The sequence below is a fragment of the Bacillus sp. NPDC094106 genome (genome assembly GCF_044764345.1).
Classification (GTDB): Bacteria; Bacillota; Bacilli; order Bacillales; family Bacillaceae_G; genus Bacillus_A.
Window position 1 is genome coordinate 54030 of record NZ_JBIWHY010000013.1, and the last position, 107893, is coordinate 161922.

102 protein-coding genes and 6 pseudogenes are annotated in these 107893 nt (G+C 35.8%); 81 read left to right on the plus strand and 27 right to left on the minus strand.

Annotated features, from left to right (window positions below):
• Window positions 1-183 precede the first annotated feature (183 nt).
• From ACIQ7L_RS18780 to ACIQ7L_RS18790, 3 genes are read left to right on the plus strand one after another with little or no spacing between them, the layout of a single operon-like run.
• The gene (locus ACIQ7L_RS18780) at window positions 184-495 is read left to right on the plus strand and encodes a PadR family transcriptional regulator (RefSeq protein WP_335358575.1); all 312 of its coding nucleotides are present in this window, start codon (window positions 184-186) and stop codon (window positions 493-495) included.
• Window positions 496-499: 4 nt separating this feature from the next.
• On the plus strand, window positions 500-1042 hold the full coding sequence (locus tag ACIQ7L_RS18785) for a DUF1700 domain-containing protein (protein WP_400570967.1): 543 nt from the start codon (window positions 500-502) through the stop codon (window positions 1040-1042).
• Between the two features lie 5 nt (window positions 1043-1047).
• Window positions 1048-1848 carry a DUF4097 family beta strand repeat-containing protein gene (locus ACIQ7L_RS18790; RefSeq protein ID WP_400570968.1) on the plus strand — a complete coding sequence of 267 codons (801 nt, stop codon included), beginning with the start codon at window positions 1048-1050 and terminating at the stop codon, window positions 1846-1848.
• 28 nt (window positions 1849-1876) lie between these two features.
• Here ACIQ7L_RS18790 and lexA read toward each other — a convergent pair whose 3' ends face one another.
• The gene (gene lexA, locus ACIQ7L_RS18795; RefSeq protein ID WP_400570969.1) at window positions 1877-2497 is read right to left on the minus strand and encodes a transcriptional repressor LexA; all 621 of its coding nucleotides are present in this window, start codon (window positions 2495-2497) and stop codon (window positions 1877-1879) included.
• 142 nt (window positions 2498-2639) lie between these two features.
• Here lexA and ACIQ7L_RS18800 point away from each other — a divergent pair, with 142 nt between their 5' ends.
• The gene (locus ACIQ7L_RS18800; protein ID WP_097897678.1) at window positions 2640-3296 is read left to right on the plus strand and encodes a YneB family resolvase-like protein; all 657 of its coding nucleotides are present in this window, start codon (window positions 2640-2642) and stop codon (window positions 3294-3296) included.
• Between the two features lie 45 nt (window positions 3297-3341).
• Window positions 3342-3581 (plus strand): DUF896 domain-containing protein, encoded by a 240-nt coding sequence (locus tag ACIQ7L_RS18805; RefSeq protein WP_097897677.1) that lies wholly within the window; start codon window positions 3342-3344, stop codon window positions 3579-3581.
• A 45-nt stretch (window positions 3582-3626) separates the two neighbouring features.
• On the opposite strand, the gene ACIQ7L_RS18810 is transcribed toward ACIQ7L_RS18805, so the two are convergent.
• Window positions 3627-5219 (minus strand): bifunctional metallophosphatase/5'-nucleotidase, encoded by a 1593-nt coding sequence (locus ACIQ7L_RS18810; protein ID WP_400570970.1) that lies wholly within the window; start codon window positions 5217-5219, stop codon window positions 3627-3629.
• A 175-nt stretch (window positions 5220-5394) separates the two neighbouring features.
• On the opposite strand from ACIQ7L_RS18810, the gene ACIQ7L_RS18815 reads away from it, so the two are divergent.
• The 15 genes and pseudogenes from ACIQ7L_RS18815 (at window position 5395) to ACIQ7L_RS18885 (ending at window position 20207) form a co-directional block, all read left to right on the plus strand.
• Complete coding sequence (locus ACIQ7L_RS18815) at window positions 5395-6333, plus strand: phosphate/phosphite/phosphonate ABC transporter substrate-binding protein (RefSeq protein ID WP_400570971.1); 939 nt, start codon at window positions 5395-5397, stop codon at window positions 6331-6333.
• Window positions 6334-6450: 117 nt separating this feature from the next.
• A complete protein-coding gene (gene phnC / locus ACIQ7L_RS18820; protein WP_097897674.1) occupies window positions 6451-7224 on the plus strand; it encodes a phosphonate ABC transporter ATP-binding protein in 774 nt (257 codons plus the stop codon).
• Complete coding sequence (gene phnE / locus ACIQ7L_RS18825; RefSeq protein ID WP_400570972.1) at window positions 7221-8015, plus strand: phosphonate ABC transporter, permease protein PhnE; 795 nt, start codon at window positions 7221-7223, stop codon at window positions 8013-8015. The genes phnC and phnE (ACIQ7L_RS18825) overlap by 4 nt, the downstream gene beginning before the upstream one ends.
• Window positions 8015-8818, plus strand: a complete 804-nt coding sequence (phnE, locus tag ACIQ7L_RS18830; protein WP_097897672.1) for a phosphonate ABC transporter, permease protein PhnE — start codon at window positions 8015-8017, stop codon at window positions 8816-8818. Before phnE (ACIQ7L_RS18825) ends, phnE (ACIQ7L_RS18830) begins: the two co-directional genes overlap by 1 nt.
• 269 nt (window positions 8819-9087) lie before the next feature.
• On the plus strand, window positions 9088-11088 hold the full coding sequence (gene tkt / locus ACIQ7L_RS18835) for a transketolase (RefSeq protein WP_400570973.1): 2001 nt from the start codon (window positions 9088-9090) through the stop codon (window positions 11086-11088).
• Between the two features lie 157 nt (window positions 11089-11245).
• On the plus strand, window positions 11246-11686 hold the full coding sequence (gene sirA, locus ACIQ7L_RS18840) for a sporulation inhibitor of replication protein SirA (protein ID WP_400570974.1): 441 nt from the start codon (window positions 11246-11248) through the stop codon (window positions 11684-11686).
• Between the two features lie 77 nt (window positions 11687-11763).
• The gene (locus ACIQ7L_RS18845; protein WP_335358584.1) at window positions 11764-11985 is read left to right on the plus strand and encodes a YneF family protein; all 222 of its coding nucleotides are present in this window, start codon (window positions 11764-11766) and stop codon (window positions 11983-11985) included.
• 122 nt (window positions 11986-12107) lie between these two features.
• Window positions 12108-13859, plus strand: coding sequence for an ABC transporter transmembrane domain-containing protein (locus ACIQ7L_RS18850; RefSeq protein WP_400570975.1), 1752 nt, complete (start codon window positions 12108-12110; stop codon window positions 13857-13859).
• Window positions 13859-15622: an ABC transporter ATP-binding protein gene (locus tag ACIQ7L_RS18855; RefSeq protein WP_400570976.1), complete on the plus strand. Its 1764-nt coding sequence runs from the start codon at window positions 13859-13861 to the stop codon at window positions 15620-15622. The genes ACIQ7L_RS18850 and ACIQ7L_RS18855 overlap by 1 nt, the downstream gene beginning before the upstream one ends.
• Window positions 15623-16001: 379 nt before the next feature.
• Window positions 16002-17045: an NERD domain-containing protein gene (locus ACIQ7L_RS18860; protein WP_400570977.1), complete on the plus strand. Its 1044-nt coding sequence runs from the start codon at window positions 16002-16004 to the stop codon at window positions 17043-17045.
• A 35-nt stretch (window positions 17046-17080) separates the two neighbouring features.
• Window positions 17081-17656, plus strand: coding sequence for a hypothetical protein (locus ACIQ7L_RS18865; protein WP_400570978.1), 576 nt, complete (start codon window positions 17081-17083; stop codon window positions 17654-17656).
• A 214-nt stretch (window positions 17657-17870) separates the two neighbouring features.
• The gene (locus ACIQ7L_RS18870) at window positions 17871-18074 is read left to right on the plus strand and encodes a hypothetical protein (RefSeq protein WP_400570979.1); all 204 of its coding nucleotides are present in this window, start codon (window positions 17871-17873) and stop codon (window positions 18072-18074) included.
• Window positions 18053-18304, plus strand: a pseudogene (locus tag ACIQ7L_RS18875) (S-layer homology domain-containing protein); the annotation flags it as partial. The gene ACIQ7L_RS18870 and the pseudogene ACIQ7L_RS18875, both read left to right, overlap by 22 nt.
• 528 nt (window positions 18305-18832) lie before the next feature.
• On the plus strand, window positions 18833-19588 hold the full coding sequence (locus tag ACIQ7L_RS18880) for a sulfite exporter TauE/SafE family protein (RefSeq protein ID WP_400570980.1): 756 nt from the start codon (window positions 18833-18835) through the stop codon (window positions 19586-19588).
• A gap of 29 nt (window positions 19589-19617) precedes the next feature.
• Window positions 19618-20207, plus strand: a pseudogene (locus ACIQ7L_RS18885) (DUF2238 domain-containing protein).
• 308 nt (window positions 20208-20515) lie between these two features.
• On the opposite strand, the gene ACIQ7L_RS18890 reads toward ACIQ7L_RS18885, so the two are convergent.
• Complete coding sequence (locus ACIQ7L_RS18890; protein ID WP_097897661.1) at window positions 20516-20716, minus strand: DUF3903 domain-containing protein; 201 nt, start codon at window positions 20714-20716, stop codon at window positions 20516-20518.
• Between the two features lie 142 nt (window positions 20717-20858).
• Between ACIQ7L_RS18890 and ACIQ7L_RS18895 the strand changes: the two are divergent.
• A pseudogene (locus ACIQ7L_RS18895) lies at window positions 20859-21268 on the plus strand (NUDIX hydrolase).
• Window positions 21269-21297: 29 nt separating this feature from the next.
• Here the strand turns inward: ACIQ7L_RS18895 and ACIQ7L_RS18900 are convergent.
• Both ACIQ7L_RS18900 and ACIQ7L_RS18905 read right to left on the minus strand, forming a co-directional pair.
• Window positions 21298-21975: an LrgB family protein gene (locus ACIQ7L_RS18900; RefSeq protein WP_400570981.1), complete on the minus strand. Its 678-nt coding sequence runs from the start codon at window positions 21973-21975 to the stop codon at window positions 21298-21300.
• Window positions 21972-22337, minus strand: a complete 366-nt coding sequence (locus ACIQ7L_RS18905) for a CidA/LrgA family holin-like protein (protein WP_400570982.1) — start codon at window positions 22335-22337, stop codon at window positions 21972-21974. Before ACIQ7L_RS18905 ends, ACIQ7L_RS18900 begins: the two co-directional genes overlap by 4 nt.
• A 147-nt stretch (window positions 22338-22484) precedes the next feature.
• Between ACIQ7L_RS18905 and alsR the strand changes: the two genes are divergently transcribed.
• The 5 genes from alsR to ACIQ7L_RS18930 all read left to right on the plus strand — a co-directional run bounded on the left by alsR (window position 22485) and on the right by ACIQ7L_RS18930 (window position 26716).
• The gene (gene alsR, locus ACIQ7L_RS18910; protein ID WP_400570984.1) at window positions 22485-23384 is read left to right on the plus strand and encodes an acetoin biosynthesis transcriptional regulator AlsR; all 900 of its coding nucleotides are present in this window, start codon (window positions 22485-22487) and stop codon (window positions 23382-23384) included.
• A 452-nt stretch (window positions 23385-23836) separates the two neighbouring features.
• Window positions 23837-24412: an FtsX-like permease family protein gene (locus ACIQ7L_RS18915; RefSeq protein WP_400570985.1), complete on the plus strand. Its 576-nt coding sequence runs from the start codon at window positions 23837-23839 to the stop codon at window positions 24410-24412.
• A gap of 666 nt (window positions 24413-25078) precedes the next feature.
• The gene (locus ACIQ7L_RS18920) at window positions 25079-25222 is read left to right on the plus strand and encodes a hypothetical protein (RefSeq protein WP_003201958.1); all 144 of its coding nucleotides are present in this window, start codon (window positions 25079-25081) and stop codon (window positions 25220-25222) included.
• 65 nt (window positions 25223-25287) lie between these two features.
• Window positions 25288-26046: a MerR family transcriptional regulator gene (locus ACIQ7L_RS18925; RefSeq protein ID WP_400570986.1), complete on the plus strand. Its 759-nt coding sequence runs from the start codon at window positions 25288-25290 to the stop codon at window positions 26044-26046.
• 13 nt (window positions 26047-26059) lie between these two features.
• On the plus strand, window positions 26060-26716 hold the full coding sequence (locus ACIQ7L_RS18930; protein WP_400570987.1) for a GAP family protein: 657 nt from the start codon (window positions 26060-26062) through the stop codon (window positions 26714-26716).
• Window positions 26717-27049: 333 nt separating this feature from the next.
• Here the strand turns inward: ACIQ7L_RS18930 and ACIQ7L_RS18935 are convergent, their stop codons facing one another.
• Entirely contained in the window at window positions 27050-27958 is a 909-nt protein-coding gene (locus ACIQ7L_RS18935) for an EamA family transporter (protein WP_400570988.1), read from the minus strand.
• Between the two features lie 547 nt (window positions 27959-28505).
• Here ACIQ7L_RS18935 and ACIQ7L_RS18940 point away from each other — a divergent pair.
• Together ACIQ7L_RS18940 and ACIQ7L_RS18945 are read left to right on the plus strand one after the other, a co-directional pair.
• Window positions 28506-29213, plus strand: a complete 708-nt coding sequence (locus ACIQ7L_RS18940; protein WP_400570989.1) for a cytochrome c biogenesis CcdA family protein — start codon at window positions 28506-28508, stop codon at window positions 29211-29213.
• Window positions 29214-29304: 91 nt separating this feature from the next.
• Complete coding sequence (locus ACIQ7L_RS18945; RefSeq protein WP_400570990.1) at window positions 29305-29811, plus strand: CcdC family protein; 507 nt, start codon at window positions 29305-29307, stop codon at window positions 29809-29811.
• Between the two features lie 25 nt (window positions 29812-29836).
• Here ACIQ7L_RS18945 and ACIQ7L_RS18950 read toward each other — a convergent pair whose 3' ends face one another.
• On the minus strand, window positions 29837-30268 hold the full coding sequence (locus ACIQ7L_RS18950) for a DUF2621 domain-containing protein (RefSeq protein ID WP_400570991.1): 432 nt from the start codon (window positions 30266-30268) through the stop codon (window positions 29837-29839).
• Window positions 30269-30371: 103 nt separating this feature from the next.
• A complete protein-coding gene (locus ACIQ7L_RS18955) occupies window positions 30372-30668 on the minus strand; it encodes a hypothetical protein (protein WP_400570992.1) in 297 nt (98 codons plus the stop codon).
• A gap of 267 nt (window positions 30669-30935) precedes the next feature.
• Here ACIQ7L_RS18955 and ACIQ7L_RS18960 point away from each other — a divergent pair.
• From ACIQ7L_RS18960 to ACIQ7L_RS18970, 3 genes and pseudogenes are all read left to right on the plus strand, one after another.
• Window positions 30936-31010 (plus strand): annotated as a pseudogene (locus ACIQ7L_RS18960) (DJ-1/PfpI family protein); the annotation flags it as partial.
• A gap of 207 nt (window positions 31011-31217) precedes the next feature.
• On the plus strand, window positions 31218-32327 hold the full coding sequence (locus ACIQ7L_RS18965) for a response regulator aspartate phosphatase (protein WP_400570993.1): 1110 nt from the start codon (window positions 31218-31220) through the stop codon (window positions 32325-32327).
• Entirely contained in the window at window positions 32324-32467 is a 144-nt protein-coding gene (locus ACIQ7L_RS18970; protein WP_400570994.1) for a hypothetical protein, read from the plus strand. The genes ACIQ7L_RS18965 and ACIQ7L_RS18970 overlap by 4 nt, the downstream gene beginning before the upstream one ends.
• Window positions 32468-32896: 429 nt before the next feature.
• Here the strand turns inward: ACIQ7L_RS18970 and ACIQ7L_RS18975 are convergent, their stop codons facing one another.
• Complete coding sequence (locus ACIQ7L_RS18975; protein ID WP_400570996.1) at window positions 32897-33853, minus strand: class I SAM-dependent methyltransferase; 957 nt, start codon at window positions 33851-33853, stop codon at window positions 32897-32899.
• Window positions 33854-34051: 198 nt separating this feature from the next.
• On the opposite strand from ACIQ7L_RS18975, the gene hutP reads away from it, so the two are divergent.
• The 5 genes from hutP (at window position 34052) to hutG (ending at window position 40011) form a co-directional block, all read left to right on the plus strand.
• The gene (hutP, locus tag ACIQ7L_RS18980; protein ID WP_335359031.1) at window positions 34052-34492 is read left to right on the plus strand and encodes a histidine utilization transcription antiterminator HutP; all 441 of its coding nucleotides are present in this window, start codon (window positions 34052-34054) and stop codon (window positions 34490-34492) included.
• Window positions 34493-34593: 101 nt separating this feature from the next.
• Complete coding sequence (gene hutH / locus ACIQ7L_RS18985; protein WP_400570997.1) at window positions 34594-36111, plus strand: histidine ammonia-lyase; 1518 nt, start codon at window positions 34594-34596, stop codon at window positions 36109-36111.
• A 22-nt stretch (window positions 36112-36133) separates the two neighbouring features.
• On the plus strand, window positions 36134-37792 hold the full coding sequence (gene hutU / locus ACIQ7L_RS18990) for a urocanate hydratase (protein ID WP_400570999.1): 1659 nt from the start codon (window positions 36134-36136) through the stop codon (window positions 37790-37792).
• A gap of 12 nt (window positions 37793-37804) precedes the next feature.
• Window positions 37805-39076, plus strand: a complete 1272-nt coding sequence (gene hutI, locus ACIQ7L_RS18995; protein WP_400571001.1) for an imidazolonepropionase — start codon at window positions 37805-37807, stop codon at window positions 39074-39076.
• Window positions 39055-40011 carry a formimidoylglutamase gene (hutG, locus tag ACIQ7L_RS19000; protein WP_400571002.1) on the plus strand — a complete coding sequence of 319 codons (957 nt, stop codon included), beginning with the start codon at window positions 39055-39057 and terminating at the stop codon, window positions 40009-40011. Before hutI ends, hutG begins: the two co-directional genes overlap by 22 nt.
• A 219-nt stretch (window positions 40012-40230) precedes the next feature.
• Here hutG and ACIQ7L_RS19005 read toward each other — a convergent pair whose 3' ends face one another.
• On the minus strand, window positions 40231-41766 hold the full coding sequence (locus tag ACIQ7L_RS19005; protein ID WP_400571004.1) for a BA3702 family sensor histidine kinase: 1536 nt from the start codon (window positions 41764-41766) through the stop codon (window positions 40231-40233).
• 278 nt (window positions 41767-42044) lie between these two features.
• On the opposite strand from ACIQ7L_RS19005, the gene ACIQ7L_RS19010 reads away from it, so the two are divergent.
• Complete coding sequence (locus ACIQ7L_RS19010; RefSeq protein WP_400571005.1) at window positions 42045-42413, plus strand: VOC family protein; 369 nt, start codon at window positions 42045-42047, stop codon at window positions 42411-42413.
• A gap of 27 nt (window positions 42414-42440) precedes the next feature.
• Here ACIQ7L_RS19010 and ACIQ7L_RS19015 read toward each other — a convergent pair whose 3' ends face one another.
• Complete coding sequence (locus ACIQ7L_RS19015; protein ID WP_400571006.1) at window positions 42441-43250, minus strand: YitT family protein; 810 nt, start codon at window positions 43248-43250, stop codon at window positions 42441-42443.
• Between the two features lie 148 nt (window positions 43251-43398).
• On the opposite strand from ACIQ7L_RS19015, the gene ACIQ7L_RS19020 reads away from it, so the two are divergent.
• From ACIQ7L_RS19020 to ACIQ7L_RS19030, 3 genes are read left to right on the plus strand one after another with little or no spacing between them, the layout of a single operon-like run.
• The gene (locus ACIQ7L_RS19020) at window positions 43399-44202 is read left to right on the plus strand and encodes a protein phosphatase 2C domain-containing protein (protein WP_400571007.1); all 804 of its coding nucleotides are present in this window, start codon (window positions 43399-43401) and stop codon (window positions 44200-44202) included.
• Window positions 44203-44216: 14 nt separating this feature from the next.
• Entirely contained in the window at window positions 44217-44675 is a 459-nt protein-coding gene (locus tag ACIQ7L_RS19025) for a peptidoglycan recognition protein family protein (protein WP_400571008.1), read from the plus strand.
• A gap of 15 nt (window positions 44676-44690) precedes the next feature.
• Complete coding sequence (locus tag ACIQ7L_RS19030) at window positions 44691-44939, plus strand: DUF2164 domain-containing protein (RefSeq protein WP_400571009.1); 249 nt, start codon at window positions 44691-44693, stop codon at window positions 44937-44939.
• A 23-nt stretch (window positions 44940-44962) separates the two neighbouring features.
• Here ACIQ7L_RS19030 and ACIQ7L_RS19035 read toward each other — a convergent pair whose 3' ends face one another.
• Window positions 44963-45166 (minus strand): CsbD family protein, encoded by a 204-nt coding sequence (locus ACIQ7L_RS19035; RefSeq protein WP_400571010.1) that lies wholly within the window; start codon window positions 45164-45166, stop codon window positions 44963-44965.
• 260 nt (window positions 45167-45426) lie between these two features.
• Here ACIQ7L_RS19035 and ACIQ7L_RS19040 point away from each other — a divergent pair, with 260 nt between their 5' ends.
• The 5 genes from ACIQ7L_RS19040 to ACIQ7L_RS19060 all read left to right on the plus strand — a co-directional run bounded on the left by ACIQ7L_RS19040 (window position 45427) and on the right by ACIQ7L_RS19060 (window position 51594).
• On the plus strand, window positions 45427-45630 hold the full coding sequence (locus tag ACIQ7L_RS19040; RefSeq protein ID WP_097897639.1) for a hypothetical protein: 204 nt from the start codon (window positions 45427-45429) through the stop codon (window positions 45628-45630).
• 734 nt (window positions 45631-46364) lie between these two features.
• Window positions 46365-47978, plus strand: a complete 1614-nt coding sequence (locus ACIQ7L_RS19045) for a long-chain fatty acid--CoA ligase (protein ID WP_400571011.1) — start codon at window positions 46365-46367, stop codon at window positions 47976-47978.
• A gap of 429 nt (window positions 47979-48407) precedes the next feature.
• Window positions 48408-48983, plus strand: a complete 576-nt coding sequence (locus tag ACIQ7L_RS19050) for a biotin transporter BioY (protein WP_400571012.1) — start codon at window positions 48408-48410, stop codon at window positions 48981-48983.
• Between the two features lie 60 nt (window positions 48984-49043).
• Window positions 49044-50507 (plus strand): acyl-CoA synthetase, encoded by a 1464-nt coding sequence (locus ACIQ7L_RS19055; protein ID WP_400571013.1) that lies wholly within the window; start codon window positions 49044-49046, stop codon window positions 50505-50507.
• Window positions 50500-51594, plus strand: a complete 1095-nt coding sequence (locus tag ACIQ7L_RS19060) for an acetyl-CoA C-acyltransferase (RefSeq protein WP_400571014.1) — start codon at window positions 50500-50502, stop codon at window positions 51592-51594. Before ACIQ7L_RS19055 ends, ACIQ7L_RS19060 begins: the two co-directional genes overlap by 8 nt.
• 159 nt (window positions 51595-51753) lie before the next feature.
• Here ACIQ7L_RS19060 and ACIQ7L_RS19065 read toward each other — a convergent pair whose 3' ends face one another.
• On the minus strand, window positions 51754-52956 hold the full coding sequence (locus ACIQ7L_RS19065) for an alanyl-tRNA editing protein (protein WP_400571015.1): 1203 nt from the start codon (window positions 52954-52956) through the stop codon (window positions 51754-51756).
• Between the two features lie 136 nt (window positions 52957-53092).
• On the opposite strand from ACIQ7L_RS19065, the gene ACIQ7L_RS19070 reads away from it, so the two are divergent.
• Entirely contained in the window at window positions 53093-53485 is a 393-nt protein-coding gene (locus ACIQ7L_RS19070; protein WP_400571016.1) for a hypothetical protein, read from the plus strand.
• Window positions 53469-53717 (plus strand): annotated as a pseudogene (locus ACIQ7L_RS19075) (MFS transporter); the annotation flags it as partial. The gene ACIQ7L_RS19070 and the pseudogene ACIQ7L_RS19075, both read left to right, overlap by 17 nt.
• Before the next feature lie 239 nt (window positions 53718-53956).
• On the opposite strand, the gene ACIQ7L_RS19080 reads toward ACIQ7L_RS19075, so the two are convergent.
• The gene (locus ACIQ7L_RS19080) at window positions 53957-54337 is read right to left on the minus strand and encodes an Hsp20 family protein (RefSeq protein ID WP_141523347.1); all 381 of its coding nucleotides are present in this window, start codon (window positions 54335-54337) and stop codon (window positions 53957-53959) included.
• Between the two features lie 298 nt (window positions 54338-54635).
• Window positions 54636-54779 (minus strand): small acid-soluble spore protein P, encoded by a 144-nt coding sequence (locus tag ACIQ7L_RS19085; RefSeq protein ID WP_000414451.1) that lies wholly within the window; start codon window positions 54777-54779, stop codon window positions 54636-54638.
• Between the two features lie 120 nt (window positions 54780-54899).
• Here ACIQ7L_RS19085 and ACIQ7L_RS19090 point away from each other — a divergent pair, with 120 nt between their 5' ends.
• Both ACIQ7L_RS19090 and pdaB read left to right on the plus strand, forming a co-directional pair.
• Entirely contained in the window at window positions 54900-55163 is a 264-nt protein-coding gene (locus ACIQ7L_RS19090) for a hypothetical protein (RefSeq protein ID WP_400571017.1), read from the plus strand.
• A gap of 44 nt (window positions 55164-55207) precedes the next feature.
• Window positions 55208-55933 (plus strand): polysaccharide deacetylase family sporulation protein PdaB, encoded by a 726-nt coding sequence (pdaB, locus tag ACIQ7L_RS19095; protein ID WP_483861810.1) that lies wholly within the window; start codon window positions 55208-55210, stop codon window positions 55931-55933.
• 38 nt (window positions 55934-55971) lie between these two features.
• On the opposite strand, the gene sspO is transcribed toward pdaB, so the two are convergent.
• Window positions 55972-56121 carry a small acid-soluble spore protein O gene (gene sspO / locus ACIQ7L_RS19100; protein WP_006095643.1) on the minus strand — a complete coding sequence of 50 codons (150 nt, stop codon included), beginning with the start codon at window positions 56119-56121 and terminating at the stop codon, window positions 55972-55974.
• A 295-nt stretch (window positions 56122-56416) separates the two neighbouring features.
• Between sspO and acnA the strand changes: the two genes are divergently transcribed.
• On the plus strand, window positions 56417-59140 hold the full coding sequence (acnA, locus tag ACIQ7L_RS19105; protein ID WP_400571018.1) for an aconitate hydratase AcnA: 2724 nt from the start codon (window positions 56417-56419) through the stop codon (window positions 59138-59140).
• 95 nt (window positions 59141-59235) lie between these two features.
• On the opposite strand, the gene ACIQ7L_RS19110 is transcribed toward acnA, so the two are convergent.
• From ACIQ7L_RS19110 to ACIQ7L_RS19125, 4 genes are read right to left on the minus strand one after another with little or no spacing between them, the layout of a single operon-like run.
• Window positions 59236-59562, minus strand: coding sequence for a YmzC family protein (locus tag ACIQ7L_RS19110; protein WP_400571019.1), 327 nt, complete (start codon window positions 59560-59562; stop codon window positions 59236-59238).
• Between the two features lie 23 nt (window positions 59563-59585).
• Window positions 59586-59798 carry a hypothetical protein gene (locus ACIQ7L_RS19115; RefSeq protein ID WP_400571020.1) on the minus strand — a complete coding sequence of 71 codons (213 nt, stop codon included), beginning with the start codon at window positions 59796-59798 and terminating at the stop codon, window positions 59586-59588.
• A gap of 56 nt (window positions 59799-59854) precedes the next feature.
• Window positions 59855-60124, minus strand: a complete 270-nt coding sequence (locus ACIQ7L_RS19120) for a hypothetical protein (protein ID WP_400571021.1) — start codon at window positions 60122-60124, stop codon at window positions 59855-59857.
• A gap of 10 nt (window positions 60125-60134) precedes the next feature.
• On the minus strand, window positions 60135-60725 hold the full coding sequence (locus ACIQ7L_RS19125) for a DUF4306 domain-containing protein (protein ID WP_400571022.1): 591 nt from the start codon (window positions 60723-60725) through the stop codon (window positions 60135-60137).
• 198 nt (window positions 60726-60923) lie between these two features.
• On the opposite strand from ACIQ7L_RS19125, the gene ACIQ7L_RS19130 reads away from it, so the two are divergent.
• The 5 genes from ACIQ7L_RS19130 (at window position 60924) to tlp (ending at window position 63376) form a co-directional block, all read left to right on the plus strand.
• Window positions 60924-61499: a redoxin domain-containing protein gene (locus ACIQ7L_RS19130; RefSeq protein ID WP_400571023.1), complete on the plus strand. Its 576-nt coding sequence runs from the start codon at window positions 60924-60926 to the stop codon at window positions 61497-61499.
• Between the two features lie 118 nt (window positions 61500-61617).
• Entirely contained in the window at window positions 61618-62565 is a 948-nt protein-coding gene (locus ACIQ7L_RS19135; protein WP_400571024.1) for a 3'-5' exonuclease, read from the plus strand.
• Window positions 62566-62722: 157 nt separating this feature from the next.
• Window positions 62723-62866: an FbpB family small basic protein gene (locus tag ACIQ7L_RS19140; RefSeq protein WP_097894566.1), complete on the plus strand. Its 144-nt coding sequence runs from the start codon at window positions 62723-62725 to the stop codon at window positions 62864-62866.
• 43 nt (window positions 62867-62909) lie between these two features.
• On the plus strand, window positions 62910-63044 hold the full coding sequence (sspN, locus tag ACIQ7L_RS19145; RefSeq protein WP_400571025.1) for an acid-soluble spore protein SspN: 135 nt from the start codon (window positions 62910-62912) through the stop codon (window positions 63042-63044).
• 107 nt (window positions 63045-63151) lie between these two features.
• Entirely contained in the window at window positions 63152-63376 is a 225-nt protein-coding gene (tlp, locus tag ACIQ7L_RS19150) for a small acid-soluble spore protein Tlp (protein WP_097894540.1), read from the plus strand.
• 15 nt (window positions 63377-63391) lie between these two features.
• Here tlp and ACIQ7L_RS19155 read toward each other — a convergent pair whose 3' ends face one another.
• Window positions 63392-64684 (minus strand): glycoside hydrolase family 18 protein, encoded by a 1293-nt coding sequence (locus ACIQ7L_RS19155; RefSeq protein WP_400571026.1) that lies wholly within the window; start codon window positions 64682-64684, stop codon window positions 63392-63394.
• Window positions 64685-64793: 109 nt separating this feature from the next.
• On the opposite strand from ACIQ7L_RS19155, the gene ACIQ7L_RS19160 reads away from it, so the two are divergent.
• Window positions 64794-65213 (plus strand): acyl-CoA thioesterase, encoded by a 420-nt coding sequence (locus tag ACIQ7L_RS19160; RefSeq protein WP_097894542.1) that lies wholly within the window; start codon window positions 64794-64796, stop codon window positions 65211-65213.
• Between the two features lie 26 nt (window positions 65214-65239).
• On the opposite strand, the gene ACIQ7L_RS19165 is transcribed toward ACIQ7L_RS19160, so the two are convergent.
• Together ACIQ7L_RS19165 and plsY are read right to left on the minus strand one after the other, a co-directional pair.
• Window positions 65240-65530, minus strand: coding sequence for a HesB/YadR/YfhF family protein (locus ACIQ7L_RS19165; RefSeq protein WP_097894543.1), 291 nt, complete (start codon window positions 65528-65530; stop codon window positions 65240-65242).
• A gap of 108 nt (window positions 65531-65638) precedes the next feature.
• Window positions 65639-66235, minus strand: coding sequence for a glycerol-3-phosphate 1-O-acyltransferase PlsY (plsY, locus tag ACIQ7L_RS19170; protein ID WP_097894544.1), 597 nt, complete (start codon window positions 66233-66235; stop codon window positions 65639-65641).
• 223 nt (window positions 66236-66458) lie between these two features.
• On the opposite strand from plsY, the gene ACIQ7L_RS19175 reads away from it, so the two are divergent.
• From ACIQ7L_RS19175 to ACIQ7L_RS19210, 8 genes are all read left to right on the plus strand, one after another.
• Window positions 66459-68315 carry an anaerobic ribonucleoside triphosphate reductase gene (locus tag ACIQ7L_RS19175; RefSeq protein ID WP_400571027.1) on the plus strand — a complete coding sequence of 619 codons (1857 nt, stop codon included), beginning with the start codon at window positions 66459-66461 and terminating at the stop codon, window positions 68313-68315.
• Window positions 68312-68764 carry an anaerobic ribonucleoside-triphosphate reductase activating protein gene (gene nrdG / locus ACIQ7L_RS19180; protein WP_400571028.1) on the plus strand — a complete coding sequence of 151 codons (453 nt, stop codon included), beginning with the start codon at window positions 68312-68314 and terminating at the stop codon, window positions 68762-68764. Before ACIQ7L_RS19175 ends, nrdG begins: the two co-directional genes overlap by 4 nt.
• An 18-nt stretch (window positions 68765-68782) precedes the next feature.
• A complete protein-coding gene (locus ACIQ7L_RS19185; RefSeq protein ID WP_400571029.1) occupies window positions 68783-69460 on the plus strand; it encodes a response regulator transcription factor in 678 nt (225 codons plus the stop codon).
• 357 nt (window positions 69461-69817) lie between these two features.
• Window positions 69818-71044 (plus strand): S1C family serine protease, encoded by a 1227-nt coding sequence (locus ACIQ7L_RS19190; protein ID WP_400571030.1) that lies wholly within the window; start codon window positions 69818-69820, stop codon window positions 71042-71044.
• A 72-nt stretch (window positions 71045-71116) separates the two neighbouring features.
• Entirely contained in the window at window positions 71117-71530 is a 414-nt protein-coding gene (locus tag ACIQ7L_RS19195; protein ID WP_400571031.1) for a CoA-binding protein, read from the plus strand.
• 377 nt (window positions 71531-71907) lie between these two features.
• Window positions 71908-73872: a DNA topoisomerase IV subunit B gene (gene parE / locus ACIQ7L_RS19200; protein WP_400571032.1), complete on the plus strand. Its 1965-nt coding sequence runs from the start codon at window positions 71908-71910 to the stop codon at window positions 73870-73872.
• Between the two features lies 1 nt (window position 73873).
• The gene (gene parC, locus ACIQ7L_RS19205) at window positions 73874-76297 is read left to right on the plus strand and encodes a DNA topoisomerase IV subunit A (protein WP_400571033.1); all 2424 of its coding nucleotides are present in this window, start codon (window positions 73874-73876) and stop codon (window positions 76295-76297) included.
• A 187-nt stretch (window positions 76298-76484) separates the two neighbouring features.
• Window positions 76485-77513, plus strand: a complete 1029-nt coding sequence (locus tag ACIQ7L_RS19210) for an oxidoreductase (protein ID WP_400571034.1) — start codon at window positions 76485-76487, stop codon at window positions 77511-77513.
• A gap of 192 nt (window positions 77514-77705) precedes the next feature.
• On the opposite strand, the gene ACIQ7L_RS19215 is transcribed toward ACIQ7L_RS19210, so the two are convergent.
• Window positions 77706-78350: a TetR/AcrR family transcriptional regulator gene (locus ACIQ7L_RS19215; protein ID WP_400571035.1), complete on the minus strand. Its 645-nt coding sequence runs from the start codon at window positions 78348-78350 to the stop codon at window positions 77706-77708.
• Window positions 78351-78487: 137 nt separating this feature from the next.
• On the opposite strand from ACIQ7L_RS19215, the gene ACIQ7L_RS19220 reads away from it, so the two are divergent.
• The 7 genes from ACIQ7L_RS19220 (at window position 78488) to ACIQ7L_RS19250 (ending at window position 89356) form a co-directional block, all read left to right on the plus strand.
• On the plus strand, window positions 78488-79381 hold the full coding sequence (locus ACIQ7L_RS19220) for an ABC transporter ATP-binding protein (protein WP_400571036.1): 894 nt from the start codon (window positions 78488-78490) through the stop codon (window positions 79379-79381).
• Entirely contained in the window at window positions 79374-80180 is an 807-nt protein-coding gene (locus ACIQ7L_RS19225; RefSeq protein WP_097894555.1) for an ABC transporter permease subunit, read from the plus strand. Before ACIQ7L_RS19220 ends, ACIQ7L_RS19225 begins: the two co-directional genes overlap by 8 nt.
• A 354-nt stretch (window positions 80181-80534) precedes the next feature.
• Window positions 80535-81797 carry a dicarboxylate/amino acid:cation symporter gene (locus ACIQ7L_RS19230; protein ID WP_400571037.1) on the plus strand — a complete coding sequence of 421 codons (1263 nt, stop codon included), beginning with the start codon at window positions 80535-80537 and terminating at the stop codon, window positions 81795-81797.
• 353 nt (window positions 81798-82150) lie between these two features.
• Entirely contained in the window at window positions 82151-83857 is a 1707-nt protein-coding gene (locus ACIQ7L_RS19235) for a peptide ABC transporter substrate-binding protein (protein ID WP_400571038.1), read from the plus strand.
• 354 nt (window positions 83858-84211) lie between these two features.
• Window positions 84212-85915: a peptide ABC transporter substrate-binding protein gene (locus ACIQ7L_RS19240; RefSeq protein ID WP_400571039.1), complete on the plus strand. Its 1704-nt coding sequence runs from the start codon at window positions 84212-84214 to the stop codon at window positions 85913-85915.
• 761 nt (window positions 85916-86676) lie between these two features.
• Window positions 86677-88371 (plus strand): peptide ABC transporter substrate-binding protein, encoded by a 1695-nt coding sequence (locus ACIQ7L_RS19245; RefSeq protein ID WP_400571040.1) that lies wholly within the window; start codon window positions 86677-86679, stop codon window positions 88369-88371.
• Window positions 88372-88636: 265 nt separating this feature from the next.
• Window positions 88637-89356, plus strand: a complete 720-nt coding sequence (locus tag ACIQ7L_RS19250) for a class I SAM-dependent methyltransferase (RefSeq protein ID WP_400571041.1) — start codon at window positions 88637-88639, stop codon at window positions 89354-89356.
• Between the two features lie 89 nt (window positions 89357-89445).
• Here ACIQ7L_RS19250 and ACIQ7L_RS19255 read toward each other — a convergent pair whose 3' ends face one another.
• Complete coding sequence (locus ACIQ7L_RS19255; RefSeq protein WP_400571042.1) at window positions 89446-89778, minus strand: hypothetical protein; 333 nt, start codon at window positions 89776-89778, stop codon at window positions 89446-89448.
• A gap of 137 nt (window positions 89779-89915) precedes the next feature.
• Here ACIQ7L_RS19255 and ACIQ7L_RS19260 point away from each other — a divergent pair, with 137 nt between their 5' ends.
• The 3 genes from ACIQ7L_RS19260 (at window position 89916) to ACIQ7L_RS19270 (ending at window position 94066) form a co-directional block, all read left to right on the plus strand.
• On the plus strand, window positions 89916-90251 hold the full coding sequence (locus tag ACIQ7L_RS19260; protein ID WP_335361131.1) for a hypothetical protein: 336 nt from the start codon (window positions 89916-89918) through the stop codon (window positions 90249-90251).
• Between the two features lie 321 nt (window positions 90252-90572).
• Window positions 90573-92291: an alpha-keto acid decarboxylase family protein gene (locus ACIQ7L_RS19265; protein ID WP_400571043.1), complete on the plus strand. Its 1719-nt coding sequence runs from the start codon at window positions 90573-90575 to the stop codon at window positions 92289-92291.
• Between the two features lie 344 nt (window positions 92292-92635).
• On the plus strand, window positions 92636-94066 hold the full coding sequence (locus tag ACIQ7L_RS19270; protein WP_400571044.1) for a PQQ-dependent sugar dehydrogenase: 1431 nt from the start codon (window positions 92636-92638) through the stop codon (window positions 94064-94066).
• Between the two features lie 4 nt (window positions 94067-94070).
• Here the strand turns inward: ACIQ7L_RS19270 and ACIQ7L_RS19275 are convergent.
• A pseudogene (locus tag ACIQ7L_RS19275) lies at window positions 94071-94214 on the minus strand (VOC family protein); the annotation flags it as partial.
• 275 nt (window positions 94215-94489) lie between these two features.
• On the opposite strand from ACIQ7L_RS19275, the gene ACIQ7L_RS19280 reads away from it, so the two are divergent.
• From ACIQ7L_RS19280 to ACIQ7L_RS19310, 7 genes are all read left to right on the plus strand, one after another.
• Window positions 94490-95062 carry a YybS family protein gene (locus ACIQ7L_RS19280; protein WP_400571058.1) on the plus strand — a complete coding sequence of 191 codons (573 nt, stop codon included), beginning with the start codon at window positions 94490-94492 and terminating at the stop codon, window positions 95060-95062.
• A gap of 549 nt (window positions 95063-95611) precedes the next feature.
• A complete protein-coding gene (locus ACIQ7L_RS19285) occupies window positions 95612-97711 on the plus strand; it encodes a vWA domain-containing protein (RefSeq protein ID WP_400571045.1) in 2100 nt (699 codons plus the stop codon).
• Between the two features lie 333 nt (window positions 97712-98044).
• Window positions 98045-101407 carry a tubulin-like doman-containing protein gene (locus tag ACIQ7L_RS19290; protein WP_400571046.1) on the plus strand — a complete coding sequence of 1121 codons (3363 nt, stop codon included), beginning with the start codon at window positions 98045-98047 and terminating at the stop codon, window positions 101405-101407.
• A gap of 58 nt (window positions 101408-101465) precedes the next feature.
• Window positions 101466-101600: a phosphonate ABC transporter permease gene (locus ACIQ7L_RS19295; RefSeq protein WP_400571047.1), complete on the plus strand. Its 135-nt coding sequence runs from the start codon at window positions 101466-101468 to the stop codon at window positions 101598-101600.
• Window positions 101601-102216: 616 nt separating this feature from the next.
• Entirely contained in the window at window positions 102217-103599 is a 1383-nt protein-coding gene (locus ACIQ7L_RS19300) for an amino acid permease (protein ID WP_400571048.1), read from the plus strand.
• Between the two features lie 483 nt (window positions 103600-104082).
• Window positions 104083-105573 (plus strand): FTR1 family iron permease, encoded by a 1491-nt coding sequence (locus ACIQ7L_RS19305; protein ID WP_400571049.1) that lies wholly within the window; start codon window positions 104083-104085, stop codon window positions 105571-105573.
• Window positions 105574-105587: 14 nt separating this feature from the next.
• Complete coding sequence (locus ACIQ7L_RS19310) at window positions 105588-106010, plus strand: hypothetical protein (RefSeq protein ID WP_400571050.1); 423 nt, start codon at window positions 105588-105590, stop codon at window positions 106008-106010.
• 179 nt (window positions 106011-106189) lie between these two features.
• Here ACIQ7L_RS19310 and ACIQ7L_RS19315 read toward each other — a convergent pair whose 3' ends face one another.
• Window positions 106190-107083, minus strand: coding sequence for a cation diffusion facilitator family transporter (locus tag ACIQ7L_RS19315; RefSeq protein WP_400571051.1), 894 nt, complete (start codon window positions 107081-107083; stop codon window positions 106190-106192).
• Window positions 107084-107893 lie beyond the last annotated feature (810 nt).

Below are 107893 nucleotides of genomic sequence, written 5' to 3' on the forward strand. Positions count from 1 at the left end.
TATATAGAAACTCATGTTTCAATGAGATGTGAGTTTTTAAATTAATATAGTGTAAGGAAAAGAGGGGAGTAAACATTTATTACATAGACAACAGTACCTTGCAATAAACAATAGTAAATGGTATATTATGGTTAAGGTAAGTACCTTATATTGAATAGTACTGACTGGGAAGGAGGATTGTCTTTGAACGTCCAGTTTAAAAAAGGTGTGCTAGAGCTTTGTGTACTGGCACTTGTGAAAAGAAAAGATTGCTACGGTTATGAACTCGTTCAGCAAATCTCTAATAAATTTTTAATATCGGAAGGCTCGGTGTACCCGCTATTACGTCGGTTAACAAAAGAGGGGTATTTTCAAACGTATTTAAAAGAATCAACGGAAGGGCCACCGCGTAAATATTATCAATTAACAAATCAAGGGGAAGCACAACTCCATTTACTTGTAACGGAGTGGCGCGATTTTGCTAAAGGGGTACAAGAAATTATTGAAGAGGTGTAATGGGATGAATAAAGAACAGTTTCTTCGCGAATTATCGGAACAGCTTAGAAAGCTCCCAGAAGAAGAAAGGCGAGATATTTTATATGACTATGAAGAGCATTTTCAGTTTGGATTCGAAGAGGGGAAGACAGAATCTGAAATTGTAAAAGGGCTCGGTTCGCCAAAAACAATTGCGAAAGAAATGCTAGCTTTATATCGTTTTGATGAGATGAAAAAGGATCCTTCTGCTTCCAATATAACAAGAGCTGTAATGGCAGCAATTGGTCTTAGTTTATTAAATTTTATTATTGTATTAGGTCCTTTAATCGCAATTGTAAGTTTTATATTTGCGCTTTGGGTTGGCGGAATTGCCAGTGTAATTTCACCATTCTTTGTAATTATTAAAATACTAATGGGCAATTTCTTATGGCTGGATGTATTTGTTGCTATTACGTTTGTTGGCGTGGGGTTATTGTTGTGCATAGGAGCTTACTACTGTACAAACTGGTTTAAAAATTTTTGTGTGCGCTATGTCAATTGGAATCTCAAAATGATTAAAGGGGAGTAGGGAAATTGAAAAAAATATTGTTAGGGGCTGTTGCGTGTATCATTATTGGGGTGATTGGTATATCGCAAACATATACAAAAACAGTAGCTGCAGTGGAAAAGGGAGACACGGAAAAGGTTATTAAAAATGAAGCAATTAAGAATGTAGAAATTGCTTTGGACGCTGGAGATGTTACGATTCAGAAAGGGAATGATTCCTCTTTTTATGTAAAACAGTCAGGTAATTTGGAAAACCAAAAAGTTACTATTGATGAAAAAGGCGATACATTAAAGGTGCAAGGAAAAGTGAAAAAAGGAATTTCATTTGATTTTTCATTTTTATCTTTTGGGTTTAAAACGCCTGAAATAACGGTTGTTATTCCAGAACGAGCATATCAAGAATTAAAGGTGAATTCATCTGCAGGGAAGATAGAAGTGAGTGATGTAAAAAGTGATTATGTAAACGTTTTGACACTTGGTGGGGACGTAGAATTAGAGAAAATAACGGCAAAAAAGGTCGAAGGGTCTTCTGAAGCTGGTGAAATAAAAGTAAAGCAAGTAAGCGGGAAAGTTGTAGCGAAAACAACAGGTGGAGATGTGGATGTTATTGATCATGACTCTAAATACGATGTGGAAGCAAGTTCAACTGCTGGAGATATTGATATTCGTTTACTCGAGAAGCCTCAAGATGCGACTGTCAGTGGAAAGACTTATGCAGGGGAAGTGAGAATTTTTAAGGAAGAAGATAGGGATGTAACGCTTGGAAATGGTAGTGTGAAAATTAATGGGAAAACGTCTGCTGGAGACGTTACAATTGAAGTGAATTAAAAAAATAGACCAGAGATGGTCTATTTTTTTAATGTAAATCACGATATACGCCAATTACTTTCCCGATAACCGATACTTGTTTTAAAATGATAGGTTCAAGGGAAGAGTTTTCCGGTTGTAAGCGAAAATGATCTTTTTCCTTATAAAAACGTTTTACTGTTGCTTCATTATCTTCTGTTAATGCAACCACAATCTCACCGTTGTATGCAGAATGCTGCTGGCGAACAACAACTAAATCTCCATCGAAGATACCTGCTTCAATCATACTATCTCCAGAAATTCGTAACATAAACACTTGGTCTGCTCCAGCAACGATACTTGCAGGGAGTGGGAAGTGTTCTTCTACACTTTCAACGGCTGTAATCGGTAAACCAGCTGTAACTTTTCCGACAATTGGTACTTGAACAACTGATTGTGTGTTTGTATCAATTCTTTCGTCTCCCAAAATTTCAATGGCTCTTGGTTTTGTTGGATCACGTCGAATATAACCTTTCTCTTCTAGACGTGATAAATGTCCGTGCACTGTAGAACTAGAAGCAAGGCCGACTGCTTGACCAATTTCACGTACGGAAGGTGGATAACCTTTTTCTTGTACTTTTAGTTTAATGAAGTCGAGAATGTCTTGCTGGCGCTTTGTTAACTTTTCCATGTTTTTTAACACCTCGTTTTCTTTTAATTTTCTTATTAATAAGTATAACACGCGAAAAAACATTCTACAAACATAAGTTCGAACAGAATCTGAATTTATGCTAAACTAATAGAAAAATCAAAATGAGGAAGAGGGTTTCAAAATGAATGCAATCATTTATGCTCGTGTAAGTACAACAAAAGAAGCGCAGGAAACATCGTTAGCACGTCAAAAAGATGAATTGTTGCATTTAGCTGATCGGTATCAAATGAATGTTATCAAGGTAATTGAGGAGCAGGCGAGCGGCTATACAATTGAGCGTGATGGTATATTAGAGGTACTAGATATCATTCGGGATGAACAGGTTGATGTACTACTTATTCAAGATGAAACACGTCTTGGTAGAGGGAATGCAAAGATTGCCTTAATGCACTGTTTACATAAAGAAGGAGTAAAAGTGTATACACATACGCATAATGGTGAATTACAGCTTTCAGATTCTGATTCAATGGTACTCAATATTATTGGCATAGTAGAAGAATATCAGAGAAAAATTCATAATTTAAAGATTAAACGTGGTATGCAAAGAGCGGTAGAAAAAGGATTTCGCCCAGAAAAAAATCTAAAAAATCGTCATTTAAGTACAGGGCGTGAGAAAAAAGAAGTACCAATTGAAGAGATTGTACGTTTGCGCCGAAATGAATTAACATTTGAAGAAATTGCTGCGACACTTCGTGGCTTTGGGCATGATGTATCAAAAGCTACGGTACACCGCAGATACGTGGAGTATACGAAGCAATTGCTTGATAAACAGGACTAACTATTGTATGATAATAATCAGTTTTAAGTAGAAAGGGGATTCGAGATGCTAAGTCACGAACTCATTGAACGTATTAACTTCTTAGCGAAAAAAGCAAAAGCTGAAGGTTTAACTGAAGAAGAACAACGTGAGCGCCAATCGCTCCGTGAACAATATTTAAAAGGATTTCGTCAAAATATGCTAAACGAATTAAAAGGAATTAAAGTCGTTAACGAAGAGGGGAAAGATATTACCCCGTCGAAATTAAAAGCACTAAAGAAGCAAGATAATGAAAAATTAAATTAAAAGATGGGCAGAGCCCATCTTTTTTGATTTTAATAGAAACATTAGTTATTTGATAACTTTCCAATTCTGGTTAGTTGTCGCTTCAATTGTTCCTCGTTCTAATATGTAATTCGCAATAAGTTCAGACATATCAATGGGTACATCTTTTACGATGGGCTTATTTTGATACATAAAATAATTTCCGCCCCCACTTGCACGATAATTATTCATGACTACATCATATTCTTGATCAAATTGAATAGGGGCCCCGTCGTATTGTAAGGAAACTACTCTTTCACCAACTGGTTGTGAAATGTTTAATATGTAGGAAATTCCTTCCCACATATCGTAATTATAATGCTGCGGTTTTGGTTCAATATAAGCCGGGTTTACAATAATTTCCCCATCTGTATGCAACATGAAATATTCAGCAGATAGCTCAAGAGCTTCTTTTATATCTTTCCCTGTAACACGTATGACCCTTAATGTATTTGGATAAATATAATTTGAAACAATATCTCTCATTGTAATATGTTTTGGAAAGCCAGAAGATTCATTATGAAACAGGCTTGTACAAGAAATGTTGACTCCAGCTACCTCCATTTGTACTTTATTTATAAATTCGATAAAGGGATGAGCTTGTAAACGTACTTGCATTGCATCATGAATTCGCATGTCACCAATGATGGTGCCGATTGGCTGATCGAGCCATTTTTGTGTCTGGTTTTCATAGCTAGATACAAGTTCAAGCACTTCTTCGTCTGCTTGAACACCTTGTGCAGATAACAGTTCTGAATGACATTTCTTGATTATCCACCGATTGTTATTTTGTTCTAACTCCACTTGAACTTTCCCTAATGAATGGCCATTACATCCAGTTTGTAAAACTGTTACACCGTTTACTTTTGTATTAGAAATATAGCGGTGTTGGTGTCCAGTTAATAATATATCGATTCCTTCTATTTCTTGGCACATTGCATATCCTTGATTTTCTCCTGTTAAAATTTCCGTTGGTTCTCCAGTTTGTAAATCACGTTCAAAACCACCATGATATGCTACGACCAATAAGTCTGGTTGCTCGTGTTTACGAATGTGAGAAACCCATTTTTTTGTTGTTTCTAGCGCATCTTCAAATAGTAAATCTTTAATATGATGCGGCAATTCCCAATTCGGAATGTAATGCGTTGTAACTCCCAAGATAGCGATTTTTATAGTAGGTTGTATATGTTTAATGATATATGGTTTCCCAAAGTAAGGTTTTTTTGTCTGCTTATTTAAAATATTTGCGGATAGATAGGGCATAGTTGAATCTGATACCGCTTTGTTTAATACATCCATTCCATAATTAAACTCGTGATTTCCAATAATGGCTGCATCATAACCGATGTGATTGGCGAGTAGAGTCATTGGATTGTTTTTATGTTGCTCATATGTAGCGTAGTGATAAGTGAATGGAGTTCCTTGAATGAAATCACCATTGTCGATTACAATTACATGTTCATATTGGGAACGCTCTTGTTTGATACGGGTTGCTATTTTTGCTAACCCTATTTCTGCTGTTTCGTTATTTCGATAGTGCAGTGGATAAACAGTACCGTGTACATCGCTTGTTAATAGAAGATTTATGTGTACAGTATCATGTTGGTTCAAAAGTATCATCCCCGTTCAAAATTATCTAATACTAATCATAGCAGATAATATTAGATGGTTATGTTTAGAATGTTTAGAATGTGTAAAAATTCTGTAAATAAACTCTCATATGGAAAAATCTATGTTATATTTCTACATGTTTACGGCTTGTCATTTTATAACTTAAAAAATTGGAGGCTTTGATATGTTCAAAAAGGTTTTCGCAATGGGAGCAACAGCTGTACTAACGGTCGGTTTATTGAGTGGTTGTGGAGCAAAAGAATCAAGTGCAAGTAAAGATGAAGATACGAAAAAAGGGTATGTGCCCAAAACATTAAATGTTCAGTTCGTTCCTTCACAAAATGCTGATACGTTAGAGGCAAAAGCAAAACCATTAGAAAAATTGTTAAGTGATAAGCTTAATATTCCTGTAAAGGTCAGTGTTTCAACAAATTACAATACAATTGTAGAAGCGATGGCATCTAAGCAAGTGGATGTGGGCTTTCTGCCACCGACTGCATATGTATTAGCGCATGAAAAGAAAGCGGCGAATGTAATATTACAGGCGCAACGCTTTGGGGTAGATGATTCGACAGGAGAGCCTACAAAAGATTTAGTGGACTTTTATAAATCTGAATTTGTCGTAAAGAAAGATTCCAATATTAATAGTATTAACGATTTAAAAGGTAAAAAAATCGGATATCAAGATGTAACATCTTCTGCAGGATATGTGTGGCCAGCGGCAGTGTTAATGAAAGAGGGCATTGATCCGTTAAAAGATGTGAAACCTGTTACATTAAAAGGCCATGACCAATCTATTATTGCCCTTTTAAACGGTGATGTTGATGCGGCGGTTGTATTCCAAGATGCTCGTAATATTGTTAAAAAAGATTATCCAGATGTATTTGATAAGACTAAAATTGTGAAGTTCACAGAAAAAATTCCAAATGATACGATTTCTGTACGTTCTGATTTAGATGCTGAATGGAGTAAAAAATTACAAGATGCGTTTATTGAAATTGGAAAGAGTGAAGAAGGTCATAAAATTATTAAAGAGGTATATTCACATGAAGGATATGTGAAATCTGATGATAGTAAATTTGATATCGTTCGTGACTACGGAAAGAAAGTAAAAACGCAGTAATCCATAGGAGAGTTTTGAATGATAATGAAAAATGGCGGACTAGCTGAAATGTTATTCAGTTTCAGTTAGTTAGCCGTTTTTCGGTTTCTTATAACATTTAGAAAGTAGGTAAGATGTGTGATAGAGTTTCAAAACGTTTCTAAAGTATATCCGAATGGTACAAAAGGTTTGCGCAATATTAATATGAAGATACATAAAGGTGAATTTGTTGTAATGGTTGGTTTATCCGGAGCTGGAAAATCAACACTTCTTCGATCTATTAATAGGCTTCATGAAATTACAGAAGGAGAAATTGTAATTGATGGACAATCGATTACAGCTGCAACAGGAAAAGGATTACGGCGTCTTCGCCGCGATATTGGCATGATCTTTCAAAGTTTTAACCTTGTAAAGAGGTCTACTGTATTAAAGAATGTATTAGCTGGACGTGTTGGATATCATTCTACACTGCGTACAACACTAGGACTTTTTCCGAAACAGGACGTAGAGCTTGCATTTCGGGCACTAGAACGTGTGAATATTTTAGAAAAAGCATATACGAGGGCTGATGAATTATCAGGAGGTCAACAGCAACGTGTTTCAATTGCGAGAGCATTAGCACAGGAAGCGAAAATCATTTTAGCAGATGAACCAGTTGCTTCTTTAGATCCACTTACTACGAAACAAGTGATGGATGATTTAAAGCAAATCAACCAGGAATTTGGGATTACGACAATTGTAAACTTACATTCTATTGATTTGGCAAGGGAATATGCAACGCGTATTATTGGATTGCATGCAGGGGAAATAGTGTTTGATGGACCGGTAGAAGAAGCAACTGACGAGAAATTTGCTGAAATTTATGGTCGTTCTGCTCAAAAACATGAATTCTTAGGAGTGGCGGTTAAATGAGTGAGCTAACAATAAATACGAAAACAATACCAAAGCCCTCGAGCAAACTGAAGCATTTGTTAACTTTTATTCTTATCATTTTATTATTTTGGGGAAGTAGTATACAAGTGGAGGCATCATTTTCAAAGCTTGTAACAGGTTTGCCAAATATGTTGGATTTGCTTAGAGAAATGGTGCCTCCAGATTGGAGTTATTTCAAGACAATTACCCCTGCCATTTTGGATACGATTCGAATGGCTATCATCGGAACAACTTTAGGGGCAATTCTGGCTATTCCACTTGCTTTATTAGCGGCCAATAATGTGTTTTCAACTCCTATTTTGTATGGTCCGGCTCGATTTATTTTAAATTTTATTCGGACGATACCAGATCTATTATTAGCAGCGATTTTTGTTGCAATTTTTGGGATTGGTCCACTTCCAGGTATTTTAGCTCTTACGTTTTTTTCAGTTGGACTGATTGCAAAATTATTATATGAAACGATTGAATCAATTGATTCAGGTCCATTAGAAGCGATGACAGCTGTAGGGGCGAATAAAGTGCAGTGGATCGTATATGGAGTGATTCCACAAGTAATGGCGCATTTTGTTTCTTATGTATTATATACATTTGAAGTAAACGTACGGGCAGCGGCTGTTTTAGGTTTAGTCGGGGCAGGTGGAATCGGATTATACTATGATCGCACACTTGGATTTTTACAATATCAACAAACCGCTTCTATTATTATCTATACGCTTGTTGTTGTATTGTTGATTGATTATATAAGTACAGTATTACGGGAGAAATTATGATGAGTAAACCGACAATAATTGTGCCAAAACCGAAGAAACTAAGTTTATATCGTTGGATTATTCTTATTGCACTTGCGGTCTTATATGTATGGGCATTTTCAGGAGTGCCTGTTGAGGGAATAAAGGACACAGCTGGACAAATTACTAAGGCGATTATGACTGGGATAGTAAATCCAGATTGGGCATATGTATCTTCGCCAGATGGTGAGGATTTGTTGCACGGTTTAATTGATACGCTAGCAATTGCTATATTAGGTACATTTGTATCTGCTTTTTTGTCCATACCATTTGCATTTTGGGCGGCGGCAAATATGAGCACAGGAAAAGTAACATCGTCAGCAGGGAAATTTGTGCTCAGTTTTATTCGTACGTTTCCTGAATTAGTTATGGCTCTTCTATTTATAAAAGCAGTGGGTCCTGGTTCTTTTGCAGGTGTGTTAGCTTTAGGATTGCATTCAATTGGTATGTTAGGGAAATTGTATTCTGAAGGAATTGAAAATATAGAGAAAGGTCCTACTGAGGCACTGGTTGCTACTGGAGCAAACCGTTTTCAAGTACTTTGGTATGCAGTATTGCCACAAGTATTACCGGACTTTTTATCTTATACGCTCTATCGATTTGAAATTAATGTTCGCTCTGCTACAATTTTAGGTGTTATCGGGGCAGGGGGGATTGGTACACCACTTATTTTTGCATTAAGCTCTCGAAATTGGCCCCGTGTAGGAATCATTTTACTTGGGATTATTATGATGGTTATTATCATTGATTTTATTTCCAGTTCAATTCGAAAACGGGTTGTATAAAATAAAACTTTTTGGCTTATTTATAAGGATATGGAGTGTCAGTAATATTAATGAATGAAGATGCAGATAATTCCTTTTATTCCTAAGATAAAAACAATGAAAAAGTATCGCGGATTGAATACCGATACATGCTGGAAATCAAAGCTTTGTCACAAAAAAATCGAAAAAAACATCAATATATTTGTCGATACATGTTGTATAATCTTGCGTGGGAAGCTATCATATAAATGTGTAAAACGTTTACTAATATAAGCGAAGGGAAGAATAGCATGTCACATTCAATCGAACAACTTTCTATCAACACGATTCGCACATTATCCATTGATGCGATTGAAAAAGCAAACTCTGGTCATCCAGGAATGCCAATGGGTGCAGCACCAATGGCCTATACATTATGGACGCAATTTATGAAACATAATCCAAATAACCCAACGTGGTTTAACCGCGATCGTTTCGTATTATCTGCAGGTCATGGTTCAATGTTATTATACAGTCTACTTCATCTATCTGGTTACGACGTAACAATGGACGATTTAAAGAACTTCCGTCAATGGGGAAGTAAAACTCCAGGACATCCTGAGTATGGTCATACTGCAGGTGTAGATGCAACAACTGGTCCACTTGGACAAGGTATTTCAACAGCTGTTGGTATGGCAATGGCTGAAAGACATTTAGCAGCGAAGTATAACCGCGATGCGTACAATGTAGTTGATCATTACACATACGCAATTTGTGGTGATGGCGATTTAATGGAAGGCGTTTCTGCTGAAGCATCTTCACTAGCTGCACACTTAGGATTAGGTCGACTTGTTGTGTTATACGATTCTAATGATATTTCATTAGATGGTGATTTAAATCGTTCATTCTCTGAAAGTGTAGAAGATCGTTATAAAGCATACGGTTGGCAAGTAATCCGTGTTGAGGATGGAAACGATGTGGAAGCGATTGCGAAAGCAATTGAGGAAGCGAAAGCTGACGAAAAACGCCCAACGCTAATTGAAGTAAGAACAACAATTGGTTTCGGTTCTCCAAATAAATCAGGAAAATCTGCTTCACACGGTTCTCCACTTGGCGTAGACGAAACAAAATTAACAAAAGAAGCATATGCTTGGACTGCTGAGCAAGATTTCCATGTATCAGAAGAAGTATATGAGAACTTCCGTAAAACGGTACAAGATGTGGGTGAAACAGCACAAGCTGAATGGAATACAATGTTTGGTGAATATACACAAGCATATCCAGAATTAGCAAATGAATTACAAACAGCAATGAAAGGTCTTCTACCAGAAGGTTGGGATCAAAACTTACCAACTTATGAATTAGGATCAAAAACGGCAACTCGTTCTTCTTCAGGTGCTGTAATTAATGCGATTGCAGAAGCTGTGCCATCATTCTTCGGTGGATCTGCAGACCTTGCTGGTTCTAACAAAACATACATGAATAATGAAAAAGACTTTACAAGAGCTGATTACAGCGGTAAGAACATTTGGTACGGTGTACGTGAATTCGCAATGGGTGCAGCAATGAACGGTATTGCACTTCATGGCGGTTTAAAAACTTACGGTGGTACGTTCTTCGTATTCTCTGACTACTTACGTCCAGCAATTCGTCTTGCAGCGTTAATGCAATTGCCTGTAACATATGTGTTTACACATGACAGCATCGCTGTTGGTGAAGATGGTCCAACGCATGAACCAGTTGAACATTTAGCAGCGCTTCGTGCAATGCCGAATGTATCTGTTATTCGTCCTGCTGATGGTAATGAATCTGTTGCAGCTTGGAAATTAGCGTTAGAATCTACAAAAACACCAACTGCATTAGTCTTAACTCGTCAAGATCTTCCAACATTAGAAGGTGCAAAAGACGATACTTATGAAAAAGTAGCAAAAGGTGCATATGTCGTTTCTGCAAGCAAGAAAGAAACAGCTGATGTAATTTTACTTGCAGCTGGTTCTGAAGTAAGCTTAGCAATTGAAGCGCAAAAAGCATTAGCGGCAGATGGTGTTGATGCAGCTGTTGTCAGCATGCCATCTATGGATCGCTTTGAAGCACAATCTGCTGAGTACAAAGAATCTGTATTACCAAAAGCAGTAACAAAACGTTTCGCAATCGAAATGGGTGCTACATTCGGATGGCACCGTTACGTTGGTCTTGAGGGAGATGTACTAGGTATCGATACATTCGGTGCTTCTGCTCCTGGTGAAAAGATCATGGAAGAGTATGGATTCACTGTAGAAAATGTTGTTCGCAAAGTAAAAGAAATGCTTTAATGATTTGTGAAAAATCTCTCCGGCATGGAGGGATTTTTCTATGTAAATGAGTTTATTCGACAGAAAAAGTTTTTTCTTTCTCCGTAGTCAGACAATCATTGCATATTTTCTTCTATATAATTTAGAGAAAAAGGTTGTCCAGATCGGGAGGGAAAAAATGAAAACATATGAATTGTATTTAATTCAAGAAGATATTGCGAAGACATACTTTGGTCGTGAATATTTGTTTTTCGATTTATTTGCTCGATTTTCAGAATCTGGTTCCCTTTCGGAAAAGAAAGTGTTATATAAGCAGATGAAGTATATTACGATGCCATTACAAGTAATGAAAATTCACCATAAATTAGAACAAGCTTTACGTAGGCTAGGGAAATATGATAGAACACATCATACACACATGCTTTATACTGGGACAGAATATGGAGAAATAACGGTAAAATCACAATATATTCAAATGAATACATCTGGAAATGCTTCAATGGAAACGACTTTTTTTGAAGTACTCAGGAAATGCGAATTGACATTTTTAGCAATGGATTATGAAAATAAAAAGTATGGTTGGCTAAATCCTTTGAAACAAGTACGAACATATGTGTAAAAATGTCGAATACAATCTTGTCTTATTGAAAAGGTTTTAGTACACTGTAAGGTAGACAACATGAAGGAGGAAAATATATGTCAGTTTGGGTAGTTGTTCTAGTGGGCGTATTAGCACTAGTAGCAGGCGTGGCGTTAGGATTTTTCATCGCCCGCAAATATATGATGAATTACTTACAAAAAAATCCACCAATTAATGAACAAATGTTAAAAATGATGATGATGCAAATGGGACAAAAACCATCCCAAAAGAAAATCAATCAAATGATGAGCGCAATGAACAAACAACAAACGAAATAAGCGCTGAAGGGCACTCGATAAGAGTGCCCTTTCCTTTTGGGTGAATTAAGTGTTTAAAACTTTTAAAAATTCTGTATTTTCGATAAACTGAAAACATCGCTCATTTTAGGGGAGGGGATATAATGAAAGTATTTTTTAATTTAGCTTGGTTTTTTAAGCAAGAGAAACGGGCGTACATAACGGGTATTATTTTGTTGTTTGGTGTAGCGCTTCTTGAGCTTGTAGCACCAAAAGTAATTGGAATTGTTGTAGACGAAATTAACAATCAAACATTGACATCTGAAAAATTGTTAAAATGGGTTGTTCTTTTAGTAGCTGTCGGAATTACAATGTACATATTACGTTATATATGGCGTATTATGATTTTTGGATCTTCTTTGAAGCTTGCACGCCAATTACGAAAGAAGTTATATGAACATTTTACGAATATGAGTCCATCTTTTTATCAATCACATCGTACAGGTGATTTAATGGCACATGCAACAAATGATATTCAAGCAATTCAACAAACTGCTGGATCAGGTGTATTAACACTTGTTGATTCGTTAGCTGTGGGTGGATGTGTACTGGTGGCTATGGGGTTTACTATTAGTTGGAAGTTAACGCTGGTAAGTTTAATTCCCATGCCGATTGTAGCAATTTCTACTAATTATTATGGTACTTTATTACACAGACGCTTTCATAAAGCGCAACAAGCGTTTTCTGAAATCAATGATAAAGTACAAGAAAGTATGAGTGGAATGAAGGTAATTCGCTCGCTTGGTCAAGAAAAGGAAGATTTACAGGCGTTTCGAAAGAAGTCGGAAGATGTTGTACATAAAAATATGCTAGTAGCACGTATTGATTCTTTATTTGATCCAACAATTGCTCTTATTGTCGGTTTTTCGTTTTTAATTGCTGTTTGTTATGGATCGTTCTTAGTTGTACGTGGCGAATTAACAGTTGGTGAATTGATAACATTTACAACATACTTAGGGACGCTCGTTTGGCCGATGCTGGCGTTTGGATGGCTTTTTAATATCATGGAACGCGGACGCGCATCGTATGACCGCGTGGGAAAAATCCTATCACAGACTTCAGATGTTGTGAATAAAGAGGATGCAATACATAATGTGGCAAGCGGTGATATTTCGTTTGCAATTGATACGTTTTCTTATAAGAAAAATGAAACTCTTCATTTAGCGGACATTTATTTTAGTTTAAAAAAGGGTGAAACATTAGGAGTTGTTGGACGGACAGGTGCAGGGAAAACAACGTTATTAAAATGTTTAATTAGGGAATATGATCATTTTAATGGCGGATTAAAAGTAGGGAATCAAGATATTCGCGATATGACACTTCACGGTATACGATCTGCCATTTCATATGTGCCGCAGGATCATTTTTTATTTTCAGCAAGTATAGGTGAAAATATTGCGTTTGGAAAGGTAGATGCTACATATAAAGAAATTACGCGTGCTGCTGATATCGCTTGTATCCACGATGATATTGTTCAATTTCCGGAAGGATACGACACGGTAGTCGGGGAGAGAGGGGTTTCTTTATCAGGTGGACAAAAACAGCGGATTTCTATTGCACGTGCGTTATTAACGGATGCTGAAATTTTGATTTTAGATGATTGCTTATCCGCAGTTGATGCAAAGACAGAGGAGACAATTTTAACCGCTTTGAAACGAGAAAGAGCGCAAAAAACAACGATTATTACGGCGCATCGATTAAGTGCCATTCAACATGCAAACCTGATTCTTGTTGTTGATGAGGGGAAAATTGTACAGCGAGGAACACATGAACAACTAATGGAACAAAATGGCTGGTATAAAGAGATGTATGAAAGTCAACAGTTAGAGGAGTTAGTTGAGAAAGGGGGCATATAATGACTGAGAAAAAAAGAAGTGATTTGTGGCGATTGCTTTCTTACATGAAACCATATAAAGGTTTATTATCATTGGCATTTTTATTTCTAGTTGGTGCAACTGTTACAGAAATGATGGGGCCGTTTTTAATTAAGCAGTTTCTTGATGAACATCTAGTTCCGCGTAACTTTGAACAGTCGGCACTTGTGACTTTATTTGTTGTATACATGATTGCTCATTTGTTAAAGGTTTTATTTACGTATTTAAATTTACTATATTTCCAAAATATTGCGTTCAAAATTGTGCAAGATATGCGTGTTGAGGTGTATGAACATGTACAAAGGTTGTCACTAAGCTTTTTTGATCGTACACCAATTGGTACGCTTGTATCGCGTATAACAAATGATACAGAAGCGATTAAAGACTTCTATGTGAGTGTGTTATCAACATTTGTAAAAAATGTGGTGTTTTTAATTGGAATTTTAGTAGCGATGTTTTTACTAGATGTGAAACTCGCGTTGTTTTCCCTCTTATTAATTCCAATTATGTTGACAGTTATGGCGATGTATCGCCGAAAAAGCTCTATGTTTTATTTAGAACTTCGTAATCAATTGAGTATTTTAAATGCAAAGCTAAATGAATCGATTCAAGGAATGAATATTGTGCAAGTGTTTCGCCAAGAGAAGCGGATGCGAAAAGAATTTGAAGAAGTAAATAATAAACATTACCGTGCTGGGCGCCGTACGTTAAAATTAGATGCATTATTTTTACGCCCAGCCACAGATCTTGTTCATATTGTAGCGATTGCCTTAGTGCTTGCCTTATTTGGAATTGACGCTTTGAATAGTCCAGTTGAAGTTGGTGTGTTATATGCTTTTGTTAACTATATTGACCGTTTCTTCCAACCTGTAAATGAAATGATGATGAAACTATCTTTCTTCCAGCAAGCACTCGTTTCGTCATCTCGTGTCTTTCATTTAATGGATGAAAAAGACTTGGCACCTGTTCAACAAGGAAATGAAGAGCCAAAAGTACGTGAAGGAGAAATTGAATTTAAAGACGTTACCTTTTCCTATGATGGAAAACGTGATGTTTTGAAAAATGTATCTTTCCATGTAAAATCAGGGCAAACGGTTGCTTTTGTTGGACATACTGGAAGCGGGAAAAGTACAATTATGAACTTATTGATGCGATTTTATAATATTAAAGCAGGGAATATTCTAATAGACGGTGTAAACTTAGAGAAATTTGAGGAGCAGGAAATTCGAAAAAGAATCGGTCTTGTGCTGCAAGATGCTTTCTTGTTTGCAGGAAATGTGAAACAAAATATTCGTATGTATAATGAAAGTATTACTGATGAAGAAATAGAAGAAGCAGCGCACTTTGTGCAGGCAAATACGTTTATTGAAAAGTTACCAGAGCGGTATGATACTGAAGTAGTAGAAAGAGGAGCTGCATTCTCAAGTGGGCAACGTCAACTCATTGCTTTTGCGAGAACAATTGCGACAAATCCGAAAGTACTAGTATTAGATGAAGCGACAGCAAATATTGATACAGAAACAGAAGAAGCGATTCAAACAGCACTGCAGCGCATGAGAAAAGGGAGAACAACAATAGCAATTGCACACAGATTGTCCACAATACAAGATGCCGATCAAATATTTGTTATGCATGAAGGAGAAATTGTAGAGCGAGGAACACATCAAGAGTTACTTAGCAAACAAGGGTTATACTATAATATGTATTTACTTCAGAATAAAGGAAGCCTTCAAAAAGCCTTGTAATCAAGGCCTTTGAAGGCTTTTTTCCTTTTTTTTAGTTTTGTTTGACATAGTGCTCCCTCTATATATTAAAATCACAATAGTTAGTATAATAAATTCAAATGATGAATTTACAAAAAGTTGAATTTATAAACTGTTTTTTGTAAGAAATATTATTTCTACAACCAATACAAAAGTAATTTCATGAAAGAACTGACTTTGTATGTGTTACAGCACGAATGAATTTATCAAATTAATTTGTGAAAGTATACGTAATCCAAGAAATATAAAAAAGTGCTAACACTATTCAATTTTTACATGTAGTTGATAAATAGCATATAATAGAAGAGATACGTTTTTAATATGTAAGAAATAATGAAGTATTGAATAAAGGAGCAGGAAAATGGAATATGTACTTATATGTGTAATCCTAGCACTATTAGCGGGAGTATTTGTACTGTTTTATAAGAATAAACAGTTAGAATCAGAGAATCAACAAGTAGCATTTGAAAAGACACAAGCAATAGAAAACCATCAAGGTGAGATTGCGGCTACGGTTGCAAATTATGAACAGCAGCAAGAAACACTAAAAAGCGTAGAGAAGAAAAAATATAATGATTTAAAAGTGAATACAGCTAGAGAAGTTGAAAATATGCGAATGATGAAGAACCAACTAGTTGTACAGCATAGTAAAGAACGCAGTGAAATGCAACAAAAGCATAGTCATGAGATACATAGGTTGCAAAATCTAATTACAGATTTAAAAGCGTATTCCAGAAATGTAGAAGAAATGAACACGCATGAAATATTACATGATATGAAACGAGGCTTTGTTCAACAAGGAATCCTCACAGAAAATGAGCTATATATTATTCCAAATGTATTTTTTCCTAAAGTATCGAGTCGAAATAGAAGTAAGATGGAAAATCGTCGGATTGATCATTTGTTGTTATTGACAACAGGAATATATGTAATTGAGACAACAGAATGGCAAGGTAGGATGATACATGGCCTAACGAAAGAAAACGCAGGGGTATATTCATTTATGGTTGATGAGATTGGTAAACATCAACATGAATATGATAAAGAAGAAACATTTATTTTTACGACGGAGGGGGATTCAGGAGCTTTGAAGGTAGTAAATGAAGGGAACCCTGCTTATAAAGCAAAACACCTTTCAACAACTTTATATGAGTATTTGAAAGGGATGAATCCGAAAGTTTTAAAAGAAGAAGTGAAGCCAATTGTATATTTTGGAAATGAGACAAATGGAAGCGGACATGAAATCATCGACATTTCTAATGAGACACTACCGAGGTTGAAGGATAAAGAACAACTTGTTGCTTATTTCAGAAATGGAATGTTAAAAGAAAAAGTGCTATATACAGTACAAGAATTACAAGAAATAAAAGAAATGGTCGAACGCATGGAAGATGTGAAGGTGTAAAAGAAACAGTATGGTGTGATAAAGGTGGTTTTTTATTGGGGAAATATAGAGATTTTTTATTGTGGGGAACATTATATGTTTATATTTTTTTATATTTGTTCGTATATCTTGCTTTCATATTCATCATTGACATGATTCATTCGTCTTATAATATAGTGAGTGTTTTAGCAGTATCGATTCCGTTTATTCTTTTACTCGTTATTCAGTGGATAATTTTACATTTTTCTGTAGGTGATAATAAGGGGAAATATAAGAAAAAATTCAAAGGAATTACAATTTTTGGAGCAGTATTATTTAGTTTTTGTATCGTACAACTAGGTGTAAATGAGTATAATTCGAAGTTTCATACAGATAGATGGTTGGAAAATGAACAGAAACGAGTATATATGGTGGATGATCTTCTAGCGAAGCATAAACTAGTAGGAAAGTCTAAAGAAGAAATGATACAGTTATTAGGGAATCCGACTGAAACGAGACGTCTTGAGGAAACAACTCAAACTTTGTACTATCTTGGAAATGAAAGAGGCTTCATTTCTATAGATAGTGAGTGTCTTGTTCTTCAATTTGATCATGATGATAAGGTGATAGAGTATACAATACAAAAAGACTAAAATGATATGAAATAAAGAACAGAAGGCATATAGGATTGATGGTCTTCTGTTTTTTGTTTATATATGTAAAAATAAGGTTAATGGTGGTAATTCCTGTATATACGAATTAGAAAAATTTCGTTATACTTTAAACTAGTTGAGTAATTTAGAAGTTTACTAGCTTACTAAATAACTTTTATTATGTTAGAAAAAAGGATTTTATAATGTTTTAGCAATGTCACTTGCACTACAGGTGGTAATGATTCCAACTTCTTCATTTGCATCTCCAGTAGAAAAAACAGTGGAAATATCAACTGATGAGCAAGCACTGAGAAGTATTGAAGATCACATGAAAGATGAAGATGGGCGTGGAGATGATCAAAGAACTACAAGTGAAGTGCAAGGAGATTTTCTTGTACATATAAACGTGATGAAGTAGTGATTATGATTGACCGTGCACTACAATATAAAGGAATTACTGGGAATTTAGCTGAACTACCGTTTCCTGATCAAAATCTAGCATATGATAAGCAAGCTCTGCAACGTGTTTACGGATTAGGGATTGTAAAAGGGAATGAAAAGAATGAGTTCTTACCAAAGGGTACAGCAACTCGTGCAGAATCAGCAGCATTTATAAATAGAATGCTACATGTGATAGAGGGGCAATAAAAAAGCACTCGCTACAGTTATATTTAGGTTAGATAAGTGAATCTATTGAAATTAAAAGGGCCACACAATTTAAATATATCTAAATTGTGTGGCCCTAATTGTAGGTTTGAAATAAAGTTTGATTAGAAATCTCCTATGAACCTGCATTTTTTGAATAAAAATATACAGAACGTATTTAATTTCTACCAATTTTGAGTTTGTACAAATTAGGAGCTGCAAGTTTTGTAGGTGCAATAGTAATGTTGGAAAATAAGTGGAACAAAAATGGGAAATAATATATAATTAGTCTGTTGAATATAGAGATAATGATATTAAAGGGGAGATACATATGGAAGATTTACAAACACTTGGTTCATTCTTTTTAGGCTTAGGTACTGTGTTTGCAGGATTGGGAGTACTGCTTGCTGGTATTGGCGTATATACAAAGTTTTCACGTGAAGCGAAATAATGAAAGCATCCTGTACGGATGTTTTTTTATTTGCGTAAAAAAAGAAATATATTAGAATAGAGCTACTGGAGGGAAAGAAAGTGGCTATTATTATAACAATGTTTTTAATGGGGATTTTATTAGGTTTTGTTGGGGCAGGAGGGGCTGGATTTATTATTGGAGTACTGACTCTCGTATTTCAAGTTCCGATTCATGTAGCTCTTGCAACATCACTAACCGCAATGGCATTTACAACTCTTTCTGGAGTGGTGAGTCATTATAGAGAAGGGAATGTTACATTGAAAATTGGCAGTATTGTTGGGGTATTTGGAGCGGTTGGATCATATATTGGTTCTAAATTTGGAGCGGTGATTCCAGCACATCTTCTTCATTGGTTTATGGCTAGTATGTTGTTTTTATCCGCAATATTTATGTTCATTCGGTTACTTTTTTTTCAAAATCAAAAGAAGTTGTCTATGGACATAGGAGAACCGTTATCTATCATTGTATTAGGAAAATGTATTTTGTTAGGGTTAATAACTGGAGGATTAGCAGGTGCATTTGGGATAGGATCAGCGCCTTTTATTCAACTAGGACTAATGGTGTTGTTAGGTTTAACGATTCAACAGTCAGTCGGAACTACAATGCTTATTATTCTACCAATCGCCGTTGGAGGTGGATTTGGATATAGCTCCGAAGGATATTTAGATTATCTATTACTAGTACAAGTTTTAATGGGAACGATGCTAGGAGCGTATATCGGAGCGAAGTTTACAAATTATGCACCTCGTATGATATTGAAAGTTTCGATGATGATGACGCCTATTTTAGCTGGATGTATGCTATTAATGGAATAAGGTGAAGAAATATTGAGGAGGAAAGTGATGTGACCGTGCATCTTCATAAATTGTTATGTGTAAGTTTTTGGATTGCATTATTCATATCAGGAATCTACCCGAAAGATTTTTTTACATGGTGTTTAGAGGTAGCCCCAGCAGTTATTTTAGTATTTATATTAATGACTACATATCAGCGATTTCAATTTTCAACAGTTACATATGTATGGACTTGGATTCATATGTTGATATTGCTTATCGGAGGGCATTATACATATGCAGAGGTACCATTATTCAATTGGCTTCGTGATACGTTTAATTTAGAAAGAAATTACTACGATCGTGTTGGACATTTTATGCAGGGGTTTGTTCCAGCTTTATTAGCAAGGGAAGTACTTGTAAAGGTAGTTGGGGTTCAGAAAAAAGGATGGTTAGAATTACTTGTAATATCAATTTGTTTAGCATTTAGTGCACACTATATGAGTTGTTGGAGTTTGCAGTTGCAAAACTAACGGGAACAGGTGCAGAAGCATTTCTTGGAACGCAAGGAGATGTTTGGGATACACAATGGGATATGACATTTGCGTTATTTGGAGCGATTCTAGCGATAATGGTTTTTCGGAATAAGAAAAATATATAGAAATCCATTAATATGTTTTACGTATGAATTATGTAAGTAATTCATATTTCTCATATAAAAGGATTTGCTATAATATAATGAGTGTAACGTTCGAGTATTCGACGTATTACTAGTATTATATCCCTATCCCTTTTCTAAAAATGCGAACAAATTTTGCCCTATTCTATTCAATATTTAATTGTATAGAAATATATTGTTCGATGCCCATTATGGAACGTACATAATGGTGAAATCCCGATCCTTAAAGAGGATGCCCCTAATCTTCATGTGAAAATATGATCGGAAAAAGAAAGCTGACCAAACGATGGTCAGCTTTCTTTTTTGTGTAAAAATAGTTCTTCCGTAATTTTTGTTTGTAATAGCAATGTTTTTCCAAAACGACGCTTACATTCAGTTCTTACTTTTTGAATAGCAAGTGCATGAGAAGTAGCAGGAACGGTGACAATTGCTTGCCGAGGCTTTCGATTTTCTTCACAAAAGACACACTCCACAACATATTTAGAAATCATATTTTCATCCTTCCGTTCGAATTTCTAGGTATGGGCTGTCTTTGAAGTTGATATAATCTTTCGTTACGATTTTAGCTTTTTCCTCTATTTTCAAGGGAAAGAATAAAAGAAGAAAGAATATTAGATATGGGAGGAGAGAGAAATGAAGAGATGGATTGGAGCAGCAGCTATATGTGTGAATGAAAAAAATGAAGTTTGATGGTATTACAAGGAAAAAAAGACGAACCGAAAAGGTGGTCTGTGCCAAGCGGAGGTCAGGAAGAAGGCGAAACACTTGAAGAGTGTTGTGTTCGTGAAGTTCGGGAAGAAACGGGCTATCATGTAGAAGTTATAAATAAAATATATGAAAAAAAAGGTGTAACATATGGGATCCCTGTTTATGTACATTATTATCTTGTGAAACAAACGGGTGGTGATATGAATATTCAAGATCCAGATGGATTAATTCATAAGATTGATTGGAAGGGTATTTATGAATTAAGAGAAATTCCTTTAGCTTTTCCAAAAGATTATGAGTTGTTATGTCAATATGTGAATATGGAGTTGAAATGAAAAAGCAAGTGGCAAAAACACTTGCTTTTTTACTGTAGCCAAGGTAAGAAGAGTGGTATAATGACTAAACTTGCTCCAGCTGTTAAAAGCATAGATAAACTTGCGATTGTACCTTCAACAGGACCGATTTCAAATGCTTTTGATGTACCAGTCCCATTGGCGCTAGTACCTAACATAATTCCTTTTGCAATTGCTGTTTTTATGCGACATAGTCGGATAAGAGAAGGCCCTAAAAGTGCTCCAGTTAATGCTGTAAGTACAACAAATACCGCTGTTAATTGCGACATACCACCTATCATTTCTGAGATTGCCATTGCAATTGGTGTTGTTACGATGTGCGGTGCCAAACTTTGTTCTAGTGATGAATCGATTTTAAAGGCATTTGCTAGTAGGGCTGAAGTGATAACTGATAAAAATGAACCAACAATTACATTAATTAAAATAGCACTCGCATGTTTTTTTAATAAATCAAAATACTTATAGATTGGCCATGCAAAAGCTACTGTTGCTGGTTTTAATAGTTCAGTTAGCCAGTGGCCACCAGAATTGTATGTTTCATAAGATGTATCTAATCCAAGCAATAAAGCAATTAAAATAATTGGACATACGAGGAGGGGAGAAAGTATACTCCAATTCCAGCGGTGATATAGTTTTTTAGAAATCCAGTATGTTAATAGTGTTAATAGTAAACATAAAAAGCCGATCATTGAGCCGATCCTTTCCGCTTTAATAGCAGTTCTGTTAAGAGTCCAGTTACAAGTGTTACACAAAGGGTACTAATCATAATAATGAAAATGAGATCGATTCCATATTGTGAAAGTGTATCTTTGTAACAGATGACAGCGACAGCAGACGGAATGAAGAATAAAATAAGTTCTTTTAATAAAAAATCTGCCCCGTCTTGTATCCATTCTTTTTTCACTAGGTTAAATTTTAATGAAATTAACAATAAGAAAATACCAATAATACTTCCTGGGATTGGGAGGTGTGCCTGTTTTGCAATCCATTCACCTGTCCAAGCGAAACAAAATAATAGTAAGATTTGTCCGCTTAACTTCCACCATTTCATACAATAAGCACCTCTTTCTTTTTTTTACATAAAAATTGTAAAAAAGAATTAACAATTTCTACTATACGTTCTTTCAAAATATTTGTCTAATATATAAATTATATGTTATTAATTTATTATACATATTAATGGAAAAGGGTGTCCAAAATGGAATTACGGCATTTGCAATACTTTGTTGTTGTGGCAGAAGAACTACATTTTGGACGAGCAGCTGCTCGTTTACAAATGACACAACCGCCACTTAGTCAACAAATTCAGCAATTAGAAAAAGAAATGGGAGTTATGTTATTTTCAAGAACGAAGCGAAAGGTTGAACTGACTGAAGCAGGAGAAATGTTCTTAAAAGAAGTGAAAAAAGCGTTTGATCAAATTGCAAAAGCAGTAGAGGTTGCACAAAGTGCACAAAGAGGGGAAGTTGGCTCGCTTTCAATTGGATTTGTTGGGGCGGCTATATATGATATTTTGCCGTCCATTGTTAGGGAATATCGAAAGAAGTTTCCGAGAGTATCCGTTGCACTGCATGAATTGTCTACACCAGATCAAGTTCATGCACTTCATGATAATCGAATTGATATTGGTTTTTTACGCCCGCCTATTTCGACGCAATTATTAGAAGTAGAACCAATTCAAAAGCTTTCCTGTACGTTATGTTTACCAAAAGCGCATCCACTTGCAGAGAAAGAGGAAATTCATATTGAGGATTTGCAAGATGAACCATTTGTATTTATAACTAGACCAGTATGGCCTGCGTTATATGACACAATATTATCGCTGTGCCGCGGGGCTGGATTTAGTCCACATATCGTACAAGAAGCGACGGAGTACCAAACTGTAATGGGGCTTGTAGCAGCAGGGATTGGAATAACAGTAATTCCGGTTTCGGCCAATAAGTTATATAAAACAGAAGTTGTATATAAGGATATATATGATTCTAATTTTGTGGCAGAGATGTCAGTTGCATATCGGAAAGCAAATAGTAATCCTGAGCTATTAGAGTTTTTAAAAATTGCAAGAGAGAAAAAGCGAATAGAAGTGGAAAGTGAATAATAGAATCAACTTTTGAGTTGTAAAAGAAAAAGGCGGAGATGCTATTATAATGCATTTTCGCTTTTTTTCATTTCATAACTTCTATACTAACCTATTAGATATTATATAAGAATTCTCTTTCTTTATATAAATTCATTTTTATTTTTTAGTATATAAGTTGCTGTTATGTAGAACAAAACATGACCTGCAATCACTTTCTTCCTTTGTTTTGATCCTTGCATGTGGCAAGAGGCCTTGACCGCTTCTATGCATGGCCAGATGCTCTCGCACACCTAAAAGAAAGGGGGGTATGTCGGTTATTCAATTTGTATTTATATATCAATATCGTCTTACTCCTAGGACTTAAGACCTAGCAAAGATTCCGATTGTAGTTCGATGCTCAAAATGTCATATTTTTATACACTAGTAGTATAGTATGTAGTACGTTAGGAAGTTAGGTAGGGGAATCAATGATGTCTTTATTTCGATTAGCAAGAAACAATATACAAAATTTTGCTGCCCAAAGATTAAAGCAATTCATATGGATTGCAATGAGTACAATGTTATCTTTCTTTATTATATCTATTCAATCAAATGAAGTGATAATAAAGAAACTACAATATATACCGTTATTTGTAGAGTTTTTTTATTATGTGTCTATTCTGTTGTTTTTTTTGTGTGGTTTCGCTACATATCAAATGATAAAAGGTTTCTTAAAAACAAGAAGACAAGAATTTCAATCATATGAAGCCAATAATATGAAAAAAAGCCAAATTGTATGCTTGTTATGTCAGGAACAGTTATTGATTTTTGGGGGAGCTCTATTTTTCGGGTTGGTTCATGGCATGTTATTTTTGAGACTATTTATTGTTATTTTTATGAAAGTAGCAGGAATTCGTGGGGTAAGTGGGGCACTGATTACAATATATGCATTATCAGTAACGACACTGCTTATTATGATTTTAATTGTATTATCAATGTGGCAATGTTATCAATTTGTATACGATTTAAAAAAAGAAAGTGTATATAAAACCGAGGAAAAAGCATGAATCATCATACCTTTTCCTCGGTTTTACACGTGTAAATAATCATGATGTAGTGAAAAGATTAAAAAGAGTTAAGAAGAAAGGTTGTATAGAATGACAAATGAGCAATCCATAGTAAAAGTTGATCGATTAGCAAAGCGAATCGTGTAAAAAATAATATGGAGTAGAAAAGAGGATTCCTAACTGAAAGTCTTCACTTTCCAAACCTTCCGTACAGGCACTTAAAAACATTACAGCAAGAATAACCGACATGACCATAAAGTATTTCTTCATCTTTCAACACTCCTCTCGTTGTGTACCATTATAGAAGGTGATGTCACTTCAATTTCAAGTTTTATATAGATTTATTAATAAAAATTGAAAAAAGTCTAAAAAAACTTGAAGTTTACGCTGCGTCATTTTATATACTGTTTAGTAACTACTATATATATCCATTTTGGTTTTTCGACATATAAGTCGCGGTTATGGATAACAAAAGGTGACCTGCACTCGTTTTTTCTCTTTGTTTTCACTTGGTATGGGGCACAGGAAAAGGATCTAACCGCTTCTATGCATGAACGGATGCTCTCTCCCACCTAAAAAGAAGGGTTTTATATCGGTTCTTTAATTTGAATTTATATATTTAGAGATATCTAGATAAAAGAGATTAGGAAAATAGGAGGTTTTTAGATGAAACAGGGAGATATTATTATTTATGGAAGCGTCATTATAGGTGCAGGTATTGGACTGACACTAGATAATGCATTTCCTGGTGTACTGATTGGCTTAGGAGCAGGATACTTACTTAAAAATTTTTTTCGTAAAGAAGAATAAATGTGGAATGAATAAAACAATTGTTAACGATAGAGTCTTAACGTACAGAAAGGTAGGTTTATCAGTTGATACACATTAATAAGGTTGGGGAGCTGACAGGTGTTACAGTAAGAACACTGCGTTACTACGATCAAATCGGATTATTAAAACCAGCATCCAAAACAGAGGGTGGCCATCGTTTATATACCAATGAAGAAATAAAAAAACTACAGCAGGTTCAATTTTTAAAAAAGGTTGGATTTCCGTTACATGAGATTAAGAATATGCTCACTTCCAGTGCGTGGGATTGGTCAGATAGTTTAAAGAATCAATTATCTTTTGTAATAAAAGAACAGGAAAATTTAAAGAAAATAGAGTTATCCTTACGGGAAATGATACATGGAATCGCGATAGAAGGAGAAGAAAACTGGATCGCGATTCAGAAGATTATGCAATTATCCAGTAAAGATAAAGAAATACAGCAGTATTATCGTGAATCTGTATTTAAAGACAGAGAAATAAAACTATGGGAAAAGGTTCCCAATATGACAAGTGACAGCTCTGATTCACTAGAATGGATTGCTCTGATAGGTCAGTTAAAACGTTATATGGAGGACGGCCCAAAAGCACCCAAAGTCCAAAATATCATTAGAAGAATGGATGAAAAGCGCTTAGAGGAGTTTGAAGGTGAGGATGAATTTTTAGATAAGCTGTGGGAAATAAGGATGTCGCCAAAGCAATCAGAGAAACTGAGATTATATCCAATTGACCAGGAGGTGCTTGAATTTATAAATCAGGCATATGCCATTTTTATGGCTGAAAAGAATAATCCCCAACCGGAATAAGGGGGAAAGAATGATGAGTACAGAACTACTTCTCCTAATAGGGGGATTGGCCTTATTGGACACGCTAAGCCCTGCTACATTAGGGGTAACAGTATATTTGCTTTTAACAGATAAAGAGAAACTTACCAAACGTTTATTGGTTTATTTATTGACGATAGCAGGATTTTATTTTGCTGTTGGAGTTTCACTCATGTTAGGATTAGATTTCTTGCTTGAGATTATTTCTGGCGTATTTCAAAATCGAATCGTAAGCTGGACGTTCTTTATTATTGGGGTGATATTGTTCATAGCAAGTTTTTATGTTCCAACAAAGAAAAGTTCAGACCTACCTGCACCAAAATCAAAAAGCATTCTTTCAATGGTTGCTCTGGGATTCACTACTTCATTAATTGAAGTAGGTACTGCATTTCCTTATTTTGCAGCAATTGGCATAATGATTACTTCTAATCTATCATGGGTGGAATGGTCTTCTATTTTAGCTGGATATAACTTTATCATGGTGTTGCCTTCTCTCGTGCTGTTTCTCTTCTACCTCCTGTTTGGGCGGTGGATGCAAACATCTCTCGGGAAGCTTCGAGTGAAAATCGCTAATAATACAGGATCGGCTCTTTCGTGGATTATGTGTATAGTTGGACTCATCCTGATTTTTAATAGCCTGGATTATTTGTAGGATGTTTGACCAGAGTATTAGATAAAAGGAGAATTATTCAACAATCGGGTACGATTTTTGAATAACAAAGGCAAAAAATGATTAAACTTTTTTATAAAAACCAATTTTAATTCTGCTGAAGAAGAATTAAAATTGGTTTATCGTAAAATATGGGTTTATGAGGCATTTTTGATCAAACTTTATTTCAAAACTACAAATAGAGCGAAACACTATTCAAATTTATTAGCAAAAACAAAGGGCTCTAACATATTACTCATGTCTAATATGTTAGAGCCCTGATATTTTAAGTGTTTTTTAATTTTGGTCTTGATAAAACTAGAGAATCCTCTTTTCCTAGGCAGCAACCTTTTTATGTGTATGGTGTTTACGATATCGTCCACGCATTGTATATGCAATTTGCGGAATTGCAATACCAACCAAGATAAGTGCTACACCAAGCCATTGAGAAGAGAGTACCGCCTCTTTTAAAACGAATACAGACATGATTGTTGTAACAGGAAGCTCAGCTGCACCAAGAATAGTTGCTAAGCCAGAACCGATTTTAGGAATTCCGATTGTAAAGGCAATTGTTGGAATAACGATACTGAATGTTCCTAATCCTAAGCCATATTTCCAAAGACCTTGAGAAATGGCACCATTAAAAATAAATGTTGGTGGGAATGCGATCATTACTAAAGTTAAAGCACCAGCCATTAAAAGAACTCCTCGTGGTAATGATGGTACTTCAACAGCAACTTTACCACTGACAAAAATATAGGTAGCAAAAGTAACAGCAGATAATAAACCTAATAGGATTCCCATTGTATCGAAATTACCTGTTGATTTTTCTAATAATCCGCTCGATAAGAATGTACCAGCAACTAAAAAGATAACAGAAATGACTTTTTCTCTTGATGGTAATGTTTTTGTTGCAACAGCTTCAATGATAATACCAACCCAAACGAACTGGAATAAAAGAATTATTCCAATGGAAGCTGGTACCGTTTTTAATGAAGCATAATAAAAAATCCCAGTCAAACTTGCAGACGTTCCTGCGACAAATAAAATAAGCATTTGTTTAAGTGGAACACGATGCCTAGAAAATAGGAGTGTAATACCAAGTAAAATAAACCAGCCGAACAAATATTGACTCCCAATGACTTCCCCAAGTGAAAAACCTTCTGCGTATGCAAGTTTAACAAAAATAGCTAAAATCCCATAGCTACATGCTCCTAATAAGACTAAAAGAGAATAACGAAGCATGAAAAATTCCTCCCATCTATATTAAATTGTTCCCAAACGGACATATACAACTAGATGGAAGTATACAAAATTAAAAATGAAGGGTCAAATAAAAGAAAAGTGCGACATTTTATAGAATAATAATAAAAGTATGATATTTATGCATAATATTGAAATTTAAAATTATAGAAGTATTGTAAAATAAGGATTATCTTGTATAAAGCTATCATTTGAAAAAAATATTTTTTTGCAAGATATGTATCGAATACTGAATAACAGCATACAAGTAGTTTGTGAAATAGAAAAGCTTTGTTATCCCGATTGGTAAGGGCTAATAATCAGTGGGGGATGAAGAAAACCCCAACTGATTAAAGTTTCATTTTATGTGAATGATGAATGGAATGTATTTATAATAGAAGGAAAGTGAAAACGTTTTAGAGAAAGATGGTTGTAAGTAGTGATAATAGAATTTTTTCTTATTGGCACGTTGTAAAGTGTGAATTCATCAATTGTTCATAGTATTTTTGGTCGTTTTTGCTACAATATTGAAGAGGAGAGGAGTGAAACGATGCAAGATCTTAATATTTTTTTAGCGTTTGGGGCCGGATTTTTATCATTTATTTCCCCTTGTTGTTTACCGCTGTATCCAGCGTTTTTATCTTACATAACCGGAATGTCGGTTTCTGAATTAAAAGAAGAAAATGCAATGCTTCGTAAGAGAAGTATGATACATACGGCATTTTTCTTGCTGGGATTTTCCATTGTATTTATTGCGATTGGGTTTGGAACAAGCTTTATTGGGTCATTCTTCCAAGATTACAAAGATTTAATTAGGCAGTTAGGGGCACTATTTATTATTGTGTTTGGCCTTGTAATCGTAGGGGTCTTTCAGCCGAAGTTCTTAATGCAAGATCGTAAGTTTACATTTAAAAGTCGTCCGAGTGGCTATATCGGCTCTACTTTAATTGGTTTGGCATTTGCAGCTGGATGGACGCCATGTACAGGACCAATCTTAGTAGCTGTAATTGGATTAGCTACCACGAATCCAGAATCTGCAATGCTGTATATGATTGCTTACATACTTGGATTTGCTATCCCATTTTTTATACTTTCATTCTTTATTACGAAAATGTCTTGGATTAAGCGACATAGTGGAATGTTTGTAAAAGTAGGGGGGTACATTATGATTGTTATGGGTATTTTGCTGTACTTTAACTGGATGACAAAAATCATTGTGTATGTCTCAAGTTTATTTGGAGGTTTTACTGGTTTTTAGTATTATTTCATGAAAATGTTGGAAATAATAATGATAAGAAAGCATATAATCAAACTGTATTTTTATATTTCCACAAAAAGGATGAGAAAGTATGAACATAGCGGTCTTATCAAGTATTATTGCGGTTTGTATGGCTGTTGGTGTGATGTTTATCCGTTTAAAAGCAGCAAAGAAACCAGCAACATTGAAAAAAATTATTCTCCCGCCGCTTTTTATGAGTACAGGGGCAATGATGTATATTTTTCCTGAATTTCGATTAACTTCAACTGAAATGTTAGAAGCAATTGGTGTTGGGTTGTTTTTCTCGATTTTTCTTATTAAAACATCTAAATTTGAAATACGTGAACAAGAAATTTATTTAAAGCGTTCAAAAGCATTCGTCTTTATTTTAATTGGTTTACTTGTAGTGCGTATTGTCTTTAGAACATATTTGAGTCAATCGGTTGATTTAGGGCAGCTGAGCGGTATGTTCTTCTTACTTGCTTTTGCAATGATTGTATCATGGAGAATTGCAATGTATCGTTCCTTTACGAAATTGCAAAAGGAAATGGAAAAAGAAGATGAATTTTATAATGAGAAAGATATGAAGTTAACGTAAAAAACCTCAAGATTCTTGAGGTTTTTTATTTAGCCAAAAGTGATTGATACGGAGAATAATCAATTTGTTTTTCCTGTAATTTTTTAATTAAAAATTTATGATCCCGCTTTGGCGTTGCTACAATATATCCTTTAATGATTAAATCTTCAGTTATTTTTGTGGCTTTTTCTTCTAACGCAAGTTCTCCAATTTTCCCTGCAATTTTTGATTTTGCAACATCACGAAATAGTTCAGGTACTGGGCTTACTAGTTCCTCTAATAATTGTTTCTGCTTGTCATCCCATAAATGCCGTGTTTGATTAATGTAATGCTCTTCCCAATCTAAAATGGACATGCCGTCTTCTTTCGGTAATCGTTTTAAGAATTTTCGGAACATGAAATATCCACCAATAGACATAAGGCTTAGCAAAATAACAGTCCAAGCAATAATAAACCAACTAAACCATCCTTCAAGCAACCGTATACCCCCTTTACGATAGCAGTTTTCCCTTACTAGTATTATAAGCAGTGAGATTGATAGAAAGCAAGAACGCTTGGCCATTTTGACCAAGCGTTATGAATTAAACGAAGTATAATTGTTCGATATGTAATACATCAGTATCATCTTCTAAATATTCAATGATAAGTGTGCCGACTTTACGATCTTTATCTTCAGTTGTGAAAATAGAGTAAGAAGTAAAACGCTTTGTTGATAAGCCACTAATATGTGTAGGAAGGGAAATGTAGTCATTATCGCGGAAGAATTCCATGAGTTCAACATCTTCAAACTGTTTTCGATTCACTGGTTGATTTGTGTAGCGACGTTGTAATTGTTTTAAAGCTTCATTCCAAGAAATTACTTTTGTGTCGTATACCATTTGTTCTATCTCCTTACTGTATGTAATTATTAAGAACATACGTTCTATATCAGTATACTCCTTTTATAAGGAAAGGGAAAGCAAAAAATAATGTAAGCTTGGAAACCCAAGCTTACATAAAATGCGTCCATAATCGTCTCTATGTTTATTATAAGTGAGATAGGAATAGGAAACAAGGTGAGAAGTATTTTGTTGATTGTTTGTAAAATTCTGTTTATCGTAAGGGAGAGGAGTATTTTTTTTTGAAAAGGGATGGGAGAAATGAATATGAAGAAAATACTTTTATTTATATATCCGACATTTGCTGAATTTGAGATTACCGTGACCACAGCTGTGTTGAAGATTGACAATGCATGTGAAGAGGATAAAAAGCTAGCAAAATGCTAGCTTTTTATATTGAAGTGATCCTATTCCGTTATTTGGTGCTATTTCAAATCATACAGGGTGAGTTTTTTGTTGAGAAAATTAATAATTCTTAAAATTATATTTTTAACTTGTAATACTTTGTTATAATTGCATTAATTCTCAGCGAAAGGGAGAGTGGTTGTTATGAGTATAGATGTGGTCACGAAAGAAGAACTTGAAAAGTTGTTACATGAATGGAATCAAGAAATTGTTTTGAGACATATAGAAAAATCAAAACAACAAAAGCAAATTATTAATAATAAAATTGATACCATCAAAGATCAAGATACACTTTTATACTATACACTTATTAATCTTCGATATCGTTTACTATTTGATAGCATAAGTGAAATAAGAGAAAGTTTTAAATCAGTGCAATCCTTTCCAATTCCTAAAGATAACTTGCTAAGTTATTATTATTACTATTTTAAGGCCTTACATGATGTAGCGGTTGGAGATTATAGTGAAGCAAAAAATTCCTATTGTAATGCAGAAAAATGTTTAGAATTTGTACATGATGAAATTGAAAAAGCAGAATTTCAATATAAGAGAGCAATTTTCTATTGGCAAATTCGGAAGCCGTTACAATCTATTGATGATGCTTTGCACGCTAAAGGTTTATTTGAAAAACATACAGGCTATGACATTAGTATTGCAGGTTGTGAAAATATTATAGGACTTGCTTGTAATACGATAAAACAGTTTGAAAAAGCAGAAGAACATTTTCTTTCGGCTTTAGACATTTTAAATAAAACAGATCATCAAAATTTAATTTTAAAAACGCGCCAAAATTTAGGATTGTTGTATGCGGATCAAGACATGTCTGAATTAGCAGTAAGGCATTTATTGGAAGTGATTAAATCAGATTCATTTAGTCTTACAGAATTACCGCTAGTAAAAGCAAAATATCTACTAGCTAGAGAATATTTTAAACTTGGTAAAAAGGAAACAGTAGGAGAGATAATTCGAGAAGGCCAAAAAATATGTGGATATTTAGGCAATAAAGAGTATGAGTATCATTTTAAAATTTTAGATACCATGAATAACGGATCTTCAATTGAAATATTAGAAAATGTAATCAAAGAAGGAATTTCTGTGTTTGAAAAAGAAGGATTAATAGGGTATGTGAAGGATTATTCACAGCAACTAGCTATTCAATTTTATGAAGAACATAATGTATCTAAAGCTGGAGAATATTATCATATAGCATACCAAGCAGATAAAAAATTACAAGAAAGAGAGGCATTAAAATGAAAAAAATTGGTATAGTGAGCTTTTTAGCAATTCTTGTGGTACTAAATATGAATGTATCTAAAGATACACAACAGGCTAAACAAAAGATTACATCTCAAACTGAAATCATTCAATACTCTGAACATGGTACAGGTTGGTAAAGAGTATTTGAAACTTTTGATAATGTAACTTTGATTTATCCTCACTAATAAAGCAACCCTGCTATTGAAAGTAAGGTTGCTTTATTTTATCTGAATATAAAAATAATATATATAAGGTGGGGACGTTACCTACAGTATACGTGCCTCGAAAGTATTGCATTCTTTGTTATGTATTAAATAGGAAAGGTTGCTTCAATTAGATTTAAATCTGTGGATTAATTATTCATTATTGGTGTAGATACATGATTATCTTATTGAATTTGATTCATAAAAATGAATAATTGTACAACTTTCTTTTTTCATTTCGATTAGCTGAAGCAATCCGATTGCGTTTCCAATCTGTATTCATATGTAATTCCTCCAATTTTGTTAATTAGATTTTATATAATCTTCTTATGTGGATTTTAGAGATTATATTATAAGATGAATTTATGCTGATTTTGTACAACGATAAATAGCAAGTGTTTTTGGGTCACGCCATACTCCCCCATGAAGAGATAATTCATTTTCTATTTCGATTGTAAGCCATTCCTTCATTTCTAAATGAAGGTGCATATCATCAGGTATGTTTAATGACGGGAACATACTAGCGATATAATTGACAATAGGCGTAGCGTTATGGAATACAAGTGAATTATGGATGCTTGTTTCTTCTACAGTTTGAAAAACAGATTGTAATAGTTGTTTTCCATTCTCTAAACAAAATGGAGTAGCTGTTGGCGATTTTTCAGGTAAATCGAATGCAGCTAACATTTTGTTACACATCTCATCCATACGGGGTAATGAGACCTGGGAATTTGTTGTGGCTAGGAATCTGCCTCCAGGACAAATTACTTTATGAAATCCTTGAATTGTTTTTTCAACATCCGTCATGTGATACAGCATATGTCTTGCGATTATCCAATCATAAGAATCAGCTGGGAAAGGAAGTTTAGTAGCGTCTTCAAGTTTCCATTCAATATTTACATGTTGTTTTGCTGTATTCATAGCAGCTTCTCGCAGCATAGTTGTAGATTGATCAAGACCGGTGAGATGCCCCGTATGACCGTTTTTTTGCAGTAGTGCAAGGAATTTTCCGTTAGCACATCCAACTTCTAATATCTTTTCCGTTCCTTGTAATTGTAGATGATCTATTACAACTTCATCTAAGTCTACTCGTTTTTCCTCATATTTTTTATGAGTATCGATCCGTGTTTGCAGATGGTTACTTACAGCGTATTGCCTTTTTACATCATTCATCTTTTCTAATTCCACCTTTACACAAAATTGCTGAATAGCATGTGTTAAAATATCTGTTTTATTTAGACCTTCATAATGAAGTGCTGCTTCAAATCTTTCTAGTAATCTTTCGTCAATTCGAAAATGAATATCTTTTCTCTTAACCAATTTTGGGTCCCCCTTACAGCTGTTAGTGAGACTATAGCATGCTTTAAAAATTTCTGTAAATAAACTGTGTACACAACAGTAACAGAGTATTGAAAAAATTCATTCAAATAATCGTTTAAACTATTGACGATTAAAACGTTTTCATATATTCTTAAATTAAGTAATATTCAAATAATTCACAAGAAATGAGAGAGTCACATGCTTCTTCAAGGAACACATCGAATTGGTCGTATGGCCATGTTGTTGGCGCTTGCGGATGAGAATGAAAGTCCCGTACTATCAATTCCAAAAGGCTGGAAATATTGTACTGGAAAAGTTGGGTCTATGAATTCGCAAAAGGTTGTCGCAGCAATGGAAACAGCGGCTAAGAGCAACCAAGTTATTGAAACAGACGTTTACAGAGAAACGCATGCACTTTATCATGCAATCATGGAAGCGTTGTACGGAGTAACGAGAGGACAAATTCAGTTAGCAGACGTTCTTCGTACAGTAGGTCTTCGGTTTGCGATTGTGCGCGGTACACCATACGACGGCGAAAAAGAAGGCGAATGGGTTGCTGTTGCACTTTATGGAACGATAGGTGCGCCTGTAAAAGGATCTGAGCATGAGGCGATTGGTTTAGGAATTAATCACATATGATTTGCCCATAGTCTATTAGTTAGAAGGGGGCCTTGCTTTTTAGGACAGAAGTCTGTCTAAAAAGGTAAGGTCCCCTTTTGCTTTTTTAAGGAGGAACAATAATGATTACGTTAACAGGACATTCATTGACAGTAGAAGAAATGAAACGGTTGTTGTTTGAAGGGAAAGGAGTAACAGCTTGCTCAAACAGCATGCAAAAAGTAGCAGAGTGCCGCGAAGTTGTTGAAAAAATTGTAGAAGATGGAAAGGTTGTTTACGGTATCACAACTGGTTTTGGGAAGTTTAGTGATGTATTTATTCAAAAAGATGATGTAAAAGCACTTCAACATAATTTAATTCAATCACATGCATGCGGAGTAGGTGATCCCTTCCCGGAAGAAGTGTCCCGCGGAATGTTAATTTTACGAGCTAATACGATGTTAAAAGGGATATCTGGTGTTCGTCCTCTTGTTGTCAATATGCTACTAGAGTTTGTGAATCGGAAAATTCACCCGGTTATTCCGCAGCAAGGTTCACTCGGAGCGAGTGGTGATTTGGCTCCATTATCTCATCTTGCTCTCGTTCTATTAGGAGAAGGTGAAGTGTTTTATAAAGGGCAACGTGTTCATGCGATGGTAGCTCTTACGGAAGAAGGGCTAGAACCAATTGAATTAGAAGCGAAAGAAGGTCTTGCATTAATCAATGGTACGCAAGCGATGACAGCACAAGGAATTCTTTCTTATATAGAAGCTGAAGCAATTGCTTATCAATCAGAATTAATTGCATCGATGACAATTGAAGGATTACGCGGCATTATTGATGCATTTGATGAAAATGTTCATAAAGCTCGTGGATACAAAGAACAAGTAGAAGTTGCTAAGCGTATCCGAGATATCCTCCATGATAGCAAGCTTGTCACAAAGCAAGGGGAACAACGCGTACAAGATGCATACTCGCTTCGCTGTATCCCACAGGTGCATGGTGCTTCCTGGCAAGTTTTAAATTATGTAAAAGAAAAATTAGAAATTGAAATGAACGCAGCAACAGATAACCCACTTATTTTTGATGGTGGAGAAAAAGTAATTTCTGGTGGGAACTTCCACGGACAACCAATTGCTTTTGCAATGGACTTTTTAAAGGTTGGAATGGCGGAACTTGCGAATATCTCTGAGCGTCGTATCGAGCGTCTTGTGAATCCTCAATTAAATGATTTACCACCATTTCTAAGTCCAGAACCAGGACTTCAATCTGGTGCAATGATTATGCAATATGCAGCAGCGTCACTCGTTTCAGAAAATAAAACGTTAGCGCATCCAGCAAGCGTGGATTCTATTCCTTCATCAGCTAATCAAGAAGATCATGTAAGCATGGGAACAATTGCTTCGCGTCATGCACATCAAATTATTCAAAACGTAAGACGTGTTCTTGCAATTGAAATGATTTGTGCAATGCAAGCGGCGGAATATCGTGGTACCCAAGAAATGAGTACAGTAACGAAGGCTTTTTATCATCAAGGTCGTCAGCACGTGCCTTCCATTACAAACGATCGTATTTTCTCAACAGATATTGAAAATATTGCGCATTGGTTAAAAATAAGTCGCTGGACAATGGAACGAATGGATGTAAATGCAGCACTATAAAAAAGAAAAGGGAGAGATTGAAATGGAAAATGTAAAACAAACAATTCGCGCGCCAAGAGGAACAGAATTACAAACAAAGGGCTGGATTCAAGAAGCGGCACTTCGTATGTTAATGAATAATTTAGATCCTGAAGTAGCTGAAAAACCAGAAGAATTAGTTGTATATGGCGGAATTGGTCGTGCAGCTCGTAACTGGGATAGCTATCATGCGATTGTTGATTCGTTAAAAACATTGGAGAGTGATGAGACATTACTCGTTCAGTCTGGAAAACCTGTTGCGATTTTTAAATCACATGAAGATGCACCGCGCGTCCTTCTAGCAAACTCAAACTTAGTACCGAAGTGGGCAAATTGGGATCACTTCCGTGAACTTGAGAAAAAGGGCCTCATGATGTATGGGCAAATGACAGCAGGCAGCTGGATTTATATCGGCACACAAGGGATTTTACAAGGAACATATGAAACATTTGGAGAAGCAGCACGTCAACACTTTGACGGTTCATTAAAAGGTACATTAACACTTACTGCTGGTTTAGGTGGTATGGGCGGAGCGCAACCTCTTGCTGTTACGATGAACGGTGGTGTTGTGATTGCGATTGATGTTGATAAGCGTAGTATTGACCGTCGTATTGAGAAAAGATACTGCGATAGGTATACAGAATCTTTAGAAGAGGCACTAGCTGTTGCGAAAGAATACAAAGAAAAGAAAGAACCAATCTCAATTGGATTATTAGGAAATGCTGCAGAAATTTTACCGGAGCTAGTGAACCGTGGTATTACACCAGACTTAGTGACAGATCAAACGTCTGCACACGATCCGTTAAACGGCTATATTCCAGCAGGGTACTCATTAGAAGCAGCAACAAAACTTCGTAAAGAAGATCCAGAGCGTTACGTACAATTATCAAAAGAAAGTATGAAAAAGCATGTAGAAGCAATGCTTGCAATGCAGGCAAAAGGTGCAATTACATTTGATTATGGTAATAATATTCGCCAAGTTGCTTTCGATGAAGGATTAAAAAATGCATTTGATTTCCCAGGATTTGTTCCAGCATTTATTCGTCCATTATTCTGTGAAGGAAAAGGGCCGTTCCGCTGGGTAGCTCTTTCAGGTGATCCAGAAGATATTTATAAAACTGATGAAGTGATTTTACGTGAGTTTGCGGATAACGAGCATTTATGTAACTGGATTCGTATGGCACGTCAGCAAGTTGAATTCCAAGGGCTTCCATCACGTATTTGTTGGCTTGGTTACGGGGAGCGTGCAAAATTTGGTCGTATCATTAATGAAATGGTGGCAAGTGGTGAATTGTCAGCACCAATTGTTATCGGTCGTGACCATTTAGATTGCGGATCAGTAGCTTCACCAAACCGTGAAACAGAGGCGATGAAAGATGGTAGTGATGCAGTGGCAGACTGGCCAATTTTAAATGCATTAATCAATAGTGTAAACGGTGCAAGCTGGGTATCTGTACATCACGGCGGAGGAGTTGGCATGGGATATTCACTTCACGCTGGAATGGTTATCGTTGCAGATGGAACAGAAGCAGCAGCAAAACGTATTGAACGCGTATTAACTTCTGATCCTGGAATGGGTGTTGTTCGTCACGTTGACGCAGGATATGACTTAGCTGTTGAAACAGCGAAAGAAAAAGGCGTTAATATTCCAATGATGAAATAAGGAGGAAGAAACATGCTGGACACTTTACTAACAAATATCGGTCAATTGCTAACAATGGATCAAGAAGATGGCTTGTTAAGACGGGAAGCGATGAACACGCTTCCTGTTATTGAAAACGGAGTAGTGGGTATTGAAAATGGAGTTGTTACTTTCGTTGGAACAGCTGAAGAAGCACAAGGCTTACAAGCAAAAGAAATCATTGATTGCGAAGGAAAAATGGTTTCTCCTGGGCTAGTTGATCCCCATACACACCTTGTATTTGGTGGATCTCGTGAAAATGAAATTGCTCTTAAGTTACAGGGAGTACCGTATCTGGAAATTTTAGAAAAAGGCGGCGGTATTCTTTCAACTGTGAATGCGACGAAGCAAGCTTCGAAAGAAGAACTTGTGCAGAAGGCGAAATTTCATTTGGACCGCATGTTATCATTTGGCGTGACAACAGTGGAAGCAAAGAGCGGTTACGGATTAGATGATGAAACAGAGTGGAAGCAACTAGAAGCGGCGGCACAGTTGCAAAAAGAGCATCCAATTGATTTAGTGTCAACATTCTTAGGAGCGCATGCTGTTCCAAAAGAATATAAAGGAAAATCAAAAGAATTTTTACAATGGATGCTAGATTTATTACCAGAGATGAAGGAAAAACAATTAGCTGAGTTCGTTGATATTTTCTGCGAAACAGGAGTATTCTCTGTGGAAGAATCAAAAGAATTTTTATTAAAAGCGAAAGAACTTGGTTTTGATGTGAAAATTCATGCTGATGAAATTGACCCACTTGGCGGTGCTGAAGCAGCGGCAGAAATTGGTGCGGCATCAGCAGATCATTTAGTTGGGGCATCTGATAAAGGAATTGAAATGCTTGCAAATTCTAATACAGTTGCAACGTTACTCCCAGGAACTACTTTCTACTTAAATAAAGAAAGTTTTGCTCGTGGGCGTAAAATGATTGATGAGGGTGTAGCGGTTGCTTTGGCGACAGACTTTAACCCAGGTAGCTGCCCGACTGAAAATATTCAGCTTATCATGAGTATTGCAATGTTGAAGTTGAAACTGACACCAGAAGAAGTTTGGAATGCTGTAACAGTTAACTCAGCTTATGCAATTAATCGTGGTGATGTTGCTGGAAAAATTCGAGTTGGACGTAAGGCAGATCTAGTGTTATGGGACGCATATAATTATGCGTATGTACCGTATCATTACGGAGTAAGCCATGTAAATACAGTATGGAAGAATGGTAATATTGCATATACAAGAGGTGACAAATCGTGGAGCAAGGCCACTATTTAAAGAAAAATGCAAAGTTTATTGATCGTGAAGTAACGAAATGGAGTGAAATGGTTAAAAATTGGGATGAGAGTGAAGAAATTTTTGGTGCAGCATTAATTGGTGCACCGCTCTCAAAGCCGTCTATTAGTCATTCAGGCGCATGTTTTGCACCCAAAACCATTCGGACAATGCTAGATGCGTATAGCACATATGCAATTACAGAAGAGCATGATATGAAAGAAAGTGTTTTGTATGATTGCGGTGATATTACGATGCATGTGACAGACATAAAAGAAAGTCACAATCGTATTGTTAAGACGCTCGGTCACTTGACGAAAGTAAATCCACAAATGGTACCAATTGTTCTTGGTGGCGATCATTCTATTAGTTTTCCTAGTATAAGTGGTTTTGCAAGCAGTAAAGGGAAAGTTGGCATTATCCAATTCGATGCACATCATGATTTACGTAATTTAGAAGATGGAGGACCGTCTAATGGGACGCCATTTCGTAGTTTACTAGAGAATGATGTGATTACAGGAAAGCAGCTTGTTCAAATTGGTATACGCAATTTTTCAAACGCGCGAACGTATCATGAATATGCAAAAGAGCATGGTGTGACGGTATATACAATGAAGCATGTTCGAGAGAGAGCGATGAAAGATATCATTACAGAAAGCATTGAGATTTTACGTAGACAAGGCGTTACAACTATTTATGTTTCTGTAGATATGGATGTATTAGATCAAGCATTTGCACCAGGTTGTCCAGCAATTGGCCCAGGTGGTATGGATAGTACAACTTTATTTGATGCGATTACAGTACTTGGCCAAGAACCGCTTGTTCAAGGTATGGACATTGTAGAGATTGATCCAACGCTAGATTTTCGTGATATGACGAGCCGGGTAGCTGCTCAGGTTATTATGAGTTTTCTGTTAGCAAGAGAAACGATTATATAAATCCATGTTAATTTTTCGACATCTAAATCCTTGCTATGCAGAATAAACAGTAACCTACACTCGTTTGCTCTTTCTGTTTTTACTTCGCATGTGGCAGAGCTTCTATGCATGGCCAGATCCTTTCTCCCACCTAAAAAAGGGGTTTTATGTCGGCTTTTTAATTGATGTATATATAGTAAGCAAGTTAGTGTATAAGAAAAAGAGTAAATGGTTTTCCATTTACTCTTTTTCTACTTCATTATTATTTTGCGCTGGGAAAATGGGTAATCGAACTTCTACAGTGGTTCCCTTATTTAGTTCACTTGAAACGTGTAGCTTGCCATGATGCTCTTCAATTATTTTGTAGCACATCATTAAACCAAGACCAGTTCCTTTCTCTTTCAAACTATAAAAAGGTTCGCCTAAACGGGAAATGCGATCTTTTGGAATACCGCATCCTTCATCGATAATGCGAATTAAAATGAAATCATCTTCTAATGTTTGAGTTTGAATAAAAATGTTTCCGCCATCTAGCATTGCTTCAATCGCATTTTTTAAAATATTAATAAAGACTTGTTTTAATTGATTCCCATCACATTGAATTTTGGGCATAGCAGAAGAATGATCCATAATTATATGTACACTATGCATAATCGCAGTAGGCAAAATGAAGGTCACAACTTCTTCGATTAATGTTTCGATTTGACAAGAATGGATAGATAAAACTTGCGGTTTAGACATTGCCATAAATTGACTTGTAATGGATTCCATTTGTGAAATTTCACTTAACATCACGTCTACATACCACTTGTTTTGTTCAGTGATTTCAGGTTTTAATAATGTTAAAAATCCTTTTAAAGAAGTTAATGGGTTCCTTATTTCATGAGCAATTCCTGCTGTTAACTGTCCCACTACAGCTAGTTTTTCTGATTTTCGTAATAACTTTTCTGTCTCTTTTAATTCAGTAACATCTCTTCCCATAACAATGAGACCTTTTCTTGAACCGTCAGAATGGAAAAGTGGGACTTTTGAAATATTCAAGATCAGATTAGACGTGCTTCTATGTATAACAAATTCTTCACCGTGAATCGTTTTTCGTTTTTTCCATGCGAGTTCATCTATCTCTTCACAATGTAAAAATGCATCTTGATATGCCTCGTTATATTGGATGAGTTCACTATCTTTTTTTCCGTGATAAGGAACATCATGAAAATCAAAACAAGAAAGGGCATAATCGTTTGCTTCAAGCCAGCGACCTTCATGATCTTTAAAGATGACAAAAGCAGGCATTGAGTTCATTAATGTTCGCAAACGTTTCTCACTCTCTTGCAATATTTTTTCGATTCTTTCAGATTTTGCGAGTGGCTTCATAATTGCATATACACCAGTGATACGATTTTGAACAAAAATAGGGACTAATTTTGTGACGACATCTATTTTATGTCCCTCTTTATGGTAGATAGAAAGTATATATTCTTTTTGATTATCAGACGTAGTATTTTTTATACATTGCAACACTTGATCAGAGATATGTGTTTCAACAATAGAGGTAATTACCTTTCTTTCTAATTCATGTGAAGCATATCCCAATATTTTTTCCGCAGAGGGATTGATGTGCAATATGATTCCTTGTATGCTCAAAGAGATAATACCATCAGGATTATGTTCAAAAAGAGATACATGCCTTTCTGTTAAAGAACAATTTTGTCTTCCAAAACGACGAGGTTTGGTCACCTGACGCCTTTTTTGAATGGATGAGAACTTTTTCCGACTCATAACTTTTCCTCCGTGCAACTAGCATCTAAAACAGATTCAACAACCTATAATAGATATCATATATGAAAAACATCATATATTTCCATAAAAAACAAAGTTACAGAATAGTGTTTATTTTCAATCTTTTTAATGGTCTCTTATGAAAACATCATCTTTATTAATAAAACAAATAATATACATGTGGCTATTAAGTATATCTTATGGAGTTTTATAACAATCATATAAGTTATTTTTTTAGCAGTATACAATAAAATGAAAATATAAAGGGGGAGAGGAATATGACAGGTTACATTCAAGGAATTGATCATGTACAAGTAGCTGCACCAGTAGGTTGTGAAGAAGAAGCAAGAGAATTTTACGGGAATAAGATTGGTCTAGAAGAAATTCCGAAACCAGAAGAATTAAGAAAGCGTGGCGGTTGTTGGTTCCGTTGTGGGAATCAAGAAATCCATATTGGGGTTGAACAAGCATTTTCTCCGGCCAAAAAAGCGCATCCGGCTTTTTATGTACAGCGGATTGATGAATTTAAACAAAAACTGATCGGGCAAGGGATTCAAGTAATAGATGATCATGCACGTGCAGATGTAATCAGATTTTATGTTTCAGATCCATTTGGAAACAGAATAGAATTTATGGAAAATAAATAAAAAACTAGGTGGATTCTCACCTAGTTTTTACCCTTTTCTAAACAATCCTAATACCTCAACAGTTTCTGTAATATTAACGAATGCCTGCGGATCAATTTCAGAAATAGTTTGCTTCATATTTGCAAGTTCTTCATGTGAAACGACAGTCATAAGTACACGCTTTTTTTCACTTGAATAGGCACCTTCACCATCAAGAAGTGTAATTCCACGTACAACAGTGGAAAGGAGTTTCTTTTTCATTTCTTCTGCTTGATTTGTTACAATCATAAGTGTAACTTTACGATGTTTCGTATGAACAGCATCAATTACTTTACCTGTTACATAGATTGAAAGTAAACTCGTTAATGCCACATCCCAGTTGAAGAAAAATCCAGCAATGACAACAACAACTGTATTTAAAAGAATGAGAAAGCCACCAAGTTTAATATCTTTTTTACGAGATAACAGCATGCCGATAATATCAAATCCACCTGTTGAACCATGGCAATTAAAGACAAGGCCGACTCCTGCTCCGGCAATTACGCCTCCAAATATAGAAGATAGAAGTGGATCTGTTGCAACGACTTGTACTGGAATCCAGTATAATGCTACTGATAATACAACTACAGAGACGATTGTATTAAAAATTACTTTTTTTCCAAGACCTATGTATCCTAAAATAAGAATAGGTATGTTTAATAAAAAGTTAATAATTCCTGTGTTTACAGGGGTTACAATTCCTAAGATGATAGCAATTCCGCCAATTCCACTACTTAAAATCTTGTGGGGGATAAGGAAAAGATTAAAGGCAATTGCAATAATAATAGAACCAATAATAACTCCAAGAAATCTGACCATCTTTTTCCCGTCCTTCACTAAAAAATCATATTATTTCAAAATTATATATGAGATTAAAAGTTTTAGGGGAAAATAGTTTATTTTGTAAAGTTAGACTAATCAGAAAAAATAAATTACCTTTCAAGCTTCATTAAAGGAGTGTAAAGAGATGGAAATTAAAACATATCAACAGAAAAGCCCCTTGAAACAAGAATGTGAGGATTCGTTTTTTTGTAATGAAAGATTAAAAATCTATGGGGTATGTGATGGTGCAACACCACTTATCTCCTTTCAAGATGAAGAAGGGCATAACGGAGCTTACCTAGCTTCAAATTTATTTGCAAGTCATTTTACATTTTTAAAAGAAAAATCTAGCTTGCAAAATGAAATTGCAATTGCAAATAAAACATTACAAGAAAAAATGATAAAGTATAAGATTGATACGAGAAAGAAAGATCATGTATGGTGTACATGTGTTGCAGCAGTTCTTATAGAAGATGAAGTCATTCAATATGCGCAGCTTGGTGATTGTATGATTGTAGCTATATTGCATGATGAAACGATGAAAGTATTAACAAAAGATACAGTGCAGGGAATAAGTACGCGAGCAAAAAGAAAACGTGAAGAAGATCGAAAAAAGGGTTTACCTGTACCTGAGGAACATATTTTTTATGACATTCGAGAACAGCTGAAATATAATCGCTATCTTGCAAACGTGCCAGGTGGGTATTCAGTAGCCAATGGAATGCCGGAAGCAATTACATGGATTCAAAAAGGGAAATTACCACTTGCTGAAGTGAAAGGGATTTTTATTTGTTCGGATGGATTATTTCACTCGGACTGGTCACTTGAGAAAACTGTACAGTATATAAGAAGAAATAGCGTGAAGGAATATATTTCTATAATAGAAGCCTTGGAAGACAAAAAGAGGATTCGGCCAGATGATAAAACGGTAATTATGATTGAGTTGTAAAAGGAGGTTTTGGAATGGAAATTAAACAAGCAAAATTAACGTTTCAAGATGAATTGCAGCCTTTACAAAATGTAACAAAACTCATCATTCATCACACAGCTGAAGATGGATGGGATGTGTATAAAACACATGAGTTTCATCAAAAGGTAAGAGGATGGAGTGGTATTGGGTATAATTATTTTATTGAAGAAGATGGGACAGTGTTTGAAGGTAGAGGATTATACATTGGAGCTCATGCAAAAGGATATAATAGTGAAACGATAGGAATTTGTATGACAGGTAATTTTGATAAATACGATCCGACTTTAGCGCAAATCGATTCTTTACATTTGTTATGTAGAGATTTTATGAAGCGATTTTCTATATGTGAAGAACGCATACTTGGTCATCGTGAATTAAAAGGTGTTACAAAAACTTGCCCAGGAACACGATTTTCTATGGTAGAGTTAAGGGAAGTATTATCTCAAAAATAGAGGAGAAGATGGTTCATGATGAATGTAAAAATACCAAATGAAAAAAAAGACGAGCTTGTAGAACAAATCCAGCAGTTTTTTGAAGAAGAAGACTTAGAAGCAATCGGGCGTTTTCAAGCAGAACGTTTAATAGAAGAAATGATAAAATTACTTGGACCATATGCATATAACCAGGCAATCGGTGATGCAAGAAAGCTAATTACAGATAAATTGTCTAATATAGAAGAGGATTTATATGTATTAGAGAAACAGGATGGTAAATAAAAAGAGCTTTAAATAGGCTCTTTTTATTTACGTTCTTTATGTTCATGTACTTTCTCTTTTATATTACCGACAGTATATTTCACGGTGCCTTTTACTTTATCCCATTTGCCTTCAGCTTGTAATTTTTTATTGTCGGTTACTTTTCCGACAACTTCTTTTACTTCACCTTTTACTTTATCAATAGTACCTTCTACTTTTTCTTTTAATCCATGTTCAGGCTTTATCATACATTCTTCCTCCTTGTAGTTTGATTGAGATTGATCCTTCATAGTGCAAGTTGAATGATGTATCTATTATTAGTTTATAGGGAATGAATGGAATATTCAAATGATTAATGGTATAGAAAGGCAATTGTCATAAAATGGATATATTTGTATTGATCCGAGTTTTATAACATTTTTACCTTTTGGAAATTAGGTTTTTTTATGGAAGGAAAATGGAAGATTACTGTCGAAGGGAGTAGAAACAGATCAAAGGTGGTGCTCTCATGCAAAAGAAAGAGGTACATACATGTTCTTATTGTGGTTCTAACAATATTGGAGAAGGCGAGTTTGTTGGATACGCGCAAATAAGAAAAAAAGAGACGATGTTTACGTCTTCCCCAGTGGATGCCTATATTTGTACGGATTGTGGAAGTGTACTGCTGCTAAAAGTGCGAAACTATCAAAAGTTTAAGCAGAAGCCATTATGATAGACGGAAAAGAGAAGTATCCAAGGTTGTATATAAATCGCCTTATATATACATCACTTAAAAAAACGACATAAAATCCCTCTTTTTAAGTGGGAGAGAGTATCTGGCCATGTATAGAAGCGGTCAGGGCCTTTTTCTGCCACATGCGAAGTAAAAACAGAACGAGCAAACGAGTGTAGGTTACTTTTTATTCTGCATAGCAGGGAATTTAGATGCCGAAAAATTAAAATGGATTTATATAGTAAGGGGAATCGATATAAACGAATATACTCCAGGTGAAGAATTAACTACTGTATAGGGAGTACATAAAACATTACAGGGTACCACAAATTTTATGAATTCAATTATCAGTCAATACGCAAAAGGAGAAGTGGTTGTCTTTGATATGGAGTTAAAAGAAGGACATAACCCCATAGGAATGTGTGTGTTTCATATAAAAAAAAGAATATAAAGCGGAAATATGGGGGAAAGGATTGGGAACAGAAGCTGCATTAGCGTTTTTTTATATGCTTTAAAGAATTATATCTTACCAACAAATATATTATTTCATGGGAGACATATATCCCAAAACAGAGAGAGTCTAATTTGTATAGTAGGATTCTCTCTATTTTTCATGGAACTGAATTATTTCTACGGAAATAATTCAGAAAATACAGAATAATAATCTTTATTATTGATAGAAGTTTGATATAATGAATGAAATGAAAACGCTTTAACGGGAGGTTGGGACAAATATGATGATGAATGTGCCATTAACAATTAGTTCTATGATGGAAAGGGCAGAAAAACTGTTTCCAAAGAAAGAAATCGTTTCGCGTACACATGATACAATTACAACTTTAACGTATAAACAAATGGGAGAGCGGACAAGAAGACTCTCTAGTGCGTTAAAGAAATTAGGGATAAAGGAAGGGGAGCGAGTTGGAACGTTAGCGTGGAATCACCATAGGCATGTAGAAGCATATTTTGCAATTCCAAGCATTGGTTCTGTATTGCATACGATTAATATTCGCTTGTCTCCCGGGCATATTTCCTACATTATTGGGCATGCCGAAGACCGCATTTTACTTGTTGATGAAGATCTTGTACCTCTCGTTGAAAAAATACAAGATGAATTATCAACTGTACAAGCTTATATTATTATGACTGACAAAGAAGACCTTCCAGAAACCTCACTTCAACCTATTTATCATTATGAGCAACTTCTTGCGGAAGGGGATCCTAATTTTCAATTTTTAAAAGATATTGATGAAAATACACCAGCTGGCATGTGTTATACGTCGGCGACAACAGGAAATCCTAAAGGGGTTGTATATACACATCGTAGTACAGTGCTCCATTGTATGGCTCTAGGATTAGCGGATACAACAGCATTATCTGAAAGTGATGCAGCTATGGCAATTGTTCCAATGTTTCATGTAAATGCTTGGGGACTACCTTTTGCAGCAACATGGTTTGGATCAAAACAAGTGTTACCTGGTCCGATGTTTACACCGAAAATTTTACTTAAAATGATTCAGGATGAAAAAGTGACGATAGCTGCCGGTGTACCAACAATTTGGCTTGGGGTGTTACAAGAATTAGAAAATAACAATTATGATTTATCAAGTATAAAACGAATTTTATGTGGGGGTGCTGCCGCACCTAAAAGTGTGATTGCGGCATTTGAACAAAAATATAACGTTCCTTTTGTGCATGCATACGGTATGACCGAAACAAGTCCGCTTGTGACACTTGCGCGATTAAAAAGCTATGAGACAGATTTATCCTATGAGGAGCAGCTTGAGATTCGATCAAAACAAGGATATCTTGTGCCGGGTGTGGAGATGAAAGTAGTTGGAGCAGGCGGAGAAGTAAAGTGGGACGGAACTGAAATGGGAGAACTATGCTTACGCGCACCGTGGATTGCTGCAAGTTACTATAACGATGAGCGTACTGTAGAAGGGTTCCGTGATGGCTGGTTATATACAGGTGACGTTGTTACAGTTGATGAAGAAGGCTGTGTTAAAATTGTTGATCGTACAAAAGATGTTATTAAAAGTGGAGGCGAATGGATTTCATCTGTAGATTTAGAAAATGCATTGATGGCACATGAGGCTATATTTGAAGCGGCTGTTGTTGCGGTTCCTCATCCGCAGTGGCAAGAGCGCCCAGTTGCTTGTGTTGTACAAAAACAAAATAGCAATGTAACAAAAGAAGAGCTGTATGAATTTTTACGACCGCAGTTTGCAAAGTGGTGGTTACCTGACGATATTGTGTTTATGGAAGAGATTCCAAAAACATCGGTTGGGAAATTTTTAAAACAAGCACTGCGAAAAGAGTTAGAGCATTTGCATAGGAAAAACTAAAATTTTTTAGTTGGCTTACAAGTTATATAGGAAAAGAAAATCATATTGTACGGTTTCTTTATTATTTCGTATATATCTAAATCCATTTTAATTTTTCGACATCTACATTCCTGCTATGCAGAATAAAAAGTAATCTACACTCGTTTGCTCTTTCTGTTGTTACTTCGCATGTTGACCGCTTCTATGCATGGCCAGATGCTCTCTCCCATCTAAAAAGAGGGGGTTTATGTCGTTTTTTTAATGTATGTATATATAGCAAAATAATGACAAACAGCTAATCATATAGGTTAGCTGTTTGTCATGTATGTACGGTTGTTTGTTAACTGTAAAAGGAATGTTGTTGACATTTTAAGTAGTGGAGGGTAAGATAACATCTGTGAAATGTTACCTTAAAATCATTTTTAGTTTACAAATAGGAGAAGTAAAAATATGAATATAAAGAATTTAGTTTTTGTTGCTTTATTTAGTGCGATTATGGGTGTGTTAGGACTGATACCACCGATTGCACTTTCTGTTACACCTGTTCCTATTACATTGCAATCTCTTGGTGTAATGCTTGCGGGAGGATTACTTGGATCTCGCCTTGGTGCATTAAGTCAAATTGTTTTCTTACTTGTTGTAGGAGCAGGGGCGCCGTTATTAGCTGGTGGACGTGGTGGCCCGGGAGTATTTGTTAGTCCGAGTGCAGGCTACCTAATTGGTTATATTGTTGGAGCGTTTGTGATAGGTTATCTTGTAGAGCGTTTACGTCAAGTATCTGTTATAAAAGTATTTTTGATTAATATAATTGGTGGAATTCTAGTTGTTTATCTATTTGGTGTGACGATCCAATCATTTATAATGGATGTTTCCATATGGCATACTATGAAAGTGAGTCTTGTATTTTTACCAGGAGATTGTATGAAAGCTATAATAGCAGCAATTCTGGTTCCTAGATTACATCGTTCATTGAAACATGTTATTATGCCTACTTTAAAGAACAAAAAAATTTCGAATGCGGGATAACGAAGAGAAACACGTATTAACGTGTTTCTTTTTGTTATCTGAAAGGAAAAGGTGATAGCAGTGGGAGTTACATCGTCTTATAGCAAATATGCTTATTTACAATCTGATAAAATAGCGATAAAAGAAAAGGATAGATTACTAACATATAAAGAATGGCAAGAATCGGTTTGCCAAGTTGCGAATTGGCTTCATAAAGAAACAACACAAAATAAGACAATTGCAATTTTATTAGAAAACCGTATTGAATTTTTGCAGCTCTTTGCAGGTGCTGCAATGGCAGGGTGGGTTTGTGTTCCTCTTGATTTAAAGTGGAAACATGATGAGCTTAAGGAGAGATTGAAGCTTGCAAATCCATCTATTTTGATTGCTGAACAGTATAAATTAAGTGAAATACCACTAACAGATGGAAGAGTATTTTCTGTTCATGAATGTAATCAAATAATAGGTGGTCAGTTACATATATACCATTCTTCGGAAAGTGTAAAAAACAGCCCGTTTTATATGGGGTTTACATCGGGAGCAACTGGGAAAGCGAAGGCATTTCTTCGTGCACAGGAATCTTGGGTCCATAGCTTTGATCGCAATGTGCATGACTTTCACATGGTGAGTGATGATTCTGTTTTATTAGCTGGTACATTTGTGCATTCTCTTTGTTTATATGGTGCAATGAGTGCTTTATACTTAGGACAAACAGTGCATATTGTAGAAAAGTTTATTCCGCGTTATGTTCTATCTCTACTAGAAGGAGGGACTATATCGGTGATGTATACAGTTCCTACAATGTTAGAGTCCTTATATAAAGAAGAAAGAGTGATTGAGAGTGAAATCAAGATTATTTCCTCAGGTGCAAAATGGGAGGCGGAAGCAAAAGAGAAAATAAAAAAAGTGCTTCCACGTGCAAAAAGATATGAATTTTATGGTGCTTCTGAATTAAGTTTTGTCACAGCATTAACAGATGTGGAAAGCGAAAGAAAAGCAAATTCAGTAGGAAAGCCATGTCATAATGTACAAGTTCGGATATGTAACGAAAAGGGCGAGGAAGTAAAACAGGGTGAAATTGGAACTGTTTATGTAAAAAGTGATCAGTTTTTTATGGGATATTTACTGAACGGAGAGCTCTCTTGTCAAGTGACAGAAGATGGTTGGATGACTGTGCATGATATAGGATACCAAGATGAGGAAGGTTTTTTATATATAGTAGGTAGAGAGAAAAATATGATTTTATTTGGAGGCATAAATATTTTTCCAGAGGAGATAGAGAGTGTGTTGTCTACTCATCCACATGTTGAAGAAATTGTAGTGATTGGTATAAAAGATGAATATTGGGGCGAAAAACCTGTTGCTATGGTGAAAGGAAGGGTTACGAGAAAAGAATTAAAAAGCTTTTGCTTACAACGATTAGCATCATTTAAAATTCCAAAAGAGTGGTATTTTGTTGATGAAATCCCTCATACAAATAGCGGGAAAGTTGCTCGTGAAGTAGCAAAAAGGATCATTAAAAATGAGGAGACAGTTTATGAATAGAGCTGTTATTGTAGAGGCTAAGAGAACGCCGATTGGTAAGGAAAATGGAATATTGAAAGGATATGAGGTTCAGCAATTGGCAGCACCTTTATTGGCGCATTTAAGTAAAGGAATAGAACATGAAATAGATGATGTAATATTAGGAAACGTTGTTGGACCAGGCGGAAATGTTGCACGGTTATCGGCACTTGAAGCTGGGCTGCCTTATAAGGTACCGGGCATAACAATTGATCGTCAATGCGGAGCGGGATTAGAGGCGATTCGAATGGCTTGTCACCTTGTTCAAGGTAATGCAGGGAATTGCTATATTGCCGGTGGTGTTGAAAGTACAAGTACATCTCCTTTTGAGAAGAGAGCTCGCTTTTCTCCTGATTTTATTGGTGATCCAGATATGGGGATAGCAGCTGAACATGTAGCAGAGCACTACAAAATTACAAGAGATATGCAGGATGAGTATGCTTGTTTTAGTTATAAAAGAACATTGGCAGCACTAGAAAAAGGATATTTACAAGCAGAAATGATTCCGATTTCTTCAATCATAGAGGATGAAACGATAAAGCACGGAATGAATTATGAGAGAATGATAAAGAGAACAAGGCCGGCTTTTTTGCAAGGAGGAACAGTGACAGCAGGAAATTCCTGTGGTGTAAATGATGGTGCTTGTGCTGTTCTTATAATAGAGGAAAATAAGGCGCGAAAACTTGGATATAAGCCAATTCTTCGGTTTGTTCATAGTGCTGTTATAGGTGTAAATCCAAATTTACCAGGGAGTGGACCTATATTTGCTGTGCAAAAATTATTACAAGATCAAAATCTATCAATAAACGATGTTGATTATATTGAAATGAATGAGGCCTTTGCTTCTAAGATTGTAGCCTGTGCACAAGAGTTACAAATTCCTTATGAAAAGTTAAATATAAACGGTGGGGCAATTGCTCTTGGGCATCCTTATGGGGCATCAGGGGCTATGCTTGTAACCCGATTATTCCATCAAGTACAAAGAGAAAAGGCGAAATACGTAATAGCAACATTAGGTATTGGTGGGGGGATTGGAATTGCTCTATTATTTGAAAAAGTAGAAAACTAACAAGAAGTCTAGTTTTCTACTTTTTAGATTACTATCGCATGTTTTTTTGTTTTTCCTTTGTTATATGAATCTTGGAAAAAGTCACGTGTAAAGTGATCATACTTAAAATAAGAATGGACGTTTGTTTTGTGCGAAGGATCCTATTTTTTTAAGGACAAACTACATTGTTTCTTTTAGTAAATGAACAAGATGAGCTAAAAATGCTTCACCAGTCATAATGGCTTTACCACCGCCGCGAGCATTTTTTTGATTGCCACCGCCTTTTCCTTCAATAGCAGGGAGGGCGTTTTTTAAAATTGTGTTCATGTTGGCTGTTATAGCTTTTCCGCATGCAAGGATGCATTGCAGTTTCGCATCACTTTCGATAACGAAGTATGTAATTGAGTTTTCATTTTGTTCAGTAATAATGGCAGATAATTTAGCGATTTCCTGCATGGAACGATTGATAAAAGTTTGAGAAATGAGTGTTCCAGCATGTATGTCTTGGGCTTGTTGTAATAATTCATTTGCTTCTACAAATAGTAGTTTCTCATTCATCGCTTGTAATGCTTTTTCGTTTTCTTTCTGAGATGCGAGAAGCTGGGTTACTTTACTTGGAATATCATTTTCATTACTGTTTAACTGTTTGGAAATGTCTTTTATAATTTGTTGATGATGACTCATTAACTTGAGAGCACGCCATCCTGCAACAAAGCTTAATCGGATGCCACCTTTATTCCGTTCCCATCCGATTATATGAATTGGTCCCACTTCAGCTGTATATTTTGGATGTGTTCCACCACAACCGTTGTAATCAAAGTTTTCAATGATTACAACACGAATATTTTCTGTAATTGTGGGCTCTTTTCTGAGAGGTAATTGTTTTGCCTCTTCTAAGTTCATCCATTGGATACGAATAGGGTGGTTTTCAAAGACAATCCGATTTGCGATTTGGAGTGCTTGTGCCGCTGTTTCTATAGAAAGATCCGGTGTATGTAAATCGATTGTTACCGCTTCTTTTCCAAGATGAAAACCGATTGTTGGAATATTAAAATGATCCCAAAAGGCAGCGGATAGAATGTGCTGAGCGGCATGTTGCTGCATATGATCAAAACGACGTTGCCAATCAATTTGGCCGGTTACTTCTTTTGTCTGTAATTCTTTTGATATGAAGTGACGAATTTCTCCATCAATTTCTTCCACATGAATAACGGAAACGTCATTTAATGTTCCTGTGTCATGTGGTTGCCCACCACCATTTGGATAAAATGCTGTTTCTGTCAAAGTAACATATAGTTTTCCTTCATTATCATAGTCTTGTTTTATAATTTGAGCTGTAAAAGATTGCTGATAAGCATCAATGTAATATAATTTTTGTCTCACTTTTGTACCCCTTTCTCATTCGCTAGTTTCATTGTAAAGCAATCGAAATAAGTTTCCTAATATTTCAGAAGAAAAAACCTCTTTTTTAGAATTTTCTTGCTATAATGAGAGAAAGGGATATACGGGGGTGGATGAAATGCTATATGAAAACGGCGTAGATAAACTGATTCGTCTCAATACAAATATTTCCGAACTATATCGAGAATTACATGAAATGACCCGGTCTTTAACAGAATGTAATCGAGAAAGTGTAATATTTGATCGATTATATGTAAAAGAATTGTTATGGAAAAAAGAAGATGTAGTGGCTATGTATGATCGACTTCTCGTACAACTTTGCATTAATGAATGCTTTGATTTAAAAAGTGTGATTATTGGTGAATATAAGTATACATATGAGGAAGTAGAAAATGCAGTTGTTGCATTTAACGAAAAATATAGTGTGAACATCTTAATTAAAGAGGTTTGTAAAGAGTTACAGTTTACATACGGGATTGATATGGAAATAACGAGAACAGCTAGGGTATAAACATATAAAAGGGACATATTTTGGAGCAATGGGTTTTTCAGGAATTGGTGAAGTAATTGGACCATGGTTTGGCGGTGTACTTTTAGATCATTATGGGTATCAAAATGGTTTTGTTGTATTTTTCATATGGTCTATTTTTTCAATGGTTGCATTTCCAATTCTTTTCATCACACGCAGCTTATTAGCTAAAAGACATATCGAAGTTTCTAAGGTAGAGGTAAGTACGAAATAATAACGAAAGAGACATCTTGTAAATATTAATATAAAAATAAACAGGATCTAAAAAGCTAAAAACTTTTTAGATCCTGTTTTGTATTTATCCTGGTATTTTCATGCAATAAGACCTTCACCTCAAAATTCAATGAAAGCAGAGAAGTTAGAGGTAGGGTAAAAGCCAAATTGATGAAGGCTAATAATCGGCGGGGGATGAAGAAAACCTCCGCTGATTAAAGTTGTACTTTATATTAATGCTTAATTTGAAAAAAGAACTTTATTTTCATGTTTATTGGCCACTTCATTTTTTGAAATATGAATGGCGAGAAACCCGTTTTCTAGGCAGGCTAGCATTTTTTTATAAATGATGTTAGCAGGTAAAGAAATGGTTCGTTGTAAGGAAGAATTTTTTTTGGAAATGCAAATATTTAGGCCTGTCTCCATCTTTTTTATGAGTACATTTTGTTCTGTAACGTTAGGAACATCGGTTTCCAAAATGTATTCTTGCTCTGTTTCACAAAGATCAATGTGAATGTGGTTAGGAAAACTACAGTTGTCATAGGATTCAGAGCAAAATTGTTCCATCCATTCTTCAAAACCATTAACACGAAAAAGACAATTTTTCTTTTTCTTGCTCATGTAGGACACCCTCCGTAAAATCTCAATTCATCCTATGATATGCATTAAGAAATTAGGGGTGAAGGATAAATAATAAAATAAGTGAAAGAATTTGGTATGCATATTTTATTCTGCTACTCACGGGCAGTAATACTCCCACCTCAAAGTTTGGTAAAAGTAAAGAAGTGAGGCGGGAGATAAACGGCCCGTAAAGGCCCGATTGGTGAGAGCTAATAATCAGTGGGGAATGAAAAACCCCTCCACTGATTAAAGTTTCGCTTTATGTGGGAAAGGCAATGCATGTGCATTGTCTTTCTTTTTACATATCATGATGTGCGTGATTTTTTTGTCTAGAATGGTTGCGATTTTTTACTTTATGTGAGCCGCTTAAAGGCTCAGGTTGCCCAGAAGGCTGTCCTTTTTTTGTGTTTTGGCGAATAGACTTACTGTTGTTTTTTTCCATGGCGTATTACACCTCCCTTCCATATTTAGAATGAGAGAAGTTTACAAATTTATACGAGAATGTTTTTAGAAAAAAGGGTAAAGATAAGTGAGACTAACTATTGCAGAAAGGGGAAAGTGTATGCCGTATCATAAAGATAAACAGCAAGCTTTTCAAGCCGCACAACAAGGAGTTGTACAAGCAGAAAATTTATTTAATAATATTGTGAAAAATGATCCAGATTATGGTCATGATTTAAAACATTTACGCCACGAAATTCAAGAGGCATATGAACAAATTCAAAATGCGCTTGAAGTAGCATCTGAAACGCAACGTCCACAACTTGAACAATATGAAAGCAACCTACAAAATATTATGCGAGATGTAGACCAATTAGAAAAGTGAAGAAGTTGTTACGATTTCAACGACTCTTTACTTCTGGAATGAATATGTTAAGACGAAAAATTGTTATAACAATCATTTGTTTAATTTGTTTGGTACATATATTTCAAGTGGACAAAGTGGAAGCGAAAATGTTATTGAGAAAAGAATTAGAGCCTACTGGCTATGTAACATGGGAAGTACCGAATAATGAGAAAATTATTGCAATCACATTTGATGATGGTCCAGATCCGACATATACGCCGCAAGTACTAAAATTATTAAGCCAATACAAAGCTGAAGCAACCTTTTTTATGATTGGCTTTCGAATTCAGAAGAATCCGTATTTAGTCAAGCAAGTACTGAAAGAAGGACATGAAATTGGAAATCATACGATGAATCACTTATATGCCAAAAGTGCATCTGATGAAAAATTAAAAAATGATATTTTAGATGGGAAGAAGTATTTAGAAAAATGGGCGAAGGAACCGTTGCTATTTCGTCCTCCGGGCGGATATATTAATGATGCTGTATTTACAACGGCGAAAGAAGCGGGATATCAAATCGTTTTATGGTCTTGGCATCAAGATCCACGAGATTGGGCAAATCCAGGTACTGAATCCATTGTAAATCATGTCGTGAAAAATGCCAAAAGTGGAGATATTGTCTTGTTACATGATGGAGGAAATGATCGCAGTCAAACGGTGGCTGCACTAGCGAAAATTTTACCTGAACTTCAAAAGAAAGGGTATCGATTTGTAAAAGTTTCAGAACTGTTACGTTATAAGCATTAAATAAAGATCCCAAAAGGTAGCCCTTTTGGGATTTTTCATTACTGATTCTTTTTTCGTTTTTTATTATTTTGACGCTGCGCAGGTGTTAACGGTTCGTTTGCGAACTCTTCATTATAACCAGTTCCTTGGCCTTGTGCTGATGCAGCATTCATTCCTGGAATGACATGATTTGCTTTTCGTTTACCCATTTGATTTCACCTCGATCATATTTTCCCTATAGACAACAGAATGAGTTGCTCATTACATGTATAAACAGTAAAGGAAAGCTTCCAAGAGAAAGCTTTGCTTTATGGTAATAGTATTCATAAGGAGGGCGAAGACTATTCAAATTTCGAGAGATAAAGAAAACTTATAATAAACTATAAGTTTCTTATTATTTACTTATTTAGAAAGTTGTAATAAGATATTATCGTAAGGTATTGAAAAATTTGTCTACATTTTATATTCAGACAACTTAGTCACGTTTAACAGGGGGGAAACATAATGGTCAAACATAATCCATTTCAATCTCGTGCAACATTTGAATTAGATGGAAAAACGTATCATTATTATCAATTGAAAGCGCTTGAAAACGCAGGGGTTAGCAACGTATCACAATTACCGTATTCTATTAAAGTTTTGCTTGAATCTGTACTTCGTCAAGTTGACGGACGTGTAATTACAGAAGAGCATGTTACAAATTTAGCGAAGTGGGGAACGAAAGATGTTCAAGATATTGATGTTCCATTCAAACCATCTCGTGTAATTTTACAAGACTTCACAGGTGTTCCAGCTGTTGTTGATTTGGCTTCACTTCGAAAAGCAATGGCAGACATGGGTGGGGATCCTGATAAAATTAATCCTGAAATTACTGTAGACCTTGTAATTGACCACTCTGTACAGGTTGATAGAGCGGGTACAGCAGACGCGCTTGCATTCAACATGGACTTAGAGTTTAAACGTAATGAAGAACGTTATAAATTTTTAAGCTGGGCACAAAAATCATTTGATAACTATCGTGCAGTTCCACCAGCAACAGGTATTGTACACCAAGTAAACCTTGAGTATTTAGCACCAGTTGTTCATGCAGTGAAAAATGCTGAAGGTGAATTAGTTGCATATCCAGATTCATTAGTTGGAACAGATTCTCATACAACAATGATTAACGGTATCGGTGTTCTTGGATGGGGCGTTGGTGGTATTGAGGCAGAGGCAGGAATGCTTGGACAACCTTCATACTTCCCAGTGCCAGAAGTAATTGGTGTTAAATTAACTGGTACACTTCCAAGCGGTACAACAGCAACAGACGTTGCATTAAAAGTAACACAAGTATTACGTCAAAAAGGTGTAGTTGGTAAATTTGTTGAATTCTTCGGTAACGGACTAAAGAGCATGCCTTTAGCTGACCGTGCAACAATTTCAAACATGGCACCAGAATATGGTGCAACTTGTGGATTCTTCCCGATTGACGAAATTTCATTAGATTACTTACGTTTAACAGGAAGAGATGAAGAACAAATTCGCGTTGTTGAAGAATACTGTAAAGCAAACGGTTTATTCTATACAGCAGACAGCAAAGATCCAATTTATACAGACCTTGTTGAAATTGATTTAAATACAATTGAATCTAACCTTTCAGGACCAAAACGTCCACAAGATTTAATTCCACTTTCAAATATGAGAGATGAATTCCGTAAAGCGGTTGTGGCACCAGTTGGAACACAAGGACTTGGATTCAATGAACAAGAATTTGATAAAGAAGTGAAAGTTGCATTAAAAGATCAGGAAGTAACGATGAAGACAGGTGCAATTGCAATTGCTGCAATTACAAGCTGTACAAATACATCTAACCCATATGTATTAATTGGTGCAGGCTTAGTTGCAAAAAAAGCAATTGAAAAAGGACTTAAAGTACCTGGCTATGTAAAAACATCATTAGCACCAGGGTCTAAAGTTGTTACAGAGTACTTAGATAAATCAGGTTTAACAACATATCTAGATCAATTAGGATTCCAAACAGTTGGTTACGGCTGTACAACTTGTATCGGTAACTCTGGTCCATTAGCATCAGAATTAGAAGAAGCGATTGCAGCAAATGACTTATTAGTAACATCTGTTTTATCTGGTAACCGTAACTTTGAAGGTCGTATCCATCCGCTTGTAAAAGCAAACTACCTAGCATCACCACCACTTGTTGTGGCATATGCACTTGCAGGTACTGTTGATATTGATCTGAAAAATGATGCTCTTGGTAAAGATGCAAACGGTAACCCTATTTACTTTAACGACATTTGGCCATCAGCTAAAGAAATTGAAGAAGTGGTTCAAAGCGTTGTAACATCTGAATTGTTCAAAAAGGAATATGCGCAAGTATTTAATAGCAACGAACGCTGGAATGAAATCCAAACTTCAAATGAAGCGTTATATACTTGGGATAATGACTCAACATATATCCAAAACCCACCGTTCTTTGAAGGATTATCAAAAGAACCAGGTGAAGTAGAACCACTTGCAGGTTTACGTGTAGTTGGTAAATTTGGAGATTCTGTAACAACAGACCATATTTCACCAGCAGGTTCAATTGGTAAACATACACCAGCAGGTCGCTATTTATTAGAAAATGGCGTACAGCCGGTTGACTTTAACTCTTATGGTTCTCGTCGTGGTAACCATGAAGTTATGATGCGCGGTACATTCGCGAATATTCGTATCAAAAACCAAATCGCACCAGGAACAGAAGGTGGATATACAACTTACTGGCCAACTGGTGAAGTAACATCTATCTATGATGCTGCAATGAAATATAAAGAAGATGGTACTGGACTTCTTGTAGTTGCTGGTAAAGATTACGGTATGGGAAGTTCTCGTGACTGGGCTGCGAAAGGTACAAACCTTTTAGGTATTAAAGCAGTAATCGCAGAAAGCTTCGAACGTATTCACCGTAGTAACCTTGTATTAATGGGTGTATTACCATTACAATTTAAAGAAGGCGAAAATGCTGAAACATTAGGTCTTGTTGGTAACGAGTCATTTGAAATTCAAATTGACAAAACAGTTAGACCACGTGACCTTGTAAAAGTAGTTGCAATTGACCAAGACGGAAACAAAAAACAATTTGAAGTAGTAGCACGCTTCGATAGTGAAGTTGAAATCGACTACTACCGTCATGGTGGTATTCTGCAAATGGTTCTTCGCGAGAAAATTGAAGAGTCTAAGGTGTCAAACTAAGAAAGATATTGTAGTAAACGAGAAAAGTAAAATATTTTCAATCAAAATGAGGAAGCTGACTGATGTTAGCTTCCTTATTTTATGGGCAGTTATCTTTATTCGGGTTTATTGATCTTGTATTCGTATGTAGAATAATTTTCGGTATTAAATTCTTTTACTAATATAATCTTATTTGTGTCCGGAGCATATTTGAAAATTTTGATAGTATGTCTATCGCCACTTGCAGGATTATTTTCTTGTAAAGCAAATGTATTTTCTGCAATTTGTATCATATTACTAGTTGGTACATCCATTCTTGGAGAGTCGTGATTTGTAGAGACTTCAACAACCTTCCCTCTGTCAAAAAATATTAGGATTAGAATTAAAATGACAAAACATATGCGTATATAGCGTAGTTCTTTACTAATTGGATGCTCTCCCATAGCATTCGTCCTTTCTATAATTATTATGAACTAGAGATTGTTGTAATGGTGTAGAAGCTAATAATGCCAAGCGTGGTTAATAAAATAAAGGATACCAAAGCCGTATAAATGCAAACCCGGCCGATTTTTCTTCTTTCAGGATCTTTACTAAATAGAGAGATGATCCATACGATAATGCCAATAGGATAGAATATGAAACTAAAAATATAGAGAATAGCTTTTTCAAATGAGTGCATAAGAACCCTCTTTTCTTTTCAAATAAGGGTATCTGCTATAAATGTAAAAATATTCCTTATTTTAACTTTTTTCTTCGTCTTATAATCATTGCTGTGATATAAGAAAGAATGGAGTAGAAGGTGCCATACAGTATCCAAGCATCAAAGTTGATGAGAACTACACGTAAATCCCATCCAGATACGATAATGAAAAAAATAGGTGGAATAAAAAAAGAAAAAAGAACAGAAAGCCATTTGAATTTATAAAGTAAGGCTCCAAGGGCAATAGCTAACAATGGTAAAATAACAAAAATAAAAGTGACAGGATGGATAAGTAATTGCAGCACGAGTAGCACCTCATGTGTTTTTATTTTTGCGGAAACGTATTTTATAGGAAACTTTAGAAACGATGAGCCCGATTATATAAAGAAAGCTTAGAATAAAAACGGTGCCAAAGATAGGTGATTTTTGAATTCCGTATAGCAACCTATCAATATAATAAATTTGATTTGTATCTGTAATGGATTTTGGTGAAAAGACTAAATATTTCTCCCAATTCTTTTCTGCAATAATCATCGTACCTTCGGAATGTGTAACGAGAAAGGTGTAAATAAAAATAGGAATAACAATCATAAGTTGTAAACCAATGAATCCTATTTTGTTTTTTCTCCAGTATAACCAACGTGTAATAATGATCCCTATTAAATATACAGCGGACAAAATGAGAATTGTTGCTGCAATTGGCTCGATTTTAAAAGCATAAATAAATGTGTCTATTATATAAATATGTCCTTTATCTGTAGTTGTTTGAGGGGTAAATACAAGATGATCTTTCCAGTTTTCAGAAATCATTAAGTAGCTCGCAATGATGCTTGTAACAAAAAATGAGACAAATAAGATGGGGAGGTTAAGTGTATATTGTACCCAATGGATAGTTGTTTTTTTCAAATGTAATCATCCTCCTGAAACTGTTTCTCTTCCTAATTATATGATAAAAAGGAAAAAATTTCATGTTTATACGGAATATTCTTTCTATTTTCCAGGGGAATATTTCCAAGCTTGTCCGTATAAGCTAAAATAAAGTATAAATACTATCGTTATTTTTTAGTGATATATAAAATGAGATAAACGATAAGGGTGATGTACATGTGGAGAAAGCTTACCATTGTTATCGTATTGCTTTGCTTAGCGGGTTATGCAGTCTACGAACAGAGCGGAAAAAATAAAAAACAACTAAGCGAAGAACCAGTAAAAAGTGAAGCGGCGATGAAAGAAGTGATTGCAAAAAATGGAATTGAAGTGGGAAAGATTGCACCGGATTTTGAGTTATCAAAATTAGATGGTACAACAGTAAAGTTATCGGATTTGAAGGGTAAGAAAGTTATTTTAAATTTCTGGGCAACATGGTGCGGCCCTTGTCAGCAGGAAATGCCGGACATGGAGGCTTTTTATAAAACACATAAAGATGATGTCGAGATTCTTGCTGTAAATTATACGGTCTCAGAACGAGCGAATGGAGAAGAAAAGGTAAAGCAGTTCGCGGAAGAGAAAGGACTCACTTTCCCTGTTTTACTTGATAAGGATATAAGTGTTACAACGACATATAAAGTGATTACTATTCCAACTTCTTATTTTGTAGATACAAAAGGTGTAATTCAAGATAAATTTATCGGACCGATGACACAAAAAGAGATGGAGAAACGAATTGCAAAACTCAAATAATAGTCAGGAGACAGGATTGGTAAAAGACCATTTCTGTCTTTTCTTTTTCATCAAACAGTTTGTTCATGATATGATAAAAGAAATTTGAAAGATAATAATAATTTGAGGAGAGTATGTTGTGGGACATTTAACTTTGCCAGGGGACTATGTTGTTATTGACTTTGAAACGACAGGATTTAATCCGTATAGTGATCGGATTATTCAAGTAGCAGCGGTTCGATACCGTAATCATGAACTAGCAGATCAATTTGTTTCTTTCGTAAATCCAGAACGGCCTATACCTAGCCGTATTACAAGTTTAACAGGGATCACAAATTATCGTGTTTCAGATGCACCAACGATTCAGGAAGTTTTGCCTTTGTTTTTAGCATTTTTAGGCGAAGACACAATCGTTGCGCATAATGCTTCTTTTGATATGCGTTTTTTAAAGAGTAACACGAATATGCTTAGGTTATCGGAACCTAAAAATAAAGTCGTTGATACGGTATTTTTAGCGAAAAAGTATATGAAGCATGCCCCGAATCATAAACTTGAGACTTTAAAAAGAATGCTCGGCATTCGTTTGAGTTCTCATAATGCACTGGATGATTGTATAACGTGTGCAGCGGTTTATCAAAAATGTGCAGCTATGCAAGAAGAAGGACAAAAGAAAACGAAAAAAGAAACGATTGAAGAAGAAATAGTATGCACATTAATAAAAGAAATGCTTGTGAAGCACAATCGTGATATAGAATGGGTTCGGAATGTAAGTGTTGGAAGTTATTTAGATATTAAAGCTTTTTATCCAATTGTAAGGTTGAAGGTAACAGGACGGAAAAAATATGTGCTAACGGAAAAAACGGAACAAGAAGTGTTAGAAATATGTACGAGTTTAAAATGCGAGCCGGCTTTAAAAAGTGAATTAGGTATAACGAGAATAATGATTGAAAGTTTAGATGACTTTACGAAGTTAGAAGGCTATATTTTGGAGGAATACGATTCAGTGTTGCGAGCTCTGCACGAGTATAAAGAAAATCAGGTGAATGCAGAGGAAGAGATTAAGAAGTATTTGAGTATAATGAAATAAAAAAATCCATTTGCAGTCTAGAGAAACTGCGAATGGATTTTTTGTGTACAATAAACTGTTCTTTATTAAAATATGAAGTTTTCTCATAAGTCTGATTAAAGAGTTTTTTATTTGTTCATACTAATAATAAGAAAGAGAAGAAGAAAGGATGAACAACATGAGAAGAAATCGTCGAAAAACATTCGAGGAACTTGTGAAGGAAAATAAGCGGCAACTACTAAGCGATCGTGATGCAATTGAACGGATTGAAGAACGAATTGAAAAACGTTATGAGATGAGGCTTTTTAAGCAAGCTGAATAATTCTTATCACTAGTATGATACTAGTGATAAGGAGGCGATAACGATGGGTAATCCAAAAAAGAATCCAAAAGACTTTGCACCGAACCACATTGGAACGCAATCAAAAAAAGCTGGTGGAAATAAAGGCAAGCAAATGCAAGATCAGACTGGAAAACAACCGATTGTTGATAACGGTTAAAGAAAAGGAGAATGTTTTCATTCTCCTTTTCTTTATGTGTGTACATAATCTAATTTGTTTTTGGAAAACTAACATGGTATGTATATCTCAATTAGGAGGGAAATAGCATGGCAGAGCAATATAAAGCGAATCCAGATGACCGAAGTGATAATGTAGAAAAATTGCAAGAAATGGTACAAAATACGATTGATAATTTTAATGAGGCAAAAGAAACTGCAGAGGTTTCAAATGAACAAGATCGCGCTGCAATTGAAGCGAAAAACCAACGCCGTTTAGAAAGTATTGATTCATTGAAAAGTGAAATAAAAGATGAATCTGAATATAATGGGTAAAAAGGCTGACAATCGTCAGCCTTTTTTTGTAACTGAGAAATTTTCAGTAAGTAAACGCCAATTTTGCGGGAAAGGAAGACCAATTTTCCAATAGCTAATACCGCGTATGCCTTGCTCTTTAATTAAATTAAATTTACTTTGAACTGACCGAGCATCTTCAAACCATACTTCATGCTGCACACCATTTTCATTAAAGTAATTAAAATGTGGTGCTTGAGCAGTGAAATCATAGCGAATTGGAACGTTATATTTACGAGCAAGGGCAACAGCTGAGACAGAACTAACAGCTTTTGCAGGAGGGTTCCCTGCTTTAAACGGAAGTGTCCAGTCGAAACCATATAAGTTTTGACCCATCATAATTTTGTGCGGCGGCATTTGAGATTTTGCATATTGGATTACCTGTTTTACAGGGCCAATAGGAGAAACTGCCATTGGCGGTCCGCCTTGCCATCCCCAGTCATAAGTCATAATCACGACAAAGTCAACAATTTCTCCTTGTGCTTTATAATCATGTGCTTCAAAAAATTTGCCTTTTTGTTTTGAACTTGTTTTTGGGACAAGTGTCGTACTTAACGTATATCCTTCAGGTAATCTTGCTTTTACATTTCGTAAAAAGCGGTTGTATGCTTCGCGATCTTCTGGAGCGACATTTTCGAAGTCGAAATGAATATCACGCATACCGTATTTCTCAGCTGTTTGTAGAATGTTAGTAATAAACTTATTTTGAATGGTAGTGCTTCTTAAAAGAATAGATGCTAATGCAGTGCTGAAGTTCCCATTTTCGATATTCGTAATAACGAGCATCGGGATTGTTTGTCCTCGCCTAGCGAGCTCAGCAATTCTAGCGGTTTCGGTTGGTTCTTTTAAAGTTCCATCTCTTTGTGCTTCAAAGCTGAAATAAGCCAAATATGTTAAATAAGGATTAATAGCTCGCGTAGCATTTACTAAGCTTTCTTTAATAGGTACCGTGGAAGGTTGCAAGTAGGCGATAGATTCTATCGCTCGTTTTGAGCCTTGTGGTACATATAATTGTTGCCCAACATGGAGAACGGATTTTAATGATAGATTATTAACTTTTGCTAAGCTGGCGAGAGGAACGTTATATGTTTGAGCAATTCGATAAAGACTGTCGCCTGGCTGTACGTAATAATTATTTCCTTTCGTATTTACAATAAGTGCCTGACCAACAACGAGTGTTTCAGCGGGATTCAGTCCATTATCTTTTACAATTTCTTCAGGTGTAGTGCCATATTTTGTTGCTAAACTATATACGCTATCACCACTACGAACGGTTACAATTTGAATCATATACTTGCTCCTTTCAGTAAAAAGATCCACCGTTTCTATTTTATTTTTGATTTCCCTGTATTATGATTAAATGTATGCAAGGAAACAGAAGTGTGAAGGAGATAGTGATATGTTTGTAGCAGAACATGAAATTGAAATCCGCTATGCGGAAACGGATCAAATGGGTGTTGTTTATCATTCAAATTATTTAGTATGGCTTGAACTAGGGCGTACGAAATTGATACAGGAATTAGGGTTTTCATATATTGAGATGGAGCAGGAAGGAATTATTTCTCCCGTATTAGATTTGCAAATTTCATATCGAAAAGCAATGCGTTATGGAGAAAAAGCAATTGTGAAAACGTGGATTGATTCAGTTAGTCCCCTTCGTGTTATATATGGATATGAAATTTATAATGGTGATGGAGACCTTTGTATTACAGCTACAACAACAAATATTTGTGCGAAAAAAGAGGGTTTTCGTCCTGTATCCTTTAAGAAACTATATCCTGAGTGGTATGCAAAATATGAGGAAATTAAGAAAAAATAAAAAAGCGTGGCGAAAGCCACGTTTTTTTATTTTTCATAATTAAATTGTGGGAAGTCATCACCATCATTAAAGGTAACGGATAGGTCGTGTCCATCAAAGAACCATTCATCATCACCTTCAACGAAGAAAGTGATGCCTTCTTCCTGAATTTGAACAGCTGGATGTGCAGGGTCATCTTTACGGATTCCTAAAGAAAGACCTTTTTGTACGGTACTACAGCCACCATATTGTACGAAAAAGCGAAGCATATCGCCAGATTGTAAGTTTAATTCATCTTTATACCAATTTACTGCTTCTTTTGTTACGGAAAGATTCATGTATAGTTCCTCCAAATTATGTTGCTTTTTCTTTAGTATAAAAAATAACGCAAAAAGACGCTATTAATATGCTTTGCGTTTTCTTTTTGCGTTATGTGGGCTACAATCTTACTTTTGTTTCTTTGTAAAATTTGCTTTCGGTTCAGTTTTATTTATAATTCGTCCAATATTTGCACGGTGTCTATAAATAACCATACCAGCTACTAAACACATCGCAACAATGAAGATCTTATCCCCGTTAATAATCGATGCAATAACAGCGAAAATAGCTGTTACCATAGAAGAAAGTGACACGTATCTTGTCGTAAATAGAAGGGTGAAAAAGACAACGGCTAATACTAAAAAAACAACTGGCGCATAGCATAAAAGTACTCCAGCAGTAGTTGCAACTGCTTTTCCACCACGGAATTTTGCAAAGATTGGATATATATGTCCAAGAATTGCAGCTAATCCAAACCAAAGAGGATGGATATGTAAGCCGAAAATTAGCGGCAGACCTGTTGCTAACGTTCCTTTTAAAATGTCGGAAATTGTAACGATAAAACCAGCTTTTTTCCCTAGTGTACGAAAAGTATTCGTTCCTCCTAAATTACCGCTACCATGCTCGCGAATGTCGATTCCATAACCAATTTTCCCAACAACAAGTGCAGATGGAATCGAGCCGAGTAGATAGGCAACGACCAATAAAAGATATGTAATAAGCATAAGTTCAGTCTCCTTTATTCAAATGTGTTGATAAAGGGTAAAAAGAGTTTTTCCCGTATATTGTACCATACATTTGTAAAGAGCACATTTTTTTTGTAAATGAAAATTCAATGTTTCTTAAAAAAACTTTCACAGGAATGTTACATTTTTCACAGAACCAGTCGAACTATATGTTGTATCATTTTGTTAGAGAAGTGACAAGATATAGTTGGAGGGTTAAGTAATGCTGAAACAAAGTATACATGGAGAAGAGCTTGTGAAGATTTTTGAAACGATTGTCCACGGTGATGAACAAGACTTAATGCAAGAAAATGCAAATGTTGATGGACGATCTCCAATGGGAATGATGGGAACATTTGCATCGGAGAGTGCGAAATATTATGCGGTGGAATATTTACTTTCCGAACAAGTAAAAAAAGCAATGGATCAAAATATAGTATACCCACATGATTTAGATTTTTATGCGACAGGTACGACAACATGTTCTCAAATTCCTTTAGCGCAAATGCTTGAAAAGGGATTTCATACAGGGCATGGACATATGAGGCAACCACAAGATATTAAAAGTGCGTTGGCGCTTGCTTCCATTATTTTTCAAGCAAATCAAAATATGCAGCATGGTGGTCAATCATTTGCATTATTTGATATTGATTTAGCACCATATGTAAGAAAAACATTTGAAAGAAATAAAAAACGATTAGCAAACTATCCATTAACAAAAGAACAAGTAGAAGAATTTGCATGGAAGGAAACAGAAAACGATACGTATCAAGCTTGTGAAGCTTTTATTCATAATTCAAATAGTATGCACAGCCGAGGTGGTGGTCAAGTTCCGTTTATTTCGATTAACTATGGAACGGACACATCAAAAGAAGGCAGATTGTTAGTTAAACAATTATTACGAGCAACGCAAGCAGGGTTAGGAAAAGGAGAGACACCGATTTTCCCTATTCAAATTTTAAAATTGAAAAAAGGTGTGAATTTTGAAGAAAATGATCCGAACTATGATTTATTTGAATTGGCACTAGAAACGACAGCTGAACGATTGTTCCCGAATTTTTCATTTTTAGATGCACCGTTTAATGCAGTCCATTATGATGGTCGCCCTGAAAGTGAAGTATGTTATATGGGATGCAGAACTCGTGTTATGTCTAATATTCATGGAGAAGAAACGGCAATTGGAAGAGGGAATTTATCGTTTACTTCCATCAATCTAGTAAAACTAGCATTCATGAGTGGTTCAAAAGAGGCGTTCTTTAAGGTGTTAAATGATTATGTAGATCTTGGTATTCGTCAATTGCTAGAAAGGTTTGCGTATCAATGTACAAAAAAAGCAAGAGATTTTCGGTTTTTATATTCACAAGGCGTATGGCGAGGCGGAGAGAAACTGCAGCCTGAAGATTCTGTTGCGGAGATTTTAAAACAAGGAACATTAAGTATTGGTTTTATTGGCCTTGCAGAATGTTTAGTTGTTTTAACAGGAAAACATCATGGAGAAGATAAAGAATCATGGAATCTTGGATATGAGATTGTTACCTTTATGAGACAGAAAATGGATGCAGCAACGGAAGAACATCAGTTGAATTTCTCTTTAATTGCAACACCTGCAGAAGGACTATCAGGTAAGTTTGTTAAAAAAGATCGAGAAGAATTTGGAATGATTAGCGGTGTAACAAATCATAATTATTATACAAATTCATTTCATATTCCGGTGTATTATAACATTCAAGCGATAGATAAAATACGTTTAGAAGGGCCATTTCATGCACTTTGTAATGCTGGGCATATTACGTATATTGAATTAGATGGAGCAGCAGTTCATAATCAAAAAGCCTTAAAACAAATCGTGCAGGCAATGGCGCAGTATGGAGTAGGATATGGGTCAATTAATCACCCTGTCGATCGTTGTAAGTGCTGTGGTTATCATGGTGTCATTCGTAATGAATGCCCAAGTTGCGCAAATGAGGACGAGCATGAGATAGAAAGAATTCGTCGTATTACTGGATACCTTGTAGGAGATATGTCCAAATGGAATAGTGCAAAACGTAGTGAAGAAGCGGATCGGGTGAAACATAAATGAAAGTTATGAACATTATTCATGATAGTGTAGTAGATGGGGAAGGATTGCGGACAGTCGTGTTTTTTGCGGGCTGTCCGCATCGTTGTATAGGCTGCCATAATCCAAAGTCGTGGAATATTTGTAATGGAACAGAAATGACCGTAGAAGAAATGATAAAAGAGATTGCTAAAAATCCGCTCACTGATGTAACCTTTTCAGGTGGAGATCCATTCTTTCAAGCTGCGGAAGTGAAAAAGGTAGCAAAAGCTGTGAAGGACTTGAAAAAAAACTTATGGATTTACACTGGTTATACGTTAGAAGAGATACAGAGTTCCCGAAATAATGATATGATAGAGTTGTTACACTATGGGGATGTTTTGGTCGATGGAAGGTTTGAACTCGATAAAAGAGATTTAACACTTCCATTTCGCGGAAGCTCCAATCAACGTATTATTCGATTGAAAGAGTAAAAAGGCGGGATAGGTCAGATGAATAAAACAGTATTACTTGTTGAAGATGAAAGAAGATTACGCGAAATTGTTAGTGATTATTTTCGCAGTGAAGGCTTTGAAGTCATCGAAGCAGAAAATGGAAAACAAGCGTTAGAATTATTTGCTGAACATACAATTGATTTAATTATGTTAGATATTATGCTGCCAGAAATAGATGGTTGGTCTGTTTGTCGCCGTATCCGGAAAGAATCGGCAGTGCCAATTATTATGATGACAGCACGTTCTGATGAAGATGATACATTACTAGGTTTTGAACTGGGAGCGGATGAATATGTAACCAAGCCCTTCAGTCCGAAAGTATTAGTAGCTCGTGCGAAAACGTTGTTAAAGCGTGCTGATGGAGCAGTAGGGGTTGCTGAAGAAAACGTAATGTCTATGGCTGGAATCGATGTGAATCGACTTTCGCGAACAGTATCTGTAAATGGAGAAGAGGTTATATTAACGCATAAAGAATTTGAACTTCTTGTTTATTTAATGGAGAACAAAGGGATTGTATTATCACGTCAACATTTGCTAGATCAGCTATGGGGATATGATTACTACGGTGATGATCGTACGGTAGATACGCATATAAAAAAGTTGCGTAATAAGTTAGGGGATAAAGCAAAACATATTGGAACTGTTATTCGGGTTGGGTATAAATTTGAGGAATAATCTTTAAATATTATGTAATGGAAATTAAAGAAATAGAAAAGATTTCCTTTTTGATTGGGGGAGAGGATCCGCCCATGGATAGAAGCGGTCAGTGCCTTTTTTAGCCCCATGCCGAGTGAAAACAGAAAGAGAAAACGAGTGTAGGTCTCTTTTTGTTTTTCATAGCAGCAACTTATATGTTGAAAATATAGTACATTTACACTCTCTTTTGCGGATGAAATGTAAAAATGATAACTTTTTTGTCTACAATAATAAATAAGAGTATTTTTTTAATTGGATTTCACGATGAGTTCACAAGAAGGACACAAAGCGTGACTATACTAAAAATACGAATTCCGGAGAGAGGGGAAATAAAACATGGGATATTATGACGGACCAAATATGAATGAAGAACGCAGTGAAACAAGAGAGGTTAGAAAATCTGGTAGTAAGAAAGGCTATTTCTTTACTGGTTTAGTGGGGGCTGTGGTCGGAGCGGTTACTATCAGTTTTGCAGCACCATATATGCCTTGGAATGATGGAAATGGAGTCTCACCAGTATCTTCTAATTCTAAGGTAGAAGGAACTATGGTTCCTGTTGTAAATAAAGCAAAAAATGAAACGGATTTACCAGGCATGATTGAAGGAGCAAAAGATGTTGTTGTAGGCGTAATTAACATGCAACAGAGAGTAGATCCATTCGCACTAGATCAAGCAGGTCAAGAACAAACAGCTGGAACAGGATCAGGTGTAATTTATAAAAAAGCTGGAAATAAGGCATATATTGTAACAAATAATCACGTAGTAGAGGGCGCAAATAAACTTGCAGTAAAACTAAGTGATGGTAAGCAAGTTGATGCAAGATTGGTTGGGAAAGACCCTTGGTTAGATTTAGCAGTTGTAGAAATCGATGGATCTAATATTAATAAAGTTGCAACGTTAGGTGATTCAAGTAAAATTCGTGCTGGCGAACCAGCAATTGCAATTGGTAACCCACTTGGCTTTGATGGCAGTGTGACGGAAGGAATCATTAGTAGTAAAGAACGTGAAATTCCAGTTGATATTGATGGTGATAAACGTGCAGACTGGCAAGCACAAGTTATTCAAACAGATGCAGCGATTAACCCAGGGAATAGTGGCGGCGCATTGTTTAACCAAAATGGTGAGGTAATAGGTATTAACTCTAGTAAAATTGCACAACAATCGGTAGAGGGAATTGGATTTGCGATTCCAATTAACATTGCCAAACCAGTAATCGAATCTCTTGAAAAAGACGGAACAGTAAAACGTCCAGCTCTTGGTGTTGGTGTTGTCTCACTAGAGGATGTGCAAGGATACTCTCAACTAAAACTTCCAAACGATGTAACAAGCGGTGTTGTTTTAGGAAAGGTTTATCCGATCTCACCAGCAGAAAAAGCAGGATTACAACAATATGATGTTGTGGTAGCATTAGATGGTCAAAAGGTTGAAAATGCACTTCAATTCCGTAAATATTTATATGAAAAGAAAAAAGTTGGCGATAAAATTGAAGTTACATTCTATCGCAATGGTGAAAAAATGACGAAAACAGCTACACTAGCAGATAACTCTTCTGCTAAGAATTAATAAAGAAAGTCTCTTTCGTATTGAAAGAGACTTTCTTTATCGGCTATACTAAAAGAATAGGAGGGATGTAATATGGCAATTGAAAACCCAACTCGTACGGAAATTGGTGAAGTATTGAAGAATAGTAAAACCATCGCGGTTGTTGGACTATCTGACAAGCCAGATCGTACATCATATATGGTTTCAAAAGCGATGCAGGATGCTGGGTATCGTATTATTCCAGTTAACCCGGTTGTTGATGAAGTGCTGGGAGAAAAGGCGGTTTCTTCCTTAAAAGATATTAAGGAACATGTTGATATCGTAAACGTATTTCGTCGCTCTGAATTTTTAATAGATGTGGCAAAAGAATTTGTAGAGATTGATGCTGATGTTTTTTGGGCACAATTAGGACTACAAGATGAAGATACATACGAGTTGTTAAAAGAAAAAGGCTATACTGTCATCATGGATCGTTGTATTAAAGTAGAACACGCGATGACGAGGTAGTATAGATATTTGTAAATGAAAGGTCGATTCAGCTTTCGTTCACACTTAGGAACTGAGCGGATGAACGAGTTGTTCATCACGAGATTTTTTAAAGGCTGTTTTTTGGGATTATTACTTGTTATCCCGTTTTGGATACTTGTCATTTGGGTAATGATAAAATGGTGGAATGTGTGAATTTGGAATACATATCCATTTCTCGTTGACAAACGATTATTTTTCTGAAATAGTAGCCTAGAGGAATCCTTGTACAAAAACAAGGATTTTTCTTTTGAAAATGGTATATAAAAGACATAACATAACTTGCCAAAAACATGGTTAAGGAGTTATTCTATAATAGAAACATATGTTCTGATTTGATTAGGAAAGGGGCAAGGAGTTTGGTGAAGCATCAATTTCAATATAACGAAGATGCAATTCAAGTGCTTGAAGGCCTTGAAGCCGTTCGAAAACGCCCGGGTATGTATATCGGGAGCACGGACAGCCGTGGATTGCATCATTTAGTATACGAAATAGTAGATAACTCCGTTGATGAAGCATTAGCGGGATTTGGCGACGAAATTTCTGTCGTAATACATAAAGATAATAGTATTAGTGTTATTGATAAAGGGCGTGGAATGCCTACGGGAATGCATAAGCTTGGAAAGCCAACACCTGAAGTTATTTTAACTGTACTTCATGCAGGTGGTAAGTTTGGGCAAGGCGGTTATAAAACAAGCGGTGGTTTACACGGTGTTGGTGCATCTGTTGTAAATGCTTTATCAGAATGGCTAATTGTAACGATTAAACGAGATGGAAGTATATATGAACAGCGTTTTGAAAATGGTGGTATTCCCGCAACAACATTAGAGAGAATAGGGAAAACAAAAGCATCTGGTACAACGATGCATTTCAAACCAGATCCATCTATTTTCAGTACAACAAATTATAACTATGAAACGTTATGTGAAAGATTACGTGAATCTGCATTTCTGTTAAAAGGTATGAAAATTACTTTAAAAGATGAACGAAATGATTTAGAAGATGTGTTTCATTATGAAACAGGAATTGAAGCATTTGTTACGTATTTAAATGAAGAAAAAGACTCTATTCATCCAGTTGTATACTTTTCTGGTGAACAAAATGGAATTGAGGCAGAACTTGCATTTCAATTTAACGATGGCTATTCAGAAAACATCCTTTCATTTGTAAATAATGTGCGTACAAAAGATGGCGGAACACACGAATCTGGATTTAAAACAGCGATGACTCGTGTTTTCAATGAATATGCTCGTAAAGTTTCTCTATTAAAGGAGAAAGATAAAAACTTAGAAGGTACAGATATTCGCGAAGGGTTAGCTGCCATTGTTTCTGTGCGTGTGCCGGAAGATTTACTGCAATTTGAAGGACAAACAAAAGGGAAGCTTGGGACAAGTGAAGGGCGTTCTTCAGTAGATGCCATTGTGTCGGAACACTTAGCATACTTTTTAGAAGAAAATCCTGATGTAGCAACACTTCTTGTGAAGAAAGCAGTCAAAGCAGCTCAAGCCCGTGAAGCAGCGCGTAAAGCTAGAGAAGAGGCTCGTACTGGTAAGAAGAAAAAACGTTCAGAAGGAACTTTAAGCGGGAAGTTAACACCTGCACAATCACGCAATCCACAAAAGAATGAATTGTATTTAGTAGAGGGTGATTCTGCTGGTGGTTCTGCGAAGCAAGGCCGAGATCGTCGTTTTCAAGCAGTCTTGCCACTACGTGGTAAAGTAATCAACACGGAAAAGGCAAAGCTTGCTGATATTTTCAAGAACGAAGAAATTAATACGATTATTTATGCAATTGGTGGCGGTGTTGGAAACGAATTTTCTGTTGAAGATATCAACTATGATAAGGTTGTAATTATGACCGATGCGGATACAGATGGTGCTCATATTCAAGTGTTACTACTTACGTTCTTCTATCGTTATATGAAGCCGTTAATTGAAGCGGGGAAAGTATTTATTGCTCTCCCACCTTTATATAAAGTAAGTAAAGGAAAAGGAAAAAGCGAAGTCATTGAATATGCATGGTCAGACGAAGAGTTAGATGGTGTAACGAAAAAAGTTGGTAAAGGATATATACTGCAGCGTTATAAAGGTCTTGGTGAAATGAATGCTGATCAGCTATGGGAAACAACGATGAATCCAGAAACGAGGACATTGATTCGCGTGAAAATTGATGATGCAGCAAGAGCGGAACGCCGCGTCACAACGTTGATGGGCGATAAAGTAGAGCCTCGTCGTAAATGGATTGAGCGAAATGTACAATTTGGTATGCAAGAAGAAGGAAATATTTTAGAAAATGAAATGATTATGGAGACGGAGGTGGAATAACATGCAAGCAGAGAAGTTTCATGACCTCCCGCTTGAAGACGTGTTAGGTGATCGCTTTGCACGTTACAGTAAATATATTATTCAAGATCGCGCGCTTCCAGATGCGCGTGACGGTTTAAAACCGGTACAACGCCGTATTTTATACTCAATGTATGTAGAAGGAAACATACATGATAAACCGTTTCGTAAATCAGCTAAAACAGTTGGTAACGTTATTGGTAACTATCATCCACATGGTGATTCCTCTGTATATGAGGCGATGGTACGTTTAAGCCAAGATTGGAAAGTGCGTAACGTCTTGGTTGAAATGCACGGAAATAATGGTAGTGTTGATGGCGACCCAGCGGCAGCGATGCGTTATACAGAAGCTCGTTTATCGCCAATTGCCTCTGAGTTACTGCGCGATATCGACAAAGAAACAGTGGAATTTGTATCAAACTTTGATGATACAAGTGAAGAACCAGTTGTACTGCCAGCGATGTTCCCGAACCTACTAGTAAATGGTTCAACAGGGATTTCAGCTGGTTACGCAACAGAAATTCCACCGCATCACCTTGGTGAAGTGATTGATGCTACAATGATGCGTATCGATAAGCCAAATAGTTCTGTAGATGACCTATTAACAGTTATTAAAGGGCCTGACTTCCCAACAGGTGGTATTATTCAAGGGATTGATGGGATAAAAAAAGCGTATGAAACAGGAAAAGGGAAAATCATCATTCGCGGAAAAGCAGAAGTTGAAACAATTCGTGGTGGCAAACAGCAAATCGTTATTACGGAAATTCCATATGAAGTAAACAAGGCGAATCTAGTCAAGAAAATGGACGAATTACGTTTAGATAAAAAACTAGATGGAATAGCTGAGGTTCGTGATGAAACGGATCGTACAGGTCTTCGTATTGTTGTGGAATTGAAAAAAGAGGCAAATGCTGAAGGGATTTTAAATTATTTATATAAAAATACGGATTTACAAATCCCATATAATTTTAATATGGTAGCCATCAACAATCGTCGCCCAACACTTATGACCTTACCGAAAATTTTAGATGCGTATATTGGGCACCAAAAAGAAGTTGTTACACGTCGTTCGGAGTATGAGTTGCGAAAAGCGGAAAATCGCCAACATATCGTAGCGGGTTTAATGAAAGCATTATCGATTTTAGATGAGGTTATTGAGAAAATTCGAGCATCTAAAGATAAACGTGATGCAAAAAATAATTTAAGTGCAAAATTTGGATTTACAGAAGCGCAAGCAGAAGCAATTGTATCACTGCAACTGTATCGTTTAACAAATACAGATATTACCGCACTAGAAAAAGAAGCAGAAGAACTAGAAAAGAAAATTGCAGAATTACAAGCGATTTTACAAAGTGAGATAAGGCTTCTTCAAGTCATCAAAGCAGATTTAAAGAGAGTAAAGAAAACGTATAGTGATAATCGTCGTGCTGTCATTGAAGAAGAGATTGAAGAAATTAAAATTGATGTGGAAGTTATGATTCCACAAGAAGATGTCATCGTTACTGTAACGAAAGAAGGGTATGTGAAACGAACAGGATGGCGTTCACATAATGCATCGAACGGAAAAGACTTCGGTATGAAAGAGGGTGACATCTTACTGGAACGTTTCGATACAAATACAACAGAAACAATTCTGTTATTTACGAATAAAGGAAATTATATTTATCTTCCAGTGTACGAGATGCCGGATATTCGTTGGAAAGACTTAGGACAGCACGTTGCAAATATTGTTTCACTTGAACGAGATGAGACCTTAATTTGGGCAACCGTTGTACCGAACTTTGAGGAAGAAAAACGCTTTGTTGTGTTTGTTACGCGAAATGGTATGATTAAAAAAACGGAACTAAATCAGTATAAAGTTCAGCGCTATTCAAGAGCGTTTGTTGCCGTAAACTTGAAAAAAGATGATGAAGTTGTAGATGTATTTGCAACAGATGGAACAAGTGATATTATTCTTGCAACACACGGTGCATATGCACTTATTTTCAATGAAGAAGAAGTAAGTCCAATTGGTGTAAGAGCAGCTGGTGTAAAGGGAATTAACTTAAAAGAAGATGATTATGTTGCTTCTGGTAAACCGTTAAATGGTGAAAAAGATCAACTGATCCTCGTAACGCAACGAGGCGCAGTTAAAAGATTAAAAGCCTCCGAAATTGAAAAATCAACAAGAGCGAAGCGGGGACTTGTAATTTTTAAAGAGCTAAAGCGTAATCCATATCGCATTGTCGGTATTGAAATTGTTCGGGATGATGAACTTGTTTACATGAAAACAGAGAAACAGGTTGTAGAAGAAATAGATCCAAAAGCGTTTCGTAATAAAGACCGGTATAGTAATGGTAGTTTAGTCTTAGATGTTAGTGATACTGGTGAAGTGGTTGAGACGTGGACGAAAAAGCGGATAGAGTGAACCGTTAATTCATATTAAAGATATTTAACTTATTAGAGAAAGGCATGCTTCATAGGGACATGCCTTTCTTTTTTTGTAGTGAAAAATGTAATCCAATCAAACAGAAGTAGTGAAGCAAAAAGTTAGGTCTATAAAATAAAACTTGTTATAATAATTGTGAAATCGTTCTCATACATGGAGGGAATATATGAAAAAAATAGGTGTAGGGATTGTAGGATTTGGATTTTCTAGTACGACATTTCACATCCCTTTATTACAAACGATTGATGAATATGATATTCGTGCTATCGTATCATCGAAAGAAGAGGTAGTGAAACAAGCGTTACCAACTGTGCAGGTTGTTCATACGATTGGAGAATTAGTAAAGCGAGACGACATTGATCTTGTTGTCATTACATCACCAAATACAACGCATTTTCCCTTTGTAAAAGAGGCTATTGTACATGGGAAACATGTTGTTGTAGAAAAACCATTTGTTGTTTCAACTGAAGAGGGAGAAGAACTCATTGCCTTGGCGAAAAAACATGATGTAGTTGTGAGTGTATATCATAACCGTCGTTTTGATAATGATTTCTTAACAATAAAGAGGGCAATTGAAGAAAAACAAATTGGAAATGTGTATACATATGAAGCGCATTTTGATCGCTTCCGTCCTCATGTGCGTGATCGCTGGCGTGAAAAGAATTTACCGGGGTCAGGGATTTTATATGATCTAGGATCACATTTGATTGACCAAGCATTATATCTATTTGGTAAACCAGATGCTGTTCGTGCAGATGTAGTAAAACAACGACCTGGAGCAGAAACGGATGATTATTTCCATATTGTACTTCATTATGGAGTGAAACGAATTATTTTACATAGTAGTAGTTACGTAAAACATGCAGGACCACACTTTCATGTCCATGGAGATAAAGGTTCAATTGTGAAATACGGTATGGATTCACAGGAAGAGCAATTGAAATCTGGTATGAAGCCGGGTGATATAGGATATGGAGAAGATCCTGAAAGTAACTTTGCAGTTTTAGAAACCGAAGAAGTAGTAAAACGTATTCCGACAGAAGTGGGTTGCTATGAAATGTATTACAAAGGCATTCGAGATAGTATATTACATGGCGTGAAACCTCTTGTAACAGCTGAAGAAGGTTTACAAGTCATTCGGCTCATTCAATTAGCGATTAAAAGTAGTGAAACGGGTAGAGTTATCTCACTATAAGCAAAAAAGACACGATTTCGTGTCTTTTTTGCTTTCGAAAATGAAATATATGTTCCATTTCTATTTTCTTTAAACACTTTATATGTTAGTGTGCTTACTGATACTTTGAATATTTACCTGCAGCTTATACAGATTAATTTGTTTTGTGATATATGAATTTCCATTTAAATGAAAGATAATCGATGTGAAAAATTATTTTAATTTGTATAAATTAGTTGTATCTTCAGGGTTAGAAAGCCCATAAAAAAACATCGTAACAATATCTTGTATATGTTTTTCGCGATCTCTTTCTAACAATTGTACCCCATAATCATCGCCTAGTTTACTAAACATTTGAATGTATAGTAACATCATTTCTTTTGAAAGGTTAGGATTAATTTCATTTTTACGTTGTGCATTTTCTAATAGCTCTAAAAACCAAGGCAGAATTGTTTCATTTTGATAACGATATACAAATTCGCGAAGTTCTTGGTCTTTTTGGATGACTTGCAACAGTATGTCAGGATGAAATAAACCGCCGCTTTCCATTTTTCTAACGATCATTTTATGCATCATTTCATGAAAAGGCATGTTTTCGGATGCTAGCTCTTGATAGTATTTGAATTCAGTTGTCACAAATTCTTGAATAAGTTCTCTAAAAAGAGCGTCTTTACTCCCAAAATGATTATAAATCGTCACCTGAGATACTTTCGCTTCTTTTGCAATGTCCTCTATTTTTACTTCGTTAAATCCACGTTCTGAAAATAATAACAATGCGGCGTCTTTAATGGCGCGTTTTTTCTTTTCTTTCACTTTTTCAAACCCGTTCAATACAATCACCTCATCTAAAATATACAAGAAAATAAAGATGAAAACAATATTTTTGAAATATGGACTTATAAAAATTTCAAAAAATTGTTGCTAATATGATTGAAGAGGAGTACAATAATTTTGAAATATAAACTGTAAGATATTTCAAAAAATGAGGTGGAATAATGATTTCAGTCCAAAATATCACAAAACAATTTTCAAATGGGAAAGGATTATTTGATATTACCTTTCAAGTAAAAGAAGGTGAAGTTTTCGGCTATCTAGGACCTAATGGTGCAGGGAAATCAACAACGATTCGTAATTTAATGGGATTTATAAAGCCAACAGCTGGCCATGCAGAAATTTTCGGATTAGACTGCTGGAATGACGCTGCGAAAATCCAAAGGGAAGTTGGTTACTTGCCAGGGGAAATTTCTTTTATAGAAGGAATGAATGGATTAGAATTTTTAAAACTAATGCAAGGTATGCGAGGATTGAAAGAAACAAAACGGCGTGATGAGCTTATTGAAAGATTGCAATTTGATGTGAAAACACCGATTCGAAAAATGTCTAAAGGGATGAAACAAAAGGTGGGCATTGTTGCTGCATTTATGCATGATCCAGAAGTGTTAATTTTAGATGAACCAACATCAGGATTAGACCCACTTATGCAGCAAACTTTTATTGACTTAATACTAGAAGAAAAACAAAAAGGAAAGACAATCCTCATGTCGTCACATATTTTTACAGAAATCGAGCGAACATGTGACCGAGTAGCGATTATTAAAGACGGGCGTCTTGTAACAGTTGAAAATATTCATGATTTACAGGGGATGAGAAGACAGGTAATGGATGTAACAGTGTCCTCACAAGAGGAAATACGGTCTTTACAAAAGACAAATTTACAATTTGAAGCAGTGAAGGGGAATACAGCATCCGTTATTGTGCAGGGGAATTATCAGGAAGTATTACAAATACTTGCGCAATACAATGTAAAAGCACTTCAAACGAGAGCGATGGATTTGGAACATTTATTTATGCATTATTATGATGCGAAAGAGGGTGCAAAACATGAATAAACAGCTGTTTTTAGCTAGCTTTAAAGAAAATTCAAAAAGTATATGGAGTTATGCGATTGGCGCGGCTCTTTATTTATGGTTGTTAATTTGGATATTTCCATCGCTCGTATCCGCAAAAGGGTTAAATGAACTAATAGGTGCTATGCCAGAGAGTGTGAAAAAAATAGTTGGTATGGAAACTTCGATTCAAAATGTAAGTCAGTTTTTAGCGGGTGAATACTATGGCATGTTGTTTATTATCATTTTGACGATTTTTAGTGTAACAGTTGCGACGCACTTAATGGCTCGTTATGTAGATAAAGGAGCGATGGCATATTTACTAGCAACACCTGTATCTAGAGTGAAGATTGCAATAACACAAGCAGTAGTTCTTATTCTTGGGTTACTGATTATTACACTTGCTACGTACGGAGCTGGTGTATTAGGAGCAGAATGGTTCTTAAAAGACAATAATCTAAATCAAGAATTATTTTTCAAAATGAATTTAGTAGGAGGACTTGTATTTTTAGTAGTCAGTGCCTATTCATTTCTATTTTCTTGTCTATGTAATGATGAAAGAAAAGCTCTTAGCTATTCAGCAAGTCTAACCATTTTATTTTATGTATTAAATATGGTGGGGAAATTAAGTGATAAGCTAGAATGGATGAGAAATATATCATTATTCTCACTGTTCCGTCCAGAAGAAATTGTGGCAGGAACGTATAACATATGGCCGGTGAGTATTGGGTTAACTTGCGGTGCAATTGTTATTTTTATAGTAGCGATTGTGTCCTTTAAGAAGAGAGATTTGCCATTATAAATCGCGGTAATAAGATAAAAAGGGGATTTCAAAAAATTGCGATTACTGTTATTAAAACATTAGCTGTCTTTTTTGTAATTGGTATATATTTAATGTTTGCTCTTGTTTAAGAGGGAGAGTCTAAGTAGGCAGCTATTAAGCTGGCTACTTTTTTTAGATGTGATCTAGAATTTATAAAATAATTAAGTATGTCACTATATTATAATTAATATATACTATTTTCAAAAACGTCATAATAGTGTAACATAATAATGTGGTTTGAACTGAGTAACAAGGGGGCTTATAAAAATTTATATTCTATAATCGGTTTATATAATTAAAGGGGAAATGAACAAAATAGGGGAGTCTAGACAGATGAGAATTGTAAAGAATTTAACATTCCAAGTTATTGTGGCAATTATTTGCGGTATTGCAGTAGGAGCAATTTGGCCTAGTGTGGGGCAACAAATGAAGCCGATTGGTGACACGTTTATTAATATGATTAAGATGGTCATTGCACCAATTATATTTTTAACGATTGTACTTGGCATTGCGAGTATGGGAAGTATGAAAAAAGTAGGGCGTGTTGGTGGAAAAGCGTTATTATATTTTGAAATTGTTACAACTTTTGCTCTTTTAATTGGTATTATAGTAGCGAATGTAGTGCGTCCTGGTGATGGTTTAGACCCTTCTAAACTAAAGGGCGGTGATGTGTCACAATATGTGCAAAGTGGTCAGGAAATGAAATGGGTTGATTTCTTTTTACATATTGTACCGTCTAACATGTTTGAAGCATTTGCAAAAGGGGATATTTTACAAGTATTGTTCTTTTCTATTTTGTTTGGAGCAGGATTAACAATGCTTGGGAAAAATGGACAACCGGTTATTGATTTCTTTGATCGGTTATCTAAAGTCTTTTTTAACATTTTATCAATTGTTATGAAGTTAGCGCCGCTTGGAGCGTTTGGTGGAATGGCATTTACAATTGGGAAATATGGTTTAAGTACATTAATTCCACTTGGAAAATTAATGATTTGTGTGTATGCAACAATGGCATTATTTGTACTAATCGTATTAAATATAATTTGTAAGTTATATAAATTTAGCTTATGGAAATATTTATCCCATATAAAAGAAGAGCTACTTATCGTACTTGGTACGTCATCGTCAGAATCAGTATTACCACGTATCATGACAAAAATGGAGCAGTTCGGATGTTCAAAACCTGTAGTAGGTTTAGTCATTCCAACAGGATATTCGTTTAATTTAGATGGAACAACAATCTATTTGTCAATGGCTACTATATTTTTAGCACAGGTCTTTCACATTGATCTTTCACTAGGCCAACAATTAACGATAATAGCTATTTTGTTAGTTACATCAAAAGGAGCGGCAGCAGTAACGGGTGGTGGCTTTATTGTATTAGCTTCTACTTTATCTGCTATGAACGTAATTCCGTTAGAAGGATTAGCACTTTTATTAGGTGTAGATCGATTTATGTCAGAAGCACGTGCCATCGTAAATTTAATTGGGAATGGTATCGCAACTGTAGTTGTTGCAAAAAGTGAAAATGAATTTAATGAAGAGCAATATGAACAGGTTTTAAAAGGGATGCAAAAAGAAAAAATAGCAGGATAAAAAAGTCAGCAATGCTGACTTTTTTGTTTTCGTAAGAAAGGAATTTTTAGATTTATACATTTTTTATTAGTAATAATTTACAAGAGATTTGTTTTGGAATGGAAAAAATAGTATGGGACCAACGTATATATAATGCTGATGGAGAGTGTCATGTCATCTAGATGGGATTTTTATGAATATTACTGTAAAAAAATAATTTTTTTAAAATTTTCAATAATAATACTTTACAAAATACAAAAAATTAGTAGAATAATAGTTAATAGAAATTTTCTGATTAAACATATAAATATAAAAGAAATTATCAGAAATTTCTCAATCTAGAAACGTACACGTAATTAGGGAGGGTACAGAAAGTGAAAAAGAAAAAGATGAAAAAACTAACAGCAGTCGTAGCACCAGTTTTAGCAATGAGTGTGGCATTATCAGCATGTTCTACAGGTGGGGACAAAAAAACAAGTACAGATTCAAGTAAGAACGACAATAAATCAGATGGTAAATTAGCAACGAAGCAAGTATTGAATCGTACAGAAAAACAAGAAATCCCAACAATGGATTCTTCAAAATCAACAGATACGGTATCATCACAAATGCTTGGAAATACAATGGAAGGATTATATCGTCTTGATCAAAATAATAAGCCAATCCCAGCGGCGGCAGAGTCTAGCACGAAAAGCGAGGATGGCAAAAAATATACATTTAAGCTTCGAAAAGATGCAAAATGGTCAAATGGTGATCCAGTAACAGCAAAAGACTTCGTGTTTGCATGGCAACGTTTACTAGATCCAAAGACAGCAGCAGAGTATGCATTTATTGCGTATCCATTAAAAAATGCAGAAGCAATTAATAAAGGACAAGCAGATGTATCTACATTAGGTGTAAAAGCTGTGGATGATTATACGCTGGAAGTAGAATTAGAACAACCAGTGCCGTATTTCTTAAACTTAGTAGCATTTCCATCGTATTACCCGTTAAATGAAAAAACGGTAAAAGAAAAAGGTGAGAAATACGGTTTAGAAGCGGATACAGTCGCTTACAACGGACCATTTACAATGGTTGAGTGGAAGCATGAACAAGGCTGGAAACTGAAGAAAAATGATAACTACTGGGATAAAAAGAATGTCAAGTTAGATGAAATTAACTTCAGCGTTGTAAAAGAGCCAGCGACACTTGTAAACTTATATGATAGCGGTCAAGTTGACTTTGCATTATTAAAAGGGGAATTTGTTGATAAATATAGAGACAAAAAAGATGAGTTTGGTTCATATGAGCAAACAAGTACGTATTTCTTAAGAATGAATGAAAACCGTAATGGACAAGATACACCATTAAAAAATAAAGATTTACGTGAAGCAATTGCGCTTTCTATTGATAAAAAAGGCTTGGCTAATGTTATTTTAAATGATGGTTCAAAACCTGTAGATCAGCTTGTACCAAAAGGCTTGGCAGCAGGTCCTGATGGTAAAGATTTCACAGAATCATTTAAAAATGGCTTGAAACACGATACGAAAAAAGCGGCAGCTGCTTGGGAAAAAGCGAAGAAAGAGCTTGGGAAAGACCAGATTACAATTGAATTATTAAGCTATGATGATGGAACTGCAAAAAAAGTTGCTGACTATGCGAAAGATCAAATTGAGAAAAGTTTGAAAGGTGTAACAGTTAATATTAAAATTCAACCGTTTAAACAAAAGTTAAAACTAGAATCGGCAAAAGATTATGAACTTTCTTTCGCGGGTTGGAACCCAGATTATGCAGATCCAATGACATTCTTAGACATGTTTGAAACAACAAGTAGTTACAACCAAATGGGTTATTCAAATCCAAAATATGATGATATCATTAAAAAAGGAAAAACTGAGTTGATGTCCGATGCGAAAAAACGTTGGGAAGAGCTAGGAAAAGCTGAGAAAATGTTACTTGAAGAAGATGCAGCGATTGTACCGTTATATCAACGTGGGGATTCCTATGTATTGCAACCAAATGTAAAAGGTGTTGTTCATCACAACATCAGCCCAGAATATAGCTTCAAATGGGCATATGTAACTGAAAAAGACGGAAAATAATATGAAATAAAAAAGCATTTTTAAAGGTAGTTCATCTACTTTTAGAGATGCTTTTTTTTTGTTAACAATGATGTTATTTGAAAAAAGTATGATCTGACAGCTTGCGGGGGGATAAGAATAATGAACCTTTCAAATGAGCGAAAGGAGAGCAAAAATAGTAAAATGGGAAATTATAGTAGCGAGAAAAAGGCTAACTATTATATCAGAAAAAATATTCTGAATTTTGAAAAATAAACTTTACAAAATCGAAAAAAATAGTAGAATACTAATTAATAAGAATTTTCTGATAACTAAATAGTTACGGAGAATCTCTCAAGATTAGCAACGTACATATAATTTGGGGAGGGTACATGAATGAAAAAGAAAAAATTAAAAAAGTTAACAGCGGTGGTAGCACCAGTATTAGCAATGAGTATGGCGTTATCAGCATGTTCAGGTTCAGGGGGAGACAAAAAGACAAGTACAACATCTAGTGGTGGGGAAGATAAGAAATCTGACGTTAAATATGCAGCAAAACAAGTAATGAATCGTACAGAAAATCAGGAAATTCCGTCGATGGATACTTCGAAATCTACCGATACATTAGGGGGACAAATTTTAGGGAATACGATGGAAGGGTTATACCGTCTTGATAAAAATAATAAACCAATCCCAGCTGCCGCGGAATCTAGCACGAAAAGCGAGGATGGAAAAAAATATACATTTAAACTTCGTAAAGATGCAAAATGGTCAAATGGTGATCCAGTGACAGCGAAAGACTTCGTGTTTGCATGGCAACGTTTGCTAGATCCAAAGACAGCAGCGGAGTATGCGTTTATTGCTTACTATATTAAAAATGCAGAGGCAATTAATAAAGGACAAGCAGATGCATCTACATTAGGTGCAAAAGCTGTGGATGATTATACACTGGAAGTAGAATTAGAACAACCAGTGCCGTATTTCTTAAACTTAGTAGCATTTCCATCGTATTACCCGTTAAATGAAAAATTCGTCAAAGAAAAAGGAGATAAATTTGGTTTAGAGGCAGATACAGTATTATATAATGGACCGTTTGTCATGTCATCATGGAAACATGAGCAAGGCTGGCAATTAAAGAAAAATGAAAATTATTGGGATAAAAAGAATGTGAAACTCGATGAAATTAATTTTAGTGTTGTAAAAGAAACAGCTACAAAAGTAAATCTATATGATACGAATCAAATTGATTTTACATTGCTAACAGGAGAATTTGTTGATAAGTATAAAGCAAATAAAGATGAGTATGGTGAGTATTCAGAGGCAAGTACATTCTTCTTACGTTTGAATGAAAAGCGTAATGGACAGGATACACCATTGAAAAATAAAAAATTACGGGAAGCGATTGCATTATCAATCGATAAAAAAGGACTAGCAAATGTTATCTTAAACAATGGATCTAAACCGACAGATCAATTAGTACCAAAGGGACTCGCAACGGGTCCAGACGGTAAAGACTTTACAGAATCATTTAAAAATGGTGTTAAGCAAGATACGAAAAAAGCAGCAGCTGCATGGGAAGAAGCGAAAAAAGAACTTGGTAAAGATCAAGTGACAATTGAATTGTTAAGCTATGATGATGGAACTGCGAAAAAAGTTGCGGATTATGTAAAAGACCAAATTGAGAAAAACTTAAAAGGTGTAACGATTAATACGAAAATTCAGCCGTTCAAACAAAAATTAAAACTAGAATCAGCGCAAGACTACGAAATTTCTTATGCGGGTTGGAGCCCAGATTATGCAGATCCGATGACATTTATTGATATGTTTGAAACGAAGAGCCCTTACAACCAAATGAGTTATTCAAATCCAAAGTATGACGAAATGGTTAAAAAAGCAGGAAATGAGCTCATGTCCGATGCGAAAAAACGTTGGGAAGAGTTAGGGAAAGCAGAAAAGCTATTACTTGAAGAAGATGCAGCAATGGTTCCTTTATATCAAACAGGTAGAGCGTATGTAATGAAACCGACTGTAAAAGGAGTTGTAAAACATAACATCAGCCCAGAATATAGCTTTAAGTGGGCGTATGTAACAGAGAAGTAAATAATGAAGCGAAAAGCATTTTTAGAAGTAGTCGATCTACTTTTAGAGATGCTTTTTGTTTAGGAGATAAAGTGAAACTTTAATCCGTGAGGGAGTTTCATCCCCCACGGATTATTAGTTGAACCAATCGGGCTTTTACGGGCAGTTTATCTCCCACCTAACTTCTTTGCTTTCGCTGAATTTTGAGGTAGGAGTATTACTGCCCGTTAATGCGGGATAAACTTGTTTCTAAAGTATTTCATTATAGGGAAAGGAAGAGTTAAAGATACTGTATATACATTAATTAAAAAACTGACATAAAACCCCTCTTTTTAGGTGGGAGAGAGCATCTGGCCATGCATAGAAGCGGTCAGTGTCTTTTTCTGCCACATGCGAAGTAAAAACAGAAAGAGCAACCGAGTGTAGGTTACTTTTTATTCTGCATAGCAGGGAATTTAGGTGTCGAAAAATGAAAATGGATTTATATGTATGATATGAGAATCATATAATCTTAACTTGTTACATGATAGAAATAGAGAGTGTAAAACAAAGGGGTTTTATTATAGTTACAGTATGAATAGAGGTGAAAAATTCATATATAGATTTCGAAAAATAGGGAAGAATAAGAAGGATGCAACGTTCATATAGTAGATGGGGGGAATCTTGTAATAGTGCTATAAAAAAACGAATTATCATGATAAAAGTTATTTTCTGTGAATAATAAATTGGCAGGAAATCTCTCGAAATAATCGACTTACATATAGTTTAGGGAGGGTACAGAGATGAAAAAGATAAAGAAATTAACAGCTGTTGTAGCGCCAGTATTGGCAATGAGCATGGCTTTATCAGCATGTTCAGGTGGGGGGGACAAAAAGCCAGATACATCATCTCATAGTAATGGGGACAGTAAATCTGATATTAAATATGCAGCAAAACAAGTATTGAATCGTACAGAAAATCAGGAAATTCCAACGATGGATACTTCGAAGGCAACAGATATACTTGGTGCGCAAATTTTAGGGAATACAATGGAAGGGTTATATCGTCTTGATAAAGATAATAAGCCGATTCCAGCTGCGGCAGAATCTAGCACAAAAAGCGAGGATGGTAAAAAGTATACATTTAAACTTCGTAAAGATGCAAAATGGTCAAACGGTGACCCTGTAACAGCGAAAGATTTCGTGTTTGCATGGCAACGTTTGTTAGATCCAAAGACAGCAGCGGAGTATGCATTTATTGCTTACTATATTAAACATGCAGAAGCAATTAATAAAGGAGAGGCAGACGTATCTACATTAGGTGCAAAAGCAGTAGACGATTATACACTTGAAGTTGAACTAGAAAGACCAGTTCCGTATTTCTTGAATTTAATGGCATTTGCATCTTATTATCCACTAAATGAAAAGTTTGTAAAAGAAAAAGGTGAAAAATACGGTTTAGAGGCAGATACGGTAGTATATAATGGGCCATTTGTTATGTCTGAATGGAAGCATGAACAAGGTTGGAAGTTGAAAAAGAATGATAAGTATTGGGATAAGAACAGTGTAAAGCTTGAAGAAATTAACTACAGTGTAGTAAAAGAGGAAGCCACAAGAGTAAATTTATATGATAGTGGTCAAATCGACTTTTCATTACTAACGGGAGAATTTACTGATAAATATAGATCAAAGAAAGATGAGTTTGGAACATATTTGGAGCCAAGTACGTTCTATTTACGCTTAAATCAAAAGCGCGGTGGTCAAGAGACACCACTGAAGAGTAAAAAGTTACGTGAAGCAATTGCATTATCAATTGATAAGAAGAATTTAGCAAATGTAATCTTAAACGATGGTTCAAAACCAGCAGATTTCCTTGTTCCAAAAGGCTTAGCAACTGGTCCAGATGGGAAAGACTTCACAGAAACATTCAAAAATGGTTTAAAACAAGATACAAAGAAGGCAGCAGCAGCTTGGGAAGAAGCAAAAAAAGAACTGGGTAAAGATCAAGCGACACTTGAGTTCTTAAACTTGGATAGTAGTAATGCAAAAAAGATTGGTGATTATGTAAAAGATCAAATTGAGAAAAATTTAAAAGGTGTCACAGTGAAAATTAAAATGCAGCCATTTAAACAAAAATTGAAATTGGAGTCTGAGCAAGACTATGATTTCTCTTTTGGAGGTTGGAATCCAGACTATGCAGATCCGATGACATTTTTAGACATGTTCGAATCAAAAAACTCTCAAAATCAGATGAGTTATTCCAATCCAAAATATGACGAAATTATTAATAAGGGTAAGACAGAGTTAATGTCAGATGCGAAGAAGCGTTGGGGAGAGTTAGGGAAGGCAGAAAAAATGTTACTTGAAGACGATGTAGCACTTGTGCCTCTATTCCAATCAGGTAGATCTTATGTATTGAAACCAACTGTCAAAGGAATTGTAAAACATAACATCAGTCCAGAATACAGCTTTAAGTGGGCGTATGTAACAGAACAGTAAATAGTGTAGAGAAAAGCATTTCTAAGAGAAGCGTTATCGCTTTTTAGAGGTGCTTTTTTATTTAAGCTTAAATATAAGAGTTTTTTCGAAACCACTTCTTTATTGCTATCTTAAAATTTAGCGGCAGCAAAGGTTTAGTTAGACGATAGATAAACTACCCGTGAAAATTCGATTGGTGAGGATTCAAACTTCTCTATATGTTGCACCATTTTTTATGGGGATGAATATAGGTAATGGTAATATAGAAAAAATGAAGGAGAATCCCATGAAACGAAATGTATATATTGATTTTTTAGCTTATTACGGAATTGGGAGTGCTCATCCTGGTGGTTTTACGTTAACGAAGCAGTTATTAGCGAAGTTGCCATTACAACATGATGCGAGTGTACTTGAGATAGGATGCGGAACAGGGCGAACAGCGGCTTACATGCATAAGGAATTCGGCTATAAAGTAACGGCAGTTGAAAATAATGAGATTATGATTCAAAAGGCAAAAGATAGGTGGCTACAAGATCAATTACCAATTGAACTGATTCAAGGCAGTGCTGAACAACTGCCGTTTTCGGATGAGAAATTTCATCTGGTTCTTGGAGAATCTGTACTTGCTTTTACAAATAAAGAACAGTCTATTCCAGAATGTTATCGCGTACTACAAAAGAATGGAAAGCTTGTTGTTATTGAAATGATAATCGAAAATCATATATCGCGTGAAGAAGAAGATAACATACTAAAACTATATGGAATGAAACAGTTACTAACGGAGAATGAGTGGGTTCATTTATTTCAGAAAGCGAATTTTAAACGAATAAAAATCGGTGGTGGCGGCACAGTTGCCGAGACAATTGCTGGGCAAAATGAACAACCAGAGTGGAATTTGTCACAGTTTATTCCAGATGAATTATATGATGCATGGGTACAACATGAACAAGTATTGCATATGTACCAACATGTGCTAGGACATCGTGTGTTTATTTGCGAAAAGTGAATTTGTAGAAAGAGTGGTCTAGCTGAATGTTTTATAATGATATGTAAGAAAAGGAGTTGACGAAAAAAGATAGCCGACTCCTTCTTATATTAGATGAAAAATAACGCTGCTAAAGCGATTCCGAAAATAAAACCAAAAGCGAGTTCATAGCCGCCGTAACCATAACCATATCCTCCACCATAGCCACCAGATCCACAGTTATCACATCTGCGGCCACGGCAAGAATCACAGCGATCATTTGAATTTGCATCATAGTATCCAAATCCTGTATCAAAAGATGGACGCCGAATTGGCTTGATCCAAACAGAATCTTCTGTTATATCAACTATTTTTCCTACATGAATGTTACCATCATAATCTTCAATTCGTACCACTCTTCCAAAAAAACGTCGGCATGTATCATGGCATTTTCGGTGATGCATGTTTTTTCCTCCTTCCGCATTACAGTAATACGATATGTGAGCAGGACAAGTGCGGCTTGTACGAATGACCTATGTTTCATAATTGTTAGAGAAAAGGGGAAATATATATAGAAGATTAGTACCAAGGAGTGAATAAGATGGAATCTACAGATCAATTTCAAACGTATGAAGTTTCTTGGGAGAAATTTATAGCAGCACTTCGGGATGAAATGAAAAGGCAAGTAGGGGCAGACATTATTGATCAAGTTGTTTGTAACTTAAAGGATGGATTTGAAGTGTATACATATATACAAGGAGATTTGGAGTTTGAATATAAAGAAGCATTTGAACGGAAATTTGGAAGTGATGGAAAAACTCCTAATTTGTTAACTGTTATGTTATTAGCAAATATTTATCAGACGGGCGAAGAAAATATCCGTTTACATGCGGATCATAAAGATAACCCGATTGTCGAAGTATATGTAAAACGATGAAAGGCACGCTATAAGCGTGTTTTTTAAATTTTAAAGTAAATAATTCGGAGTGTGTTCTTTCCCTGTGATGACCATTTTTTTGTTATAAGAAATACATCCCTAATTTCAACATTTTTTTGCATCGGTTACTCTTTCATAACACATTTGTGCTAGTGTTAAATACTTCCCTAAAACTATGTTTAATACCTTATTATAGTATCATTTCGTCAACGCCTTACTTTAGCTCGGCACGACGGATAACCTGTTTAATGAAAGGGAATTATCAAGAAGAGTACTATAAAGCAGAAAAAGCCCAAGAAATGGATAAGGAGTGAACGAGCGATGGATAACATGATGACTGCGGGCAGCTTTGATTCGCAAAGCGGGACGGCTCAAAAAACGGTTGGCCAGTATTTGTTCGATTGCCTGAAGCTGGAGGGCATTACTGAAATCTTCGGCGTCGCAGGGGACTATAATTTTACACTTCTTGATACTTTGGAGCGGTATAACGGCATCCGGTTTATAAAAGGACGGAACGAACTAAATTCGGGTTATGCCGCGGATGGCTACGCAAGAATCAAAGGAATGTCCGCACTTATTACAACCTTCGGGGTCGGGGAGCTCAGCGCCTGTAATGCGATAGCGGGAGCCAACAGCGAGCATGTGCCAATCATTCACATTGTGGGTGCACCTCCTGAGAAGGATCAAAAAGAGCACAAGCTGATGCACCACACCCTAATGGATGGGAATTTTGATGTCTTCCGCAAGGTGTATGAGCAGATTACGGCTTATACCGCGGTGCTTACGCCGGAAAACGCCAAGATTGAAATTCCGGCTGCGATTCGCATTGCTAAGGAAAAGAAAAAGCCGGTATACCTGGTTGTGGCCGATGATTTAGTGACCAAGCCGATCGAGGTCCGGCAAGAGCCGGTACCGCCACGTTCAACGTCTAACCTGAAAACCCTTCAGGCTGCGGTGGATCATGTTCATCGGCTGCTGGAACGTGCCCGCAGACCGGTTATCCTGGTGGATGTGAAAACAATGCGTTTCGGCCTTCAGACAGCAGCTCGGCAGCTGGCCGACGCCATGAACGTGCCTGTTGTAACGATGATGTACGGGAAGGGGGCATTCGACGAAACCCATCCAAATTATATCGGAGTGTACCTAGGCTCTTTCGGGGATTCTGAAGTCCAAAGTACGGTGGAAAATGCAGATTGTATCATTGCGATCGGCATGGTATGGGCGGATACCAACACCGCAAATTTTACCGCAAAGCTGAACCCGCTGGTGACTGTCAATATTCAACCGAACATGGTCAAGATCGCTGAGGCGGAATATCCGAATGTTCTTGCAGCCGACATGCTGCTTGCCGTGCAGAAGGTGAGTTACATGGGCCAAGGTTTGGCGGAAAAATTGTCATTCCCTTACGATCAATTCACAACTAGTGCCGACGAGCCTCTAATGGCGGACGGCTATTATCCACGTTTTCAGCGCATGCTGAAAGAGGGCGATATTGTGATCGCCGAGACCGGAACGTTCTATAATGGAATGGCGGAGGTGAGATTGCCGAGCAATGTAACATATATTGGGCAAGGCGGATGGCAGTCTATCGGTTACGCAACCCCCTCGGCGTTCGGTGCTATTATGGCTGCGCCGGAACGCCGAGTGTTGCTGTTTACAGGTGACGGCGCCCTGCAACTAACAGCCCAGGAAATCAGCTCCATGCTCTATTACGGCTGCAAGCCCATAATCTTCGTCTTGAATAACGATGGTTATACGATCGAGAAATATTTGAATGTCAAAACAGAGGATCAAAAGTACAACCAAATCCCTCGATGGTCTTACACTAGGCTGGCCGAAGCTTTTGGAGGCAACGCGTTTACCGTTACGGTTCGGACCTATGGGGAGCTTGATCAGGCTATAATCCAAGCTGAAAAGGAAAGTGCCGAAAGACTCTGTATCATTGAAATGATCGCCGGGAATCCGCTGGACGCACCTAAATATATGCGACAGATGCGCAGTTATATGGAGAAGCAAGAAATGCAGCGCAGCCAGAAATAGCCCGAAATAACAAAAATGTTCCTGAAAGATGTATCTGATCTTTAAAGGGTACCATTGATAAAAGGGCATATAGAAAAAGCGTGTTTTGAAAAAAATTGATCAAAACACGCTTTTTTTATATTCAATTGAATCATCCTTTTATAAAAAAGTTTGATAATTTTTGTGATCCTTGCTCAATGAAAGCACCCGATTATGAAAGATCTTATTGAAGATAAGCCCCTGTTACTTTAAGTGATTCATTCACAATATTATTAAGTAAATTCCCTGCCCCTAATTTGATACTAATAGAACAGTTCTAATCATATTCTTATGATAGAAAACAATAAAAAGGGGTGTAAAGTTAGTTGATAAAAGTTAAGGTTAGTTTACGACCCATTGTAAGTAAGATAAATTTACCCACCGTTTTGAAAACAACTATACTTCCGGGTGACTCAATTGAAAGATTATTTATTGCAACCCAGGTAGGAGAGATCTTTTACATAGGAAACGGAGTTATAAAGACTTTTTTAGATATTCGCCCGCGAATCATAAAACTAGGTAATTCTGAACTAGGCGTTTCTGGTAGTGGATATGATGAACGAGGATTGCTAGGGCTAGCGTTTCATCCAGAATTTTATTATAACGGTCTGTTTTATCTTCATTATTCAGTAGCTGGAACACAAGGTCCAGGTGCTCTTTCTGAACCTTTTAAGCCTAACCCATGTGATCCCAAAACTTTAAACCTAAGGTGGATAAATAGAGAAACGGGGTATGATCATATTGATACAGTTGAAGAATGGATTTTACAATCGAATGGTCAACCTCAAAAACGACGGACATTACTTAACATAAGAAGACCATTTTTTAATCATAATGGTGTCAATAGCTTAAACTTTTCACCTGAAACCGGAAAACTTGTTTTAACAACTGGAGATGGTGGATCAGGCTATGATCCATTCAATTTAAGTCAGGATAATATGGAGATAGCTGGTAAAATAATTGAAATTGATGTAGTTAAGAATACATTTATCTATAATCCCCCTGTAGTCACACGTTTTAATGAACTTCCCGCACCTATTCAGGAAACGCTTACGGTAATTGCCAAAGGGGTTCGCAATATACCAGGCATTTCATTTCAAAGGTTTTATAATCAGTATATCAAATATACGGGAAATGTCGGACAAGATTTGGTAGAGTCGATTTTTTCATTCGTTCATTATAAACCAATACCGGTTACTCAGCTTATTCAAGCTTCTTTAATGGAATCTAAACCTGACCAAGAAGGATTTATTAACTTTGGCTGGCGAGGATGGGAAGGTGCTTTTCCTACTTCCTTTATAAGAGGCTGCTCTGCAAATCCGACTTTGAATGAGAAAACAATTGCTTATTACAATGAAGCAGTAAAAACCTCAGTGAGGCGTCTTCAGCCTTTAACTAGTTATTTTCATAAAGATCCCCGACTCGATAAATTTGGAGGAACTGCACTTACAGGAGTCCAGCCATATATGGGGAATGGAATCCCAAATTTAACGGGAAGCATTGTGTTTACTGATCTTGCCCAGTATGAAGAATCTCGCCCTCCGATTAGAGGGGTTTTAGCTTATACTAGGGTAAGTACAGATTGTAAACTAAATGATTTTAGTGTTATTGAAACCGATTATAATTTTGGGTCTCAATCAGCTTATTATGTTAATTTGGGAACGAATTTGGATCAAACCAAATTATATTTAGGGGTTTATGGCTCTATGAAAGTGACTGATTTTAACCAAGGTACTGTTTTTGAAATTGTTCCATGATTTATAACCAAATTTTACCTTTTTTAATCCAAAAGAAAGCTGTGTTTTCATCACACCAAGCAAGTTTTAATCCTAATTTCCGGTAAAATTCAATTGAATTTTGCAAATTACTAACTGGTAAGTGTGCTTCATACAATCCTTTAATCATCTGTTTTTCCCCCTTACTCTCTGTTCTTGAATATTAAATATATCAATGTAAAAACAATATTAAATCCACTAAAAGTATTAAAATTCTATACATCTTTAGAGGTAGTGTAATAGGGGGACCATACATGCTCATTAACTCAAGAATATTCACTGTACCCAAGTATAAAAAAATGCCATTCTCATTCCAATTGATTACTAACAGGCAATACCGCATAAAGCGCAAGGGAATGAATAGGATAGAAAGTGACGAATTGAATATTTTTTGGGGGTGTTTTCATCAATCGGTTTGTTTGTTATTGGTATCAATCGATGATAGAGACAGATACAAACTATGTTCATGTAAGAAAGATGGCCCTTGCAACCAAGTTAGTTATTACAGCCATATTGAGTACATTTGCCACTATGTTTCAATCAGCGGGAGGCTTTATGCCTGGTATAGGTTTTCTGATTAGTTTTCTAGCGACATTACCAATTTTTTTAGCTACTTGCTTTTCTATCCGCCAGGGAATCCTCTCTTATACCCTTACGATTTTCCTTTTATTTATTATTCAACCGAGTGAACTAATTATCTTTCCTTTTACAACAGGTTTATTAGGTATAGTGATGGGTGTGGCCTTTTTACAATTGAAGAGGAGAATTGTGGTTGTTTCCTTTTCATCAATCTGTCTACTTACGGGTATTATGATGATTCTGTATGTATTCCGTTTTCCAGTGCTAGGCCCTACTGTTGATACAACTATGGATTCAAAGGTTATTGCAATAATATTTATATTGAGTTTTCTTTACTGCTGGATCTTCGCGGAGCTTTGTAGAATACTCATGGATAGATTGTGTCGGGCATTGCCTTAACAGTTGTGTAAAATCTCTTTGAACGAATAAGCGTTGTAATGCCACATATATTTGAAAAGAAGGAGGAGACAGGATTCCTAGTTTATGGATCATGCACTTCAGAAGGGGAAGGCAGGAATAATGGAATACCTATCACACTTCTTTAAATCCCCAATTGGAACAGATGAATATGCCCTTGATCAGCAATACCAAACGTTATTGGAGTATGTGAAACATTTTGAATACAATGCTTAATCCCCTTGGTGGCCTTGGAGCTGAAAAAACTATGTTGGAAGTCAAAGCAAATGAGCTGTTTCAAAATGGAGCTTATTGTATGTGGGTAATCGGTCATTTGATATAATTATGTAATCAAGCGGTTGGTACGTATCCAGTGGGATAGTCCGGTTGATTTCTCATTACTTGAGAAAATGGTTTCACGTTATTTCTATCATTTTATTTACATAATGAAATTATGATGATCTATTTGTCCGGAAATACAAGTCATATATTTTGTTTCTTTTCATAAATTTAAACATAGGAATTTGTCTACAAAGGTGGCGAAGCCTCATCATGAAGATTCGAATCTGTGCCACATTCATTTTGTTTCTATTATTGTGTTTAAATCCTTTTTTTACTTTTGCAAAAGGAGAGGAGGCAAAAGAAAGGGTCGTTTCACTTGTATATGATGATTCAGGCAGCATGAGAAATAACGATCGCTGGAAGTATGCCAATTATGCTTTGCAAAGTTTAGTTGCCTTATTAGATGAAAAAGATAAATTTTCATATGTTCCAATGAGTCGGCCAACAGAGGCGCTAAATATTGCGCTAACAAATGAAAAAAGGCAAACAGAAATCAATCAAATCGGGGCGTGGAAAAACTATTTAAATACGCCGTTTAGCGCTGTGGAAACAGCGATGCAATCTATTAAAAAGGAAGCGGACATAAATGGAAAACGTGAATTTTGGCTTATTGTATTAACTGACGGGGCATTTAACGAATTAGAAAAAGAAAAGAATGGTGGAAAAGAACAAATTACGCAGAAACTAGAACAATTTAAAAAAGAAATGGAAGCGAAAAAAATATCATTGCATCCAGTTTTAATAACAATGGAGGAAAATTTAGGACAGCAAGAGCAGCTACAGATGAATACATTTAAAGAAATTTGGAAGCAAGAAATAAATGGGATCGTCATGCCATCGAGTGGAGAGGATGGAGTCATTCAAAGTGTAAATCAAGCTGCAGCCTTAGTTGCGAATCGAGATCCATTTTCTTCTGTTGAATCTATTGTGAAAACGAATATAGCAGGCAACAAAGTAGAGATTACCACACCATTTCCGTTAAAACGAATGACGCTCGTCCAACAATCCTCTACTGCATCGCAATATCGAATAGAACAACTTTCTAAACCATTAGCGTTACAATCTTCTTTTTCTATTCATGCACCAGGAGAGTCTAATTTATATGGTGGTATTACACATATCAGCGCTACAAACGAGGAGATAATTAAGCCTGGGACGTATACGGTAGAGCTGGATAGAGATATTGGAAAAGAAGGATTAAAAGTACTTGTTGAACCAGTACTTGATTATAGCGTTTCTATTTATGATAAAGAAGATAAAGGTAAAAAAAATATTGAGAAAATGTACGAAGGAACGACTGCGATTATTGAAGCGAAACCTACTGAATTAGCAATTCAATCTTCCTATTTTCAAGCAGAAATAGAATTGGGTGGAAAGTTGTATCCGATGAAATGGGATGATAAAAGAAACGTATTCTACTACGAAACACAAGTTGGAAAACAACCAGTACGTGGAAAAGTTCATATGAATATAAAAGGATTTTATAGGCAAACAAAAGAATTCCGAATTGAATCGTTACCCAAACTAAAGTTATCTTTACAAACCATCACAAAAGACTATGAAGAAAAGGTGACGAATTTAGACAATAGTAAACCGTTTGTCCTGCAGCCACTATTGAATGGTGAACAGATGAAAGAAGCAGAGGTAAAAAGACTGCTGCAATCTACTGGTGTCACATCTCATCAATCGATCAACTATGAATTACAGCAACATGGTAACCAAATTTATGTTTATCCTCGTCCTTACTACTCCGACACATTTAATTTTACAGATACCGGCACCATAGAAGCTACCATCAGTATAAACGATTCAAAGTTACAAGAAGTAAAGACAACGATTTCGCTTCATATTCAAAACGCACCATTTTGGGAACGTTACGCGTTAATTTTAAAATTTGTAATTCCAGTAACTTTACTACTTCTATTAGTGGGAATTCTTATTTTAGGGTGGATTGTCCGGCCAAGATTTCATCGAAAAGCAATGCTGTATTACGAATGGGATCAAGAGGTGGCGAAAGATTGGCTTTACCAATCTGAACCAGAACTCTTAAGAAACAAATGGTGGAAACATTATTTTGGTATTCCATTTCGTGCAGAACGAAAGACAGTGCAATCCGTAACATTTATAGCGAAAAAAAGATCAAAATCTATATTTGTAGCAAAGGAATCACAAGTGATCGGTATGATTATTGACGGTATGTTTATAACAGAGGAAGAGGTTGGAAATGAGCATAAGACGTTATATCCGAACGAAATCTTATTGATTGATCGAGGGTATGGGAAGGAAATCTACCGATATGAATGTGAATAAGAGGAAGTTCAAAAAGTCCGGTAAAGATAGCTGTCGCATTTCTTCGTTACGTCGCCAGTCCGGTACTCATGTAGTGTCAGCTACACTCCGTATCCTCCTGGCTTCCGTGCCTCGAACTGCTCGGCTCTCTTTCTCCTCCTTTTTGAACACAAATTGTTAGAGGAAGTTCAAAAAGTCCGGTAAAGATAGCTGTCGCACTTCTTCGCCTGCGTCGCCAAGTATGGTATCCATGTAGCATTAGCTACACTCCGTATTCTCCTGGCTTCTGTGTCTCGAACTGCTCGGCTCTCTTTCGCTTCTTTTTGAACACGCACGAATAGGAAGGTGGTTCACATGACATTACAAGTTCCAACAATTTTAATTGGTTTAGGTGGAATCGGAAGTACTGTTACCCATCAAATATATGAAAAGCTGCCAAAGGAACGACGCAAAAAGGTAGCGATGCATGTATTTGATACAGATGTGAATACGCTAAGTAAGTTTGAACATATTCGTAAGTTCAAGACACAAACCAGTTCTAGTAAAACGCCTCGAGAATATATTACGGAAGATCCAACGATTCCAGAATGGTTTCCGATGGATCCTACTATTCTAGATAAGCCGTTAACAGAAGGAGCTGGCCAACTTCGTGTGATTTCACGCCTTGCTTTACGAGCAGCGATGAAAGAGGATAAATTAACTGCTTTTTGGCAAGAAATTGAAAAGATTTTTCCTGTCACGAGTGATCAAACAGAGTATGGTGTTCGTGTTATTATCGTTACATCATTAGCTGGTGGCACTGGTTCGGGTATGTTCTTACAAATTGCGTTGTACCTACGTGAAATGCTTCGCAAGAAATTGCAACATCATAACATTTTAATTCGCGGTGCTTTTTTAATGCCAGATGCACTTGTTAAGACGCGTACCATTAGTGCGAAAGAATTTGAAACTGTTCAGGCAAATGGTTATGCGTCATTAAAGGAGCTACATGCGATTACACTTGGCTCTACAGGTGAATTATCAAAGCGTGGCGGTGTCACAATTGAATTAGAGTATCGCCCGGATCAAGTGGATGAAGACGGAAGAACGAATCATACAATTAAACCACACCATTTACCGTATAATTATTGTTTTTTATATGATTATGAAAATTTACATGGTCATCATTTACACAATCTAACGGATTACATGGAACAAATGACAAATACGATTTATTTACAGTTATTTAGTCCGATGTCTATAAGTCATTTTGCACAAGAGGATAATCAAATTCAGCAGTTGGCGGAATCGAACGGAAAAGCACGCTACTGCGGTGCTGGAACTGCAAAGCTTATTTATCCATATGAGCATGTTTTAAAATATTGTGCCTTAAAGTGGGCTGTGCAAGGATTAGATGAATCATGGCTTCATTTAGATCAATTGTTTCAAGAGAAAAAGCAGCGCTATGAACAAGACGTTCGCCGCGGTATGCAACGTGAGAAGCCAGAGCGTGGGAAGAGTTATTTAGAAGATTTAGAGCATCTTGCTACTCGTCCGGAGCAAGCGCATATTTTCTATAGACAAATGTATAATGAAACACGTGAAGGTGCAGAGGACGGGAAGGTTGGCATTGCGAAATCAAAGTTGTTTTTAGAAGCGGTCGAAAGTTACGTACAGCGTACAGTACAAAAAGATGAAGAGCTAAACAGGTTACAGCATGAGTGCAAAATATCTGCTGCGAAGCTTAAAATGATGGAGCAAATGAAGGGGGAAGTAGCAAGAGTTGATCACGCTGTCAGGTTGTATGCATATGCGATACCGAGCCGTGTGCATGAGCATGTGACGACACTTTTATATGACATGATAGAATCAGACCGCTATACGCCTAGTGGATCAGAGGGACAGTCATATCAACTAAATACATGGTTTTTAAAGAAAACAGAAGCTGTTCATCCAGTGGCTGCTCGTTTCATGCTGTATGAGATTCGAAAGCAATTAGTAGAGAAAATGAATCGATTACATGAGAACAATGAACAGAAGCGGAATCTCATTCAAAACTATGATAAGAAATTTAATGTAAGTAATATTGATGGTACAGTAACAGCTGTGCGACGTGTTGAACTTGCACAGCAACAAGGTTGGTTTGGTAAAATGTTTTATAATCAGCAGCGTATGTTCCGAAAAGAATTTGAAGATATCGTGACGCAATACGTGCATAAGTTAAGTGAATATCGCAAAGAGATGTTACTGGAACTCGTTTATCAATCGCTATATCAGGCAGTAAATAAAATGATTCAACATTGGGAAAGATTCTTTGATAATTTACAAGAAACACGTGAAAATTTGCTGTTTGAAATTCAAAAACGCAGCAAAGAATTTGAAGGGAAAACAAATCCGACGAATGTATATGTGTTAGCAGATGAAAGGTTGCAAGAAAAAATATGGCAAGATATGCAGCAACATTTAAATTTAGGCGTGCTTCCAAAGGATATATCAGCAGAGATTTATATGAGCTTGTATGCGGAATATTGCCGCGATGCACAAGCAGAAGAAAGTCAATCGAAGAAGGTAGAGGATTTTTATCGGGAGCATATTTTAACGTATTGTTATAACGAGCTCCAAGTCCGATATCGTGACAAATTAGAACTCAATATTATTGAAGCATTGCGAAAAGAAGCTGATTTTAAAAAGCGTGATCGTAATGAATATGTGAGAGAAAAAATTGAAGATCTCTTCCATCTAGCAAGCCCATTTATCCCGAAAGTAGCTCATCATAGAGAGTTACAGTATTGGGGGGTACACCCATCACTAAAACAAGAATTACAAGAAGAGCTTCTGCAAGAAATGTTCCAAGAAAAGGATACAGTGAATGAAGCATTTTCACCATTTGAAGTCATTTGTTACCGTGCTCATTATGGATTGTCACTGCAAGATTTTCCGAAACTTTCATCTGGACATATCGCAAATGGATGTATGAATGACAAAGGGGATTATTTTCAGTCTTATTATCGCCGTGTAAATAAATTAAATATCAAAAAATCGAATTTGACACCGCATTTAGATAAATATTGGCACTTACCAGCTTTTATGCCGGACTTAAATGCAACTCAGACGAAGTTAGATTATGATAAATGTAATCGTGCTCTTCTTTATGCATATATGTACCGGTGGATTAGTCTCGTCGCCGTTGAAGGTCAGTTTGTCTATCAATATAACGGTGTAGGACGCAGCTTTTTAATTCAGTCCATGGGGAAAAATATTTCAAGTGAAAGTTATAAGTTACATCGGGCATTGCTTCATAATCCGTTTATTTATGAAAATATTTTGTCCCGTTTTGAAGAAGAACAGGAAAAAGCAATGCTTCAAGGTGGACATTTGTATACACAGGCTTTTGTATTAGGGGCTCAGGACGTAAGATGGCTTAGAAAAGAGCACGTCCATAATATTTTAGACATTATTTTAATGTACGATCGGGAGGCAAAATACGATCCGACGTTAGAAGAAACATCAGATGAATTATTGCGATTACTCCTTGATGAAATCGAGTTGTATTTCCAAAATTATTATGGAACAGGTGCAGATATGGTTGCAAAGAAAGAGAAAGAGATGTTTGTAAAACAACTATGGGACCGTTCGCATGCGAAAGGGTATGTTGATCCAAATAGTGCGCCTTATAAAAAATGGCAGCACTTATTACATGTTCAAGATGAAGAACAAGATACAAAAACGAATGTGTAGGGGAAAGATAGGGAACCCTTAAGTATGGAAAGACTATTTTTGAAAAGAGGGGTTCCAGGTGCCATTTTTAGGAAGTGTGTATCAAATATTTGGATTATATCCGGAGATTTACCATGCGATGATTTCAATGGAAATGCAGGAAGAAGTACGTAATGAGCAGGTAGAAAAGAGCAATACGGAAATGGAAGATTAAAAAAACCATGCAGATGAAAATCTGCATGGTTTTTCTTAATGATTCGTTTTTTGAATAAATAATAAAAAGTAAATTTGTGATTTGAAATTTATATTATGAAAATAATAGAGGTAAGATAAGATGAAATGGTTATTGTTTTTATTTCACAAAAATAATTCCGGCTATTGAATAGTTGAGTACACATATATTCTATAGGAGAAAATGAATAAAATATTAATATTAGAAAAATAAATCAACTGATACAACTGGGAATAATTGAAATTTGATGACTTGAGTTTGTGAAATAATACTTTATGTTACATAATTATCCACTTGAAAACAAGTGATCTTATTATTGACAATTGAATTAATTATATGATAAATTCAAATCTCTTTCTTAATGATGCATCATGTGAAAAAATACCCGATATGTAAGTTCTATTTATAATTATAATTTTCTGTATTTTTTAAAAATATGTAGTTTAGAGATAAATAAAATTTATCTCTATTGAAAAATAATAATTGTAAATGTATTTTATTATGTGAAATTATGGGGATTTTTAGCATGATAAGCCCTTTAAAAAGGAATAGAGGGTGTGCATAGTAAGGGATTATATTGAAAACGGGGTTTCTACTAATGAGTCTACTAATGAAAAAAGAAATGAATGAAGAAAAGAAAAAAGTATTGAACCAAACGTTAGGAGCATTCGATTTAACTCTTTTAGGGATTGGAGCAATTATTGGGACTGGTATTTTTGTATTAACAGGTATTGTGGCAGCTAAACATGCTGGGCCTGCAATTGTACTATCTTTTGTATTGGCCGCAATTGTTTGTGCGTGTGTAGCATTTTGTTATGCTGAATTTGCCTCTACTGTCCCAGTATCTGGTAGTGTATATTCTTATACGTATATCACATTAGGAGAAATTTTTGCTTTTATAGTCGGTTGGTGTGTAATGTTAGAGTATTTATTAGCAACATCTGCAGTAGCCGCTGGGTGGTCTGCTTATTTCCAATCATTACTTCTAGGATTTCATATTAAAATCCCTGCTCTTTTTGCCTCTGCACCGGGTATGGGGAAAGGTGGAATCATTGATTTACCAGCAGTTTTTATTATTTTAATTGTTACATTTTTATTGAGTCGTGGTACGAAAGAGAGTGCTCGTATTAACAACATAATGGTCATTATTAAACTTGCTGTTATTTTAGGGTTTATTATTGTAGGTGGACAGTATGTAAAACCAGATAATTGGCAGCCATTTCTTCCATTTGGATTTCACGGTGTTATTGGAGGAGCGGCTACTGTATTTTTTGCCTTTTTAGGTTTTGATGCAGTTGCTACAGCTGCTGAAGAAGTTAAGCGCCCGCAACGTAATGTTCCAATTGGTCTTCTTGTATCACTATGTATTTGTACAATTCTGTATATTGGTGTTTCATTTGTTTTAACTGGAATGGTACCATTTACTGAACTGAATGTAGCTGATCCAGTTGCATATGCACTACGTGTTGTTGGAGAGGATAAAGTTGCTGGTTTGCTATCAGTAGGAGCGATTGCCGGTTTAACTACAGTTCTGTTAGTAGCGATGTTTGCTTTTGTACGAGTATCTTATTCTATGAGTCGTGATGGATTACTTCCAAAGAAGCTTTCAAGTGTGCATAAACGTTTTCAAACGCCGTTCTTTAATACGTGGATTGCAGGGGGGATTGCTGCAATTTTAGCAGGGTTTGTAGATCTGAACCTATTAGCGAATTTAGTGAACATGGGAACGATAACAGCTTTTATATTTGTATCTATTTCGGTAATTGTACTGCGAAAAACAAAGCCGAATATTGCAAGGCCATTTCGTGCACCATTGGTTCCCTTTTTACCTATAGTGTCAATAATAAGTTGTATGTATTTAGCTTTTAATCTTTCCCAAGTAACGTTAATTAGCTTTGGTGTTTGGATAATGGTAGGTATTTTGATTTATTTTGTATATGCTAGAAAACATAGTAATGTAAGAAAAGGGAACGATGCATAAAATGAAATTTCAGTGCAAGATAAGGATTTGAAATAATAGCTGTAGGATGGAAAGATAACTTGTTTACAAGTAATTCTTTATCGTCTACAGCTATTTTTATTTGTAACTATATAAATACAGGTTGAAAAATCAACCTAAAACCCCCTTTCTTTTTAGGGGGACGAGAGCATCTGGCCATGCATAGAAGCGGTCAGGGCTTTTTCATGCCATATGCAAGAGTAAAAACAAAGAGGGAAAACGAGTGCAGGTTATGTTTTATTTTGCTCATCATACTTATAAAGTGACTAGAAAAATTACATACACGTTGCCAATGAGGAGATTCCATATTAATTTATGGTAAATTCTCACAACTAATAATTGTTTATTGACATTCAAAATGTAAAGCCCTATACTTTTGTTAGTGAATTAAGTGATAATGATTTTCAATATTGATTATGTTACATTTAATGGGAAATTGTTGATGTATAGAAATGAGGGGTTAGCATGAGGTGGAAAGTACATACTTTTTTACTAATTGTGTTATTAGGTTTCATAAGTTTTCCATTCCGTGGGTTTGCTGCAACAGCGGCAGATGATTTAGGAAAAGCAAATAAATCCGTTATACAAGCGCTTCAGCTTGTACAAGAAGGGGATATAAATGGAGCTTCCAAACAATATGAAGCTTTTAGGTCCACATGGCTTTCCGTTGAGGAGGGAATCAAAAAACAATCTTCACAAGCGTATCGCGATATTGAAGATGCAATGGGGCAGGTGCAATTTGCATTTGCTCAACAACCAGCGAATAAAGAAAAAGTAGAGACAGCACTTCAAAAATTAAAGGACGTAGATGATAAATTTATTGCCGGTAAATTTTCTGCTACATCTACTCAAAAAGACGAGGGAAATACAAAAAAAGCGGATATAGCCAGCTTGATTGTTCTTTTAGATGATTCGCTTTCCAAAATTGACAATCATGATATTGAAGGAGCGAAAAAGGATATTGAGACATTCCGCTCTTCATGGTTGGATGTAGAAGGCGTAGTGCTGACGCAGTCCTCCAAAATATATGGAGATGCTGAGCGTGACATGGTTACTTCGTATGCGATGCTTTCTTCCGATTCCCCTGATATAACAGGGGCTAAAAAAACAATCGAAGAAATGCGGGATTACTTAGCGCCGCTTGTTGAGAAAACGAGCTACAACATGTTAGATGCGACTACTATTCTGTTACGAGAAGGATTAGAAGGGTTATTGGTCGTTGTAGCGTTGCTCGGTTTCTTGAAAAAGGCTGGGCATGAAGAAAAGAGCAAATGGATTTGGATTGGTGTTGGAGCAGGGCTTGGCGTAAGTATCATTCTTGGTGTGATTGTGAATATGCTCTTCTCCGCAGGGGCATTTGGGAATAATAACTTTCTCATTGCTGGATGGACGGGAATATTTGCTGCAGTGATGCTGATGTACATGAGTTATTGGCTTCATAGTAAATCCAGTATCGCGGAGTGGCAACGGTATATTCGTACCCAAAGTACAAAAGCATTGGATACGGGAAGTCTATGGTCATTAGCGATCCTGTCATTTCTTGCGGTGTTTCGTGAGGGGACAGAAACCGTATTATTTTTCATTGGTATGGCATCTTCTATTAAGATATCGAGCCTGCTAATCGGCATTGCGATTGGAATCTTTGTACTTATCATCCTATCGTATTTAATTTTAAAGGTAGGCTTGAAAATTCCGATGCGTCCATTTTTCTTAGTTTCAAGTATTCTTATGTTTTACTTGTGTTTTAAATTCACAGGAATGGGTATTCATGGCTTGCAACTTGCTGGATTATTGCCAGCTACGCACCTTTCAATCCCAACTATAGACTTTTTCGCGATTTATCCATCATGGGAAAGTACAATCCCACAAGTAATTCTTCTTGTTGTCGCAGTAATACTTGCAATATGGAATAAGAAAAAAGATACAAAATTAGAACAACAACAAAAACAGGCATAATAGGAGGAAACAATATGAAATCTCGTAAACTAATTTTTCCAGTTATAGTAGCAACTTCCCTAGCATTGGGTGCTTGCGGAACGACAGGAGAAAAGAAAGCTGAAAGTACGAAAACTACGGAGCAGGCATCTGAGAAAAAAACAGTCTCCATTGCTGATGGGGCAACTAGCATGAAACAAACAGTGAGCGATTTGAAAGCTCAATTACAGGAAAATAATGCTGCTAAAGTAAAAGACGATGCAGAACAATTAGAGAAAACATGGCAAACGTTTGAAGATACAGTAAAAGAAAAGAATGCGGATTTATATGAAAAATTAGAAACACCGCTTCATACAATCGAAGCAGGTGCAAAGGCTGAACCGCTTGACGTACAAACCTTAAATAAAGCAGCAGAAGATTTAGATACTGTGTTAACCGAAGTAGGGAAATTAAAATAAGAATAAAAAAGAAAGCATCTTATCGAATAAGATGTTTTCTTTTTTGTCTTAATAATATACAAAAATAAATTCTATAAACTAATATGTTTCTGCTGCCAAGATGATTTCTATCGTTATTTATTTAATCTAATAAGTCATTTTCTGATTTCTTGTTTTTATAATTTAAAAATCTTATGAACTTATTTTTCTTCATACCATGGATTTAAGTGAATAAGTACCTCATATACTCCTGAATCCTGTTTCATAATCGTTGTTTTTATTTCTCGACAAATATCGTGTCCTTGCTGGATACTTAAATGTGCAGGGACACTAATCCTAACATCAACCAAAATATAGTGACCATGGTCTCGAGCTCGTATTCTATCAATTCTTTTCACAAATGGATGTGCTTGAATGATTGTCTTATATTCACCACGTTTTTCAGCAGGAAGACCACCTTCCATTAATATATATACAGCTTCTTTCCCCATACCGAATGCAAGCTTTAAGACAAAAAAGGAAACAATGATTCCAGCTAATGGGTCACCATAAGCTGCATATGGGATTGGATATATATTGTTTAGTAAAGCGATCCCAATTCCAATTACAGCCGCAATAGAAGCATAAACATCAGCGAGATGGTCATAAGCGGTTGCGATAAGACCTTTACTATTTACTTGTCGACCAATTCGGATTGTATATACATATAAAATTTGTTTCCAGACTAAAGAAACAATAGCTGCTATAAAAGCAATCATGTGGGGTTTCGTTGCTGGATGAAACAATGCTTTTATTGATTCATAAGACATAAATAAAGCTGCGAAAATTAAAATAATAGCTACAATTCCTGAGGAGATGACTTCAGCTTTTCCGTGACCATACGGATGGTCCTCATCAGCAGGTTGATTTGAAATTTTCATTGACCCTAAAGATGCTACAGATGCTACCACATCAGCAGCATTATGAATACCGTCAGCTAATAACACCTGACTCTTGAAAAGGAATCCAACTATAATTTTAATAAAAGTTAAAAGTACATTGCTTATTACACTGATCCATGCTGCTAACAAAGATGATTTACGGTTTTCATTCATGTCTGTATGCTCCTTTCTTTATTGTTTTTATTTTTTTGTATTTTTGTTAAGAATCTAAAATATAATCAGCAGATTCCAGTTTAAATTACCGATCCATTGTCAAGATATTCTTTAGAAAAACACAATACATTTCAGTGCATTTAAAGTCCTTTCATACATTACCAAATAATAAGTGGGTGGGTCTATACAAACATTTTTGCCTAACAATATACATTTAGATTGCGACTTACTTTGTTTCTTATATCCTCATTTTTTTGCCTAATACAAAAAAGTATAATATCAAATTATTATGATTTTTCTTAAGTGATTTAACGAGTATTTTCACTTTTTATGTACAGCTTGCTTGTACGATTCCCGGCTATGTTGTGATGACACAGTTGTATTTAGTGGTTTAGGAAAGATAATTATGTAAGTCAGTCATAGGGATTAAATTTGATATAGAGATTGTTTCATTTTGCGTAAAAGTTATGTATCTCAAATTTGATGTGTAGTGATTACAAAGAAAAGAAGTGCGTTTCGCGCTTCTTTTTAAGGTCTCACCAACAAAACGTGGGTTTTATACGCTAAGGATATGCAGGATTTCATGCAGGCTACGAGAACGGTTTGAACTGCCAAATGCTGTTGTGACAGGGATGTATGAAATCCTGCATACAGCGGAATGAACGGAAGGTTGACAAACTCTTGGTATGAATGGCTTTCTAGGATTTGGTTACTGCTGATAATGTTACGTTATGGTGCGACAGGAAGTCGCATTTCTGCAGTGTAGCTCACGCTACTAATCTAGACGCAAAGATTATCTCCATCCGAAAC

What these genes read in the sequence shown, in the direction of transcription:
- ACIQ7L_RS18940 (WP_400570989.1), top strand. Translation starts at nt 28,506, where the DNA reads ATGCAAGATCTTAATATTTTTTTAGCGTTTGGGGCCGGATTTTTATCA.
- ACIQ7L_RS19220 (WP_400571036.1), top strand. Translation starts at nt 78,488, where the DNA reads ATGATTTCAGTCCAAAATATCACAAAACAATTTTCAAATGGGAAAGGA.
- ACIQ7L_RS19300 (WP_400571048.1), top strand. Translation starts at nt 102,217, where the DNA reads ATGAGTCTACTAATGAAAAAAGAAATGAATGAAGAAAAGAAAAAAGTA.
- ACIQ7L_RS19020 (WP_400571007.1), top strand. Translation starts at nt 43,399, where the DNA reads ATGGAAATTAAAACATATCAACAGAAAAGCCCCTTGAAACAAGAATGT.
- ACIQ7L_RS18845 (WP_335358584.1), top strand. Translation starts at nt 11,764, where the DNA reads ATGTCAGTTTGGGTAGTTGTTCTAGTGGGCGTATTAGCACTAGTAGCA.
- hutH (WP_400570997.1), top strand. Translation starts at nt 34,594, where the DNA reads ATGATTACGTTAACAGGACATTCATTGACAGTAGAAGAAATGAAACGG.
- ACIQ7L_RS18935 (WP_400570988.1), bottom strand. Translation starts at nt 27,958, where the DNA reads ATGCTTCGTTATTCTCTTTTAGTCTTATTAGGAGCATGTAGCTATGGG.
- ACIQ7L_RS19085 (WP_000414451.1), bottom strand. Translation starts at nt 54,779, where the DNA reads ATGGAAAAAAACAACAGTAAGTCTATTCGCCAAAACACAAAAAAAGGA.
- hutP (WP_335359031.1), top strand. Translation starts at nt 34,052, where the DNA reads ATGCTTCTTCAAGGAACACATCGAATTGGTCGTATGGCCATGTTGTTG.
- alsR (WP_400570984.1), top strand. Translation starts at nt 22,485, where the DNA reads ATGGAATTACGGCATTTGCAATACTTTGTTGTTGTGGCAGAAGAACTA.
- ACIQ7L_RS19210 (WP_400571034.1), top strand. Translation starts at nt 76,485, where the DNA reads ATGAAAAAAATAGGTGTAGGGATTGTAGGATTTGGATTTTCTAGTACG.
- ACIQ7L_RS18815 (WP_400570971.1), top strand. Translation starts at nt 5,395, where the DNA reads ATGTTCAAAAAGGTTTTCGCAATGGGAGCAACAGCTGTACTAACGGTC.
- ACIQ7L_RS19310 (WP_400571050.1), top strand. Translation starts at nt 105,588, where the DNA reads ATGAAATCTCGTAAACTAATTTTTCCAGTTATAGTAGCAACTTCCCTA.
- ACIQ7L_RS19060 (WP_400571014.1), top strand. Translation starts at nt 50,500, where the DNA reads ATGAATAGAGCTGTTATTGTAGAGGCTAAGAGAACGCCGATTGGTAAG.
- tlp (WP_097894540.1), top strand. Translation starts at nt 63,152, where the DNA reads ATGGCAGAGCAATATAAAGCGAATCCAGATGACCGAAGTGATAATGTA.
- parC (WP_400571033.1), top strand. Translation starts at nt 73,874, where the DNA reads ATGCAAGCAGAGAAGTTTCATGACCTCCCGCTTGAAGACGTGTTAGGT.
- ACIQ7L_RS19035 (WP_400571010.1), bottom strand. Translation starts at nt 45,166, where the DNA reads ATGATAAAGCCTGAACATGGATTAAAAGAAAAAGTAGAAGGTACTATT.
- ACIQ7L_RS18810 (WP_400570970.1), bottom strand. Translation starts at nt 5,219, where the DNA reads ATGATACTTTTGAACCAACATGATACTGTACACATAAATCTTCTATTA.
- ACIQ7L_RS19245 (WP_400571040.1), top strand. Translation starts at nt 86,677, where the DNA reads ATGAAAAAGATAAAGAAATTAACAGCTGTTGTAGCGCCAGTATTGGCA.
- hutI (WP_400571001.1), top strand. Translation starts at nt 37,805, where the DNA reads ATGCTGGACACTTTACTAACAAATATCGGTCAATTGCTAACAATGGAT.
- ACIQ7L_RS18860 (WP_400570977.1), top strand. Translation starts at nt 16,002, where the DNA reads ATGGAATATGTACTTATATGTGTAATCCTAGCACTATTAGCGGGAGTA.
- ACIQ7L_RS19160 (WP_097894542.1), top strand. Translation starts at nt 64,794, where the DNA reads ATGTTTGTAGCAGAACATGAAATTGAAATCCGCTATGCGGAAACGGAT.
- sspO (WP_006095643.1), bottom strand. Translation starts at nt 56,121, where the DNA reads ATGGGTAAACGAAAAGCAAATCATGTCATTCCAGGAATGAATGCTGCA.
- ACIQ7L_RS18915 (WP_400570985.1), top strand. Translation starts at nt 23,837, where the DNA reads ATGTCTTTATTTCGATTAGCAAGAAACAATATACAAAATTTTGCTGCC.
- ACIQ7L_RS18965 (WP_400570993.1), top strand. Translation starts at nt 31,218, where the DNA reads ATGAGTATAGATGTGGTCACGAAAGAAGAACTTGAAAAGTTGTTACAT.
- ACIQ7L_RS19090 (WP_400571017.1), top strand. Translation starts at nt 54,900, where the DNA reads ATGCCGTATCATAAAGATAAACAGCAAGCTTTTCAAGCCGCACAACAA.
- ACIQ7L_RS19155 (WP_400571026.1), bottom strand. Translation starts at nt 64,684, where the DNA reads ATGATTCAAATTGTAACCGTTCGTAGTGGTGATAGCGTATATAGTTTA.
- ACIQ7L_RS18785 (WP_400570967.1), top strand. Translation starts at nt 500, where the DNA reads ATGAATAAAGAACAGTTTCTTCGCGAATTATCGGAACAGCTTAGAAAG.
- acnA (WP_400571018.1), top strand. Translation starts at nt 56,417, where the DNA reads ATGGTCAAACATAATCCATTTCAATCTCGTGCAACATTTGAATTAGAT.
- ACIQ7L_RS19260 (WP_335361131.1), top strand. Translation starts at nt 89,916, where the DNA reads ATGGAATCTACAGATCAATTTCAAACGTATGAAGTTTCTTGGGAGAAA.
- ACIQ7L_RS18970 (WP_400570994.1), top strand. Translation starts at nt 32,324, where the DNA reads ATGAAAAAAATTGGTATAGTGAGCTTTTTAGCAATTCTTGTGGTACTA.
- ACIQ7L_RS18945 (WP_400570990.1), top strand. Translation starts at nt 29,305, where the DNA reads ATGAACATAGCGGTCTTATCAAGTATTATTGCGGTTTGTATGGCTGTT.
- sirA (WP_400570974.1), top strand. Translation starts at nt 11,246, where the DNA reads ATGAAAACATATGAATTGTATTTAATTCAAGAAGATATTGCGAAGACA.
- ACIQ7L_RS19165 (WP_097894543.1), bottom strand. Translation starts at nt 65,530, where the DNA reads ATGAATCTTTCCGTAACAAAAGAAGCAGTAAATTGGTATAAAGATGAA.
- ACIQ7L_RS19290 (WP_400571046.1), top strand. Translation starts at nt 98,045, where the DNA reads ATGACATTACAAGTTCCAACAATTTTAATTGGTTTAGGTGGAATCGGA.
- ACIQ7L_RS18890 (WP_097897661.1), bottom strand. Translation starts at nt 20,716, where the DNA reads ATGATTTCTAAATATGTTGTGGAGTGTGTCTTTTGTGAAGAAAATCGA.
- ACIQ7L_RS19005 (WP_400571004.1), bottom strand. Translation starts at nt 41,766, where the DNA reads ATGAGTCGGAAAAAGTTCTCATCCATTCAAAAAAGGCGTCAGGTGACC.
- hutU (WP_400570999.1), top strand. Translation starts at nt 36,134, where the DNA reads ATGGAAAATGTAAAACAAACAATTCGCGCGCCAAGAGGAACAGAATTA.
- ACIQ7L_RS19250 (WP_400571041.1), top strand. Translation starts at nt 88,637, where the DNA reads ATGAAACGAAATGTATATATTGATTTTTTAGCTTATTACGGAATTGGG.
- ACIQ7L_RS18850 (WP_400570975.1), top strand. Translation starts at nt 12,108, where the DNA reads ATGAAAGTATTTTTTAATTTAGCTTGGTTTTTTAAGCAAGAGAAACGG.
- ACIQ7L_RS19285 (WP_400571045.1), top strand. Translation starts at nt 95,612, where the DNA reads ATGAAGATTCGAATCTGTGCCACATTCATTTTGTTTCTATTATTGTGT.
- ACIQ7L_RS18800 (WP_097897678.1), top strand. Translation starts at nt 2,640, where the DNA reads ATGAATGCAATCATTTATGCTCGTGTAAGTACAACAAAAGAAGCGCAG.
- ACIQ7L_RS19185 (WP_400571029.1), top strand. Translation starts at nt 68,783, where the DNA reads ATGAATAAAACAGTATTACTTGTTGAAGATGAAAGAAGATTACGCGAA.
- ACIQ7L_RS19110 (WP_400571019.1), bottom strand. Translation starts at nt 59,562, where the DNA reads ATGGGAGAGCATCCAATTAGTAAAGAACTACGCTATATACGCATATGT.
- ACIQ7L_RS19115 (WP_400571020.1), bottom strand. Translation starts at nt 59,798, where the DNA reads ATGCACTCATTTGAAAAAGCTATTCTCTATATTTTTAGTTTCATATTC.
- ACIQ7L_RS18955 (WP_400570992.1), bottom strand. Translation starts at nt 30,668, where the DNA reads ATGGTATACGACACAAAAGTAATTTCTTGGAATGAAGCTTTAAAACAA.
- ACIQ7L_RS19140 (WP_097894566.1), top strand. Translation starts at nt 62,723, where the DNA reads ATGAGAAGAAATCGTCGAAAAACATTCGAGGAACTTGTGAAGGAAAAT.
- ACIQ7L_RS19190 (WP_400571030.1), top strand. Translation starts at nt 69,818, where the DNA reads ATGGGATATTATGACGGACCAAATATGAATGAAGAACGCAGTGAAACA.
- ACIQ7L_RS19230 (WP_400571037.1), top strand. Translation starts at nt 80,535, where the DNA reads ATGAGAATTGTAAAGAATTTAACATTCCAAGTTATTGTGGCAATTATT.
- ACIQ7L_RS19045 (WP_400571011.1), top strand. Translation starts at nt 46,365, where the DNA reads ATGATGATGAATGTGCCATTAACAATTAGTTCTATGATGGAAAGGGCA.
- plsY (WP_097894544.1), bottom strand. Translation starts at nt 66,235, where the DNA reads ATGCTTATTACATATCTTTTATTGGTCGTTGCCTATCTACTCGGCTCG.
- ACIQ7L_RS19315 (WP_400571051.1), bottom strand. Translation starts at nt 107,083, where the DNA reads ATGAATGAAAACCGTAAATCATCTTTGTTAGCAGCATGGATCAGTGTA.
- ACIQ7L_RS19225 (WP_097894555.1), top strand. Translation starts at nt 79,374, where the DNA reads ATGAATAAACAGCTGTTTTTAGCTAGCTTTAAAGAAAATTCAAAAAGT.
- phnE (WP_400570972.1), top strand. Translation starts at nt 7,221, where the DNA reads ATGAGTGAGCTAACAATAAATACGAAAACAATACCAAAGCCCTCGAGC.
- phnE (WP_097897672.1), top strand. Translation starts at nt 8,015, where the DNA reads ATGAGTAAACCGACAATAATTGTGCCAAAACCGAAGAAACTAAGTTTA.
- ACIQ7L_RS19070 (WP_400571016.1), top strand. Translation starts at nt 53,093, where the DNA reads ATGCTATATGAAAACGGCGTAGATAAACTGATTCGTCTCAATACAAAT.
- ACIQ7L_RS18855 (WP_400570976.1), top strand. Translation starts at nt 13,859, where the DNA reads ATGACTGAGAAAAAAAGAAGTGATTTGTGGCGATTGCTTTCTTACATG.
- ACIQ7L_RS19030 (WP_400571009.1), top strand. Translation starts at nt 44,691, where the DNA reads ATGATGAATGTAAAAATACCAAATGAAAAAAAAGACGAGCTTGTAGAA.
- ACIQ7L_RS19175 (WP_400571027.1), top strand. Translation starts at nt 66,459, where the DNA reads ATGCTGAAACAAAGTATACATGGAGAAGAGCTTGTGAAGATTTTTGAA.
- ACIQ7L_RS18920 (WP_003201958.1), top strand. Translation starts at nt 25,079, where the DNA reads ATGAAACAGGGAGATATTATTATTTATGGAAGCGTCATTATAGGTGCA.
- ACIQ7L_RS19255 (WP_400571042.1), bottom strand. Translation starts at nt 89,778, where the DNA reads ATGCATCACCGAAAATGCCATGATACATGCCGACGTTTTTTTGGAAGA.
- ACIQ7L_RS18930 (WP_400570987.1), top strand. Translation starts at nt 26,060, where the DNA reads ATGAGTACAGAACTACTTCTCCTAATAGGGGGATTGGCCTTATTGGAC.
- ACIQ7L_RS19195 (WP_400571031.1), top strand. Translation starts at nt 71,117, where the DNA reads ATGGCAATTGAAAACCCAACTCGTACGGAAATTGGTGAAGTATTGAAG.
- tkt (WP_400570973.1), top strand. Translation starts at nt 9,088, where the DNA reads ATGTCACATTCAATCGAACAACTTTCTATCAACACGATTCGCACATTA.
- ACIQ7L_RS18905 (WP_400570982.1), bottom strand. Translation starts at nt 22,337, where the DNA reads ATGAAATGGTGGAAGTTAAGCGGACAAATCTTACTATTATTTTGTTTC.
- ACIQ7L_RS19015 (WP_400571006.1), bottom strand. Translation starts at nt 43,250, where the DNA reads ATGGTCAGATTTCTTGGAGTTATTATTGGTTCTATTATTATTGCAATT.
- nrdG (WP_400571028.1), top strand. Translation starts at nt 68,312, where the DNA reads ATGAAAGTTATGAACATTATTCATGATAGTGTAGTAGATGGGGAAGGA.
- ACIQ7L_RS19130 (WP_400571023.1), top strand. Translation starts at nt 60,924, where the DNA reads ATGTGGAGAAAGCTTACCATTGTTATCGTATTGCTTTGCTTAGCGGGT.
- ACIQ7L_RS19265 (WP_400571043.1), top strand. Translation starts at nt 90,573, where the DNA reads ATGGATAACATGATGACTGCGGGCAGCTTTGATTCGCAAAGCGGGACG.
- pdaB (WP_483861810.1), top strand. Translation starts at nt 55,208, where the DNA reads ATGTTAAGACGAAAAATTGTTATAACAATCATTTGTTTAATTTGTTTG.
- ACIQ7L_RS19010 (WP_400571005.1), top strand. Translation starts at nt 42,045, where the DNA reads ATGACAGGTTACATTCAAGGAATTGATCATGTACAAGTAGCTGCACCA.
- ACIQ7L_RS19050 (WP_400571012.1), top strand. Translation starts at nt 48,408, where the DNA reads ATGAATATAAAGAATTTAGTTTTTGTTGCTTTATTTAGTGCGATTATG.
- ACIQ7L_RS19040 (WP_097897639.1), top strand. Translation starts at nt 45,427, where the DNA reads ATGCAAAAGAAAGAGGTACATACATGTTCTTATTGTGGTTCTAACAAT.
- ACIQ7L_RS19305 (WP_400571049.1), top strand. Translation starts at nt 104,083, where the DNA reads ATGAGGTGGAAAGTACATACTTTTTTACTAATTGTGTTATTAGGTTTC.
- ACIQ7L_RS18805 (WP_097897677.1), top strand. Translation starts at nt 3,342, where the DNA reads ATGCTAAGTCACGAACTCATTGAACGTATTAACTTCTTAGCGAAAAAA.
- ACIQ7L_RS18900 (WP_400570981.1), bottom strand. Translation starts at nt 21,975, where the DNA reads ATGATCGGCTTTTTATGTTTACTATTAACACTATTAACATACTGGATT.
- ACIQ7L_RS19025 (WP_400571008.1), top strand. Translation starts at nt 44,217, where the DNA reads ATGGAAATTAAACAAGCAAAATTAACGTTTCAAGATGAATTGCAGCCT.
- ACIQ7L_RS19240 (WP_400571039.1), top strand. Translation starts at nt 84,212, where the DNA reads ATGAAAAAGAAAAAATTAAAAAAGTTAACAGCGGTGGTAGCACCAGTA.
- ACIQ7L_RS19080 (WP_141523347.1), bottom strand. Translation starts at nt 54,337, where the DNA reads ATGAGCAAGAAAAAGAAAAATTGTCTTTTTCGTGTTAATGGTTTTGAA.
- sspN (WP_400571025.1), top strand. Translation starts at nt 62,910, where the DNA reads ATGGGTAATCCAAAAAAGAATCCAAAAGACTTTGCACCGAACCACATT.
- lexA (WP_400570969.1), bottom strand. Translation starts at nt 2,497, where the DNA reads ATGGAAAAGTTAACAAAGCGCCAGCAAGACATTCTCGACTTCATTAAA.
- ACIQ7L_RS18870 (WP_400570979.1), top strand. Translation starts at nt 17,871, where the DNA reads ATGTCACTTGCACTACAGGTGGTAATGATTCCAACTTCTTCATTTGCA.